Below are 115343 nucleotides of genomic sequence, written 5' to 3'. Positions count from 1 at the left end.
AACTCGACGTCCTCGAAGGCCTGGCGGGCCCGGGCGAGGGACAACTCCTTCTCGGCAGCACCTTCGGTGTAGTCGAAGGCTGCTTTCGGAGTGCGACGCTGGGCGATGGTGCGCAGGTCGTCGATGGTCAGGGCGGCGTCGAGCCGGCGCTTGCGACCATCGAGCTCCGGACGCTTGAACTGCAGCAGGGGCGCGAGATCGCGCACCTTGGGCACTCGACGCTGGACCATGCGTGACTTCTCCTCGTGTTCCGGACCTGGCGACGACGGGGGCGCGGGTCAGGGGCGAAAATGGAACGATTCAGGCGAGTGTTACGACGCCGTCTGGGCGTGTCAAACCAGGGGCGGTCCCCGACGGCGTCCCTCGCTGTGGCATTCCCCCACCCTAGCGCCGGGTGTGAACACGCATGGCCGGTGTTCGCCAGGCGATAATCGCAGGGTGCCAGCCGAGGACTCCGCCCTATTCCCTGTACCCGAGGGCGCTCGACGCTCCCCGCGCAAGGTCGTCCTGCTGACCGGCCCGTCCGGTTCCGGCAAGAGCTCGTTGAGCCGGCGGCTGGGACTGCCGGTGGTGGCGCTGGACGACTTCTACCAGGACATCGACGCGCCCGGACTGCCGCAGCGGTTCGGCAGCGTGGACTGGGACTCCCCCGGCTCGTGGAACGCTGCTGCGGCGGCCGAGGCGCTGGTCACGCTGTGCCGGGACGGTGAGGTCGCAGTGCCGATCTATGACATCCCGACCTCCCGGCGCACCGGGACATCCACGGTGGTGGCCGGCGACTCACCGATCATGCTGGCCGAAGGGATCTTTGCCGGGGAACTGGTGCCTGCCTTGCGAGCAGAGGGAGTACTCGCCGACGCGGTGTGCCTCGTCCGGCCCCGGTTGCAGACCTTCTGGTTCCGGCTGCTGCGGGACCTAGCGGAGTCTCGGAAGCGACCCAGCACCTTGGTCCGGCGAGGCCTGGCGCACTACCGTGCCGAACCAGCGAAGATCCGCGCCTGGGTGGCCCAGGGGTGTCGGGCCGCAACGCCCGCCCAGGCAGAGGCCGAACTGCGCGTTCTGCTCGCCCCCTGAGAATCACGTCAGGCCGGCGAGCCAGTGAAGATCTGCTCCAGGCGCTGGGCTGCTGCGTGGACGCGGGGAGCCGCCGCATGGGCAGCTGACTCGGTGAATCGGCCGGACGGACCTGAGACCGAGACAGCCATGAGGGCGTTCCCGGTGAACGGCACCGCGAGACAGCGCACCCCCACCTCCATCTCCTCGTCGTCGATCGCGTAGCCGCGTTGACGGATCGCAGCGAGCTCACCGCGCATCTGTTCCCGATCCACGATCGTCTTCGATGTCGCCGGGTTCATGTGCTGCTCGTCGAGGAGGGCGAGGGCGTCGCCCTCGTCCAGCGTGGCGAGCATCGCCTTGCCGACACCGGTCGAGTGGAGCGGCACGCGCCGCCCGACCTCGGTGAACATCCGCATCGCATGAGGTCCGGCCACCTGCGCGACGTATTCGGCCCGGTCCCCGCTGAGGGTGGCGAGGTTGGCGGATTCCTCGAGGTCCCGCGCGAGTGAATTGAGCACGGGCCGGGCACGCACACCGAAGAGCTCGTTGGCCGCCCGGCCGAGCGGGACCAGGCGCGCCCCGAGCCCGTAGCGGCGGTCCGCCAACTGCTGGACGAGACCGAGTGAGACCAGCGTCCGGGCCAGGCGGTGCACCGAGCCGACCGGCAGCTCGAGGCTGGTTCCGAGCTCGCTGACACCCAGCGGGCCCTCCGCCCGTAGCAGTTCGAGCATCTCTCCAGCGCGCACGACCGCGCGGATCTCGCCGCTCATCACCCTCCCTCTCGTTGACCCTCGGGTACGAGGGTTGCTACCGTCGACAACAGCGAAAACTGTATTCCGCAGTATGGAAAACTGCAAGGATGAGGCAACGATGTCTGACATGCTCGCTGAGCTGATGAGTGCACTTCCTGGCGCCGTCCTGACGGGCGCGGACGGGACCGAGCCCTATCGGCGTGACCGCGCCCTCGATCCTGATGCCGGGGTGCCGCTCGCCGTCGTCCTGCCACGATCGACCGCCGAGGTTCAGACCGCCGTGCGCTGGGCCGCCCGGCACCACGTCCCGATCGTGCCTCGCGGCGCCGGCACCGGCTTGTCCGGGGGAGCAACCGCTGTGCACGGCGGACTCGTCCTTTCCACCGAACGCATGAGAGACGTCACGATCGACACGGCGACGCGGATGGCGATCGTGCAGCCGGGGTTGCTGAACGCCGAACTGAAGGCAGCCGCTGCCGACGCCGGCCTCTGGTACCCGCCGGACCCTGCGTCGTTCGAGATCTGCTCGATCGGCGGCAATATCGCCACCAACGCGGGCGGGCTGTGCTGTGTGAAGTACGGCGTGACCGCCGACTACGTCCTCAGCCTGGAGGTCGTCCTGGCCGATGGTCGCGCCGTACGCCTGGGCCGCCCGCTCATCAAGGACGTCGCCGGACTCTCGCTCACGAGCTTGTTCGTCGGGAGTGAGGGAACCCTGGGGATCGTCACCGAGATCACGCTCCGGCTGCTCCCGACACCGCCACCGACCCGGTGGGTCGTGGCGTGGTTCGACTCGAGCGACGACGCCGCGCGCGCGATCGCCGAGATCGCCTGCACGGTCCGGCCGAGCGTGCTCGAGTACATGGACCGCATCGCGATCAACGCGGTCGAGGACCGGCTGCACCTCGGCCTGGACCGTGGCGCGGCCGCGCTAGTCCTCGCCGGGTGCGACGACGTGGATCCACAGCGCGACCTGAACGCGATGCAGGCGGTCCTCGAACGTCACGACCCCTCCTCCGTGCATCAGCCTCCCCAGGCCGACGGGGATGCGATCGCCTACGCCAGGCGCTTGGCCATCCCCGCCGTCGAGGACAAGGGCCGGCTGCTGCTCGCCGATGTCGGTGTGTCGATCCCCCGGCTCGCCGAGCTGATCGGCGGCGTCGAGGAGATCGCGGCACGCAACGACGTGACGATCGCCTTCATCGCTCACGCCGGCGACGGCAACACCCACCCACTCGTCGTCTTCGACCCTGCGGACGTGGACGAGGCAGCGCGAGCCGAGCACGCGTACGGCGAGCTGATGACCCTCGCGATCGGGCTCGGCGGCACGATCACCGGCGAGCACGGCGTGGGCAAACTCAAACGGCCCTGGCTCGCCGATCAGGTCGGGCACGACGCGCTCGACCTGGGCCAACGCATCAAGACCGCGCTCGACCCTGACGGCATCCTGAACCCCGGCACCATCTTTGAGGACGATCACTCATGACATCCGCTCCCAGCACCAACTACGTCACCATTGGCGGCCTGTCCGTGGCCAGCGAACTGCGGGACTTCGTCGAGAATGAGGCACTGCCTGCTCACATCACCCCGGCGGACTTCTGGTCCGGAGTGGAACGGATCGTCGCCGACCTGGCGCCGGTGAACCGCGAGCTGCTCGCGGAGCGGGACCGCCTGCAGGGCGAGCTGGACACGTGGTACCACACCCACCGTGACCAGCCGTGGGACGCGGACGCCTATCGAGCCCACCTGGAACGGATCGGCTACCTGCTGTCCGAGCCGGACGACGTCACCGTCACCACCGCCGGCGTCGATGCCGAGATTGCCGAGCTCGCCGGACCGCAGCTGGTGGTGCCGGTCACGAACGCCCGCTACGCCCTCAACGCGACCAACGCACGCTGGGGCTCCCTCTACGACGCCTTCTACGGCACCGATGCCCTGCCTGGGAAGGCTCGCCCCGGCGGCTATGACGCCGAACGTGGGGCGCAGGTGATCGCCGCGGTGCGATCGCTCCTGGACGAGCACTTCCCGCTCGCCCAGGGCAGCCACGCAGAGGCGACGTCGTACGCCGTCGTGGATCATTCGCTCCAGGTGAGCCTGCCCTCCGGGAACACCGGACTGGCCGACCCCACCGCATTCCGTGGCTGGCGCGGCGAGGCCGCGCGCCCGGAGGCGGTGCTGCTGCGCAAGCACGGTCTGCACAGTGAGCTGCAGTTCGACGCGTCCTCACCGATCGCCGCCGGAGACAGCGCCGGGATGAGCGATGTGCTGCAGGAGTCGGCGTTGACGACGATCGTCGACTTCGAGGACTCCGTGGCAGTCGTCGATGCCGCGGACAAGGTCCTCGCCTACCGAAACTGGCTCGGCCTGAATCGCGGCGATCTGGAGGACACCTTCGACAAGGGTGGCCGTGCGATCACCCGTCGCCTCGCCGATGATCGTGAGTACACAGCTCCCGACGGCGCAGTGTTGCGTCTGGCTGGACGTGCACTGCTCTTCGTGCGCAACGTCGGCCACCTGATGACCACCGACGCCATCCTGGACGCCGCCGGGAATGAGATCGGCGAAGGCATCCTCGACGCGGTGCTGACCAGCCTGTGCGCCCTGCCCGGGATCGATCCGGCCAACGCCCGCCGCAACGGCACCACCGGCTCGGTCTACATCGTCAAGCCGAAGATGCACGGGCCGGCCGAGGTGGCGCTGACCGTGCGGCTCTTCGAAGCAGTCGAGCAGCTGCTCGGATTGGCTCCGGAGACACTGAAGCTCGGGCTCATGGACGAGGAACGACGCACCTCCGCCAACCTCAAGGCGTGCATCGCCCAGGCATCCACCCGGCTGGTGTTCATCAACACCGGCTTCCTGGACCGTTCCGGCGACGAGATCCACACCTCGATGGAGGCCGGCCCGATCGTCCGCAAGGCCGATCTGAAGGCCCGCCCGTGGATCGGCGCCTACGAGGACCAGAACGTCGACATCGGCCTCGAGACGGGACTGCCCGGCCATGCCCAGATCGGCAAGGGCATGTGGGCGATGCCCGACCTGATGGCCGACATGCTCGAGCAGAAGATCGGCCATCCGCGCGCGGGAGCCACGACGGCGTGGGTCCCCTCCCCCACCGCGGCCACCCTGCATGCCCTGCACTATCTCCAGGTGGACGTGCATGCCCGGCAGGACGAGCTCGCGGGAACACGACGCGGCAGCCTCGCTGACCTCCTCACCATCCCGCTCGGCAGCCCCGACGAGTGGGACGCCGCGGCCCGGAAGGAGGAGGTCGACAACAACGTCCAGTCCCTGCTGGGCTACGTGGTGCGCTGGGTCGATGCCGGGATCGGGTGCTCCAAGGTGCCCGACATCCACGACGTCGGCCTGATGGAGGATCGCGCCACGCTGCGGATCTCCAGCCAGCTCCTGGCCAACTGGTTGCGCCACGGAGTCATCACCGTCGACCAGCTCGAGGAGTCCATGCTCCGGATGGCTGCGGTCGTGGACCAGCAGAACGCCGACGACCCCGACTACCGGCCGATGGCCACGGATCCGGACGCCAGCATCGCCTTTCAAGCGGCACGCGATCTCGTGCTCGACGGCACCAACCAACCCAGCGGCTACACCGAACCGATCCTGCACCGCCGTCGCCGCGAGGCGAAGGCGGCCCAGTCAGCAACCCAGCCGTCCTGATCGAGGAGCAGCATGAAGCAGCACATCGACACCATCGCGGTGAGCCACGAGTTCGCCCTGCACATCTGCCAGGTCGCCATCGAGGAGGGGGCGAAGGCGGGGATCCCGGTCGCCGTCACGATCGCCGACCCGACTATGGGAGTGGTCGCCTACGTGAGGGCGGACGGGACGACGCCGCACAGTGCGGAGACGAGCAACCGCAAGGCCCGAACGGCCGCATCGACCCGCCGCCCCACCGGATGGATGACCGGTGAGCTCGCGACCGCACTTCCCCTTGGCACCGGTGGCGACCTCACCAACATTGCCGGCGGCGTCCCCCTGCAGTTCGACGGCCGCCACCTGGGCGGCCTCGGCGTCGCCGGTGGTCCACCGGCCAAGGACGCCGAGATCGCCCGCGACGTGTTGGTCAGGATCGGTGCCGATCTGCCGGAGTAGCGGCGATCCGGGCCGCTCATTGACGAACCAGGTTCAGAACCGTGCCCAGCCGGTCAGACCAGGCTCGGTCGGCAGCGGATAGGTACCGTCAGTGAGATGGACCGACCCGTCCTCGGGCAGCAACCCGCTCTCCATGTAGAGAGTGTTGGGCAAGGCGGCCAACACGTGGATGTGCGCGCCACCGCCGTGGGAGGCATACGGAACTCCCATCCCGGCGGCCAGCAGCCCTACCTCGAGACAATCGGTCAGTCCACCGGCGCGACGCAGATCGGGCTGCACCACTCCGACGCCTCCGGCCGTGATGAGATCGGTGAACGCACGCTGCCCGTAGCGGTTCTCACCGGTAGCGATCGGGACGTCGAGCTTGTCTGCGAGCCGAACATGCGCGGCAGTGTCGTGTGCCGGGAGCGGTTCCTCGAACCAGCGGACACCGAGTTCCTCATAGGCTCGGCCACGACTGAGTGCCTCGGCATAGTCGAACGCCTGGTTGGCATCGACCATCAGGTCCGGCTCGTCCCCGATCGCTGACCGGACAGCCCGCATCCGCGAGATGTCCTCGTGGAGCGTCCCGCCACCGACCTTCATCTTCACACCTCGAAAGCCCTGCTCGATCGCGCGGACCGCTACGTCGGCCAGGGCTGTCTCGTCGAGCTCGAGCCAGCCCACCATCGCGTAGGTGGGGATGGCATCACGGCGCGCACCCAACAGCTGCCAGACCGGAACCTCGAGGCTGCGGCCGAGCAGGTCCCACAGCGCGAGGTCGACGGCGGCCATCCCGAATGTGGACAGCCCAGCTGTGCCCTGATAATCAGTGAGTGCCCGCAACTGCTCTCGAATGCCCCGGATCAGGCGCGGATCGGATCCGACGATGGCCGGGGCCAGTTGGTCTTGCACGATTCGCGCCAGGATCGCGGGTGAGGACGGTTCGCGGCCGAAATAGGTGTCGCTGCGTCCCGCGACCCCTTCGTCGGTCTCGATCGTGGTGACCACATGCCCGTCCCGGTCGAGCAGTTGGATCGCGTCCCGGACCGCGTGGTGTTTCGGCTCGGAGACGACCTCGACACGGACCGCGGTGATTTTCACTGTTCACCCGCCAGCACGGCCTCGACCTCTGCCTTGATGGCCCCGAGTGCGTCAGCGGCACTCTGGCGACCGCTCCAGATCTCGTCAAGCACAGGTCGGTAGATCGTGCGGGCCCGTTCGATGTACGGGTTGTAGTTCTCATTGACCGCGTTCTCCACCGCCTCTGGCACCAGGGCCAGATTCTGGGGAGATGAGTCGGCGTCGTCGGACGCGAAGAAGTCTGCCGCTTCGCGACGCACCGGCACGAACCCGCGCGACTCGGCGAACACCTCGATCGCCGGGTCCTCGGTCGCAGACTTGAGAAACTCCCAAGCGAGGTCCGGGTCGGGGCTGTCGGCCGGGATGGCGAGCACCGTCAGCGTGTTCACGGTCTTCTGCTGCACGCGACCGGGAGGCGCCACGATGTCCCAGCGCATATCGGTGACGTTCTGAACCATCCAGTCCATGGCCGAGGTGAGTGAGAGCATCATGGCGATCTTTCCCGTGGCGAATTGCGTGTTCGCCCAGTTCGGCGTCGAGGAGCCAGCGTCGACAGTGGCGAAGTCCGGGTGCACGCCGTGCACAAGCGCCAGATCGGCACCCCACTGCAAAGCCTCCAACGCCTCGTCCTCCGCCAAGGTGAAGCGAGTGCCATCCATCGAGTAGATGCCGTCGGAGCCGTTGTTCACCGGCCACACTGTTTCGAAGTCGGTCCCGTCGGTGATCAGGCACCCCCAGCGTTCACCGTCAGGCAGTGTCAGAGCTTTGGCCGCCTCCAGGAACTCGTCCCAGGTCCAGCCCTCCATCGTCCAATCTGACGGCGGCAGCGGCACACCGGCTTCCTCGAATGCGTCGACATTGATGTAGAGCACGCCAGGGTTGGTCATGATCGGCCAGGCTGCATGCGTTCCGTCTGCCTGCACGGGGAAGTTGAAGGCGACCGGAAAGAAGTCCTCCGCCACGATCCCGTCCCGCTCCAGATATGGCGTCAGATCCAGCAACGCACCATCGGCGTGGTAGCCGCGCACGTAGTCGTCATTGATACGGATCGCGTGGGGTGCGGCACCCGAGGACAGTACGGTCCGCAGCTTCGCGTCGTAGTCGCTGTAAGGAACCGACTGAACATCGAGCTCGGCATCAGCGCTGCCTGCCCACAGTTCGGCCACTCGATAGAGCGCAGTGTCACTCGTGGTGTCCCAAGACATGAAAGCGAATGCACCACCACCGGAACCGTCTGGTTCTGCTCCACCGCTGTTACAGGAGGCCAGTGTTCCACCCAGCGCCGCCGCGCCAGTCGTCATTCCGAGAGCTTGCAGGAGGTGCCGTCGGCTGAGATTTGCGGTCATCATTGATCCCTTTGTGGTGAGCAGGTTGTGCGGATGGAACGGCCGGCTGCCCGAAGGAACCGACCGTGAGTGAGCTCAGGCGGTGCGTAGGCGTGCCACCACCTCGTCGTCGAGCTCGACACCGAGACCGGGCAGGTCGTGCGGAGTCATCACACCGTCGACCGGAACAAGCGGGTTCTGCCAGATCGGGGTGTCATCGAGGATGGGGTTGTGCTCGATGTTGTACTCCTGCGGGTAGACGCAGGAGGGGGTACTCACCCAGAGGTGCGCATGTGCCGAGGTACCCACGGTCTGCTGGGTGTTGTGCACCGTGATGGGCTTGGTGAAGGTGTCAGCAAGGACTGCGATCTTCTTGAACTCCGTGATGCCACCGCACTTGATCACGTCCGGCTGCAAGATGTCGACCTGACCACGCAGGATGAGGTCACGAAACTGCCACGTGGTGTATTCCTGCTCACCCACCGCGATAGGTATGTCCACCGCGGCCGCCAGCCGGGCGTAGGCCTCGTAATCGTGCGCTGCCAAAGGTTCCTCGAAGTGCCAGACACCCAGGAACTGCAGTTCACGCGCCATGGCGATCGCACTGTGCTCGTAGTAGGCGTTGTTGACATCGACCATGATGTCGAATTCCGGTCCGACGAGTTCGCGAACAGCGGTGACAGTGGCGATCGTCTGGTCGAAACCGTCGTCATGCATCCACGGAGTAGCAGAGTGGATCTTGTATCCGTGGAAACCCTGCTCCTTGAATGAGAGCGCCCGCTCAGCCTCTTCCTCCGGAGTCATGCTTCGCGACATCGAGCTCGCGTAGACCTTCATTCCTTGCCGGTACTTGCCGCCTAGGAGTTTGTAGGTAGGAAGGCCCGCAAGCTTGCCGAGCAGATCCCATAGCGCGATGTCGATGCCTGCGATCGCCTCCAGCTGGGCCCCCATCGGGCCAAGCTTGTAGGGCTTGGTGTAGAGGCGGCGCCATAGCCGCTCGATATCGCTCGGGTCCTCGCCGACGAGCAGTGGCGCCAGGGCCTGGGTCACGACCGCATGCGTGACACCGGCGTTCATCGGACTGACCTCACCGACACCTGTGACGCCCTCGTCGGTATGGACCTTGACCAGATGGAACTGATCAAGCAGGACGATCGACTCAACTGCGGTGATTCGCATCAGGTGTACTCCTAGCCTTTCATTCCGGACATCGTGATGCCTTGGACGAAGTAGCGCTGCGCCAGCAGGAAGAGCAGCAATGGGGGCAGGATGGTCAGCGTCGCGGCCGCCATCATCAGGTTGGTCTGGGTGAAGTGCTCGCCGCGGAACAGAGCGAGTGCGATCGGCATCGTCTGCAACCGGGTCGAGTTGAGAAAGATGAGCGGACCGAAGAGGTCATTCCACGACTGCATGAACGTCAGCAACCCGACGGCTGCGAGCGCGGGTTTGACCTGAGGCAGCATGATCCGCGCGAACACCCCGAACGTGCTGGCGCCGTCCAGCTTTCCCGCTTCGGCCAGTTCCTTGGGGAGAGCTTTGAACGACTGCCGCAGCAGGAAGGTGCCGAAGACCGGTGTCAGTACCTGCGGCACCCACAGGGGGAAGTGGGTGTCGATCCATCCGATCTCCCGGAAGAGAATGTACTGAGGAATCAGGTACACCATGCTCGGGATCATCGCGGTGGAGAGCAGGAGCGCGAATGCGACCCCCTTGCCCACGAACTCCAGCCGCGCGAACGCATATCCGGCAAGGCTGGCGAAGCACAGCAAGCCTCCCACGTTGAGCGCGGCGAGCTTGACGCTGTTGAGGAAGAATGGCGCAAGGCTCGCCCCAGCCTCGGAGTAGTTGCCCCAAAGGACCTCTGAGCCCAGCAGCGCTGGTTCCGGACTGAGGACCTCGAGCTCCGGCTTCAGCGAGGCGCTGACCATCCAGATCAGCGGAGTCGCGAAGACCACCACGAGGGCGACCAGCACGAGAAGCAGGATCACACGCTTGCCGCCGTCGGACACTCGCCGAGCACGGCTACGACGACGAACGGACGGCGCAACTGGTTGCGTGCCGCCGCGCACTACCGTCCTGTTCGGCACGAGCATCGTCGACGCATCCGATCTACTCATAGTGCACCCACCGCTTCTCGGTCACCCATTGGATCGCGGTGACCAGTCCGACGATCACGAAGAGCACCCAGCCCATCGCGGCGGCATACCCGAGCCGGCCGTGCGCGAATGCGGTCTCGTAGATCTGATAGATGAAGACCGAAGTGGCGTTGTTCGGACCACCACTGGTCATCACGTAGATGATTCCGAACACCTGGAACGAGCTGATGAACTGCGTGATCGTCAGGAAGAAAATGTTCGGCGTCAGCAACGGCAATGTCACCCGGAAGAACTTGCGGACCGGTCCGCACCCGTCGACCACTGCTGCTTCCAGAAGTGACTTGTCGATCGACTGGAGGCCGGCGAGCAGAATGACCATGGGATAGCCGACGCCCTGCCATACCGCGACCACAATCACGGCGGCCAGCGCCGTCATCGGGTCCGACAACCAGGTCGGCGTCGGCAGACCGACGGACCCGAGCACCACGTTGAACAGGCCATTGTTCGGCTCGTACAACCAGAACCATACGAACCCGATGGCGATCACGTTCGTGACGACTGGAGAGAAGTAGAGCGTTCGGAACACTCCGATCCCACGCATGCTGTTGTTGCACAACAGCGCCAGCATCATGCCGCCGACGATGGATGCCGCCACCGTGACAACGGTGAAGACGACCGTGTTGCGCAACGACTCGTAGAACTTTGGATCACTCGTAAAGAGCTCGACGTAGTTGTCCAATGCCACGAACTGCGGCAAGTTCAGCCCCGACCAGTCCGTCACGGATACATACAGCGAGGCCGCCACAGGTGCGAGCTGGAAGGCCAATGCACCGGCGATCACCGGGCCCACGAACAGCCAGCCCGTCAGGTTCTGCCGGCGGCCACCCGGTCGTTCGGCGTCACGCCGGCGTCGCTCCGCGAGCCGCTCGGCTTCTCGTGCGGCTCTCGTCGATGGTGCCACCGGAGGCGCAGTCATCGGCCTCGCGCCTCCTTGCGTGGGCGGTCCAACGGCAGCGCCTCAACGTTGGGGGGTCGGCGCTCATCCACGAACGCCGCCCGGAGTCGCCCTCGAGACGCCTCCAGGTGCGCGCGCATCGCGGCTGCCGCGCCCTCAGCGTCACGTCGCGCCAGGGCTGTAACGATCAGGTCGTGCTCGTCCAGGGCGTCGCTGGTCACTCGCGAGTCGCGCATCAGGCGGAACAGGTGCAGGTGGCAGTGGAGCTTGCCGAAGAGCTCCTGGTAGTAGCCGTTCCCGGTGGCATGAATGATCGCTTCGTGCAGTTCCGCGTCTCTGCGGGCAAATGCGCCGTAGGACAACTCGTCGGCCGCATAGCCACGATGCATCTCCGCGTTCAGGTGGGCGATCCGGTCCACTTGCTCATGCTGGTGGCGAGCAGCCGCGAGTCCCGCACAGTGCGGTTCGAGCAGGAACCTCACCTCGAAGAGGTCTTCGAATCGGGATGGCGACAGTTTGGGGCCGGCTGAATATCCGATCAGATGTGTCTTCACCACGAGATCTTCCGCCTCGAGTCGAGACAGAGCCGCACGAACGGGGGTCTGGGACACTCCCAGGCGGCGGCTCAGCGCATCGACACTCATCCGTTCCCCGGGCTGAAAACAGCCATCTATCAACAGATTCTGGATCTCGTCATACACACGATCGGCGATGGCCACACGCGCCGCGCCGCCCAGCTCAGATTCGTTATCCATGGCCTCCTCGCACATGTTTGCGAAGCGTTCGACGTCTAGAGATCGTCGATCGATCCGTCCGCTTGCTGGATCGTATCGGATCTGATTTAGTGTGGCAAGTGATCAGCTCAACAGTTCCCCTCGGTCAGGCAGGCGCCTCATGATCGTCACCGTGGAAGCGGCGACCCGCGTCGCCGCGGATCTGTTGGAGAGCGCGGGGGTACCCAAGGACGCCGCCCTCCTGCAGGCAGACCTGCTGGTGGTCGCACAGGCCAAGGGTGTGCCCTCGCACGGACTGCTTCGGCTCCCTCGGTTGCTACGGCGGATCGGCAACGGCGTCGCGAGTGCCACCGCACGCGGTGAGCACCACTGGCTCACACCGGCGCATCTATCCGTCGACGGGTGCCAGGGCCTGGGGCCGGTGGTCGCGATGTCGGCGCTCGACGCCGCCGAGCCCGCGGCTCGTCGCTTCGGCATCGCCCTGGTCTCGATCGCACGCACGAACCACCTCGGGATGTTGTCGTGGTACACCGAGCAGCTCGCGAAGCGCGGTCTCGTGACCATCGCGGCCACCACGAGCGAAGCACTGGTGCACGCTCACCACGGAACCAATGCCGTCATCGGAACCAATCCGATCTCGATCGCCGTACCCGCCGACCAGCCGGTCGTGCTGGACATGGCCACCTCCGAGGTGTCGATGGGCAAGGTGCACGACTACGCCGCCCGGGGCGAACCGCTGGAAGAGGGCTGGGCGCTGGACTCGAGCGGCCGGCCCACCACCGACGCGGTCGCAGCTTCGTCCGGCGCTCTCGCTCCGCTCGGACCGAAGGGATACGCACTGGGTGTCACCCTCGGCGCCCTGGTCGCGCACCTGACGCCCTCTGCCACTGGGACAGCTGTTCGCGGCACTCTCGACGACACCGAGTCTGCCAACAAGGGTGACGTCTTCATCGTCGTCGACGCCGCCCCCGCCACGCCCGTCGACGCCTACCTCGACGAAGTACGCGGCTCCCGCCCAGCCGACCCCGGGGTCCCTATCTCCATCCCGGGCGAACGCTCGAGTGATCGGCGTCGAGCCGCCGAGCGCGACGGGCTAGAAGTCGACGACGCCCTGTGGAACGAACTGAACGACTGGCCGCGCACACCGCAGCCGCACCTCTGACGCGAAAGGCACGACCATGTCGGCTTCGACGACGAACCCGCAGTCCCCCACGGAGGACTCGGCCGCATTCGGTGTGCTCCGAGGACCACGTCGGTTGATCTTCGGCCAGGGGCAACGCCACGCTGTCGCTCACGAGGTGGCCGCGCTCGGCACCCGCGTGCTCGTGTGCACCGACTCACGGGTTGCGGGTTCCACCGCCTTCGCCGAGATGATCAATGGGCTGCGGCAGGCGGGATGCACGGTGACCGTGTACGACCGGGTCGAAGCCGAACTTCCGGTGACCAGCGTCCATGAGTGCGTGACGTCCGCTGGCGACCTGGCTCCGGACGTCGTCCTCGGCGTCGGTGGCGGTACCTGCATCGATCTCGCCAAGGCAGCGGCGCTGCTCCTCACCCATCACGGCCGGCTGCAGGACTACTACGGAGAGAACGCCGTTCCTGGACCGGTGCTGCCAGTCGTGGCTGTCCCCACCACCGGGGGCACCGGCTCAGAGGTGACGCCTGTATGCGTCCTCACCGATCCTGCCGCAGAGTTCAAAGTGGGCATCTCATCACTGCACCTGATCCCGGACGTCGCGATCTGTGATCCTGACCTGACGCTCTCGTGCCCGCCGGCCCTCACCGCAAGCGCCGGAGCAGATGCACTGAGCCACCTCGTCGAGGCCTTCACCGCAGTGCGCCGAGGCCCCGAGGTGACCACCGAGCAACGGGTATTCGTCGGCAAGAACATGCTCTCCGACCACTACGCACGGTGGGGTCTGGGGCTGATCGGACGCAGCCTTGCCCGCGCCGTCGATCATCCGGCAGACCGGCAGGCACGAGCGGACGTCATGCTCGCTGCCAACGCAGGTGGATACGCCCTCGGTGTGGCCGGGACAGCCGCTGCCCATGCTGTCCAGTACCCGGTCGGCGCTCTGACCAAGACCCCGCACGGCGTCGGAGTGGGCACGTTGTTGCCGTACGTGATGCGTCTGAACCAATCAGCGCGGAGCGCCGAGTTCGCCGAGATCGGCGCCCAGCTCGGAGCTGAGACTACGTCCGACGGGGGAATCGATGCGGTGACCGACCTCTTGGCTGCCATCCGAATCCCGGCGACTCTTGCCGAGCTCGGTGTGACCGACGCCGATGCCGGTTACATCGCCGAGCGAACGATGCGCTCACGCCGGCTCGTCGACAACAACCCCGTCCCGCTGGACGAAGTCACAGTACGTCGCCTCGTCGACGCCGCCATCGCCGGTGACCACAGCGCCCTGTCCGACTAGACGACGAGGAACCGTCATGACTCGTATTCGCAACCCCTGGCTGGACCGGATCGACGGCGGCCTCTGGATCGACGGAGAGTCCATCCCGGGCACCGGAACCGCGATCGACGTGATCGATCCATCCACCGGAGAGCTGCTGGGCACTGTTGCCGATGCCGACGTCGATCACGCGACACTGGCGACGAGCGCAGCGGCCGAAGCCATGCCGTCATGGTCGACGACCCCTCCGCGCGAACGTGCGGAGGTATTGCGGCGTTGCTTCGACCTGATGACAGAGTCGATCGACGACCTTGCCGACCTCGTCTCCCTCGAGAACGGCAAGGCGCTGGCGGACGCGCGCGCCGAGATCGCCTACGCGGCCGAGTTCTTCCGGTGGTATGCCGAGGAGGCGGTCCGCATCAGCGGCTCACTCACGACCGCGCCCGCAGGGCAGAACAAGATCATGGTCCTGCAGCAACCGGTCGGCGTGGCCGCGCTCGTGACTCCGTGGAACTTCCCGGCCGCGATGGCCACACGAAAGATCGCGCCAGCCCTGGCAGCCGGATGTGGAGTCGTGCTGAAACCAGCAAGTTCCACGCCACTGACTGCGTTCGCCATCGCCCAACTGATGTCGCAGGCCGGGGTGCCCGACGGGCTCGTCAATGTGGTGACCACCCGCAGCTCGGGTTCTGTGGTGTCACAACTGCTGCACGACCCGCGGGTCCGTGCCCTGTCCTTCACCGGTTCCACGTCCGTGGGACGGTCCTTGCTGATCGAGGCTGCCGACCAGGTCTTGGTGTGCAGCATGGAGCTGGGCGGCAACGCACCGGTTGTCGTCCTGGACGACGCCGACCTGGACACCGCACTCCCCGGCATCCTGCAAGCCAAGATGCGCAACGGCGGGCAGGCATGCACTGCAGCGAACCGGATCCTCGTTCACCACTCGCTGCACGATGAGCTCGCCGACCGGCTCGCCCAGGCCATGGGGTCGCTCCAGGTCGGACCGGGCCGAGAACCCACTACCGAGTGTGGCCCGATGATCGACGATCGCGCTGTTGCCAAGGCGCACGCACTCGTCACACAAGCCGTCGCCGAGGGAGCACGATTGGTGGTGGGCGGCGCACCGCTGGAACGCCCCGGTTCCTACTACCCGCCCACCGTGGTCGCCAACACCGCGGCCATTTCACCTCTCGCAGCCGAGGAGGTCTTTGCCCCAGTCGCCACCCTCATCCCGTTCGATGACGACGACCACGCCGTTGCGTTGGCGAACGCCACCGAGTTTGGTCTCGCGGGCTACGTGTTCTCCAGTGACCTGGCGCGAGCTCTCGCCCTTGCCGAACGACTGGACGTGGGCATGGTCGGCGTCAACCGCGGCGTTGTCTCGGACCCGGCTGCACCGTTCGGCGGAGTCAAGCAGAGCGGTCTCGGCCGGGAGGGAAGCGTCGACGGCATCGAAGAGTTCCTGGAGAAAAAGTACATCGCCGTCTCCTGGTGATCGTTGGTAGCCGTCCCGCGTCGAGCACGATGCGGGACGGCGAAGGGCCGTACGACAGGTGGGCCGGCGGAACGTGTTACGACACGAGTGCAGCCGCGATCTCCTGCGGGACTCCCGCGACCAGCGTGACCGTGACCGGCTCCTGGTCCGGCCAGCCGACCTGGACCGTCGTGTCCGTGCGCGCGGTCAAAGTCGCCGTCGTCGGCCCATCGGCCGACCAGCTCAGATCCACCGACACGCCCCCGCGCGCACGCAACCCGCGGACCGAACCCGATTCCCACCGGGCGGGCAGAGCAGGTAGGAGCCTGATCACCGGTGTGTGCGACTGAAGCAGCATCTCGGTGATACCGGCAGTCACCCCGAAGTTGCCGTCAATCTGGAACCAGGCGGGCGGGTGCAGGCAGAAGAAGTTCTCCGCGATGGAGTCACGGAGCATGATGTCCAGACTCTCCAGTGCCGCGTCACCGTCGCCGAGGCGGGCCCAGAATGCCACCAGCCAGGCCCGGCTCCACCCGGTGTGACCGCCGCCGGACCGAAGACGGGCCTCCAGCGAGGCGCGTGCAGCGGCCGCCAGTTCTGGGGTCTGCCGCGGGTCGATCTCGCTGCCCGGGTGCAGACCGTACAGATGCGACATGTGCCGGTGCCCCGGTTCGGCCTCCTGCCGGGGTCCGGACCACTCCTGCAGCCTGCCGTCCGGGCCGATCGTCGGCTCCGGCAGCTCCGCTGCCGCTGCCCGGACGGCCCGGGCCACGTCGTCATCTTCGCGACCCAGCCGGCTGGCCATCCACTGCACATTCCGGAACAGCTCGCGTACCAGCCACAGGTCCATCGTCACCATGGCATCGACCGCCACGTGTCGTCCGCGCTCGTCGATGAACGAGTTCTCCGGAGAGGTCGAGGGGACGGTCACCAGACGCCCCTGGGTGGGGCCTGGGCGCGGGTCACGTACCAGCAATGCCAGCACGAACTCGGCAGCACCACGGACCGCCGGCCATGCCCGCTCGGCGAGGAATGCTCCTCCGTCAGCGGAGAACGCGACGTGCTCCACCAGGTGGGAACAGAGCCAGACCCCGCCCATCGGCCACATCGCGAACGATGGTGCACCGTCGCCGTCTCCCACCGGCCAGCTGGTCCGCCACAGATCCACGTTGTGGTGCGCCACCCAGCCAGGAGCATCGTAGATCTCCTTCGCGGTGCGCTCCCCCGACTCCACCAGGGAGTCCACCAGGTCGAACAGCGGCTCGGCGCACTCCGCGAGCGCGGTGGGCTCGGCCGGCCAGTAGTTCATCTGGGTGTTGATGTTGATGGTCCAGTCCGAGGCCCATGGTGGGCGCACCAACTCGTTCCAGATGCCCTGCAGGTTGGCGGCCTGGGTACCGGGCCGGGAGGACTCGATCAGGAGGTAGCGGCCCATGTCGAACATGAGCGCCACGAGATCATCGCTCACCCCACCGTCGGTGACAGCCCGGAGCTGGGCATCCGTGGGCACCGTGACAGCAGCAGCGCCGGAGCCGATGGTCAGCGCCACCCGGTCGAACAGGGTGCGATGGTCCGCCACGGCGGTGTCGCGCAGCTCCGACCAGGGCGCCCCGGCGGCTTTCTCGACCCCCTGCCGGGCGCGCTCGACCACCGCTGCAGCGTCCTGGCTCGGCGGGGTGCGCCAGTCCACGAAAGAGTCTTCCGCCGTCAGCACGAGGGTGAGCGCCCGGCTCCCCCGCACGTGCAGGCGCCCGTCCACCACCTCCACCGTGCCGCCGTCGGTGCTGGCCCGCAGGGCCACGGCGAAGAGGATGCCTTCGCCGTCGCGGTAGCGCACAGGATCGCCCTGGTCGCTGAACTCGGGGGCCACTCCCGACGGCGCGCGGCCGGTGAGCAGCACCGTCTCGCCGTGGCCCCCTCTCGCCACTACCTGGTGCACCGTGTCCACTCGAGCCGTCAACGAGAACGGTGCACCTTCCTGTTCCACCCGTACCACGAGGGCGCCCGCAGGTGCCGAGGCCACCACCTGCTCGGTGCGCGTGACGCCCCCGGTGGTGGCACGCGAGGTCGCCGCTCCGGTGCCGAGATCCAACCGTCGCTCGTACTCGCCGCCCGGCAGGAGCGACTCCTCGAACTCCAGACGTAGGTCTCCGAGCGGCTGGTAGGACTCCGGGTCGGGCCCTTGGAGGACAACCGACGCGTCACCGGCTCCGCCGTGGTCGCCCTGCTCCAGCAGCAGGTCCCGGACCCGCCGCAGGGTCTGCGGGCCATCGGCCACGCCCGAGGCTCGCGGCCCACCAGACCAGAGGGTGTCCAGGTTCAGGGCAATACGTTCGGAGTCCGGGTGGCCGAACACCATCGCGCCGAGCCTGCCGTTGCCGACGGGAACGGCCTGCATCCAGTGCTGCGCCGGTGTCCCGTAGCACAGATCTCGTCCTGCGGTCATGAACTCTCCCTCTCCGGTGCCGACCGGGCTACGCCCCGGAGGCCTCGTGTGCCTGTTGGTAGATCTCGAGGTAGCGGGGCAACCCCAGGGCGTCCAGCCCGTCGACGTACTCAGCCCACTCACCATCGTCGGTAATGTCTCGCTGGCCGGTGACGAACTCACCGGTGCTCTGCTCGATGTAGCTCTCGATGTTCGTCTGCAGGGCCGCCAGCTCGCTGGACATCGACCCATCCACCCAGACGTTCCAGAACGGGAAGATCTGATCGGTCGGTTCGTGCCCGGCGTAAAGCTCGGTCGCCTCGAACAGGCGACGTTCGTAGCCGGCTGCGAGGTAGGGGTCCTCCGGCTGCACCTCGGTGTTGCGCCACTCCGCCGGGGAGTACAGCTGCGCGTTGGAGCCCCATGCACCATTCGTACTCGCCGGGTCGTCCGGATCTGCGGGCAGGCGAGCTAGAGTCGGCTCAAGGGTCTCGTCGAGGGCGATGTCACCCTCCTCCGGCAGCCGCCAGGCAACCCCCTCCGGGCCGAACTGTCCCAGAGCATGCCCTTCGAACGAGTAGAGCACGTCGAGCATTTGGATCGCTGCCACCTGCTCCGCCTCGGTGGCGGAGGCAGTGATCGCAAACATCGCCCCCGGTGTGCTCGGGAAGTTGTACGTGGCATGCTGGGCGCCGTCCGGGCCGACCAGCGGCGGCACCGCCTCATATGCCGTGTGCCGCGGTTCTTCGTCGGTGAGCGCCAGGCACACAGCCGGGTGCATCGCGGTGCACGAGCCCAGCAGCGCGTCGTCGGCGTTGTTCCCCTTGGCCTGGAGCGCCTCGACGTTCTGCGTGAACGCGCCCTGGTCGATCACACCGTCTTCGTACAACGCGGCCAGGTACTCGAGGCCCTCGCGCCACTCGGGCTGCACGGCCTGGGAGACCACCTGGTCGCCGTCCAGGGCGAGGGAGAGAGTGCTGGACTCCCCACCGAGCGGGTCGTAGGCGAACGCGTTCATGAAGAACGGAACGACGTCGGCGATCCCGACCGCACCGCTGAGCGGGATCTCGTCAGCCTCACCGTTGCCGTTCGGATCCTCAGTGAGGAAGGCATTCAGGACCTCACGCATCTCCTCGGTGGTGGTCGGCATGTCCATCCCGACGGCGTCCAGCCAGTCCGAGTTCATCCACAGCTTTGCTTGGTAGCTGCAGTGGAAGCAGTCGTTCCACTGCGGCAGGCCGTAGATGTTCCCGTCCGGGGCGGTGGCAAGGGCCTCGTAGTCAGGGTGATCCTCGAACGCCTGCTGCAGGTTCGGCGCGTGCTCGGCAATGAGGTCGTTCAACGGGATCAGCACTCCTTGAGAGCTAAGGTTGAGCAACTCATTCTGGGAGAACTGGTCAACCCAGGAGACCAGCATGTAGACGTCCGGCAGGTCACCGCTTGCCAGGGAGATTTGCCGTGCCTCAGCGGCTGCCGTGCCGTCGTATGTGGTGAGCTGGAAGTCGAACTCGACTCCGAGATCCTCGCGGAGGTGCTCGGTGAACAGGTTCGTCTCAAGATCCTGGTCGGCTCCCTCCATCGTGAACACGCTCAGTGTCACGGGGCCGCCGGGCTCGCTGCCCTCGGTATCGCTGCTGCACGCTGCGGCGGTCATGGCCATCGCCATGGCCAGTCCGCCCGCCGCGGCGCGCCTTCTGTTGATCGACATGTCGAGCCTCTCTACTCGGGTCCTGCGGGTCTCTCGCGTGCCGGTGGCACGCGGTTTGGGGTGAGTGGGTGGGGCGGTCAACCCTTCACCGAGCCGACCATCACGCCCTTGGTGAAGTGCCGTGCCACGAAGGGATAGATGAGGAGCACGGGAACGCTGGAGACGACGATCAGGGAGTACTTCACCAGGTCCGCCATCTGCTGCCGAGCGATGGCGTCACCGACGTCCATGCCGGAGCCCGAACCCACGATGAGAATGTTCCGGAGCACGATCTGCAGCGGCTGCAGATCGGAGTCACGGATGTACAGGAGGGCGTCGAAATACGAGTTCCATTGGAAGATCGCGTACATCAGTGCGATCACGGCGAGCAGCGGCTTGGACAGTGGTAGCACCACCGACCAGAGGAAGCGCAGGTCTCGTGCACCGTCGAGCTGGGCCGCCTCAGCAAGCTCGTCCGGGATGGAGGTGCGGAAGAAGGAGCGGGCGATGATCACCTGCCACACCCCGATGGCCTGCGGCAGCAGCAACGCCCATCGCGTATCCAGCATCCCCAGCGACTGCACCACGAGGTAGGTCGGGATCAGGCCGCCGGAGAACAGCATGGTGAAGACCACGCCCATCGTGATGACGTTCCGTCCAAACAGGTCGCGGCGGGAGAGCGGGTACGCGATCGCGACCGTGAACGTGACGCTGATCAGGGTGCCGACCACCGTGTAGAACAGCGAGTTCGCATATCCGGTGAGGATCTGCGGGTCGCTCAGGACGGCCTCGTAGCCTCGCAGGGTGAAGTCCACCGGCCAGAGGAACACCTCTCCCGAGCTCACCGCCAACGGATCGCTGAACGAGCTGGCCACGATATAGATCAACGGCAGCAGCACCACCAGCAGGAAGGTGGTCAGCAGCAGGTAGACCGCGATCAGGAAGACCAGGTCGGTGGGCGACTCCTTCATCCGGCGGCGGCGACGCGGCGCCGCCGGCCCCGAGCTCCCGCCCATGCTGATGCCGACCGGCGGCACGCGCCGCGCCACGGGCACCGAGTCGTCTCTCACACTGGTCACCACAGTCCGCTCCCCGTGACTCGCTTGGCGATGGCGTTCACGCCGATGAGCAGCGCGAGGTTGACCACCGAGTTGAACAGGCCCACGGCAGTGCCGAGGCTGAAGTTCGAGCTGAGCACCCCGACCTTGTAGACGTAGGTCGCGATGATCTCCGACTGGGCCAGGTTCAGCGGGTTCTGCAGCAGGAACGCCTTCTCGAACCCGATCGCCATCACATTGCCGACCGAGAGGATCAGAATGATGACGGCGGTCGGCAGGATGCCTGGGATATCCACGTGCCTGATTCGTTGTAGCCGCGAGGCGCCGTCCACACGGGCTGCCTCGTACAGACCCGGGTCGATCCCAGCGAGAGCGGCGAGATAGATCACCGCGGAGTAGCCCGCTGTCTGCCAGACGTCGCTCCACACGTAGATGTGCCGGAAGTAGTCCGCCCGGCCGAGCATGTCCGGCGCGGGCACCCCGAACAGGCCGAAGGCGTCGTTCAGCAGTCCGACCTGCGGGGAGAGGATGAGGATAGTCATCGAGACCACCACGACCGTCGAGATGAAGTACGGCGCGTAGGTGATCATCTGCACGCTGCGCTTGAACAAGCCGTTGCGCACCTCGTTCAGCGCGAGCGCCAGAATGATCGGGATCGGGAAGCTCGCCAGTAGCACGTACCCAGAGAGCACGAAGGTGTTCTTCACGAGCGTGAGCGCGACCGGGTTCGAGACGAACGCCTCGAAGTGCTTCAGGCCGACCCAGGGACTGCCCCACACTCCTTCGAGCAGGTGGTAATCCTTGAACGCGAGCACGGCGTTCGTCATCGGAACGTACTTGAAGACCGCGAACCACAGCAGCGGCACGGCCATCAGGAGGTAGAGCTCCCAGTGCCGCTGCCAGCTGCGCTTGGCGGCGCGCCACCCCTTGTCGGTGGTGCGCTCGCGGGTCCGTGCTGCGCCGGTCACGCCGGCGCCGAGGGGAACGGCCATCAGCGGCCCCCGGCCATGTCCAGATGAGGCATCGATCCAGTCCTGTTCTGCGGCCTGCTACCTCGCCGGCCACGCCTTCGCACCCCCGTCGGCGGGATCGTCACCGATCTCCGGTGGGGCTTGCATCCGCAGCGTAGTCATGATTTATTGACGGCGTCAAGTAACGCAATGTGGCACAGCGAAAGGGCTGGAATGCTCAAGTCGGACGACGTCGTCTACACCCTCCGAGCCGCTGGGACGGCTCTCGTGATCGAGGTGACCCAACCGGTCCCTCGGGTGCTGCACTGGGGCAGCGACCTCGGGCTCGACGGCCGTTCCGGTACCGACCTCGTGGCGACGGCGACACCCGCAGTGCTGAACAATTCCCCGGACGAACCGCGGTCGATGACCGTGTGGCCGTCGGAACGGGACGGCTGGGCTGGCACTCCCGCCCAGAGAGGCCATGCCGCCGGGAGCGTCGACATCGCTCGCCCCGAACTTGTGGACTCCTCATGCACTCAGGCCCCCGGCGGCGGGGGCCAGGTGCACCTGTCCTTCACCGACGCCGTCAGCGGCCTGAGCAGCACGCTCACCTACACGATGGACGCCGCAGGTGTGCTCGCCGTGGACGCGACCGTCGTTCGCACGGCACGACCGGCACCAGCCCCCGACGGCGTCCCGTACACCCTGGACGGGCTCCGCACCCTGATGCCCGTACCCGACCGGGCGAGCGAGCGGCTCGACTTCACCGGCAAGTGGTGCCGGGAGCGTTCACCGCAGCGGGCAACCGTCGGATTCGGCAGCCACGTCCGCCACGCCCGCCGCGGGAAGCCGGGGCACGACACCCCTTACCTGATGGCTGTCGGAACCCCGGGGTTCGGGTTCGGTCACGGCGAGGTGTGGGCCACACACCTGGCCTGGAGTGGCGACGCGGAATACCTCCTGGAACGACTCCCCGAGGGCGCAGGGGTGTTCGCCGCCGCGCTCGGCGCCGGAGAGGTGCTTCGCTCCGGCGAGGTCCTGCTCGACGATGGGGATCGCTATCACGCTCCGACAACGGTGTTCGTGTGGTCCGAGACAGGGCTGGATGGGATCGCCGACCGCCTCCACCGACGTCTGCGCGCCCGCGCCTCACACCCCGCACAGCCCCGGCCGCTCGTGCTGAACACATGGGAGGCGGTCTATTTCGACCACGACATGGACCGGCTCACCACTCTGGTCGAGCGCGCCGCGCAGGTGGGTGTGGAGCGTGTGGTCCTCGACGATGGCTGGTTCCACGGCCGCCGTGGCGACGACGCGGGCCTGGGCGACTGGACCGTGGACGCCGGTGTCTGGCCGTCTGGACTGGACCCGTTCGTCGATCTGGTGCGCTCCTACGGGATGCAGTTCGGTCTCTGGTTCGAGCCCGAGATGATCAACCTTGATTCCGATCTTGCCCGTGCTCACCCGGACTGGGTGCTCGGGCCACGTCAGGGGTTGGGTCCCTCCGCACGGAACCAGTACGTGCTCGATATCGGCCGCCCCGATGCCTACGAGCACGTGCTCAAGAGCGTCAGTGCACTCGTGGCGCAGTACCGGATCGACTACCTGAAGTGGGACCACAACCGGGACCTGCTCGAAGCGGTGGGACGCCGGAACGGCCGCGACCGCCCGGCGGTGCACGAGCAGACGCTTGCCCTGTACCGGATGCTCGACGATCTGAGGGAACGACACCCAGGTCTGGAGATCGAGACCTGTTCCGGCGGGGGCGGACGCATCGACCTGGGCATCCTGGACCGGACCGACCGACTCTGGGCCTCGGACTGCAATGACCCGGTCGAGCGCTCCCGGATCGAACAGTGGACCCGGCTCCTGGTGCCCCCGGAGCTGATCGGGTCACATCTGGGAGCGGAGCGCTCCCACACCACCGGCCGCAAGACCGACCTGTCCTACCGGCTGATCAGCTCCCTGACGGCGCACGCCGGTATCGAGTGGGACCTCACCACCGCCTCGGAGGCCGAGCTGGCCGCCATCACGGCGTGGGCCGACCTGTACCGCGAGCTGAGACCGCTGCTGCACACCGGCCGAGTGGTGAACGCCGACCTGGCCGACGAGGCCGTCGCGCTCACTGGGGTGATCGCCCAGGACGGTTCCCGTGCCGTCTTCGTCTGGTCCCGCGCCACAAGCTCCCCCTCCGGTCAGTCCGGGCGCGTACGTCTGCCGGGTTTGGACCCGCGGAGCCGCTACCGGCTTCGGCTGCGCGACGAGCTCGGCGGCACCCGTAGGCACCAGGTGCAGGACCCGGCGTGGCTCACGGAGGCGGCCGCGAACGGTCTCGACCTCGACGGCACAGTCCTGACCGTGGTCGGAATCCCGCTTCCGACCCTCAACCCCCAGCAGGCCCTGCTGCTCGACGTCGAACAGCTGGGCTGACAGACACGGGCCGAAGACAACCCGTGACCCACCAAGAGGAGAGACACCGATGAGAACGGACCGGACTCGATCCAGACGCACAGCGGTACCTGCGCTTGCCGCTGCGGCCCTCGCCGCGATGGTGGCGAGCTCACTCGGCCCGGCGCCGGCCAGCGCCGACGCCGATCTGGAGACCCTGGCCGAACAGCCGTACATGGGCTGGAGCAGCTACAGCATGCAGGTCCACGCCGGGGGCGGCTGGATCACCGCCGACCAGATCATGGCGCAGTCCGACGCCATGCACGAACAGCTCCAGGACTACGGGTACGAGTACATCAACGTCGATGCGGGGTGGAACGGCGGCATCGACGACCACGGACGTCCGGTGCCCAGCGACGAGTTGTACCCGGACGGCCTGCAGGCAGTGATCGATCACGTGCACGAGAACGGCCAGAAGTTCGGCCTGTACTTCATCCCGGGCATCGGTGCGGAAGTCTACGAAGCCGACCTGCCGATCGCAGGCGCGCCCGGGTGCAGCACGGGCGACATCGCAGTGGAACCGTTCGAGCAGGGTGACTACTGGGACTACACGTACCGAATCGACTTTTCGAACCCGTGCGCCCAGGCCTATGTCGACTCCATCGCGGACATGATCGCCTCCTGGGGCGTGGACTTCGTGAAGTTCGACAGCGTGACGCCCGGCTCCGGGATAACTGACGGGTCCATGGACTCCCGAGGCGATGTGGCGGCGTGGTCACAAGCACTGGCTCGGCACGACATCTGGCTGGAGCTCTCCTGGGCGGTCGACGTACGGTACGCCGACTACTGGGCCGAGCATGCGCAGGGCTGGCGCGTGGACTGGGACGTGGAGTGCTACTGCGGTGACGACGCGCTGACGAAGTGGGAGAACATCGCACGGCTGTTCCCGCGAGCCGAGGAATGGTGGCGCCACGCGGGGCCCGGCGGCTGGAACGACTTCGACTCCCTCAGCGTTGGCAACGGGGCGATGGACGGCCTCACCCGGGACGAGCGTCGGACAGCGATGACGTTCTGGGCGGTCTCCGCGGTGCCCATCTATCTCGGCAACGACATGACGAACCTGGATGACTTCGGCCTCGAGCTGCTCACGAACCGGGACGTGATCGCCGTCAACCAGAACGGTGTGCCCGCTCGCCCCGTCTCGATCGAGACCGAGGAGCAGGTCTGGTACGCGCTCAACGAGGATGGTTCCTACACGGTCGCCGTGTTCAACCTCGGGCGGACCGAGGCCGACGTGGAGGTGAACTGGTCAGACATCGGCCTGGATGGAACGGCCCGTGTGCGCGACCTGTGGTCCGGTCGGCAGGTGCGATCCGGCGACGACGGCCTGGTCGCGGAAGGCGTTCCGATCCATGGCTCGCGGTTGTTCCGTGTCACCCCGGACCGGGGGTCCGTGCTGACCGTCAACGACGACGACCTACGGGTGAGCTATGACGGCACCTGGGAGCGTAACGAGGGGGAGCAGGTCGTCGGCACATCGCACCCGCTGGCGATCGCCGTCGGCGATTCCGCCACCGGTGAGGCGCCGACGGCGCCTGAGTCCGGGCCGACGATCATCAACAACGATGACCCCGCGATCGTGTACGAGGGGTCGTGGAGCAACAGCAGCGGACGCGGATACGGAGACCATCAGGACGACGTGCGGTGGACTGAGAACCACGGCGACGCCTTCGAGTTCACCTTCGTAGGCACCGGGATCGACTATCTCACCGAGCTGGACCAGTCGCAGGGAGAGGTAGAGATCTATCTCGACGGTGAGCACGTGGACACCGTGGATACCTCGGCCGGTGAGCGATCCGTGCAGCAGGTGGTCTACAGCGCCCGGGACCTCCCGGCGGGCGAACATACGCTGCGCGCGGTGCACACCTCCGGGCAGTTCATGCTCGTCGATCGCCTGGACGTGTTCCAGGACGCGGCATTCGAACCCACGACCGCCGCGTTCGACAAGTCGGCGCCCGCGGACGTCTCGCTCACGTTGCTGCGGGACGGTGGCGAGCTCGCGGGGATCTCCGCGGCCGGCGACGCCCTCACCGAGGGCACCGACTACACAGTCGACGGCGAGACGGTGACGATCTCCGCCGACTACCTGGCCACGCTCGCCGAGGGCGAGCAGGTGCTCGACCTCCGCCTGCGCGGCGACCACCTGAACGACGTGCACGCCACCAACACCGTCGGGGACGCCGCCGAGATGACCTTCTTCGGAACGGGGGCCACCTGGACCGGGCCGCTCGCCCCCGACCAGGGCGAGGTCGAGGTGTACCTGGACGGTGAACTGGTGGAGACCGTGGACACTGCTGCCACGCAGCGGCTCACCCAGCAGCAACTGTTCAGCGTGGACGGCTTGCGCGACCGGGAGCACACCCTCCGGCTGGTGCTGACCTCCGGCGAGGTGCTGCGGTTCGACACCGTCTCCTACGTGACGGGCCGAACCCGCTGACCGCCTCCTGACGGGCGGGCAGGAGACGAAAGCCCGGTCCGGGACCGACGGGCTCCCGGACCGGGCTTTCCTCACGCCACGAGAGAGCGGATCACCCCGGCAGCAGCACCACGGGCCCAATCCTCGAAGGAGTGCGGACGTACCACGATCCGGCACTCCGCGGCAGCGCCGAACGCATGCGCGGCGAACGCCGCGCGCAGCTGAGCATCGAAAAGGTCGAAGTTGCGCACCGCCTCCCCGCCGATGATCACCAGTTCGGGACCGATCAGGTTCACCAGGCTGGCGATGGCGGTCCCGATCACCGTGGCCGCCTCACCGAAGGCGGCATTCGCGGCCGGATCGCCGTCGTGGGCGAGCGTGACGGCCTCCTCAATCGTGATCGCGCGCCCGTGCGCGGCCGACACCGCCGCCACGATCGCGGCAGTACCGGCGACTGCCTCGACACATCCGCGACGGCCGCAGGAGCATAGCCGCTGCGGGGGCCCGAGCGGCAGGTGGCCGATCTCCCCCGCCACGCCGTAGGCTCCCTCGATCACTTCCGCATTCACGTGCAGCCCGCTGCCGATCCCGCGTCCGATCGTGACGATCGCGAAGGACTGGGTGCCCACTCCCACCCCGAACCAGTGCTCAGCGAAGGTGAGCGCACGAACGTCGTTCTCGATCACCACGGGCAGATCGAGCCGTCGGTGCAGCCGAGCCCCGAGGTCCACCCCGGTCCAGCGCATCAGCGCCGATTCGCGCACCACACCGGTGTCGGTATCGACGTCGCCGGAGACGGCCACGCCGACCCCAGCGAGCACCTCCGTGGCCGATCCGAGAGCACCCTTGAGTGAGTCGCACACAGCGGCGATCGCCTCCACCACGGCCTCCGGGGCGGGCGAGGTCAGTGACAGCCTCGCACGGTGCAGCACCTCCGTACGTAGGTCCGTGGCCACGGCGATCACCTCGTCGGTGTTCACCTTCACACCGATCACCACCAGCGCCTCGGGCACCACCGTCACCGGGCTCGCCGGACGCCCTGCCCTCCCCTGCTGACGGGCCTGCGGGTAGTCGGCGACCAGCCCGGCCACCATCAGCGGGGAGACGGCCTTGGTGACAGCAGCTTGGGACAGTCCGGTGTGCCGGGCCACATCGATACGGCTGATCGGGCTCCGGGTGAGAATGGTCGTGAACACTACGCGCGGCGCGCTCGCTGTGGACCGCAGGAGCGCCGTGCGTTCGCTCGCCACCTCGCGGGTCGGAGATGTCTCCACAGCCCCACCGTATCGGTCAGCGCGCTGGCCGGTGGGTCATCCGATCGAGGCACGGTCGGCCGTGGCGAGCCGCTGGAACGCATCCGCCACGGGGTTCCGACGGCGCAGCAAGCCCTGCTCTGATTCGACCAGGTCCCACAGGCCCATCGTGAGCAGCGACGCCTCCCGTGGGGTGTCGGCGTGCCGGTAGGTCCACTCGTACATGTCGAACAGGGGCCACCATGTGTATCCCACGAGCGGGACGCCGTCGGCGCGGAGGCGGTGCGCCAGCGCCACGGAGTCCTCCAGCCAGGCCACTCGCTCGGCTGCGGACGCCGTCACGCACGTCTCGGTGACCGCCACGGGGGCGCCGTAACGCTCGGTGTGGGCGAGGATGACCTCCTCCAGGCCCGTGACGCCGTCGTTCCTGGTGGGCGCGGGGTCCACGAAACCGCCGCGGGGCCAGGGCCCGTCCTGCACGAGGGTGGTGGAGTGCTGGGGGTAGTAGTTCACGCCCATCACATCCGGCAACACCGGGGTCGCCGCGAGGCGGTCCAGCAGGTCCTCGGACATCCCGTGCCGGAGCAGGTGCTCCAGCAGCGGGTGGTCGCCGTGCACCCGTCCGGTCACGAGATCCTCGACGGCGTAGACCTGTTCCCGAAGCAGGCGCACCTTGTCCGCGTGCTCACCATCGATGTCGCCGACAAAGCGGGTGGTGGCGTCCACGTGCACGAACGTCGCCCGCTCACCCAGCACCTCGGCGATTCCGTGCTGGCTGCGCGCGAATCCGTCCGCGAGCGCGGCGATCATCCGGGTGAGCCCTGCTTCACCAGTGAGGTAGGGCGGCCAGTAGCCGAGCTCACCGCAGAAACGGGCGTGGATCATCGGTTCGTTCACCGGCGTGTAGTCGGTGACGGTGTCGGCGTACCGCTCGGCGACCGCCACGGCGTACTCGGCTGCCCGCTGCGGGTAGTCGGGGTGGGCGAACTCGCCCTCCAGCCACTCCGGGGTGCCGTAGTGCAGCAGGTCCACGATCGGCCGGATGCCCAGCTCGGCGAACCGAGCCATCACACCGTCGAGCCAGGTCCAGTCCCACTGGCCGGGGGCCGGGTTGATGCGGTACCAGGGGATCCCCCAGCGCATGAACTCGGCACCAACCTCGGCGGCCAGACCGAGGTCGTTGTGCCAGTGGGTGTAGTGCTCGGTGAGCTCGTACTCGTCGAGCGCGCGCTCACCCGGGCGGGTCTGTGGCACGAAGGTGTCCTCGACGCCGACGCCGAAGTGCAGTCGGCCGTCCTGGTACCAGGTCATGGGGTCCTCACAAGGTCTCGAAGTTCGGGCTGTGGTCGCCGGCAGAGGGATGTGCGATTTCTGACGGCGGGTCCGGGTGGAGCCGGAGGGGTGGCGTCACCCCTTCATGCCGGTCATGGCGACGCCCTCGATGAAGCGGCGCTGCACGATGAGGTAGAGCACGACCAGCGGCAGGATGGCCACCAGGGAGCCGGCCATCATCACCCCGTACGGGGCGACACCGGTGGCGGACCCGGTCAGCAGCGCGAGCCCCGCCGTCAGCGGACGCACGCTGGAGTCGCTGGTCATGATCAGCGGCCAGAGCAGGTCGTTCCAGTTGTTCACGAAGTGGAACAGCGACATGGTCAGCAGGGCAGGAACGGCGTTCGGCAGAATCACCGACCAGAACACCCGCAGCTCGCTGGCGCCATCGATCCGGGCGGCCGAGTCCAGGTCCCGCGGGAGGGTGATGAAGAACTGCCGCAACAGGAAGATCCCGGCGACGTCGGCGGCCCTGGGGATCACCAGGCCGGCATAGGTGTTCACCCAGCCGATCTCGGAGATGAGCTCGTACAGCGGCACCAGCAGCGCTTGGAAGGGCACCATCATGATCGCGATCAGCACGGTGAAGATGGCGATCCGCCCGCGGAACTGGATCCGGGCCAGCGCGTAGGCGGCCAGAGAGTTGAACACCAGGGACAGCCCGGTCACGGCCGCGGCGAAGACGAACGAGTTCCAGGACTGGCCGAACACCGGAATCCTGCCCATGAGCCCGTCGAAGTTCTCCAAGGTGAACCGGGAGGGAATGAAGTTCGGCGGCCAGGAGAGCACCTCCGCCTCCGGGGAGAATGCCGCGAGCACCACCACGAGCACGGGGAACGAGGTAAGGGCGGCGAACACCAGCAGTCCGGCAACCACCCCGGACTGGGTGAGCAGGCGGGCGGTGCGGGCGCTCCCCGTGCGAGGTGTGCGCGCCGGGGTGAGGGACGTCGTCGTGGTCATGGCACTCACTCCAGGTCCTTCTCACGTTTGGTCCCGATCCGGAGCTGGATCAGGCCGAGCGCGAGGGTGATCGCGAGCAGGACGTACGACAGCGCGGACGCGAAGCCCATCCGGAAGTCGCGAAACCCGTCGGTGTAGATGCGGTAGACGATCGTCTCGGTGGCTCGGTCCGGTCCGCCCTGGGTCATGATGTAGATCTGGTCGAACGCCTGGAAGGCGCCGATGATCGCGAACACGATCACGAACGTCATCGTGGCGCGCAGGCCGGGTACGGTCACCGCGAGGAACTGCCGCCAGGCGCCGGCGCCGTCCAGGATCGCCGCCTCGTAGAGGTAGCGCGGGATCCCTTGCAGCCCGGCGAGGAAGATGACCATGAAGTAGCCGAAGTTCTTCCAGATCGCCACGGCGGTGACGGCGGGCAGGGCCCAGGTGGTGGAGGCGAAGATATCGCCCATGCTGATGCCGAGGCCACCGAGCCAGTACGGGATGAGCCCGAGGTTCGGGTCCAGCAGGAACGCCCACGCGAGCGAGGCGACCGCCATCGAGATGACGAACGGCAGGAAGATCACGGTGCGGAAGAACCCGCGCAGCGGCACGTCCTTGCGGTTCAGCAGCAGGGCCGCCGCCAGTCCCACGGCGATCACCAAGGGCCCGTACATCACGGCGTAGAGCATCGTGTTCCAGATGGCCCGCAGCGTCGCCGGATCGGTGAAGACGGTGACGTAGTTGTCCAGGCCGATCCAGGACTCTTCACCGAACCCGGAGGCGTCGGTGAAGGACAGGCGCAGGGCGGAGAACGCCGGGACGAACACGAACGCGATGATCACGGCAAGTGCGGGGGCGAGGAACGCCGTCGCACTCAGGGTGCGACCACGCTCGCGGGCGGCGATCTGCCGGGAGTTGTCCGGGCGCGACCCGCCGCCGAGGCGTCGCGGAGCCCGGTAGCCCGGGGGTGCTGCAGAGGTAGTCATGGGGTCTCCAAGGTGGGCCCAGGGTGCCGGGCCGGCGTTCTGGGTCGGCCCGGCACCCGCTGGCGCGGTGGTCACTCGAAGCGCGAGAGGATCTCGGCGATCGAGGTGGCGGTCTCGGTGGTGGTGGCGGCGAGGTCCCCACCCTGGGTGACCGTGGTGTTCAACGTCGACAGCTCGGCATTGACGTCGGTGAGCCCACCGGGGATGCCGTACATGCGGATGTAGGAGTTCTCCGTGTGGTCGATCATGGTGCCGACGTACGGGGTGTCGGCGATCTCCTCAGCGGTGATGTCGGTGCGGTTCGGCGGGTAGTAGGACTGCTCGGCCCAGAGCACCTGGGAGTCGCGTGAGTTGTAGTAGCGCAGGAACGCCTCGGCACCAGCGGTGGTCTCCTCGTCCGCCTGGGAGGTGAGCCACCAGTAGTTGGCGGCCGCCTGGGTCACGACCCCTTCGGGCCCGCCAGGCATCTCGAAGACGTCGATGTCGAGCCCCACGCTCTCCGCGCCGGTGATGATCCACGGACCGATTACCGTCATCGCGGCCTTGCCGGCCTTGAACAGGTCCACCGCCTCCGGGAGCGTGACGTTGGTGGGGCCCCAGCCGCCCTCGTAGGCGTCCTGCCACCACTGCAGTGTCTCCACGTTCTGCGGCGTGTCCAGGGTGACCTCACCGTCGGTGTAGACGGAGCCGCCACCGGCCTGGATGAAGCTCGGCAGGAAGATGCCGTCCGCGTCCGGGAGGGAGAGACCGTAGATCTCCGGTTCGCCGTCGCCGTTCTCGTCCACGGTGAGCTCGTCAGCGAGGGCGATCCACTCCTCCCATGTGGTGGGGATGTCCTCCTCGGTGATACCGGCCTCGGCGAACATCTCGGTGTTGTACCAGACCGAGAACGGCCCGTACGCCATCGGGACGGCGTAGTGGGTGCCGTCGAAGGTGCCGTAGTCGACCACGTGCGGGTAGTAGCTGTCCGTCTCGTTCTCGGGATTGTCGTAGAACGAATCCATCGGCACGAAGACGCCCTGGTTCACGTATCCCTCGCCGGCATCGGCCGGCTGAACCACGAGGTCCGGCCCGTTGCCGGCGGAGACGGCGGGCAGCAGCTTGTCCGTGATGACGTTCCAGGGGTTCACCTCCACCTGGACCTCATAGTCGTCCTGGGAGGCGTTGAACTCCTCGGCGAGCTGGTTGACCACGTCACCGTCGGCCTCGGTGAAGCCGTGCCAGACGCTGACGGTGGTGGTACCGCCACCACCGTCAGCGCCGGTGTCGGTGCCACCGGAGCAGGCGGCGAGGGTCAGTGCGGTGGCCGCTCCGGCAGCGACCAGGAGGGTGCGTCGCCGGACGGTCGGGGTGTTGGTGATGGGGGACATCCTTGTTCTCCTTCGGTAGTACATCGGTGTACGACGGGGGCATGAGTGTCGACGGCGGCGCCGTCTCGGTGGGTCAGGGATGGATACAGGGCAGTCCGGAAAAGTCGGTGACTCGTCCGGCGACGATGTTCTCGCGGGGGATGACGCCGACGCGCCTCGCCCACTGCTCATACGCGGCGGTCAGTGCCGCGACGAGCTCGGGGCGGTCGGTAGCGAGGTCATGGATCTCGGTGCGATCGGCGTGCAGGTCATAGAGCTCCCATGCGCCGGGGTATTTGCGGGCGAGTTTCCACCGCCCGGACCGGACGGCGGCGTTGCCCTCGTGCTCCCAGAACAGGGGGCGCTCGGGGCGGTCGTGCCCACGCAACGCGGGCAGCAGAGTGGCCCCTTCGGGACCAGGGACGGTGTGACCGTCGCGCTCGAGCGGGTATTCCGCCGCGGTCGCGTCCAGGATGGTGGGGAGCAGGTCGACGAGCTGGGCTGGCGTACGGCACAGGTCGCCCGGGGTACCGAGCCCGGCAGGCCAGTGGGCGATCAGCGGGGTGGCGATCCCGCCCTCGTGCACCCAGTGCTTGTACTCCCGGAACGGGGTGTTAGAGAGGTTCGCCCACTCGGGCCCGTAGCTGGCGTAGGTGTCCTCCGGACCGGGGAAGATCTGCGGCTTGTTGCCGTAGCGCATCGGATCGCCGGTGCGGGTGGACTGCGGGATCATCGGCAGGTCCCAGAAGCCGTCGTGCCCACCGGGCGGGAGCCCCTCGGCGCAGCCGCCGTTGTCGGAGAGAAACAGGATGAGGGTGTTCTCCAGGCGCCCGGCTGCCTCGAGCGCATCCACGACGGCGCCGATCGCCCGGTCCATGGCACTCACCTGGGCGGCGTAGACCTCCATCCGCCGGGCCTGCCACTCTTTCTCGCCCGCGTCCTCCCAGGCGGGCACCTCCGGGTCGCGCTCGCTGAGCGGCCAGAACTCGTCGAGGATTCCTTCGGCGATCAATCGTTGACGACGCTGTGCTCGCAACTCGTCCCACCCGGTGTCGAAGCGTCCGCAGTAGCGCTCGACATCCTCCTCGCGGGCGTGCAGCGGCCAGTGCGGGGCGGTGAACGGCAGGTAGAGGAACAACGGGTCGTCGGCCCGGTCCCGGGCGTGCTCGGCGACGAACTGCGCCCCTGCCGCTCCGATCGCGTCGGTGTAGTAGAAGTCGTCGTTCTCGCGCGCTTCCGAGACGAGCTCTCCGTCTCGGCGAAGACTGACCGGATCGTAGAAAGAACCGGCGCCCTCGATGGTGCCGAAGGTGCGCTCGAACCCGCGAGCGTTAGGCCAGGACGACGACGGGTTCTTCATGTCGGCAGAGAGGTGCCACTTGCCGGAGAGGTAGGTGCCGTAGCCCGTGTCGCGTAGCAGCTCGGCGACCGTGTGGCACTCCTCGGCGAGATCGCCTCGATAGCCGATCGGCCGCTCGTCACCGGTGAGGATGCCGATCCCCACTTGGTGTGGATGCAGTCCGGTGAGCAGGCTTGCCCGGGTGGGTGAGCAGCGCGGGGAGTTGTAGAACTGGGTGAACCGGGTACCGCGCCGAGCCAGGCCGTCGAGCACGGGGGTCTCGATCTCGCCGCCGTAGCAGCCGATGTCCGAGAAGCCCATGTCGTCGGCGAGGATCACGAGCACGTCTGGCCGGTTCATCGCGGTCGTCACCCTCCATCAGGTCCGTAGTACACCGTTGTACTACGGGAGAATACGCAGATCCTCTGGTGAGGTCAATCCCTATCTCGCACGTGAGACACACCTGTGACCGCGCCAGCCGCTCCCCCGCCGCCGTGCCCCACCGCGAGGTGCCGAAACCCGTCGCTCTCCCAGGCCGGTGGCGACGGGCCGTGGCACCCAGGCGGTCGAGCGTGGTCGGCAGGTGTCACCAACCGTCGGCTCGAGAGCGTGGGAACGACGGCGAGTGGCACCTCGCGCCCGGATGCGACGGCGAGTGGCACCTCGCGCTGTCGCGACCGACACCGACGTCGCCACCTGCACCAGCACCAGCACCAGGCATTAGCCGCCCGACGATCAGCGGGTGGAGTCGCGCAGCACCAGTCGCGGCGGGACCTCGATGGCGTCCCAGGCAACGGCACTGTCCGCACCAGGGCGAGCGACCTCGCCGGGGTGAGCATCGCCGTCAGCGACTGCCTGCAACCGGCGGACCAGGATGCCCACTGCGAGCTCAGCCAGCTGGGACCGGTCCACGGCCACGGTGCTGAGCGCCGGCACGCTGTACTGGGCGTCCTCGATGTCGTCGAAGCCCATCACCTGCACGTCCTGCGGCACCCGGCGGCCCCCGCGGAGCAGTTCCGCGAGTGCCCCCAGAGCCAGGGTGTCGTTGAACCCGAAGACGGCGTCGAACTCCACACCTTCGGCGGTGAGATCCCTGATCGCCGCGGCACCGGCCGCCTTGCTCCATCCCTCGGTGGGCCGGATCAGCGCCTCGTCCACCGCGATCTCGTGCCGGGCCAGCGTGTTCAGATACCCGCGGGTGCGTTCCCCCTCGGTACCGACGGCCACACCACGGTCGGCACCCAGAGCCACGATGCGGCGCGCCCCACGGGAGATGAGGTGCTCCATCACCAGCTCGGCACCACGGGCGTTGGCGAGGAACACCTGGTCCACGTCGTCGCCGATGCGGTGGTCACCGAGCACGACCACGGGGAAGCCGGGCGGCGCAGACTGCGAGGGCACGTCACCGTGGCCCACCGGCGCCACGATCGCCCCGTCCACCAGATGGGTGTGCGAGCCGACCAGGCTTTCCACGGCCACGTGCTCGGCCGCCTCCACCTGCTCGACGATCACCTTCAGGCCCACATCGGCGGCCTTGCGGATCACTTCGTCGGCGAGTTCAGCGAAGTAGGGCAGGCGCAGTTCGGGCAGCGCGAGGCCGATCAGGCCGGTCCGGTTCGTGCGTAGCTTGCGCGCGGTCACGTTGAGCCGGTAGCCGAGCTCGGCCATGGCAGCCTCGACCTGTGCCCGTGTCTCCGGGCGGATATACGGATAGGTGTTGTTGACGACGTTCGAGACCGTCTTCACCGAGACCCCGGCGAGCTTCGCGACGTCGCGCATCGTGGCGGGCATGGTGCTCCCTTCGCGCCTGAGTCGATCGTAGATCCTCTCAGGGCGGCCGCCCGCCACGCCCACCGCACCCACGACCACCGGGGGTGAAGTTGACGTCAGTTATGGCCGGATAATCGACGTCAACTTCACCCCCGGTGGGAAGGGCGGCGCAGGGGGCGGGCGGGTCAGGCCCCGGCGGTCATCCGGTAGTAGACCTGGTTCCAGCGCAGCTGCTTGGTGAAGTCGCGCACCGTCGTCGAGGCGTCGATGATCGCCAGCTCAGTACGGGCGATCTCGGCGAAGTCCTCGAACACCTCGGTCCCGACCTGCGTCGTCAGCACCGTGTGGTGCGCTCCCCCGGCGGTCAGCCAGGCCCGGGCGGAGGTTTTGAAGTCCGGCCGCGGCACCCACACCGCACGCGCCACCGGCAGGTTCGGCAGCTCGGCGTCCGGGCCCACGATGTCCACCTCGTTCGCCACCAGCCGGAACCGCTCGCGCATGTCCGACAGCGCCACCACGAGCCCGTCACCGGTGTCGGTGTCGAACACCAGACGCACCGGGTCCTCCCGGTCACCGATACCCAGCGGGTGAATCTCCAGCCGCGGCTTCGCCGTGGTCAGCGACGGGCAGATCTCCAGCATGTGCGAGCCGAGGATCTTCTCCTTGCCCGGGGTGAGCTCGTAGGTGTAGTCCTCCATCAGGGACGCCCCACCAGGCAGGCCGTACCCCATCACCTTCGCCAGCCGCACCAGGATCGCGGTCTTCCAGTCGCCCTCGGCGCCGAAACCGTACCCGGCGGCCATCAGCCGCTGCACCGCCAGACCCGGCAGCTGCCGCAACTCGCCGAGGTCCTCGAAGTTCGTGGTGAACGCCGAGAACCCGCCGGCCTCGAGGAAGGAGCGCATCCCTGCCTCCTGCCGGGCGCCGTAGCGCAGCGATTCGTGCCGCTCTCCCCCAGGCTGCAGTTCAGGAACGACCTCATAAGCGTCCAGATACTCCTGGACCAGGCCATCGATGGTCGCCTCGTCCACCGCATCCACGGCCGCCACCAGGTCGTTCACGCCCCAGGTGTTCACCGAGACCCCGAACCGCAGCTCCGCCTCGGTCTTGTCACCCTCGGTCACGGCCACGTTGCGCATGTTGTCGCCGAAGCGGGCGAGCTTCATTCCACTCAGGCTGGCCCACCCGACGGCGGCCCTCGCCCAGGTGCCCACCTCACCCTGGACGACCGGATCGCTGGCGTGCCCGACCACAATCTTGCGGGCCACCCCGAGCCTGGAGGCGATGTATCCGAACTCCCGGTCACCGTGGGCGGCCTGGTTCAGGTTCATGAAGTCCATGTCGATGTCGGCCCAGGGCAGCTCCATGCCGGCCTGCGTGTGCAGGTGCAGCATCGGGGTGCGCAGCGCGTCCAGCCCGGTGATCCACATCTTCGCCGGGGAAAAGGTGTGCATCCAGGTGATCACACCCACGCAGGCGTCGTCGGCGTTCGCCTCCAGTGCCGCCCGGCGGATCGACGCCGTGTCCTTGAGCACCGGCTTCCACACGATGCGCACCGGCACCTCGGAGGACTCCTCCAGGTGCCGCGCCACCGCCTGGGACTGCTCGGCGACCTGCTGCAGGGTCTCGTCACCGTAGAGGTCCTGGCTTCCCGTGAGGAACCAGATCTCGCGGCCTTCGAAGGGGTTGTCCATGTCGTCAGTCCTTCCCGTCCTCGGCACGCTGGCCGTAGACGTTCTGGTAGCGGTCGAAGAGGGCGTCGATGTGCTCGGGTGCGATCGGGACGACGTCACCGAGCTGTTTGGCGATGTGCACGGTGCGGGCCACGTCCTCGCACATCACGGCCGCCTTCACCGCGTCCTTGGCGTCGGCGCCGATGGTGAACGGTCCGTGGTTGGCCATCAGCACGGCGCGGGACCGGCTGTTGCGCAGAGTCTCCACGATGCCCTGCCCGATGGAGTCGTCGCCGATCAGCGCGAACGGACCCACCGGGATCTCCCCGCCGAACTCGTCGCCCATCATGGTGATCACGCACGGCACCGGCTCGTTGCGTGCCGCCCAGGCGGTGGCGTAGGTGGAGTGGGTGTGCACCACGCCCCCGACCTCGCTCATGTGCCGGTACACGTAGGCGTGTGCGGCGGTGTCCGAGGAGGGAGTGAGCCGGTCCGGGGTGCCGTCGACGATCTTGGTGCCGTCGAGGGTGCACACCACCATCGACTCCGGCGTCAGCTCGTCGTAGGAGACTCCGGAGGGCTTGATGACGAACAGCTCCACCTCGTCGCTGCGCACCCGTTCGGAGACGTTCCCTGCGGTCCAGATCACCAGCTCGTACCGGACCAGCTCGGCATGCAGCCGGGCCACGCGCTCCCGGGTCGCGGCCACCTCGGCCTGCACGGCCGCGGACATCTCGCTCAGGACGGGGCGGGTCATGACAACTCCTCCGGAACCTCGAGCGTGGGGGCGCTCACGCCGTCGGAGGTACTGGCCTCCCACGCCTCACGGCGGAGCGTCTTCAGCCGCTTCATCACGTCGTTCTCCCCCCGGCCGAAGTAGTCGTGCAGTGCGGTGTACTCGGCAAACAACCGGTCGTACGCCGCCGTGGCCTCCGAGTCCGGCTGGTAGGCGCCGACCGTCCGGTGCCCCATCGAGGCAGCAGCGGTGCGCACATCCGGGTAGGCACCCGCAGCCACGGCCGCGTGGATCGCCGACCCGACGGCGGGGCCCTGCTCGGAGGTGATCGTGCTCAGCGGGAGGCCGGTCACGTCGGCGTACATCTGCATCAGGAACCGGTTCTTCAGCAGCCCGCCGGCCACCACCAGCTCGGTGATCGGCACTCCGGAGGAGGTGAAGGCCTCGATGATGGTGCGCGTGCCGAAGGCGGTGGACTCCAGCAGCGCGCGGTAGATGTCCTCGGGCCGGGTGGCCAGCGTCTGGCCGATGATCAATCCGGAGAGCTCGGTGTCCACGAGCACCGACCGGTTGCCGTTGTGCCAGTCCAGGGCCACCAGGCCGTGCCCGCCGATCGGCTGCTGCTCGGCCAGTTCGGTGAGGTAGGCGTGCACGGAGATCCCCCGCCGCTCGGCCTCCGCCGTGTACGCGGCGGGCACACCGGAGGAGACGAACCAGCCGAAAATATCTCCAACACCGCTCTGACCGGCCTCGTAGCCGTACTTCCCGGCGATCACACCACCGTCCACCACGCCGCACATGCCGGGGACCTCGTGCAGCTCGTCGCTGTTCAGCACGTGGCAGGTGGAGGTGCCCATGATGAGGGTGAGCTGACCGTTCTCCACTGCGTTCGCAGCCGGCAGCGTCACGTGTGCGTCCACGTTGCCCGCGGCCACCGCGATCCCCTCGGGCAGTCCGGTCCAGCCGGCCGCCTCGGCGGTGAGGTGCCCGACGGCGTCCCCCAGCTGGGCGATCGGCTGCTCCAGCTTGTCCTGCACGAAGGTGGCGAAGTCCGGGTTCAGCGCCGCGAGGAAGTCCTCACCCACGTGCTGGCCGTCCTGGTAGATGCCCTTGTAGCCGACGGTGCAGGCGTTGCGCTGGTACTGCCCGCCGAGCTGCCAAACGATCCAGTCCGCGGCCTCGACCCAGCGGTCCATCGCGTCGTAGATCTCGCGGTCCTCCTCGAGAAGCTGCAGCCCCTTGGCGAACTGCCACTCGGAGGAGATCAGTCGGCCGTACCGGGGCAGCCAGGACTCGCCGCGCTCGCGGGCGAGGTCATTGATCCGGTCGGCGTGCGGCTGTGCGGCGTGGTGCTTCCAGAGCTTGACGTAGGCGTGCGGGCGGTCGGCGAACTGCTCGAGCTCGCACAGCGGCGTGCCGTCAGCTGTGGTCGGCACCATGGTGCAGGCGGTGAAGTCGGCAGCGATACCGATCACCTGCGCCGGGTCGATCCCGGCGGCCTCGACAGCAGCCGGAACGGCGGTCTTGAGCACGTCCACGTAGTCGGCGGGCACCTGCAGGGCCCACTCCGGCGGGAGCTCGACATTGGCGGCCGAGGCGGTCAGGGTGCGGTCCATCACGGCGTGGGAGTAAGCGTGCTCGGCGCTCCCGAGCTCGGCTCCGTCGCTGGTCCGGACGACGACCGCCCGGCCGGAGAGCGTGCCGAAGTCCACACCGATGGTGTAGGTGTTCTCGTCAGTCATGGCGATCCTTGGGTCGGCGTCGTTGCTCTGATAGATGTTAGCGCTCACAATGACCGAGCGCCACCCATCATGTCGGTCAGGAATGGGCTGCAGCGGTACTGGCACGCACCAAGAGCTGGGGTGGAACCGGCACCGGCACGAGCGGTTCCCCGGTGACGGCGCCGATGAGCACCTCCATCGCATGCCGGCCCAGCGCGTCGAAGTCCTGGCGCACGGTGGTCAGCGGCGGGATGAAGTGGTCCGAGCCCTGCACGTCGTCGTAGCCGACCACGCTCACGTCGTCGGGCACCCGCACGCCCGCCTCGGCGAACGCGTGCAGCAGCCCAAGAGCGGTCTGGTCGTTCGCGGCGAAGACGGCGTCCGGCAGGTTCCCGAGCAATGCTCGCCCTGCCTGGTACCCGGCCTCGGCCGTCCAGTCCCCCACGATGTCCTCACGTGGGTGCACGCCGGAACTGGCGAGCTCGTCATGCCAGGCGTCCCGCCGCGCGAGCGCGTCGAACCAGTCCAGCGGTCCGCTCACGTGCACCAGGTCCCGGTGGCCAAGATCGAGCAGGTGCCGCACCAACAAGCGGGCACCGCTGCGCTGGTCCACGTGCACCACGGTCGGATCACCGGGCTGGGGATCCATCGCGGCCAGCATCAGCACCGGCACGTGCGCCGAGGCGGCGCGGGCGGCGTTCGCCACCCGCTCCTCGGGCGCGATCACCACGATGCCTTCCACGGACTGGTCCATGAAGGAACCGAAGATCTCCGTCATCGTCTCTGGGGTCGGTTCGGCCGCCGTCGCCACGCTCACGAAGTAGCCCGCTGCCCGGGCGGACTGCTCGAGCACGGCGAGCGTGGTGGCCGGCCCGAACTGCATCGACCCGCTCGTCACGATGCCGACGGTGGCCGACCGGCGGGTCACCAAGGCTCGCGCCGCACTGTTACGGCGGTACCCGAGGGCGTCGATCGCCTCGAGCACCCGCTGCCGGGTTTCCGGTCGCACGTTCGGGTGATCGTTGAGCACCCGGGAGACCGTCTGGTGGGACACCCCGGCCACCTTGGCGACGTCGTTCATCCCCGGCCGCCCAGCACGCACTGCGCCTGCCACACCCACCTCCTGGTCCACGTCGGTGCAGGTGAGCCTAACGGAGGCCGGCGGCGAGACTGTCCCGCACCAGCTCCGGCGGCGGGTTGGTGTGGGCCTCTCCCTCGAGCACCACGGTGGGTACGGTCTCGTTGCCCTGATTCACGCTCCGTACGAAGGCGGCGGCCTCGTCGTCGGCCCAGATGTTCACCCAGGTAGCCGATCGGCGGGCGCTGCCCAGGCGGCGGCGCAGCCGGCTGCAGTACATGCAGCCGGGCCGCCAGTAGATGATGACCCGACGGCGGGGGTCGCCCTCGTCGAGCGCCGTCACCTCCGCGTGGGTGGTGGTGGCACCGCGGTTCGGGTAGGACCACCAGGCGTAGAAGAGGATGAACGCCCCCTGCGGCACCAGCCACCACCAGGTGGTGTCCTCGGCGACGAACCACGCGATCACCGCGAAGACGACGAGCAGTGCGAGCCAGACGAGTCGAGAGCGCATACCCCCAGCATGCCCGGGGCGAGCGCGCGCAACATCCACCGCACGAGGGATCTCTCCCCAACGGAAATCCGTCGTCGATCTGGCTAGGGGTCGCACTAGCCAGATCGACGACGGATTCTGTGATCAGGCGGCGAGCAGATCGTCGATCTGGTTGATCGCCAGGGTGGCCCCTTCTTCGACACCCATCGCGATCACCTGCTGCAACCCTTCGGCAGTCTCGTAGACGCTGGTGAAGGTGGCGCGCGTGCCTGCCTCGGTGGCCTCGAACCGGTAGACGTTCTCCGCGACTGGGGCCGTGTCGACCGGGTTGAGGTCGGCGTCGGCGAAGCCGTCGCGGAAGGTGAACGCGTGCGGTTCGTCGACGCTGATGATCTCCCACCAGCCGCCGTGCTTCTCCCCCTCCGGGCTGGTCATGTAATACGTGACTCGAGCACCCGGGGTGAGCGAGTGGTCCACGAACGTGGCGGGGTAGGTCGGCGGGCCCCAGACCTGCTCGAGCTGCCGGGGGTCGGCGTAGATGCCCCACACCCGGTCCACGGGTGCGGCGAACTCGGCCGTGATGGTCAACGTGCGGTTGTCGATGTCCTTCTGGACTCCGGTGACAGGCATGTCATTTCTCCCTCATGGTGGTGTTCCTGGTGTTCTGCTGGTCGAGTCCGGCGAGCAGGTCGTCGATGCGTCCCACCCGCCCCCGCCAGACGTCTTCGAGCTCGTCGAGCAGAGAGCCGACGGAGCGGACGACGTCGATATCGCCTGCTGCCAACGCCTCCCGCCCGACGCGTCGTTTGGTGATGAGCCCGGCACGTTCCAGGACAGCCACGTGCTTCTGCACAGCAGCAAAGCTCATCTCGTACTTCTGAGCGAGCGCACTGACCGAGTACTCCCCGGCCAGCACCCGGCGCAGGATGTCGCGCCGGGTCCGGTCGGCGAGCGCGTGGAACAGAGCATCGGCCCTGTCCTCGTCGGTGCGCTCGTCCATGAGACGAACATACAACCAATCAGTTGTAGGTTGCAAGGGGTCAGGGCAAAAAAATGAGATCCGTCGTCGATCGGGTCGTTGTCACACGACCGGATCGACGACGGATCTCGGTAAAGGTGCTGGTCAGCCGCCGTCGCGACGACCGATGGCGCGGGTCAGCGAGGGGTGCCGGGGCTGGTGGCGCGTCGCGTTCCGGCCCGACGGCGTCCCGCACCGTTGGCTCCGTCTCGGCCGCCCTGGGCGGGGGCGCCCGAGGGGCGTCCCGCCCCGGAGCGAGGGGTAGAGCTCGACCATGCCGGACCACTCGCGGGAGCAGCGCCGCCACGGCCACGACCGCGGCCACGACGAGGAGCGCCGGACCGGCCACCGGATGAGGATCCGTCCGACCGGGGCCCGTCAGAGCCACCGGAGCGCGCGCCGCCCGATCGCGAGCCACCGGAGCGGGAGCCCGAACCGTGCCGGCCGCCACCGCTCCGGCCCTTGCCGACCGGTGCCGCTGAGGGCTTGCGAGCAGCCGCTTCCGGTGCACGGTCCGGGCTCACCTTGGGTGCCACCTCGCCGACGAGCTCGCTCACGAGTGCCGGCTCGGGCGCCGTCGGGGCTGCCTTGATCTTGGCGGCACGGAGCAGCTGGCGCACATCGCCCCGCTGTTCCGGAAGCATGATCGTCACGACCGTTCCACCCGAGCCGGCGCGTGCGGTCCGACCGGAGCGGTGGAGGTAGGCCTTGTGCTCGGCGGGCGGGTCCACGTGCGCGACCAGGTCCACATCGTCCACGTGAATCCCGCGGGCGGCGATGTCGGTGGCGACCAGCACCCGGACGGCACCGCTGGAGAAGGCCTCCAGGTTGCGCTCCCGCGCCCCCTGGGAGAGGTTGCCGTGCAGGTCGACGGCGGGGATCCCACTCGCGGTGAGCTGGCGGGCCAACTTGCGCGCCTGATGCTTGGTGCGCATGAAGAACAGGCGACGGGAGGCTCCGGAGGCCAATTGCTCCACCAGGTCGCGCTTGGCACCCACGTCGGAGACCTCGAGGATGTGGTGCGTCATGGCGGTCACCGCCGAGGACGCGGGGTCCACGGAGTGGGTGAGCGGGTTGTTCAGGTATCGCTTGACGAGGATGTCCACGCCATTGTCGAGGGTGGCGGAGAACAGCATCCGGTGCCCATTCCGGGGCGTCGCGTCCAAGATGCGCTTGACCGCGGGGAGGAAGCCGAGATCGGCCATGTGGTCAGCCTCGTCCAGCACCGTGATCTCGACAGCGTCCAGGCGTAGGTGCCCCTGGCTCTTGAGGTCCTCGAGGCGGCCGGGGCAGGCGATCAGGATGTCGACGCCGCGGCGCAGCGCCTCCACCTGTTTGCCCTGGCCGACGCCACCGAAGATCACCGTGTGCCGTAGCCCGGCGGCCGCGGCGAGCGGGGCGATGGTCTCGGCGATCTGCGAGGCGAGCTCCCGGGTGGGCGCGAGCACCAGGCCGCGCGGGGATGCGGATCGTGCGGAGCGGCCCTCAGTCAGCCGGGCCACCAGCGGGAGGGTGAAGGCGAGGGTCTTGCCGGAGCCGGTACGGCCACGGCCGAGCACGTCACGTCCGGCAAGGGTGTCCCGCAGGGTGGCGGACTGGATCGGGAAGGGCTCGGTGATGCCGCGGTCGGCGAGCGAACGCACGAGCGGAGCGGGAACGCCCAGGGCGGCGAACGTCGTCGGGGCAGCAGCAGGTGAAAACACGAAAGGGACAACTCTCTGATCGGGAGGTTCACCGCAGAGACCGTCACTGTGTGCTCTCCTGGCGTCCAGCCGGGGCACTCGAAACCGCGATGTCGGGCACGCACACGGGCGCGTCCTGCGCCCAGTCTCCCCCGCCGTCGCTGCTTTCTGCGACTTTGGTGGCGAGTGTCACATCGCCCGGGGATCCGGCCAGGAGCAACGATTCACGACGGCGAAGGCTGGGACCCCGTTCACGTCGCCTTTCGTTCACCTCACCGTTGCCTGGACGGTTCTCACGCTCTCTATGCTCAGATGTATGGCTGCCCCTTCCGTTCGACCCGCCGTCGTGGTCATTGGCGCGTCTGTGCTTGCCGTGGTGATCGCTGTGGCGTTGATCATCGCGCTCGCCCTCCGCCCCCAGAACGATCTCGAGCAGCTCGCGGCCGCTGCCGCCGCCGATGAGCACGCCTACCGGGGCATCATGCTGGTGGATTTCGCCGCCGCTCGGGAAGCCACGGGCCTCGACCAGGACGCGGGGCTCGAAGAGGCGAGGCATCCCGAGGGCGTGGACCCAACCAGCGAGGAAGGCCTCGCGTACGCGCGATTCCGCAGCGCGTGGACCGTCTTCCCGCATCTCAATTTCCCCTCCGAGCAGCCGGCAGCCGACTCCATCGACCTTGGTCAGGTGTCGGCTGTTGCCGCCACGACGAGCAGGACCGTCATCCTCGTCCGCACCTCGCAAGACATTGACGAGATCGTCGCGGGTTTCTCCGAGGCCGGCTACGAGCGCGACGGCGATGCCCTCCTCCGGGTGCCGGAGGGAACCCCGCCTCCGCCAATCGGCGAGGCCTACACCGCCATCGCCTGGAGCGACGATCTCCTCGCCCTCAGCGCGGCGCCCGAGGAGGACGGCCAGGGCCTCCTGGACGGCCTCGAGCAGCACGACAGTTCTGACCTGTCGACCTGGGCCACGGGCCTGATGGACGACCAGGACGCCCCCTTCGTGATCGCGCACCCGATCGACGCCGAGAACGAGTTGGCCGCGTGCGTGTCGCGCGTCGGGGTCGCCGACCAGCTCACGGGCCAGGCTGCGTACGCACTGCAGTCCGACGACCCCGAGGGCGTCGAGGTCACCCTCACGCCGCAGGACGACTCGATCGCCTACGCCGAACCCGACGTCGGCGACGGGCAGGTCGAGGTGGACGTGGACGCCACCGGCAGCCCCACCAGCCCGGTCCTCACGTTCATGGAGACGCCGTATCCGTCGATCTGGAACTGCCGCTGACGGCCTGGACGGCTGAGTCGTCTAGCAATCTCCGCCCTGCGGACGCCCGTCGCTGTCCGATCCCGTGTCGGCAGCGCCAGGCCACGGCGGTGTGTCAGCATGGCGGCGTGTATGAACGTCCACAGTTCCCGGACCCGGACTTCACGCCCGACCCGGCCTCGATCACCCGACACCGGGGTGCGTTCTACAACCCCTGGATCAACATTCCGGTGGCTCTGCTGCTGACTTTCGGTTCCGGAGCGCTCACGCTGTACCTCGCGCACCTCCGTGCAGCGATCATCTCGAGCCCGCCGTACCCGGATCAGAGCCTCGACAGTGCCGGTGCGCTCATCGGGATCATCGCGATGGGACTGGCGACCATCGGGCTCGTCGGCGCCTCGATCTACGCCATCATCTGGTGGAGTCTGAAACGGAAGCGTCATTCCCGACGAGCAACCGATCAGCCACCCCCGCCGCCAGGGAGTCGACCCACTGGCACCCCCTGGAACCGCTGATCACCCCTGCAACAACACGCAACGTGATCGGACAGGGCTCGATCGGTAGGCTCATTGCTCGTGACGATCCTTCTGACCGGTGACTCGATCACCGACTGTGGCCGTGACCGATCCGACCTGAGCAGCCTCGGCGAGGGCTACGCCGCCCTGGTCGCTGCCGACGCCCCGGAGAAGCGGGTGATCAACACTGGCATCGGGGGCAACCGGGTGGTGGACCTGCAGGCACGGTGGGACGAGGACGTGCTCGCCCACTCCCCCGACGTGCTCTCGATCATGATCGGGATCAATGACACCTGGCGCCGGTACGACTCCGACGACCCCACGCCCACCGAGGTGTACGAGGACGGCTACCGCGAGCTGCTCACCCGCACCCGAGCGGCCGGGGTGCGGCGGATCATCCTCATCGAGCCGTTCCTGCTGCCGGTGCGCGAGGACCAGTGGGCGTGGCGGGAGGACCTGGACCCGAAGATCCAGGCGGTGCGTCGCCTCGCCGCCGAGTTCGGGGCCGAGTACCTGGCCACCGACGGCCCGCTCACCCAGACGGCCTCGCGCACCTCGCCGGAGTTCCTCGCCCACGACGGCGTGCACCCGACCCCGGCCGGGCATCGCTTCCTCGCCGACCTCTGGTTGGACAACTACCGCCGCTGACCGGACGCGTCCAGCCCCTGTCGGACACCGCCCCGGGGCGCACCGGGGGTGAGGTTGACGTCGGTTATGGCGCGATAACCGACGTCAACTTCACCCCGGGCGGGTCGGGCGTCGGTGCGGTCGGGCATCAGGCGTCGGCAGCACGAAGGCCGGCCACCCGCTCGGGTGACCGGCCTTCGTCTGGGGAGCTCCGCCGTCGGCGATCAGAGCCCGACGGCGGAACTCGCCGTGCCTACTCGCCGCTGGTTGCCGCCGGGAGCTCGGGCGATCCGCCCGCTCCCACGGCCAGGGGCTCCTTCTCGGGTTCCCGGTCCACTCCGGTGAAGGTGAACTCGCCGAGCAGCCCCTCGCCGGTGGCGTCCACCACCACGGTCTGACCGGCGCGAATCTCGCCGTAGAGGATCCGCTCGGAGAGCTGGTCCTCGATCTCGCGCTGCAGCGCACGGCGCAACGGACGAGCACCGAGCACCGGGTCGTACCCGCGCTCGGCGATGAGTTCCTTCGCCGCCGGGGTGAGCTCGAGATCCATGTCCTTGTCGGCCAGACGCACCGACAGCTTCGCCACCATGAGGTCGACAATCTGGAAGATCTCGTCCTGGGAGAGCTGCGGGAACACGATCACGTCGTCGACACGGTTGAGGAACTCGGGGCGGAAGTGCTGCTTGAGCTCCTCGTTGACCTTGACCTTCATCCGGTCGTAGTTCGTGGACAGGTCGCCACCGGCTTGGAAACCGGTGAGCAGACCCTTGGCGATGTCCCGGGTGCCGAGGTTGGTGGTCATGATGATCACCGTGTTCTTGAAGTCGATCACCCGACCCTGGGAGTCGGTCAGGCGACCGTCCTCGAGGATCTGCAGCAGCGAGTTGAAGATGTCCGCGTGGGCCTTCTCCACCTCGTCGAAGAGCACCACGGAGAACGGACGGCGCCGCACCTTCTCGGTGAGCTGTCCACCCTCTTCGTAGCCGACATATCCGGGGGGAGAACCGAACATCCGGGAGACGGTGTGCTTCTCGGAGAACTCGCTCATGTCCAGCTGGATGAGCGCGTCCTCGTCGCCGAACAGGAACTCCGCGAGCGCCTTGGCGAGCTCGGTCTTCCCGACGCCGGTGGGCCCGGCGAAGATGAACGACCCACCCGGACGCTTCGGGTCCTTCAGACCGGCGCGGGTACGCCGGATCGCCTGGGAGATCGCCTTGACTGCAGCGTTCTGGCCGACGATCCGCTTGTGCAGCTCGTCCTCCATCCGCAGCAGCCGCGAGGACTCCTCCTCGGTGAGCTTGAACACGGGGATACCGGTCGAGGCGGCGAGCACCTCGGCGATCAGCTCCTCGTCCACCTCGGCGACGTTGTCCATGTCGCCGGCCTTCCAGGCCTTCTCCTTCTCCAGGCGCGTGTTCGAGAGGGTCTTCTCCTCGTCGCGCAACCGGGCCGCCTTCTCGAAGTCCTGATCGTCGATCGCGGACTCCTTGGCGCGGCGGGTCTCGGCGATCTGGTCGTCGAGTTCGCGCAGCTCCGGCGGTGCCGTCATTCGGCGGATCCGCAGCCGGGCGCCGGCCTCGTCGATCAGGTCGATCGCCTTATCCGGCAGGAACCGGTCGTTGACGTACCGGTCGGCGAGGTTGGCGGCGGCCACGAGGGCGGCATCGGTGATGGTCACCCGGTGGTGCGCCTCGTAGCGGTCGCGGAGCCCCTTGAGGATCTCGATGGCGTGGGTGAGCGTGGGCTCGGCCACCTGGATCGGCTGGAAGCGACGCTCCAGCGCGGCATCCTTCTCGATGTGCTTGCGGTACTCGTCCAGGGTCGTGGCACCGATGGTCTGCAGCTCACCACGGGCGAGCATCGGCTTGAGGATGCTCGCGGCGTCGATGGCGCCTTCGGCGGCCCCGGCACCGACGAGGGTGTGGATCTCGTCGATGAACAGGATGATGTCACCGCGGGTACGGATCTCCTTGAGCACCTTCTTCAGGCGTTCCTCGAAGTCACCGCGGTAGCGGGAACCGGCCACCAGCGCCCCGAGGTCAAGGGTGTAGAGCTGCTTGTCCTTGAGGGTCTCGGGCACGTCACCGCGCACGATGTCCTGCGCGAGGCCTTCCACCACGGCCGTCTTACCCACGCCGGGCTCACCGATCAGGACCGGGTTGTTCTTGGTACGCCGGGAGAGCACCTGCATCACGCGCTCGACCTCGGGCTTGCGCCCGATCACCGGGTCGAGCTTGGACTCACGCGCAGCCTGGGTGAGGTTGCGGCCGAACTGGTCCAGCACGGCGGAGCCGGAGGGCGTGCCCTCGGCGGGGCCGCCGGCGGAGACGGCCTCCTTGCCCTGGTAACCGTTCAGCAACTGGATCACCTGCTGACGCACCCGGTTCAGGTCCGCACCGAGCTTGGTGAGCACCTGGGCGGCGACGCCCTCGCCCTCGCGGATCAGGCCGAGCAGGATGTGCTCGGTACCGATGTAGTTGTGGCCGAGCTGCAGTGCCTCGCGCAGCGACAGCTCGAGCACCTTCTTGGCGCGCGGGGTGAACGGGATGTGCCCGTTCGGGGCCTGCTGACCCTCACCGATGATCTCCTGCACCTGCTGGCGGACTGCTTCCAGGGAGATGTTCAGCGATTCGAGCGCTTTGGCGGCCACTCCCTCGCCCTCATGGATGAGGCCGAGCAGGATGTGCTCGGTACCGATGTAGTTGTGGTTGAGCATCCGTGCCTCTTCTTGGGCAAGGACGACGACCCGACGGGCTCGGTCGGTAAATCTCTCGAACATCTCGTGCTCCTCACTGGCAACAAGGCCGCGAGTAGGGCGGTCTTGGCGGTGTGTCATCCAGGCTAACGGTGGCGGACCCGCGTTCATGCCCCTGTTCGCCAGCGGCAGAGAGAGCGAGAGGATGGACCGGTGACTGACCTGACTGTGCGCGGTGGCCCCGGCGCTGTGGTGCGCGCCGAGATCGAGGTGAAGCGCTCCCGCTTCCTGTGCCGGCTCGTCAGGGTGACCGACGAGGAGGAGGCGAGGGACGCCGTCGAGCAGGCACGCAAAGAGCACTGGAGCGCCCGGCACCACTGCTCCGCGTTCGTGCTCGGCCCCGCCGGCGAGCCGGACCAGGTGCGGCGCTCCAACGATGACGGCGAACCGTCCGGCACCGCCGGCGCGCCGATGCTCGAGGTACTCACCGGACGCGGCCTGGTCGACTGCGTGGCCGTGGTGAGCCGATACTTCGGCGGGGTGCTGCTCGGCGCGGGTGGGCTGGTGCGCGCCTACTCCGACGCCGTCACCGCCGCCACCGACGCCGCACACCTGGTGGCCCGGCAGCGCCGCGAGCTGTTGACCGTGGACCTCCCGCACGCCGACGCCGGCCGGGTGGAGGCCGAACTGCGGAAGCAGGGGGTCACGGTGCTGGGTACCGACTACCACCGGCAGGCACGGCTGCACCTCGCGTGCACCCCCGACGGCGTAGGTCACTTGCGTGGGAGCGTCGCCGCTGTGACCGGTGGCTCTGCTGAGCTGGTCTCCCGAGGGGTGGAGTGGGTGGACGTCGAACTGTCCTGACGCCCTACGATGGGGCGTCCACGGCTCCCAGCGTCGGTAGCACCCCCGATCCACGGGAAGCACCCCATGCCGGCAACTCCTCCCCCATCTCCCGTTCCGCTCGCCGGCAGAAGCCTGTCGCTGGCGCTGCTGGCGATGGCCATCGGCGGGTTCACCATCGGCACCACCGAGTTCGCCAGCATGGGCCTGCTCCCGCAGATCGCCGTCGGTTTGGCCGTCACCGTGCCGGAGGCGGGCCATCTGATCTCCGCCTACGCGCTCGGGGTGGTAGTGGGCGCCCCGATGATCGTGGTGGCCGCCGCCCGGCTCGAGCGCAAACGGCTGCTGGTGCTGCTGGCATGCGCGATCGCCCTCGGAAATGCACTGTCCGCGGTGGCGCCCGGTTTCGCGTCCATGACCGCGGCCCGGTTTCTCGCCGGGCTCCCGCACGGGGCGTACTTCGGGGTCGCGGCGCTGATCGCCGCCACCCTGGCCGGCCCGGCCCGTCGGGGCCGCGCCGTCTCCCTGGTGATGCTCGGGCTGACCATCGCCACGATGGTTGGCGTGCCGTTGGCCACGATCCTCGGTCAGCTCGTCGGGTGGCGCTCCACCTACGGATTCGTGGTGCTCACCGCGCTGGTCACGGTGGTGGCCGTGTGGCGGTGGGTGCCGGCGCTGCCCCGCCCTGGCGTGGCCGCCTCGGCACGGTCGGAGCTCCGGGCGTTCCGGCACGGGCAGGTCTGGTTCGCCCTCGGCATCGGGGCGGTCGGCTTCGGCGGGATGTTCGCCGTCTACAGCTACATCGGCGAGATCGTGCCCGAGGTGTTCGGGCTCTCGATGGCAGGGGTGCCCGTGGCGCTGGCGGTGTTCGGCATCGGGATGACGGTGGGCAACTTGGTGGCCGGGCGGCTGTCCGACTGGAACGTGATGGGCACGGTAGTGCTCGGACTGATCGGCATGGCGGCGCTGCTGGCAGTGTTCGCACTGACCGCCGAGATGCTCACGGATGAGGTACCGGTGGTGGGGATGGTCGGGCTGTTCCTGATCGCCTCGATCTCACAGTTCCTCGGCCCGTCGTTGCAGACCAGGCTGCTGGACGCCTCCCCGGACGCACCGTCCCTGGCCGCCGCCCTGCACCACTCGGCCCTGAACATCGGCAACGCCACGGGTGCGTGGATCGGCGGTGCGGTGATCGCCGCCGGGTTCGGGTACCTGGCGCCCGCCTGGGCCGGGGCGGTGCTGGCGGTGGCCGGGCTGGTCGTGACCGGGGCTGCGATCCTTGCCGAGCAGCGGGCACGGGAGCGGGCGCTGATCTGAGCGGCGATCCATCCCGACCAGCAGGCGGATGGATCGCCGCGAGAACTCAGTCGGCGTCCAGTCGAGCGACATAGGGGGTGGACCCGGTGGACGTGCCCGCCACGATCCAGAAGCCGCTCCCACGGCCCGGGGCCGGTAGGGCGATCTGCACCGTGGCGTCTCCTGAATCGTCCGCCGTGGCCTCGTTGAGGAAGACGATGTCCTGAGCTGAGGGTCGGCGAGCGTCCGCAGGGCTCGCGACGATGAAGAGGCCGATCTGCTCGCCGGCAGCGTCGGCGCCCGCGTGCAGGGTCACCGTCGTCACTCCGTCCTGCCCACTGACAGCCTCGTGGTCAATCTGCCGTCCGGGTCCGCCCGGGCGATCCCGGTCAGTGGCGACTGGTCCCACGGACCGGGCGCTCATGACCGGCGGTCCAGTGATCGGAGCGGTGTCGACCGGCGCACCGACGACCTGGGCCGTCTCCGGCGCGGCACCGCCGAGCACCGGACGCTGGACGCTTTCGTCCCAGGCCCAGACCGTCTCGAGGTCCCACCCCAGTGCGGTGGACCAGGTGGAGGCGGATTCCACCTCCGCTGCCGTCAGGGTCTGTCCGTTCAGCGTCGTCGGCCCTTGGTCGGTGTTGCTCTGCGTCGCGGCAACCAGGGTCTCCACGGCATGGTTGCCGTCGAGCGTCGCGGTCTGACCGGACGCAGAACGAGCAACGACCCGCTGCGCGTACGCCCCCGCCGTCACCGTGGGGTTGAGCGCAACGCTCGAGCGCACGACGGTCTCGCTGTCCCGTGCATACCCGGTGATGCCACCGGCTGTCGTGCCCGTCGCTTCGACCACCCCTGTCGCAAGCACCCGCTCGGTCAGACTCGGGCTGTCTGCGACGCCGATGATCCCGCCCGCGTAGTTGGTCACCGTCGCGGTCACGTCTGCCGTCGAGTACGAGTCGCGGATCGTCCCGAACGACGTCCCGGCGATCCCGCCCACTCGGGACGGGCCCGCCACGGATCCGTCGGTGTGCACCCGCTCGAGCGTCCCCCGGTGGACGTTCACCAGGATCCCGGCGTCGCTGGACGCGCTCGTCACCGTTCCGGTGATACCGAGGTCGTGGACGACCCCCTCTGCACCGATCGATCGGAACAGGCCGCCGGAGTCCGAGGTGAAGCCCGTCAGCACGTGCCCTGCACCGTCGAGGTCACCGGTGAACGGTGCGATCACGCCCAGCTGCGGGCCGTCGATACCGGTCACGTCGAGGTCCGCGGTCAGCCGGTAGCGCTCCGTCGGCCATTCCGCGACTTCCTCGAGGTCGGCAGCGTTACTGAGCAGGTAGACGCCCTCGGCGTCCTGTTCCAGCGCCGGACCCTCGGGCTCGGTCGGGCCGGAGGTCACGTCCTCGACCGCCGAGCGCAGAATCGGTCGCTGCGCGGCCGAGCTCCACTGCCACACCGCGTCGAAGTCCCAACTCAGGTCGTCCTCCCAGGTCGTCCGGGACTGAGCGTCCTGGACGGATCGTGTCTCGCCGTTCAGCGTCGCCGATCCGGTCGCCGCGTCGCTCTGCACCGCCGGAACAAGGGTCTCCACCGCGTAGTTGTTCGCCAACGTGGGGGTCTCACCCGAGCGGGTGCGCGCAACGACGCGCTGTGCATAGGCGGACGCCGTGACCGACGGATTGAGGGCGAGGTTGTCCCGCACCACCGTGCCTGCGTAGGAGTACCCCGCGATACCGCCCGCGGACTGGTCACCGACCGTATGGACAGCCCCCATCGCATAGGTGCGTTCGATGCTGCTGCCGGCACGTGGGACGGCCGCGATGCCGCCGGAGTAGCGGCCGCCGGATGCCGTGACATCGGCGAGGGAGTAGCTGTCGGCGATCAGCCCACTGTGACTGCCGACCATCCCGGCCACGTAACTCGCCCCCTGCACAGAACCGGAGGTGAAGACGCGTTCGATCCGGCTCTCCGCCGTCGACTCGTTGGCGACGATGCCGACCATCCGCTCCTCGCTCACGATGGCTGCGTCAACGAGCGCGAGGTCGTGCACGGAACCGGCCAGGACACCGAAGAGTCCACCGGTGGAGGAGCTCAGCCCGCTGATCGTGTGCCCGGCGCCATCCAAGGTCCCGGTGAAGGCAGCCGTCCCCGCGCTCGGGGGTGTGGCGCCAGTGAGGTCGAGATCGGCGGCGAGCACGTAGTCGTACTCCGGGAACTGTCCGATCTGCTCCAGGTCCGCCACGTCGTCGACGATGTGCGCGCCGTCGTCGTCCTGCGGCAGGTCCGGGAGCGGAACGGGTGGCACGTCCTCCGGGGCTGCACGCAGGATCGGCCGTCGACCATCGCCGCTCCAGCCCCACACGGTGGCGAAGTCCCAGCCGAGGCCCTCGAAGAACGCCTGGGTGCGAACCTGAGGAACACTCACGACGGCGCCCTTCCAGTTGTCCGCGGCAGGCGGCTCGCTCAGACTCTCCCCACTCACCGGGACGGCTGCGCTCACGTAGTTGTCCGCCAGCAGGGCCACCTGCCCGCTGCCGACCCTGCCGATCACTGCGTGCGCATAGCTCGGCGCGGACACCAGTGAGTTCAGCGAGACGACGTGCTGGACTGCTGTCTCCTCGTAGCCGTAGCTCACCACGCCACCCGCGTTCCGGGTGTCGGCAACGACGGCGCCAGTGGCCAGCACGTTCGCCGTGACCGACCCGCTTCGGGCGATGCCGACGGTGCCGCCCGCATACAGGCCGGTGGCCCGGACGTCTGCCGTGGAGTAGCTGTCCACGACGGTGCCGTGATGGTCGCCGACGATCCCGCCGACACGCGAGGAAGCGGTCAAGGTCCCCGCCGTACGGACCTGTTCGATCGTGCCGTGGTTGACATCGGCGAGGAGACCGGCGTTCGTCACCTCGGCGGTCACCTCACCATGGACGACCAGGCCGCGGATCGTGCCGTGGTTGTCGGCGAACAGGCCCACGCCCTCCCCCGGTGGCGCTGTGTAGCCGCTGATCGTGTGCCCCCCGCCGTCGAACACCCCGGTGAACGTCACCAGGCGACCGAGCTGGGACATGGCCACGTCAGTGAGGTCGATGTCGGTGGTGAGGAGGTACTCACCGGCGGGGTCGTGGGCGATCTTCGGCAGATCGGCGGCGCTCTGGAGGAGGTACGGGTCCTCTGCCGTCCCACCGCCGTCCAGGCCTTCACGCACGGTCACCGCCGGGATCAACGGCGCTGCGGAGGCAAGACTGTCCCAGACGAACAGGCGCACCGTCTCGCTGGGCTCGACCGGTAGCGGGCTGTCGAAGGTGACGAACTGCTCGCGGCCCCGGTGGTCCAGTGCGACGTCGACCGTGCGCAGATCCACCATCTGCTCCTGGTCGCGGTCATAGGTCGCAGCGGCGACGGTGAGACCGTCCGGGCTTCCGGCGTAACTGAGGAGTCCCACCCCCTCCATCTGGCGATCGACGATGTCGGTCGAGGTGACCTGCCAGTGGTCCGTCGGTTTGGTCACGGTGAAGGTGTCCACGGTCCGACCGTCGAGGGTGTACGCGGTCATCTGCAGGCCCGCGTCGGTGACCTCCAGCACACTGCCCATCTGCGTGTCTTCGTCGAAGACCACGTCGTCCCACCACTGCTCCGCGTTGTCGCGGAACTTGGGACCGGCCGATCCCATGGTCACCACCGTGGTGCCGAGGGCCTCCTCCTCAGGCGTCTCGGCGAGCCGGTCGTCGTAGATGGTGGACCGCTTGTACACGTGGTCGTGCGCCCCGATGTAGAGGTCGACCCCCAGTGTCTCGAGCGCAGCGGTGATCTTGGGGCGGTCGGCCGCGAGCGCGGCATCCTCGGCGTGGTAGCCGCCGTAGTAGGAGTAGTGGCCGACCACCACGTTCCAGTCCTGCGTCGATGAACGGATGTCCTCGGTCAGCCACGCGAGCTGGGCATCGATCCCCGCGGTCGAGTTGAGCACGGCGAAGTGGATATCGCCGCGGTCGAACGAGTAGTTGCTCTCCCCGATCGCCCCACCCTCGGGCAGGTCGTACATGTTCGAGAAGATCGCCGTCCGCTCGGCGGTCTGGGAGTTGTAGTCGGGGTCGCCGTAGGTCTCATGGTTCCCGGCGACCGGGGCCACCTGGAGGTCGAGCCCGTCGTAGACGTGCTCGAAGACCTCGTCCCAGTACTGTCCACGACCACCGTTGTCCACCAGGTCGCCGGTCTGCAGCACAGTTCCGCCGCCGGGCACCTCGGTCTGCAGGCGGTCGAGCACATCACGCAGCAGTCCGAGCTCGTCGGTGTCATGGGAGTTGACCTGCAGGTCGCCGACGACGTAGACGGGTTCGTTCTGACCGCCCGCGGCGACGAACTCGCCCTGGACCTCTGTCCAGGCGGACTCGTGGCTCGCCTCGGGAGCGGCGCCGTCCACTGCGACACCGAACCGGTAGACATAACGCTCGCCGTGCTCCAGCCCGGTCACGCCGAACTCGTGGCTGCGCAGCGTCTGCCCGGTGATGGAGTGCTGGTACACCGGCTCCTCGTTGCCGATCGTGTTCACCTCGTACGGGCGGTCGTTCGTCGAGGTCAGCACCTCGGCGCCCGACCAGTCCGCTCCCGCCGGGACGACCTGGGCGTACACCTCCTCGATGCTCCGGTCGGTCGAGACCGCGATCCCGGTGCCTCCTGGCTGATCGGACACGGCCGCGGTACTGCCGAAGTACTGGAACACCCCGTCTGGATCGAGCACCTCGGTGTCGATCGTGATCCGCAGCAGTTCGGCGTTGATGTTCCCGGTCGCGTCTTCCGCCTTCACCACCACGAAGTGGTCGTCGTAGCTGCGCACCTGGAACGAGCCGTCGGTCACCGGGACCTCACCGGCTGCGTCGTACACCTCGAAGCTGACCGTGGGTGTCTCACCCGAGTCGTCGGTCGCGGTAGCTGCAGGCAGCGCGATCTCCTGGCCGTACACGGCATGGTCCGCGACGTCCCCGGCGATGGTGATCACTGGGGCGTAGTTGGCCCCGCGGGTTGTCTCACCCACCCAGATCGGTGCCGAGACCACGAAATCGCCGTCAGCCTGGTCGGCACGGACGTAGTAGAAGTCACCATCGGCGAGCGCGAGGTCGACGGACAGCTCGAGGGTGTTCCCGCTGACGTCGTCGAAACTATGGGCGACCTCGCCCCCGTTGGTGAGCAGCTGGACCGAGGTGAACGCTTCACCGGCGTCCGGTTCCGTGAGACGGACGTCGAAAGTCGTCGAAGTCGTCCCAGCCGGGAGGACGGAGCCCATGATGGCGTCTCCGGCCCCGAAAGCGAGGACGGTGTTGACGTCCTGCGTCGAGTAGACGCTGCGGTCCTGCATGGCGGCGTACAGCCCGTCCAGAGATTGTTCCCTCGCCCAGATGCCGGTGATCGACTCGCTCGAGGTCACCCAGTTGGCGGAGTGCTCGTCTCCGTTCCACACCGGTCCGAGGTGCCAGCCGGTGTCCAGGGCGCTCTGGAACTCGGCGAACTGCGCCTCGTCCCGGACCTCGATGAGCTCGATGCGTTCGTCGACGACCGGGTCCAGGCCGTTGAAGTCGAAGAAGTTCCCCTTGCCCGTGGACCGGGGGTGGTTGAACTGCGCGATCGCGTCCGGGTCCAGCTTGAGGCGGGCGAAGAAGGTGTACATGTCGTACTTCAGGTCACCAGTGCCGAAGCTGTTGCCGAAGCCGTCGTTGCTGCCCTGCTCCGTCGCACGAGCCGTGGCGTGCCAGTCGGTGTTGAACACGTTGATGTGGCCGGTGCCGTCGTACCAGGTGTTCTCGATCGACGGTACGGCCACGAGGTCGTCCTGGCTGGCGTTGTACGCCTCGGCCTGCTCGTGCACCCACCGCCATTCCTCGGAGTCCGCGTCCCGCCAGTCGTCGATGAAGTCGTCACCGTTGCGGATGTCCCACATCACGTCGTGCTCGCTCACGGCAAAGAAGTCCGCCTCGGTCTCCGCGGCGACATGGTCGAATGCATCCGGGGGCAGGTGCACACCGTCACTCACCGACGTGTGGGAGTGGAACTCGCCGGTGAAGAGCTCGCGGTCCAGGTAGGCAGGACGGTCGGGCTCCTCCGCCGCTGCGGGTTGAGCGAGCGGCTGGAGACCAGCCATCCCGATCAGGCACCCGAGTGCAATCGCGGACGTCATTCGTCGACCCATCGGGACCTCCTGGAGGCCCGACCCTGGGCCATGGAATTGATTTACCTTCGCCCGACTCTATTGGGTCTTTCTTTACGCGACAAGGGGTCCGGGCACAGGTGCCCGACCTTTCATCTAGCGTTCAACCGGCAGTACCTCAACCGTTCATGCGATGTCCACACGCCGATCGAAAACCGCCTTCGCGTCGCTGCTGAACAGGACGAACCGCACCAGCTCCACTGAGCGCGCCGGAAAGCCGGACACGGCCTGAACGGCGATCCGGGCGACATCGCTCATCGCCCACCCGTAGACGCCGCCGCTCACCGCCGGGAACGCCACCGATGCCGCGCTGAGTTCCTCAGCCACCCGCAGACTTTCGATGAAGCAGGAGGCAAGCAGGGCCGGATCGGTCTGCCCGGCATTCGCGTTGGGTCCGACCGTGTGGATCACCCACCGGGCCGGCAGCTCGCCGGCGCCGGTCGCCACTGCCTGTCCCACCGGAAGCCCGTCCGGCAGGTCACCCGCGCGCAGCGCCCGGCACTCCTGCAGCAGTTCCGGCCCGGCAGCGCGATGGATCGCCCCGTCCACACCACCACCACCGAGCAGGCTGGAGTTGGCCGCATTCACGACGGCGTCCACCGCCTGGGTGGTGATGTCACCGACGATGGCCTCGAGTCGCATCCTTCTACTCTGCCACCACTGTCCGAAGTGACGGTCATACGTCAGCGTCCGCACCAGGGGCGCCTACCGCGACGTATCCCCGTCGTCCGGGGCGGTGCTACGCCTCCACCAGCACCGTCACCGGCCCGTCACCCGCAAGGTCCACAGCCATGTCCGCGCCGAACACCCCCGTCGCCACCGCGATTCCCCGCTCGCGCAGGTCGGCCACCACCGCCGCCACCAACGGTTCGGCCACGGGGCCGGGAGCAGCCGCGGTCCAGGACGGGCGCCGTCCCTTCTTCGTGGACCCGTACAGCGTGAACTGACTGACCACGAGCACCTCTGCCCCGGCGTCAGTCACCGACCGTTCTTCGCGCAGGATCCGCAACTCGGCGATCTTGCGTGCCACCGTCGCCGCCTGCGCGGGTGTGTCCTCGTGGGTCACGCCCACCAGGGCCACCAGACCAGCACCGATCGACCCGACCACTGCTCCGTCCACGGTCACCGACGCCCGGGTGACCCGCTGCAGCACCGCGCGCATCAGCCGTGCACGCCGGCCCCGGTGACCGCCGGTGCGTCCGGGCCGAACGCGGCCAGCACGGCACCCACCGGCTGCCCGTGACCGAGCACCGGCACCTGCGCCCAGGGCCAGTCCCCGTCGGCCCCCAGCAGACGCAACCCCGCGGCCAGCACGGTCGGGCGAGGGCGAGCGGCACCGTCGGAGACCTTGAAAGCCACCGTTGCGCCGTCGGGCAGGGCGGCCGCGTGCACACCATCGGCACCTCCCTTGATGATCAGGCCGGGCACGCTGCGCATCGCCTCGGTGTCCTCGCGGCCGGTACCGGCCACCAGGAACGGGTCGGCACGCATCGCCTCGGCCACCCGGTGCTCCGGGGTGCCGTCGGCTGCGGTGGCCAGGCGGGCGAACCCGCGCGCCAGCCCACGCACCGTGGATGACGGCTGCGCCGCCCCGCACCCGTCGACCGCCACGTGCCGCACCGGCTCACCGGTGAGCTCGGCGACGGTCTCCACCAGGTGCCGTTGCAGCGGGTGGTCGGCGCCGCGATAGCCGTCGATAGGCCACCCGGCGGCCACGCAGGTGGAGAGCATCGCCGCGTGCTTGCCGGAACAGTTCTGGGTGAGCGGCGCCGCATCGTTCCCCTCGGCGCGCCAGGCCGCGGCCGCGGAGGGCTCCAGCGGCAGGTCGGGCGTGTTGTCCAGGTCCGCCGCGGTCAGCCCCACCGAGTCGAGGATGCTCAGCGCCACCTCCCGGTGCCGCAACTCACCGTTGTGCGAGGCGCAGGCGAGGGCGAGCTGGGCGTCGTCCAGCCGTACCCCAGCACGCAGCATTCCGACGGCCTGCAACGGTTTCAGCGAGGAGCGAGCGTAGATCTCCTGGTCCGGGTCACCACGGCGCAGCACCTCGGCACCGTCAGCAGATCGCACCAGCAGGTGGCCGGCGTGCACCGATTCGACCAGCGTCCCGCGGATCACCCACGCCAGCACCTCACCGGCGGCCGGAGCCCGGAACATGGACGCTGTCACCACCGGCTCCCGCCGGACCCGCCCCCGTAGGACCGCACCGCGGGGCGCACATCCGCCAGGTACACCCCGGCCGGCACCCCACCGAGCAGCATCAGGAACAGCACGCCACCACCCCCACCACTGGGGACGGCGAGGAACGTCAGCAGTGTCGCCAGCCCGGTCACCGCGAGCCAGAATCCCTTGGTGCGCTTGTCCGCACTCAGGTAGGCCTGCGCCGGCCGCACGGCAGCATCGATCAGCGCCCACAGCGCCAACGCGAACGCGGCGAGCGCGAGAATGAGGAAGAGGTACCCCTGGATGAGTCCGATCACCTGCACGGCACGAGCCTACGCGAGCGCGCCCACCGCCGCGGCCAGCTCGTCCACATCAGCCGGCCGGGTGTCCCACGAACACATCCACCGCACCTCCACCCGGTCCGGCCGATCACCGGGGGCCCAGTCGTAGAAGTGCTGGCCGTGCTCATTGCGCAGTCGCTCGGCCAGGCGCCGCGACACCTCGGCGAAGACCACGTTCGCCTCGGTGGGCTGGGTCAGCCGCACCTGCCCGACGGCGACCATCGCCTCCCGCAGGCGTCTCGCCATCGCGTTCGCATGCCGGGCGTTGCGCCACCAGAGCGGCTCCCCTGCTCCCGCCGGGTCCGTCAGGAGTGCCAACAGCTGGGCCGAGATGTAGCGCTGCTTGGATGCCAGCTGCATGGCTGCCTTGCGCACGAACTCCATCCCGTGGACCGCCTCGGGGTTCAGCACGATCACCGACTCCGCGATCGCCGCACCGTTCTTGGTGCCGCCGAAGGAGAGCACGTCTACCCCCACATCCGTGGTGATCGCGCGCAGGGAGCACCCCAATGAGGCGGCCGCGTTCGCCAGCCGTGCCCCGTCCAGGTGCACGGCTATCCCGACGGCGTGGGCCGCCTCGGCCACCGAGCGGACCTGGTCCGGGGTGTAGACGGTGCCGAGCTCGGTGGCCTGGGTGAGGGAGACCGCCAGCGGCTGGGCACGGTGGATGTCGCCGAGGTCGCCGGCACAGGCGCGCACGGCGTCGGCGGTGAGCCGGGCGTCCGGGGCTGCCACAGGTAGCACCTTGATCCCGCCGACCCGCTCCGGCGCCCCGTTCTCATCGGTGTGCAGGTGCGCGTGCTCGGTGGCGATCACCGCACCCCAGCGGGGCAGCATCGCCGAGAGTGCCACCACGTTCGCGCCGGTGCCGGTGAGCACCGGGTACACCTGGGCCTGCTCACCGAAGGTGCCGCGGACCACCTCGGTGAGGGACGCCGTCGTGGGATCGGCGCCGTAGGCGCCGGCCGGTTCGGCCGGCAGGTTCGCGAGGGCGCTGAGCACCTCCGGGTGCATGGCGGCGTAGTTGTCCGAGGCGAACTGGCTCACCCGAGCAGCGTAGGCGAATCGGTGTCCCCCTCATCCCGGGCATCCACCGCGGCCAGCTCCCTGCGTGCCTGCTCACCCGACATCCCGGTGAGCTGGAGCAGGTCCACCACGAGCGAGCGCATCAGCACCACCAGCGTCTGCGCCGGCCAGCCGGTGAACGAGGGCGGGTCGAGCTCGCCCGCCACATCGAGGAGCTGGCGGCGCAGTCCGCTCGGGTCGGAGTCGGAGCCCAGGGCGGCGGCGAGGTCGTCGGCGGACTCGGAGAGGCGCTGCACCAGGCGGCTGACCCGCTCCTGGCTGGTCTTGCCCTGAGTCGCGGACCAGGCGCGGCGGGCGATCACTCGGGTGTTGCGCATCGCCCGGTCGCACAGGGTGGCTGCGCGTTGCAGGCGGAGCAGCTCGCCGTCGTGCTTGAGCCGGGACGGGGTGAACCGGGTGGCCGCGAGCGCGCCCTGAACCAGAGAGCTCCACTCGTCGATCACCCCTTGGGAGCCCCGGGCCCTGGTCAGGGCGTCGTCGACGATCTCTTCGTCGCCCTCGCGCATGCCACGGGCCACGTCGGCGAGGGTGAGCGCGATTTCGGTGAGACCGGACGAGGCCAGCACCCGGACCCGGCGGCGCACGTCCACCGGGAGCAGTGCGGCCACCAGCAGCGCCACCGCCCCACCGATCAAGGCGTCCAGCCATCGGCCCACGCCGTCGCCGCCGAGAGTGGCTGGCAGTGCCACCACGACCACCGCCTGCACCCCAGCCTGCATGGCGAACATCGCGGCACCGTCGATGAGGCGGGCGATTGCCACCGCCATCGCGAGCACCACCGCGATCTGCACTGGTCCGGAGCCGATCAGGGCACCCACGAGCTCCCCGAGAGCCACGCCAACCGTGACGCCGAGGGCCAGTTCGGCGACCTTGCGCGGGTGCCGATCGGCGCTGAAGCCGAGGGAGATCCAGGCTGCGATCGCGGCGAACACCGGGATCTCGTGCCCGACCAACCAGTAGGCGATGCCGTACGCGACGCCCGCGGCAAGCGCACCGGTGAGGATCGGCCAGGCGTCACCGCGCAGCCTGCGCCAGCCACGCCGCACCCGCCCGGAGAGCAGCAACCGCGCCGCACGCACTCCGCGGGGCGGTGGGGCCCCTCCGGCCGGGCGTGTGGTCACCTGGCTGAGCCTAGTGGTCGGCCAGGCGCGTGGCCCCCGACCTGGATCGCTAGAGGGTGCGGCGGCGCAGTGCCGGTCCCTGCGACGGCTCGGGGCGGCCGGTCCCCATGCCGTCGGGGCTGACGACGATCTCCTGGGCGGCGGCGATCCCGGCGACGGTGAGTGGGGCATCTGCCGCCAGGTTCCGCTTCACCATCGCGAGCGCGACCGGGCCGAGCTCGTGGTGGCGCACCACGGAGGTCACCCGGCCGACGACGCGCTCACCGGAGTGCACCTCTTCCCCGGGCTCGGGGGTGACGTGCTCGCTGCCGTCCAGGTGCAGCAGCACCAGGCGCCGTGGCGGGCGTCCCATGTTGAACACCCGAGCGATGGTCTCCTGGCCGCGGTAACAGCCCTTTTCCAGGTGGACGGCGGTGCGCAGCCAGTCGAGCTCGTGCGGGATCGTACGCTCGTCCACTTCGCGTGCCAGCCGGGGCCGCCACGCGGAAACCCGCATCGCTTCCCACGCCCAGGCGCCCGCGAGTCGAGCCCCGGCGGCCTCGGCCGCGGTGACCACCTCGGTCAGGTGGTCCCGCTGCACGAGGGTGAGCCGGGCGCGCCACTGCGTGCCCGGGTGGTCGGCATCGGGGTGGCCGTACCGGGTGGATCCGGGGGCGGTGTCCGGCCACGGGTCGGTCCAGGTCAGTGCCGGGCGGCTGCCCTCGGGGGCGAGGCCGCGCAGGTCCGGGCCGGCGGCGCTGGTGCCGAGCACGGCGGTGTCCGGCTGCTGCGCCACCTCCACGCGGAGCATGAAGCGCATCGAGTCGAGGAAGGCCGCCAGCGGCTCAGCGGCCTGGCGCTCGGTGATCAGCCAGGCGCTCTCACCGTCGTCGAGCACGGCGGCCGCGTGCTCGATGCGCCCGTTCGGGTCGAGCAGCAGCAGTTCGGTGCTGCCGCCGGGCACCAGGTCGGTGATCACTTGGGAGGAGAGGGTGTTCAGCCACGTGAGCCGATCCGGGCCAGTCACCGTCACGGCGACGAGGGGGAGGTCGACCACGCCGATGCCACGCTCCAGGGCACGCTGCTCGGTGACCGGGTGCCCATAGTGAGCGGCCACCCCGTCGTCGGGGCCGGTGGCCGCGACCGCGCCGGGGCGGGTGAGCAAAATAGATGGGCTCATGGACACCTCAACACTCCCTGCATCGTGGTGATTCCAGGATCTCGGAAGAATCGACTGTCCTGAGCACACAAGTGCCCGATACAGCACCTGTGTGCTGAGTACCGTCGATACTCTCGTTCACTCCTGCCGCTGCAGGCGGCCGGAGGAGTAGGACTGCATCTCCTGCCCGAACGCGGCCAGATCGGTGGCCCACATGAGCTCGGAGTTGACCATGCCGTACATCCTCCGAGCGGCGGTGATCTCGGCTGCGGTGGCGGTGCGAGCGAGCAGGTCGGTGGCGAGTGTGATCCGCGGGCCCTGCACCACACCGAGGTAGACGCTGACGTGCCCGGTCGGTTCGCTGAGCAGCACCTCGAGCTCGGTGGCCGGTGGGGTCGTCCCGCTGCCGGCGTCGGATGCGCCCTCCTGGGGCGGAACCCGCCAGTGTCCGGACTCGGTCGACCAGACCTCTCCTGCCTCCAGCGAGGCCACGTCGATCTCACCCTCGAGGGATGCGGGCGGGTTCTCGAGCAGCCAGGTGGTGGAGGTGTAGGCGAGGTAGGGGCCGCCGTCGGAGGTGAACGTGGCCTCCATCAGGATCGGCCGCTCCTCGATACCCGGGTAGCCGAGGAAGCCCGGCCCCCGCCAGGTGCCCAGCAGCCAGGCGAGCGGGTATGTCTCCGGGGCGAGGCCGTCAGGGATCGCGAAACTCATGGGAGCCCAGTCTAGGCGTCAGCCCAGCAGCACCCGGCCGAGCACATAGACCGGCACCCCGGACACGGCCACCGGCAGCATCGCGGCGGCGAGGGCCGCCGTCGGACGTCCGGAGGCGGGGAATTGCCCGAACAGGGCGTGCACCGCGGCGATCAACACCCCGGCGGAGAGGCCGATCAGGCCACCGGCGAGCAGTCCGACCGCCTCGATCAGCGAACCGACCAGCAGACCTGCCGCGGCCGCGATCACGATCGTGGTGGCCGAACCGAGCCACCCCGGGATCGGCAGCGCCGTGCAGGCCGAGCCTGCCGTCAGGGTGACGGCCCCGACCAGGAGCAGGGCGACGGCGACCGGTCCGCTGCCCACGGCGAGCCACCCGGCAGCGGAGGCCACCACGACGGCGCCCGTCACCACCCCGGAGACGGACTCCACCAGACGGGGGCGCCCGTCCCGTCGGAGCATCTCGTGCACGAACGCACCGACCACACCGAGCCCCAACGCCACGGCCACGTACAGCAGATCCTCCCAGACCAGCAGTGCCGTCAGGCCGGCGGCAGCGGTCAGGAGTAGCACGGCTACCGCGCCACGGCGCGCGGGGAGCCCGAGCAGCGTGGGCCACCCGACGGCGAACACCGTCACGATGCCCGCGATCGTGCCCACCAGGAGCGGGCGGTCGCCAAAGGCGGTGATGCCGATACCGGCTGCCGCCACCGCCGTGACGACGGCGCGGAACGCTCCACTGATCATGCGCCGCTCCACCTCACGTGGCTGATCGTGTCACATTGCGCTCGAGGCGTGCGAGGACTTCACCCGTGAGGAGCGTCGCAGTCGGGGTGCTCCATGCGGTGGGAACGAGGTGGTCCCGGACCTGCAATAGAGTTGCACACGATTTCAACCGGAGGAGGACCTGTGGCGGACCTTCTGCTGCTGACGTCCGAGGCCGGCGGCTCAGCCCGCGTGCTTCCCGCATTGACGCTGCTCACCCACCGGGTGCGGGTCGTCCCGACCGAGCCCGCCGCCCTGCTGGACGCACCCGACTCGGACGTCGTGCTGATCGACGCCCGCCAGGATCTCGCTCGTGCCCGTGCCACCTGTCAGCTGCTGCGGTCCACCGGGATCGATGTTCCGGTCATCCTCGTGCTCGGAGAGGGTGGCCTGTCCGTGGTCCGCCCCGACTGGGGCACCGACGACATCGTGCTGGCCGACGCCGGACCCGCCGAGGTGGACGCCCGCCTGCGCCTGGTCGCCGGCCGCTCCCAGCTCGGCGGGGAGAGCGACGACCCGGAGCAGATCGAGGTGGGCGACCTGACGATCGACGCCGGTGGGTACACGGCGCGGTTGCGCGGCCAGGCGCTCGACCTCACGTTCAAGGAGTTCGAGCTGCTCAAGTACCTCAGCCAGCATCCCGGCCGGGTGTTCACCCGGGCTCAGCTGCTGCAGGAGGTGTGGGGCTACGACTACTTCGGCGGCACCCGCACCGTGGACGTGCACATCCGGCGCCTGCGGGCCAAGCTCGGCCCGGAGCACGACCAGATGATCGGCACGGTGCGCAACGTGGGCTACCGGTTCGACCTGCCTCGGCACATCGCGGACAGTGCCGGCGACTCCGACGACTGAGGGCTGGGAAAACTCCGGTGATGGCGTCGGCGGCACCTCGTCACGGCCGAGGTCGGCGGCACTTTCGTGCACCCCCACGGCATATGTCACACTGGGCGGCGACGTCGGGTCGCACTAGCCCCGGGCTCCAACATTTGCCGCTTCGAGCGGCCTTCGCGCCGTCAGGCGCTGGGCGGCCCGACGTCCTCACTCCGGGCAGGCTCCCGCTCCGTCACGTTCATGCTCTAGCCTGTTCGCGTTCACTCTTGCCCTCGCTTGTTCGCGTTGTCCGATCCTCTGGGAGCCGCGGTGCGCTTTCGCCTGACCCCGCGTGACGTCGCGTTCTTCGACCTCTTCGCCGCCTCGGGGAGCCAGCTGGTGGTGGGCGCAGACCTGCTCGCTCAGCTCATCGCCGCTCCCCCGCCGGACCGACTGCGATTCGCCGAACGCCTCCGTGATGCCGAGCACGAGGCGGACCAGTCGGCGCACGAGATCATGCGACGGCTGAACCAGACGTTCGTGACGCCCTTCGACCGAGACGACATCTACCGCCTCGCCTCGGCCCTGGACGACTGCATGGACGCCATGGAAGCGGCCGGAGACCTGATCGTTCTCTACCAGGTGGACGACCTGCCGGAGGAGGTGGGCACCCAGGTGGCGACCCTGCAGCGGGCGGCCGAGCTGACCGCGGACGTGATGCCGAAGCTGCGCACCATGGGCGAGGAGGTCCGGGCCTACTGGATCGAGATCAACCGGCTGGAGAACGAGGCCGACCGGGCCTACCGAGACTTGCTGGCGCTGCTGTTCCAGAGCCCGAAGTACCAGGAGAGCCCCGCCGCGGTGATCGAGATGGTCAAGCTCAAGGATGTGATCGACACCCTGGAGCAAGCCGCTGACTCCTTCGAGACGGTCGCGCACCAGGTCGAGGCCCTCTTCCTCAAGGAATCCTGAACCGGTGGAGCTCGCCCTCGTCCTCCTCGTGGTGGTCATCGCCCTCACGTTCGACTACACGAACGGCTTCCACGACGCCGCGAACGCGATCGCGACCTCAGTCTCCACCCGCGCACTCACGCCCCATGCTGCCCTGGTGCTGGCCGCCGTCATGAACTTCGTCGGTGCCCTGCTGGGCACGGGCGTGGCGGAGACCATCGGCAGCGGGATCATCGACGCCCCCCTCGGCAGCGCCGGGCTCGTGGTGGTCCTCGCCGGGCTGCTCGGTGCGATCGCGTGGAACCTCATCACATGGTGGAAGGGACTGCCATCCTCCTCCTCGCACGCCCTGATCGGTGGCTTGACCGGTGCCGGCGTCGCCTCCGCCGCGACGGTGCACTGGAGCGTGATCCTCGACAAGGTCGCCATCCCGATGATTGCTTCACCGCTGGTCGGCTTCCTGATCGCCTACGTGGTCATGGTGGGGGTGCTCTGGGTGGTCCGGAACGCTGCCCCGGGCCGCACCACGCGCCGGTTCCGGCTCGCGCAGACCGTCTCGGCCGCCGCGATGGCGCTCGGGCACGGCCTGCAGGACGCGCAGAAGACGATGGGGGTGATCGTGCTCGCCCTGGTGGCCGGCGGGCTGCAGAGCGACTACGAGATCCCGCTGTGGGTGAAACTCGCCGCCGCGAGTGCGATCTCCCTGGGCACCTACTCCGGCGGCTGGCGGATCATGCGTACCCTCGGCCGGCGGGTGATCGAGCTGGACCCTGCGCGCGGTTTCGTGGCGGAGTCGGTCGCCGCCGGCGTGCTCTACAGCACCGCCTTCGTGCTGCATGCTCCTATCTCGACGACGCACACGATCACCTCAGCGATCATGGGGGTGGGCGCCACCAAGCGACTCTCCGCCGTGCGCTGGGGGGTGGCCCGCACCATCGGTGCCGCGTGGGTGCTCACCATCCCGGCCGCCGGATGCGTGGCAGCGCTGCTGTACCTGGTGTTCTCGCTGTTCATGTGAGACACCGGATGGGGAGTTCAGCCCACCACGAGCGGCGCAACGGCCACGGAAATTCCCTTAGGCTAAAGCCACGAGTTCCGGGGGTATCCGATCCCGGAGCACCATGACTTGGGGAGAGACCATGAACACCCGTGCCATCACACGCTCTGCACTGGCCGCCGTCGGCGTGGTCGGCGTGGCCGTCTCGATGAGCGCCTGCAGTCTTCTCGGCGGCCAGGTCGCCACCGCTGAGGTGGGCGAGTGCACGCAGATCGCCGACCTGCAGAGCGACGAAATCACCGAGATCCCCACTGTGGACTGCTCCGAGGAGCACGACGCGCAGTTCTTCCACAAGTTCGACCTGCCGGACGGCGACTTCCCCGGCAACGACGGTGTGCAGACTGCTGCCGAAGAAGGATGCATGAGCGAGTTCGAGAACTTCGTCGGCACCCCCTACCAGGAGTCGGCGCTGTTTGGGAACTTCATCGCGCCGACCCAGGAGACCTGGGACCAGGCGAACGACCGCGAGGTGCTGTGCATCGTCTACCTGAACGACGGCACCACGACCACCGAATCCTTCGAGGGCTCCGGCCTCTGATCAGCCCCGCTGAACGTGAACGAAGGGCCGCACGCAGTCTGCGTGCGGCCCTTCGTCGTACCCCTCCGGTACTCCCCGGTCCCCTCGGTCGTGCGGGCGCCTCAGCCGAAGCGGCCCGAGATGTAGTCCTCCGTGGCCTTGACCGACGGTGAGGAGAACATCGTGGTGGTCTCGTCCATCTCGATGAGGCGGCCCGGCTTGCCCGTCCCCTCGATGTTGAAGAAACCGGTGCGGTCCGAGACGCGTGCGGCCTGCTGCATGTTGTGCGTGACGATCACGATCGTGTAGTCGTTCTTCAGCTCGTGGATCAGTTCCTCGATGGCCAGGGTGGAGATCGGGTCCAGCGCGGAGCACGGCTCGTCCATCAGCAGGACGTCCGGCTGCACGGCGATCGCCCGGGCGATGCACAGGCGCTGCTGCTGGCCACCGGAGAGCGAGGAACCGGGGCGTTCCAGCCGGTCCTTCACCTCATTCCAGAGGTTAGCCCCGGTGAGGGAACGCTCCACCAGGTCGGCAGCGCCGGACTTGGAGATCCGGCGGTTGTTCAGCTTCACCCCGGCCAGCACGTTGTCCGCGATGGACATCGTGGGGAACGGGTTCGGGCGCTGGAACACCATGCCGATCTGCCGGCGCACCTCCACCGGGTCCACCCCCGGGCCGTACAGGTCGTACCCGTCCATCACCGCCTTGCCCTTCACGCGGGCGCCGGGGATCACCTCGTGCATCCGGTTCAGGGTGCGCAGGAAGGTGGACTTGCCGCAGCCTGAGGGCCCGATCAGCGCCGTGACCGAGCGTGCCTCGATGGTCATGTTGACGCCCTCGACGGCCATGAAGTCGCCGTAGTAGACGTTCAGGTCGCTGACGTCGATTCGCTTAGACACGGGCAGTCCTTCCGGAAGGGGCCGCGAGGGTCGCGCGGCGGGAGCAGCGGGGCGAGGGGGCAGGGTGGCCAACGCGGCCAGCATGGTCAGTCATCATCGTCCACCCTGGGGGGAGAAGAACTTGCTCACCAGGCGGCCGATGAGGTTGAGCAGCATCACGATCAGGAGCAGGGTGAGCGCGCCGGCCCAGGCCCGGTCGGCGGCCTCACCTCCCTGCGCGTACTGGCGGAACACGAAGACCGGGAGGGTTTCGATTCGCCCGTCCACGGGGTTCCAGTTCATCGCCTGGATGGTCCCGACGGTCACGAGCAGCGGCGCCGTCTCACCGATCACGCGGGCGGTGGCGATCATGATGCCGGAGGTGATGCCGGCGACGGCGGTGCGCAGCACCACCTTGACGATCGTCAGCCACTTCGGCACGCCGAGCGCGTAGGAGGCCTCGCGGAGCTCGTTCGGCACCAGCTTCAGCATCTCCTCGACGCTGCGGATGACGTAGGGCGTCATCAGAACCGCAAGGGCGATACCACCGATGAGGGCCGACTTGTACGCCGATCCGAAGAGCACCAGGAACGCGGTGTAGGCAAACAGACCGGCCACGATGGACGGGATGCCCGTCATCACGTCGACAAGCAGGGTGATCCCTCGCTTGATCGGGCCGCCGCCGTATTCGACCAGATAGATGGCCGTGAAGATCCCCAAGGGGACCGAGATGATGCCGGCGATCCCGGTGACGTAGACGGTGCCGACGATCGCGTGTGCCACACCACCTTCGACCATCGAGCCGAAGATGCCCACCATGTCCGTGGTGAGGAAGGTCGGGCCGAACCGCTTGATGCCGTCACCCACCACGATCCACAGCAGGGAAATCAGCGGGATGACCGCCAGCAGGAAGGCGAAGGTCACCAGTGTCGTCGCGAGGCGATCGTTCGCCCACCGTCGCCCCTCCACCACGGTGGAGGTGACGGTGATGGCGACGGCGTAGACGATCGCTCCCACGAAGAAGAACGAGGCGATGCTCAACGCGTCGAGCGCGAGCAGGATCCCGGCGGTCGCGGCGAGCGAGGCCGCAAGGATGGCGTACGGCGCCCACCCGGGCAGCCGCCGGGTGCGCCGGGTGGGGACGGGAGGTGCTGCGACGGTCATCAGTTGGCTCCGGAGAACTCGGCGCGACGGTTGATGATCCAGCGGGCGAGGAGATTGACCCCGAAGGTCACCGCGAACAGGATGAGCCCGGAGGCGATCAGCGCGTCGACGGCGATCCCGCTGGACTCCGGGAAGTGCAGGGCGATGTTCGCCGCGATGGTGTTGTGCTGACCGGCCTGAAGCAGGTTGAGGTTGATGGAGTATCCCGGTGAGAGGATCAGCAGGATCGCCATCGTCTCGCCGAGCGCACGGCCGAGGCCAAGCATGGCGGCGGAGATGATGCCGGAGCGTCCGAACGGCAGCACCGCCTGGCGGATCATCTCCCAGCGGGTGGAACCGAGCGCCAGCGAGGCCTCTTCGTGCAGGCGCGGGGTCTGCAGGAACACTTCACGAATGGTCGCCGTGATGATCGGCACGATCATGATCGCGAGCACCAGGCCACCGGTGGTGATGTTCCGGGCCGGCGGGGTGTAGTCGGCAAACAGGGGGATGAACCCGAGGTTCGAGCTCAACCAGGTGAAGAGCGGGTCCACCAGCGGCATCAACCAGCTGGCTCCCCACAGCCCGACGATCACCGAGGGGATGGCGGCGAGCAGGTCGATGATGTAGCCGAGCAGCTGCGCGAGCCGCCGTGGGGCGTAGTGCGAGATGAACAGCGCGATCCCGATGCTCAACGGCAGGGCCACGAGCAGGGCGATGATCGAGGCGAGCACGGTACCGAACAGCAGTGGCGCCACCCAGGCCCAGAGATTGCCGTCGATGAAGTTGACGTCGGCGAACTCCTCGGCGTTCGCCACCAACGCCGGCCAGGCGCGATACAGCAGGAAGATCGCCACGGCGGCCAGCGTCACCAGGATCATCACGCCACTGGTGGTGGAGATGCCCTTGAAGATGACATTCCCGAGCCGTCCCGGCGCGTGCTCGGCGCGCGCCGGCCTGGTCCGATCCTGCGGGGGCGTGGTGGTTGCCACAGTTCCTCCGTCGTCTACGAGTGGAAACGTGCCTCAGGCGGGTCGGCGGTGGCGATCGCCACTGCCGACCCGCCTGAGGTGAGAGTAGCGCTGGATCAGCCGGCGGAGATGGTGTCGAGCGCTGCGGTCACCCGCTCGCGCATGCCCTCGGAGATCGGGGCGGAACCCGCGACGTCCGGCTGGGCGGCGCGGTTCTGGCCCTCTTCGCTGGCCACGTAGGTCAGGTAGCCCTGAACCAGCGAGGCGTGCTCCTCGCTGTCGTAGGTACCGCAGGCGAGGGAGTAGGAGACCAGCACGATCGGGTAGGCGCCCGACTCCTGAGTGTCGCGGGCCAGGTCGATCGTCAGGATCGTGTCGGTCGCGTCCTCGGCGGCCGGGGAGACGTCCACGACGTTCGCGGCGGCCTCCGGGGAGAAGGGCACGAACTCGTCGCCCACGCCGACCGCCACGCTGCCCAGCTCACCGACGCGGGAGGCGTCGACGTAGCCGATGGTGCCTTCGGCGCCCTCGACCACACCGAGCACACCGGAGGTCTGCGCACCGGACTGGGTTCCCTCGACCGGCCACAGGCCGGACGGCTCGTGGGTCCAGACCTCGGGTGCGGCCGCGGCGAGGTACTCGGTGAAGTTCTCGGTGGTGCCCGAGTCGTCGGAACGGTTGACCGGGACGATCTCCAGGTCGGGAAGTTCGATGTCGGGGTTGGCCTCGACGATCGCGGGGTCGTTCCAGTTGGTGATATCACCGTTGAAGATGCCGGCGATGGTGTCCGGACCGAGGTTGATGTTGGTGTCGTTCAGGTCAGGGATGTTGTAGACCACGGCGATCGGGCTGATGTAGAGCGGCAGCTCGATGACGTCGCCGCCGCACCGCTCCTGCGCAGCGGTGAGCTCCTCGCCGTCCAGGGCGGCGTCGGATCCGGCGAACTGGACGGTGCCGTTGATGAACTGCTCGCGGCCGGTGCCCGAGCCCGTCGGGTCATAGGTGACGTTCGCGCCCGGGTTGGCCTCCATGAAGCCGGCCAGCCAGCCCTGCACCGCGTTCTCCTGGGAGCTCGCGCCGGAGCCGGCGATGGTGCCGGACAGCTCGCTGCCTTCGCTGCTGTCGGTGCTGTCGGTGGTGCCGTCGCCGTCACCAGAGGCACTGTCGCCACAGGCCGCGAGGGTGAGCGCGAGCGCGCCGATCGCGGAGATACCCGCCATACGGCGGCCAAGTGCAAGCTTCACGGTCGTTCCCATTTCTGTCGAGGTCTGGGGGAATGCGGTACATGACGAATCCGCAACCAGGCTCGACGGTAGGGAAGCCGGGTGACCTCCCGTCCGGGATCAGGTGAACATTCGGTGAACGAGCATCGACACCCGGCGTGATTCCCGCCACATCCTCCGAATCAGGAGGGTCGGTGCCGCTCCACGGCCACCACCCGGGCGCGCCGGTTCTCCCGGCGCGACACGTGCACCACGAGCACCTCACCGGTACGCAGGTACGGGTTCTCCTGGGGCAGTTGTTTGGCCACCCGGTGCGGGCTGCGGGCCTCGACCGCCTCCAGCACGAACGGGAACACCGGACGGTGCGTGCACACCGCCGTCGCCTCGCGTGGCCTCCCGAGCAGGTCTCCGACCAGTGCGCGTACGCCTGCCGGCCGATCCCGGGCAGCCGCCTCGGTGACCTGCGGCGCGGACACGATCACCGTGTCGCACGCATCCGAGTACGGGGTCATCGTGGCGCGACACCGTAACCAGGGCGAGGAGATCACCTCGTGCACCCCGTACGCCGCGAAGATCGGGACGAGCGCCTTCGCCTGGTCCCGGCCCACCGGCGTCAACGGCCGACTGGCCTCGCCACCGGTCCAGGCCGACCGCTTCTTCGCTCGCCCGTGCCGCACCAGGAGCAGAGTCCAGGTGCGCAACAGGCCGTCCTCAAAGTAGTCCATCAGTGCCCCGAGCGGCTCGAGATCATCGGACCGGGTGAGCAGCTTGCGCGCCTTCTTCGCCTCCACCCAGCGGGCCTCGTCCACCTCGTGCTTGGAGGCAGGTTTGATCCGCGGACGTGCGTTCAGGGCGGCCACGTCCACGCCGTCCACGTCGGCAGGGGTGGCGGCCCAGTAGTGGCACACCTTGCGCACGCCACCCGCGAGTTTGTAGCTCACTGTCGGCAGTGGCAGCCCCAGCACCACCGGGATCCCGGTCTCCTCCTGGACCTCCCGCACGGCGCACATCGGCAGGCTCTCGTGCGGAGAATCCAGCTTGCCCTTCGGCCACGACCAGTCGTCGTAGCGGGGGCGGTGAATCAGCAGCACCTCGAGGTGTCGTCCGACGATCCGCCAGACCAACGCCCCGGCCGCACGAACGACGCGACCCGAGGACGCCATGACTCAGCTGTCCGCGCTTCGCCGGCGATGCACCGACATCAGGTGCTCCTGCAGATCGAGGAGTGGTGCGCCCTCCTCATCGCGATGGTGTCGTTCCCATTGCGGATCACCGTCGGGATCGGTACTCAGATGCCACGACGACGTCCCTTCAGCTGTCGATGTGTCGATCAGTCCGACCAGGTCGGCGATCTGGTCGGGGTCGACCACCCGCACCAGCACCTCCACCCGGCGGTCAAGATTGCGGTGCATCAGGTCGGCCGACCCGAAGAACACCTCCGGCTCACCGCCGTTCGCGAAGGCATACACCCGGGAATGCTCGAGGAATCGGCCGAGGACGGAACGCACCCGGATGTTCTCGCTCAAACCCGGCACACCCGCCTTGATCGCGCAGATCCCGCGCACCACCACATCGACCGGCACGCCCGCCTGGGAAGCCCGGTACAGGGCGTCGATCGTCTGCTCGTCCACCACCGAGTTGACCTTGAACTTCACCCAGGCGGGCTTGCCCGACCGCGCGTTCGCGATCTCCTTCTCCACGCGCTCGACCAGTCCGCGCCGGATCCCCCGCGGTGCCACCAGCAACCGATGGAACCGGCTCTTCGGCGCGTAGCCGGAAAGCTGGTTGAACAACCGCGTCAGGTCCTGGCCCACCTCCGGGTTGCAGGTGAGTAGTCCGTGATCCTCGTACAGACGCGCCGTCTTGGGGTGATAGTTCCCGGTACCGACGTGGCAGTAGCGGCGCAGGCCGTCAGCTTCCTGACGCACGACGAGGGAGAGCTTGCAGTGCGTCTTCAGCCCGACGATCCCGTAGACCACGTGCACACCCGCCTGCTCGAGCTTGCGGGCCCAGGAGATGTTCGCCTCCTCGTCGAAGCGAGCCTTGATCTCCACGATCGCGAGCACCTGCTTGCCCGCCTCTGCGGCATCGATGAGGGAGTCCACGATCGGCGAGTCGCCAGAGGTGCGGTAGAGGGTCTGCTTGATCGCCAGCACCTTGGGGTCGGCCGCAGCCTGGGCGACGAACTGCTGCACGCTCGTGGAGAACGAGTCGTAGGGGTGGTGGAGCAAGATGTCCCGGCCACGGATCGCCTGGAAGATGTCGGTGGGTGTGGCACTCTCCACCTCGGCCAGCCCGCGCGGGGTGATGGCCACGTGCTTGGGATAGTGCAGCTCGGGGCGGTCGAGGTCTGCCACCAGGTTGAGCCCGGTCAGATCCAGCGGCATCGGCAGTTCGTACACGTCCGGCTCGGAGATATCGAGCTCGCGGATCAGCATCTCGCGCAGCCGCGGGGTGAACCCGGTGGCCAGCTCGAGCCGCACGGGCGGACCGAACCGGCGGCGCAGCAGCTCCTTCTCCAGCGCCTTGAGCAGGTTCTCCGCGTCGTCCTCCTCCACCTCGAGGTCTTCGTTGCGGGTCACCCGGAACACGTGGTGCTCCACCACGTCCATCCCGGGGAACAGGTAGTAGAGGAAGGACGAGATGACGTCCTCGATCGGCACGAACGAGCGGTACCCGTCGTCGTCGGGGGCGTCCTCTGGGCGGTGCGGTCGTCCGCGGGCGTCCACCGCGATGAACCGGGGCAGCAGGGGTGGCACCTTCACCCGGGCGAAGTGCTCCTTGCCGGTGGTCGGGTTGCGCAGCAGCACGGCCAGGTTCAGCGAGAGCCCGGAGATGTAGGGGAACGGGTGCGCCGGATCGACCGCCAGCGGCGTGAGCACCGGGAAGATCATCTTCCGGAAGTACTTGTGCAGCCGGTCCCGCTCACTGTCGTGCAGCTGATCGAAGTGCACCAGCGTGATGCCCTCCGCCGCGAGCGCCGGCTGCACGTGGTCGGCGAACACCGCCGCGTGCCGATCGGTGAGCTCGTGCGCCTTCGTGGAGATGCTCTCCAGCACCTGCCGCGGCAGCAGGCCCGACGCGGCCTGAACAGCCATTCCGGTTGCGATACGACGCTTCAGCCCGGCCACGCGGACCATGAAGAACTCGTCCAGGTTGGAGGCGAAGATCGCCAGGAACCGCACCCGCTCCAGCAGGGGCAGATCCGGATCCTCGGCAAGCTCGAGCACCCGCTCGTTGAACTGCAGCCAGCTCAGCTCCCGGTCGGCGAACCGGTCAGATGGCAGTTCCCGATCGGACGGTTCAGCCGGCACTGCACCCGTGTCTCGCTCGACCGGGGGAACGCTCGGATGAGGGGTCACCGACCCGTCCAGTGCTGTCACGTTCGCGGAGCCGGACACGGCAGACCGGGCGTGAGCAGTCACCGGGGCCTTGCCCGACCGGAAGAAGGACTGCCCGGACGGCCGGCCGCCATCCGCCCCGTGCATCGATCCGACCTGCTCGCTCATGGCGCCTATCGTGTCACCTCGCTCCCACGGGTGGGAACTGGTTCCAGTGCGTGATCGCCTCAGCGTGCGTACTGCACGTCGGCGCGTTCGCGGGTGAACCCGGCGCGGGTGTAGGTGCGGATCGCCGCGGTGTTCTCCCCCTCCACGTACAGCTCGATCCGCACGAGATTCCGGGCGGCGAAGGCGGCCATCGCATGGGCGGTGAGCACCCCACCCACGCCGCGGCCCTGCGCCTGCGGGTGCACGCCGAGCGCATAGATCTCGCCGACCTGGTGTCCGGGATTTCCCTCGATCTTCACCCACAGGCTGCCGAGCAGTTCCCGGGTGTTCACGTCCTCGGCGAGGAAGAAGACCTCGGGGTCGAACCAGTTCTGCGCCTCTCGTTGCTCCAGGTCGGCGCGGGTGAGCCGCCCCTGCTCGGGATGGTCGGCGAACGCGAGCGCGTTCACCTGTACCCACGCGTCCTCGTCCCGGCCCACCTCGAAGGTCCGCACTCGCAGCCCGTCACGCTGCGGGATCGTCAGGTCCTCGCCCGTCGGCGGCGGCGCCGTCATCACCCACAGATCCCGGACCCGGCGCAGCTGTTCGGCATGGGCGAGCGCTTGCGCCGCCGGCAGGTCGCCGTGCGCCCAGACGGCCACGTCCGGCGCCCGCAGCACCTCCTCCAGCAGCCTCCGGCCGATTCCCTGCCGGCGGTGTTCAGGGTGCACCGCCAGCTCCGCCGAGCCGCCTGCTACGTCGTGCTGGGCGTAGCCCAGCACCTGGCCCGACGGCGACCGCACCAACAGGTGCGTGAGGTCCCGATCTGCTGGGGCCAGGTTGAGCAGGGTCTGCTCGGAGAGCGCCTCGATCCCGTCGGTCTCCTCGGCGGCCTGGGCGAGCGCTCGCACGGCGACGGATTCGGCGGAGGCGAGGGACGCCGTCGTGCTCAGTTCGCCGGGCATCAGTCCAGCTTCCCGGCGCGCCACAGCGCGGCGGCCTGCTCGAGATCCTCCGCGGTCTCCATCAGCGTTCCGGCACGCTGGGTCAGCTCGCTCGCGCGGGCGTCGTCGGAGAGCTCCACCCAGTCCGCGTCCATCGCCGAGCCGGCGGCCAGCACGCGCAGGAACGCCCCGGCCCGGTCGAGCGCCACGTCCAGTTCTCCCCGAAACACCCCGTGCAGCACGGCATCGGCGAGCTCTTGGATCTGGTCCGGTCCGGGTGGGGAGCCGACACCGGCGACCACACCGGCCACTTCCGCCTGGTGCACCCCCAGGTGGTACCGCTCGGCGATGGTGCGCGGATCGCGCCGGGTCCACTCGCGCAGCACGTAGAGCCGCCACAGGGCACCGGGGAGGGTGTCGGCCGGGCTGGACGCCCAGAGCTGGGCCAGCAGATCCAGCCCCTCGGTGTCCACCAGCTCGATCAGGCGGCGCACCATCGCCGCCTCGTCCTCCGGATCGGTCCCGGGCCGGGGCCCGGGCATGCTCGCTCGGCCACCGTGCACGAGCGCCGCCGCCGTGGCGTGCGCGAGCTCGTTGCGCTCGGCCGGATCCGGTTCACCCGGGATGGCCTCGGCCACCTCGGGGCTGAGCATCGCCGGACGGCGGAAGGAACCGCTGGCCACACACCCTCCTCGTCGGTCGTGGCCGCCTCGGGCGCCTGCCCGTAGTCAGCCGAAGTTCTGGCCCTCACCACGATACGTCGGCACCGCGTCGACCACCGCCGCACCGCGCACCAGTCGTACCTGGTCGAAGCGCTCCATCAGCTCGCCGGCCTTGGCATGGCGCAACCACACCCGCGCGCCCACCGCGGGCACCGACCTCCGTGGCCGGTAACGCAACGGTGTCTGCACCTCACCGGCACCCTCGGAACCCAGCAGCCGCGCACCGTCGACCGGTCGGGGCAACCTGCTCGCGTGGGCGGGCCCGGACGCGACGTAGCCACCACCGAAGGCTGTGGCGATGCGGGCGGCGGGGCGGCGCACCACGTCCAGCCCGAAGAACGCGGCCGGGCGGGAGTCGAAGGCATCGTAGGAGTCGAACAACGTCGGGCACAGCAGCCCTGACCCGGCGGTGAGCTCGGTGACCGTGGGGTCGGTCGCCGTCTGCTGCAACGAGCCGGTACCGCCTCCGTTCACGAGCACGTCCCGGCCGAGGTGATCCTCCAGCGCAGCCACCACGGCCGGTCGACGCCGGGCCAGATCGCGCAACGAGAGCCCTTTCATCACCTGCACCCCCGGGTTGCGCCACCCGGAACCGTCCGGCACACCGGCCACCTGCGCCTCGTAGAACATCACGCCACGGACCCGCAACCGTCCGGTGCGTTCAGTGGCCCGCGCCAGTCGCACCACGTCCTCGGGGGTGCGCAAGGGTGAGCGACGCACGCCCAGGTGGGCCGAGAGCGGTCCGAGGCCGAGCCGCAGCGAGGCATCCACATCCAGGCACACGTTGATCGGCGCCCCGCTCACAGCGGCACTCTCACCGCCTTCGGCCCGCATGAATGCACGCTCGAGCAGCGCCACCTGGGAGACGTCGTCGACCATCACGGTGATCGCCTCACGGGCAACCGGGTCCTGGGCGAGCCGGACCAGCGCGGCGGTGTCCACGCTGGGATAGCCGACCAGGATGTCGCGCACGCCGTCCTCGGCGAGCCACAGCGCCTCCGCGAGGGAGTACGCCATCACGGAGGCGAACCCCCGATCGAGCGCGCGGCGGACGAGGTGACGGACCCGCACCGACTTCGATGCGACCCGCAGCGGCACCCCACCGGCCCGCGCGAGCAGATCGGCGGCGTTCGCATCGAAGGCGTCGAGGTCGACCACCGCGATCGGCGCGGACAACGAGCGGGTCGCGTCCCGCCACGGCGCCGGCCGTGGCGCCCTGCCCACACCGGACCGCGGCCGGCCTCCCGCGTCTGTGGCCCCCACCCTGCCGATACGACTCATCTACTCATTCTCACCCAGGTCCGACACCCGTGGGTCCACGATGCGGACTCTGCAGGGGTGTTCCCCATCGGGCTGAGCCGGCGGGCTACCGTCGCCATCATGTTCGCCCGCCTCGTGCACCCGCAGCCCACCGACGTCGGTGGCCCGGGCCGAATGCCCGGCTGTTGCTGTCGCTGCTGCTGAATCACCCCAGCCAGCCCCATCGCCGAGCGAGCACTCATCGCGCGGCAGCACCTGCCCAGCCCGCCATCCAGGCCCCGTCGAGGAGCACCATGACCGGCCAGACCGCCACCACCGAACGGCCCGCCGCTGCACCCCGTCCTGCCCGCCCGAAGCGCCCCAACGGCCAGTGGCTCGTGGACGGCAAGGAGCCGCTGAATCACAACGAGGCCTTCAAGCAGGAGGACAACGGCCTGAACGTGCGCGAGCGCATCGAGCAGGTCTACAGCAAGGAGGGGTTCGACTCGATCCCCGGTGATGACCTGCACGGCCGGTTCCGCTGGTGGGGTCTGTACACCCAGCGCAAGCCCGGTATCGACGGCGGCCGGACCGCCACCCTCGAACCGCACGAGCTCGAGGACAAGTTCTTCATGCTCCGCGTGCGCATCGACGGCGGCGCGCTCACCACCGAACAGTTGCGCGTGATCGCGACGATCTCCACCGAGTTCGCGCGTGACTCCGCCGACATCACCGACCGGCAGAACATCCAGCTGCACTGGGTGCAGGTGGAGGACGTGCCCGAGATCTGGCGCCGCCTCGAGGCCGTCGGCCTGGGCACCACGGAGGCATGTGGTGATGTGCCGCGGGTGGTGCTCGGCAGCCCGGTGGCCGGAATCGCCGCGGACGAGATCCTCGACCCCAGCCCGGTGATCGAGGAGATCAACCGGCGCTACCTCGGCGTGCCCGAGCTGGCGAACCTGCCACGCAAGTTCAAGACGGCCCTGACCGGTCATCCGAGCCAGGACGTGGTGCACGAGATCAACGACGTCGCCTTCGTCGGGCTCGAGCATCCCGAGCTGGGCGCTGGATTCGATGTGTGGGTCGGTGGTGGGTTGTCCGCGAACCCTCGACTGGGTGAGCGGCTCGGAGTGTTCGCCACGGCCGAGCAGGCCCCCGACGTGTGGCACGGCGTGGCGTCGATCTTCCGCGACTACGGCTACCGCCGGCTGCGCAACAAGGCCCGCCTGAAGTTCCTGCTCGCCGACTGGGGGCCGGAGAAGTTCCGCCAGGTACTGCAGGACGAGTACCTCGGGTACGACCTCCCCGACGGGCCACCGGCCCCGCAGCCGCGGATGCCCGGCGACCACGTGGGGGTGCACGCGCAGAAGGACGGCCGCTACTACGTGGGTGCGGCCCCGTACGTGGGCCGGGTCAACGGCGAGACACTCGCGGCAGTTGCGGATCTGGCCGAGTCGGTGGGCTCGCAGCGGGTGCGCCTCACCCCGCACCAGAAGCTGCTTGTGCTGGACATCCCCGAGGAGTCCCTGGAGCCGGTGACGCGGGGGCTGCGGGACCTCGGGCTGGACCCGAAGCCGAGCCCGTTCCGCCGCAGCACCATCGCCTGCACCGGCATCGAGTACTGCAAGCTCGCGATCGTCGAGACCAAGGCCACCGCGGCCCGGGCGATCGACGAGTTGGAGGAGCGCCTCGCCGACGTGCCGGACCTGCGTCCGCTCACCCTGCACCTGAACGGGTGCCCGAACTCCTGCGCCCGGATCCAGACCGCCGATATCGGCCTCAAGGGCCAGCTGGTGATGAACGACGACGGCGAGCAGGTCCCGGGTTTCCAGGTGCACCTGGGCGGGGGGCTGGCGTCCGAGGACCGGGAAGAGGCCGGTCTGGGACGCACCGTGCGAGGTCTGAAGGTCACCAGCGACGATCTGCCAGACTACGTCGAGCGGGTGACCCGGCGATACCTGTCCGAGACCGAGCCAGGTGCCGAGGCCGAACGTGAGTCGTTCGCCTCCTGGGCTCGCCGTGCGGACGAGGAGGTCCTGAAGTGAGTACCAGTGCACACACGGAGGTCGACGCCAGCCCGCTGGCGACGGCCCGGCGCATCGCACAGGAACGTCAGGCAGCCCGGGAGGCTGCCCGTGCTGCGCACGCCGAGCGCCGTGCCGCCGCGCCGCCGAAGCGGTCCGAGGCGGAGCTGAAGGAGATCGTGGCGCGCGGCCAGCAGCTGCTTCATGGTTCCGGGATCGGCGCCGACGACGAGGCGAGCCCCGCCGAGGTGGCCGCGTGGGCCGCGGAGGAGTTCGGCACCTCGCTGGCGGTGGCGTGCTCGATGGCGGATGCGGCGCTGCCGCACCTGGTGTCCCAGGCGGCGCCGTGGGTGGATGTGCTCTTCCTCGAGACCGGATATCACTTCGCCGAGACTGTCGGCACTCGCGAACGAGTCGCGCACGAGATGGACGTGACCGTGGTGGACGTGCTGCCGAAGCTGACCGTGGCGGAGCAGGATGCCGAGTACGGCAAGGACTTGTTCGCCCGGGACCCGGCCGCGTGCTGCGCGATGCGCAAGGTGGAGCCGCTGCAGCGCACGCTCGCCGGGTACGAGGCCTGGGTGACTGGCGTGCGCCGGGAGGAAGCGCCGACCCGCGCGAACACTCCCCTGGTGACCTGGGACGAGAAGAACGGACTGGTGAAGATCAACCCGGTGGCGTCCTGGTCCACCGAGGACCTGCAGAACTACGCCGACGCACACGGGGTCATCCTCAATCCCCTGCTGAACGACGGCTATCCCTCGATCGGGTGCGCACCGTGCACGGCGCGTGTCGCACCCGGCGCCGACCCACGATCCGGCCGGTGGGCCGGCCTGGACAAGACCGAATGCGGGCTGCACACATGAACACTGACCTGACCACACTGGTGGAGCACACGACGGGCCACCGATCGACGACCGGCACCACGGATGGCGTGACCACCGCGAGCGCCTCGGACCGCGGACAATTCCGCCTGCCCCGGGCCGAGGCCCTGGAGACCGAGAGCATCCACCTGATCCGTGAGGTGGTGGCCGAGTTCGAGCGACCGGTGCTGCTGTTCTCCGGCGGCAAGGACTCGGTGGTGATGCTGCACCTGGCGGCGAAGGCGTTCTGGCCCGGCAAGGTGCCTTTCGGTGTGCTGCACGTGGACACCGGGCACAACTTCCCCGAGGTGCTCGAGTACCGCGACTCCACCGCTGCGCGTCTCGACGTCAAGCTGAACGTGGCGAAGGTGCAGGACTACATCGACGACGGCCGGTTGCGGGAGCGCTCCGACGGCACGCGCAACCCGCTGCAGACCCAGCCGCTGCTGGACGCCATCACCGGGAACAAGTTCGACGCCGTGTTCGGCGGTGGCCGGCGGGATGAGGAGAAGGCCCGGGCCAAGGAGCGCGTGATCTCCCTGCGCGACGAGTTCGGCCAGTGGGACCCGCGCAACCAGCGGCCCGAGCTGTGGAACCTCTACAACGGCAAGCACCGGCCCGGTGAGCACGTGCGCGCCTTCCCGCTGTCGAACTGGACCGAGCTGGACGTGTGGGCCTACATCGCGGCAGAGGGCATCGAGCTGCCCGCCCTCTACTACGCCCACGAGCGGGAGGTTTTCGACCGCGACGGGATGCTGCTCGCCGTCGGGGAGCACGCCCAGCCGAAGACCGAGGCCGAGCGTGCCAGCGTGCGCACCGAACGGGTGCGCTACCGCACGGTCGGTGACATGAGCTGCACCGGTGCGGTGCTCTCCGAGGCGGCGACTCCGGAGGACGTGGTGGCCGAGGTGGCTGCGACACGGATCACCGAACGAGGCGCCACCCGCGCCGACGACCGGATGTCCGAAGCAGCCATGGAGGACCGCAAGAAGGAGGGGTACTTCTGATGGGCGCCACCACCGACACCACGACAGGCGACACCTCCTCCCCCGGCACTCTCACCTGGAGCACTGTGACCGAGCAAGCCACGACCAGCGAGCACGACCTGGCCACGGACCCGACCGCCGTCGACCCGGACGCGGTGGACCCCACGGCGGCCGGGACGCTGCTGCGCCTGGCCACCGCCGGTTCGGTGGACGACGGCAAGTCGACCCTGGTGGGCCGGCTGCTGTACGACTCCAAGTCGGTGCTGGCCGACCAGTGGGAGTCGATCGAGCGGGTGTCCACCGACCGTGGTCAGGACACCGCCGACCTGGCCCTGCTGACCGACGGGCTGCGTGCCGAGCGCGAGCAGGGCATCACGATCGACGTGGCCTACCGGTACTTCGCCACTGCCACGCGTTCCTTCATCCTGGCCGATTGCCCCGGGCACGTGCAGTACACCCGGAACACGGTGACCGGTGCCTCCACAGCGGATGCCGTGGTGCTGCTGATCGACGCCCGCAAGGGGGTGCTCGAGCAGACCAGGCGCCACCTCGCCGTCGTGGGCCTGCTCCGGGTGCCGCACGTGGTGGTGGCCGTGAACAAGATCGACCTGGTGGACTACTCACGTGAGCGGTTCACCGAGCTCGCCGAGGAGATTCGCGACGCCGCCACCGCGCTCGGGGTGCCGCACGTGCACCCGATCCCGGTCTCGGCGCTGGTGGGCGACAACGTGGTGACCCCGGCGACCGACTCGATGCCCTGGTACGAGGGCCCGAGCCTCCTGGAGCTGCTGGAGGCGCTCCCGGTGGCCGACAGCCCCGGTGGCGAACCGTTCCGGCTGCCGGTGCAGTCGGTGCTGCGCCCCCAGGCAGCCGCCGTCTCGGAGGAGTACCGGGAGTACCGCGGGTACGCCGGCCAGATTGCCGCTGGTGTGGTGCGGGTGGGCGACACCGTGGTGGTGCTGCCCAGTGGCAAGTACACCCAGGTGGAGGGGATCGACACCCCGGACGGCGAGCTGGCGGAGGCGTTCGCGCCACAGTCGGTGAGTCTGCGGTTGAGCGACGAGATCGACATCGCGCGCGGTGATCTGATCGCGGCCGCTGAGGGGGCGCCGTCGGGCACCAAGGAGATCACCGGCACGGTGAGCTGGCTCAGCGATCAGCCGTTGCGCCCCGGCGCCCGGGTGCTGCTCAAGCAGACCACCCGCACCGTGCGCGCGATCGTCTCCGAGGTGACCGGGCGGCTCGACCTGCTCAGCGCCGCCCCGGAGCCGGCCGAGCAGCTGGAGCTGAACGACATCGGCACGCTGCGGATCAAGCTGGCGGACGCCGTCGTGGCGGAGGACTACAAGCGCTCCCGCCGCACCGGTGCGTTCCTGCTGATCGACGCCCACGACGGGAACACCCTCGCCGCGGGGATGGTCGGCACCCCGTAGAACGTCCACGAGGGGGGCCTGGATGTCGCGATCGGCCGATCCGGCGACATTCAGGCCACCTTCGTCGTCTGGGCCTCTGCCGGGCACAATGGCCCGATGACGGCGCACACCTGGCGGAACTGGTCCGGCACGGTCACCGCGCACCCGGTGCGGGTGCTCGCGCCACGGGACGAGGGCGAAGTCGCCGACGCCGTCCGGCACGCTGCCGAGACCGGATCCCGCATCCGAGTGGTCGGGGCCGGGCACTCCTTCACCCCGGCCGCGGCCACTGACGGCATCTTGCTGCACCTGGACCACCTGGACGCCGTCGAACATACCGGCACCCCGGCACCGGACGGGTCCCGGCTGGTGCAGGTGGGCGCCGGGATCCGGCTGCGCGCCCTGTGCCGCGAGCTCGCCCAGCGCGGGCTGGCGATGGAGAACATGGGTGATATCGACGCCCAGTCCCTGGCGGGCGCGATCTCCACCGGCACCCACGGCACCGGGGCCCGTCTGGGCGGGTTGGCCACGCAGGTGCGTGGGCTGCGGGTGGTCACCGCCGATGGTCAGGTTCGCGAGGTCGGGCCGGAGTCTCCCGACGGCGGAGCCTCCCTCTTCGAGCTGGCTCGCCTCGGGCTGGGTACAGCCGGGGTGCTCACCGCGGTCACGCTGCGTTGCGTGCCTGCCTTCACGCTCACCGCGACCGAGACGCCGAAGCGCCTGGACCACGTGCTGGAGTCGCTGGACGATCTGGTTGCCGCCGACCACTTCGAGTTCTACTGGTTCCCGCACACCGAGCTGGCGCTGACGAAGACGAACACCCGCGGCTCCTCGGCTCCGCCGCTGCCTCCCGCCCGCCGGTTCCTCGAGGACGAGGTGATCAGCAACGGCCTGTTCGAGGTGACGAACCGGATCGCGACCGCGGCGCCGTCCCTGACCCCGCACCTGAACCGGCTCGCCTCCCGTGCGCTCTCGACACGTCGCTACACGGCCACCTCGCACGAGGTCTTCGTCTCCCCGCGCCGGGTGCGGTTCACGGAGATGGAGTATGCGATTCCCGCCGAGGCGGTGGTGCCGGCGCTGCGGGAGATCCAGCAGTGGCTGCACCGTAGCGGGGAGAACGTCCCCTTCCCGATCGAGGTGCGGTTTGCCGCCGCCGACCAGGTGTGGCTCTCGACGGCGTACGGTCGCCCGACCGCCTACGTGGCAGTGCACCAATACCACCGCCTCCCCCACGCCCGGTACTTCCGCGCAGTGGAGGCCATCATGCGCGGCTACGACGGGCGCCCGCACTGGGGGAAGCTGCACCGCCGTCGGGCCTCAGACCTGGCGACCACCTATCCGAGGTGGGCAGACGTGCAAAGGGTGCGGGCCGCCGTCGGGCCGTGGTTGTTCGGCAATGAGTACACCGATCATGTGCTGGGCCGGCTGGACCGGTAACATCGCGTCGTCCGTCGACAAGGAGTTGCGCGTGCGCCGCACCGTCACCACTGAGCTGAACCTCACCGCTGGGGTCGGCTCCACCCAGCTGGCGCTGATGATCGCCGTGGCGCACGTGCCCGGGCTGGCGATCGACGACGAACTCGCCGTGCACATGGACGGTGCGCCCGTGGACGTGGTGGACGTGGGCACCCCGCACTGCGGTGTGCTGCACCTGGTGGACCTGACCCGTGCCGACGGTGCTGCTGGAGCCGTGACCGTGCGGTATCGCGCCCAGGTGGACGGCGATCCCGCCGATGCCGCCGAGCAGTCGCCTGAGCCGGGTGCCACCGACCTGCTGACCTACCTGCGCCCGAGCCGGTACGCCGAGTCCGACCAGCTGTTGCCCACGGCGCGGCGGGAGTTCGCGGGGACGAGCGGCCTGGAGCTGGTGCACGCGGTGGCCGACTGGGTGGGCGAGCGCCTGTTCTACGTGCCCGGGTCCAGCCGGGTGACCGACGGCGCGGTCTCGACGTTCCTGCAGGGGCAGGGAGTGTGCCGGGACTACGCCCACCTGGTGGTTGCAGTGCTGCGGTCGATGGACGTGCCGGCGCGGCTGGCTGCGGTGTATGCGCCGGGGCTGCGCCCGATGGACTTTCACGCTGTGGCCGAGGCGTGGGTGGACGGGCACTGGCACGTGGTGGACGCCACCCGGCTGGCGCCGCGCCGGGCGCTGCTGCGGGTGGCCACCGGGAGGGACGCGGCGGATACCGCGTTCCTGTCCGCCTACGGTGCCGGGATCCGGATGGGGAAGCAGGCCGTGACGGCCACCGTGGACGGGCAGCTTCCGGTCGAGGACCGGGGCGCGGCGGTGCGGATGCCGTGACGGACACGGCACCCGAGGAGACAACGCAGGAGAAGTGGGCCCGCAGGTTCGGGCTGCCGGTGCTGGTGGCTGCGCTGGCGGCGGTACCTGCCCTGTTCCTCACCCTGCTGCCGGAGCCGTGGACGACGGTGGGTCTGGTGGTCAATATCGTCTCCGGTGCGGTGCTCACTGCCGAGACGGTGGTGCTGTTCGTGGTCTCGGCGGACAAGCGGGCCTGGCTGCGACGGCAGTGGTGGCTGGTGCTGCTCACCGTGCTCATCGTCATCGGCGTGGTGCTGGCGCTGGGCCCGGTGCAGATCCTGCGGCTGGTGCGGGTGGTCGCGGCGCTGCGGGTGCTCGGCGTGCGCCGGATCCTGCGCTCCGGCCAGGTGCTGGTGAACCGGGTGGAACGGGTGCGCCCGGTGCTGCCGCGCGGGATCGCCGCCGTGCTGGTGCTGGCCTTCTCCACCGTGGTGCTGGTGAACCCGGACTCCCCCAGCCGTCGATTGCTCGCCGACCTGCTTCCCTCTGGGACCGGTGCCGCGGTGGCGGTGGTCGGCGGGCTCGGGTTGGCGGTGGCGACGTGGCTGGTGCTGCGCGGGCGGCCGGACGAGGAGGAGCCTGGGTTGGACGAGGCGACCGCCCAGCGCGAGGCCGGACAGGAGTAGCCTCCGGTCACAGTGCGGCGCGCTGATAAATTGTCGTATGTGAACCAATTCCGTGCCGGCCGGCCCTCCGGCCCCGACCAGGAGGCGACGAGCGGCTACGCCACGACCGCCGTCCTGCGCCGGGCCAACCTCGCTGCGGTGCTCGCGGAGTTGAGGTACGGCGCCGGGCTGGCGCGGTCCCAGCTCGCCACCCGCACCGGTCTGACGACGGCCACCGTCACCCGTCTCACCGGCACGCTGCTGCAGAAGGGCGTGCTGGTCGAGGATGCGGCCGTCCCCAGCGGTTCGCCCGGGCGCCCGCTCGTGCCGGTCCGGATCAGTGGGGACTATGTGGTGATCGCGGTGCATATCGGCGCGCTCTCGACGCGGCTGGGCGTCGTGGACCTGCTCGGGCGGGTCAGCCATACCGAGCACTCCCCGCACCGGGACAGCAGCGCCGAACGCGAGCTGCCACAGATCATCGCCGCCGTGCGGGCCCTCATCGCGCGGATCCCCCAGACGGTGATTGGGATCGGCGTCTCCACCGGCGGTTGGGTGAACCATCAGAGCGGACGGATCATCGAGCACCCGACCATGGACTGGCGCGACGTGCCCGTCACCGGCGAGCTCGAGCATGCGACCGGGCTGCCGACCCGGGTGGCCGCCAACGAGTTCGCCGGCGTGCTGGCAGAGCGGCTGTTCGGCAACAGCCCGCACGTGGAGAACCTCGTCTACCTGTTCGTCGGCAACGTCGTCGCGATGGCGGCGCTCTCCCACGGTCGGATTGTGCAAGGGGCCCACCATGCTGCCGGGGTGGTGGACCACCTCAGTGTCGGTGAGGAGACAGCACACCGGTGCCGGTGTGGACGGATGGACTGCCTGAACGCTGCCACGAGCCAGATGGCGGTGGTGGCCGACGCCACCGAGGCGGGCCTCCTGGCACCCCATGACACCGATCCGATGGACCACCTGCTCGAGGCGGCCGACGACGGCAACGCGGCCGCCGCTGCCCTGCTGCACCAGCGGGCCCATCGCGTCGGCCGCGCCGCCGCTCGCCTGATCGAGCTCTTCGACCCCGAGATCCTGGTCGTCGGCGGCACCCTGGACACACCGACGTACCTGACCGACATCTGGGCCGGGGTGGAGGAAGCGCTCGACTCCCGGGTGACGCGTGACGTCCAGACGCTGGTGCGTGCGCCCTCGTTCGGGAACCAAGAGTTCACCGTGTCCCCGGCCGCCGTGCTCCTGGACGACTTCTACCGCGACCCGGTCGATTACATCGATCTGTGATCCAGGGCGTCACTCACCTCTCGGCGAGTGCAAGGATCCGGTCTCGAGGGATCACCCCGCACCGGTCGGCCCATTCCTGGTAGGCATCGGCCAGACGATCGACCATGTCCGGCCGCACCGACGCCAGGTCGTGCCGCTCGGTGCGATCAGTCTCTATGTCGTACAGCTCCCAGAGCCCGGGATACTTGCGTACAAGCTTCCACCGGCCATGGCGCAGGGCCGCATTCCCCTCGTGCTCCCAGAACAACGGGCGTTCTGGACCATCTGCCTCTCCCCGCCAGGTCGCGAGCATGCTGATCCCCTCGAGCGCATGCACCGGATGGCCGCCACGCTCCCGCGGATAGGTGGCACCGGTGACCTCCAGGATCGTGGCCATGATGTCGGGCAGCTGGTGCGGACGTTCGCGGACCACACCCGGAGCGGTGAGGCCCGCCGGCCAGCTGGCGATGAGTGGGGTGGCGATCCCGCCTTCGTGCACCCAGTGCTTGTACTCCCGGAACGGCGTGTTGGACAGATTCGCCCAGCCGCGCCCGTAGCTTGCATAGGTCGACTCCGGCCCGGGCATCACCTCGGGAACGTTGCCGCGGAAGACGCGCTCGCCGTCGCGGGTGTACGGCAGCATGCTCGCCAGCCGGCTGGGCGCTTCGTCGAGGTAACCCGGCCGCATGCCCTCGGCACAGCCGCCGTTGTCGGAGAGGAACAACACGATCGTGTCCTCGCCCACCTCCTGGTCCTCGAGAGTCGCGATGATGCGGCCGATGCCGGCGTCCATCACCTCCACCTGCGCCGCGTACACCTCCATCCGACGGGCCTGCCACTCCTTCTGGTCGACCTCGTCCCACGCCGGCACGTCAGGATCCCGTTCCGAGAGCGGCCAGTGCTCCTTCACGATGCCTTCTGACTTCAGCCGATCGTGCCGCTGCCGACGTAGTTCGTCCCACCCGCCGTCGTAGCGTCCCCGGTAGGCCTCGATGTCCTCCTCCCGGGCATGCAGGGGCCAGTGCGGGGCGGTGTAGGCGACGTACATGAAGAACGGATCCTCGCCGTCGTGCGCTGTGATGAACTCAGCGGCGGCATCACTGATGGCGTCGGTGTAGAAGAAGTCCTCCGGGAGCTCACGCTCCGCGACGGGTGTCTCATCACGTGTCAGTGTGACCGGGTTCCAGTAGTTCGCCGCACCGTCGATCGTGCCGAAGAAGTGATCGAAACCGCGACGGGTCGGCCAGGAGTCGTCGGGCCGGTCTCGTTCGCCGGTGACGTGCCACTTCCCGCACATGTAGGTCGAGTAGCCGGCACCGCCGAGCACCTCCGCGATCGTCACGCACCGGTCATTCAATCTGCCCGGATAGCCGCCTGGGCCGTCGTCGTTGACCAGTACGCCGATCCCGGTCTGGTGCGGATGCAGCCCAGTCAGCAGCGAGGCTCGCGATGGTGCGCACCGGGCAGTGTTGTAGAACTGCGACATCCGCACGCCACGGGCGGCAAGAGCGTCCAGGTTCGGGGTGTTGATCTCACCGCCGTAGCTGCCGATGTCGGAGTACCCGAGATCGTCGGCGAGAATGATGACGACGTTGGGTCGCCGTGGCCGGTCCGGTGCTGGCCTCATGTGTGTCCCTCTCCCTCGGTGCGCCTGTCGGCAATTGACTGGACGCGCACGGAATCGACGGCGCGGGAATGGATCCGGCCCACGAGCCACGCGAGGGCGACGGCCACCGCGGGGGCCGAGAGCGGAACACTGACAACAATCAGGGCCGCCACCCCGGTCGCGGCCACGACCGCCGCCGCGAGGGGTGCGCGTGCGATCGCGAGCAACGCGGAACGCTTCAATGCCGCCAGGCCCACCACGCTGTTGGCGAGCGTGGGCAGCACGAACGCGGTGAGCAAAGCGGCGGTGATGGAGACGGCGAACCAGATCAGCACGGCCGCGCGGCGGCCCTGCTCCATCAGCCCGAGGGCATGAAGGTCGGCCGCCAGGACGGCGTAGACCACGAGAACCCCCACCACTGTGGCGCTGCGCGCTACCCCGTGGCGCCCCATCGAGGCGAGGAATCGTCGACAACTCGGCACATCGCCGTCGGTGTCCCACGCCCGGACCCGTTCCACGAGCGCCACTGTGGCGGCGGGCGCCGTCACCACCGGAATGCACGCCAGTACCCACAGCAGCGCGAGGTAGACCAGCCAGGTGGCTCCGAGGGCGAGCACCGAGAGACGGCGGATGCTCCCGTGCGGCACCCACCCGTGAGGCGCGTGCGTCGTGGTCATTTCAGCCCCGTGGTGGCGATGCCTTCGACGATCAACCGCTGGAAGGCGAGGAACAGCACGAACACGGGCACCAGGGCGAGCACGCCCATCGCAAGCATTGGCCCCCAGGAGGATTCACCTGCTGCATCGAGGAAGAGGCGTAGACCCAGAGGCACGGTGAACAGGCTCGTGTCGCTGATGTAGATCAACTGGCTGAAGAAGTCGTTGTAGGACCAGATGAAGGTGAAGATCGTCGTGGTCACCAGGGCCGGAGTCAGCAGCGGCATGATGATGTACAGGTACGTCTTGAACGGGCCGCAGCCGTCCACCCGGGCAGCGTCGTCCAGGTCACCGGGCAGGCCGCGGATGAATTGCACCATGAGGAAGATGAAGAACGCCGCGGTGCCGAGGAAGTTCGGAACGATCAGCGGCAGGTAGGAGTTGATCCAGCCCAGCGAATTGAAGATCGTGTACTGCGGAACCAACGTGACGTGATTCGGCAGCATCACTGTGGCCAGCATCGCAGCGAACCAGATCTTCTTGAACCGGAAGTCCAGCCGAGCAAAGGCGTATGCCGCCATCGAGCAGGACAGTACGTTGCCGATGATCGAGAACGCCGAGATGTAGGTGGAGTTGATCAGGAACAGCCCGAATGTCTCCCCGATCCCCCGCCAGCCCTCGGCATAGTTGCCGAAGTCCCAGTCGTTCGGCCACAGGTCCGGCTGGGTGAAGATCTCAGTCTCCGGCTTCAGGGAGCTGGCCAGCATCCACAGCAGCGGGTAGGTCATCACGACCGCACCGAGGATCAGCAGCACGTGTGCCAGCCGCCGCCGGCGGCGCCCGATCGTCTGCGCCCGGGACGGCGCACGCACCTCAGCGCTCATAGTGCACCCAGTACTTCGAAGCCAGGAAGTTGATCGCGGTGAGGATGGCGATCACTGCGAGGAGGAACCATGCCAATGCCGAGGCATATCCCATCCGGAAGTTCACGAACCCCTCCTTATACAGGTAAAGCGTGTAGAAGAGCGTGGAGTCGACCGGTCCGCCGGATCCGCCGCTGATGATGTAGGCAGGTGTGAACGCCTGGAACGAGTTGATCAGGCGCAGCACCAGGTTGAAGAAGATCACCGGACTGAGCATCGGAATGGTGACCTTGATAAACTTCGCGAGGCGGCCCGCACCGTCCACCGAAGCTGCGTCGTAGAGTTCCTGCGGGATCTGCCGAAGACCTGCCAGAAAGATCACCATCGGCGCGCCGAACTGCCAGACGTGCAGCACGATCAGGGTGTGCAGCGCGTAATCGGGGTCCGAGATCCAGCTCGGTCCGTGGATACCGAACATCGCGAGGAACTGGTTCACGAGCCCGTCCCCGCCGAACACCTGCCGCCACAGCACGGCGATCGCCACACTGCCGCCGAGGAGCGACGGGAGGTAGTACACCGAGCGGTACAGACTCAGGCCACGCAACCCCCGGTTGAGCGCGAGCGCGACGCCGAGCGCCATCAGGAGTTCCAGCGGAACGCCGATCGCCACGTAGGTGGCCGTGACCCGCAGCGACGCGAGGAAGCTCTCGTCGTCTGTGAACATCGTGATGAAGTTGCTCGCCCCGACCCACTCCGGGGTGGTGAACAGGTCGAAGTCAGTGAAGGCCAGGTACAGCGACGCCAGCATCGGGCCGAGCGTGAGCAGGAACAGTCCTGCCAACCACGGTGCGAGGAAAAGGTATCCCCAGCCGTTGTCGCGATGACGACGACGGCGTCTCCTGGAGGGTCGAGCGGGTGGGCGGTGTAGTGCTGCGGAACTCGTCATCGGCCGGTTATGCCTCAGCAGCCAGTTGTTCGGCATCTTCGACGAACTGCGCCGACCCGTCCTCCACGCTGACCTCACCGAATCCGATCTGTTCGCCGGTCCGCCGCATCAGGTCGGCGATCTGGCTCCCCATCCCTGCCGGGTAAGACACTCGGGCCCAAGGGTCAGTGGCTGCCACCTCATCGACGTTGTCGAAGATCTGCTGGACCACGGGTGTGTCGATCTCCGCGCGGAGGAACTCACGCCCCTCCTCGAAGAGAGGGACGCCGTGGTGCAGTTCGACGGTCGACATGGCTTCGGTGTCGGTGAGGATGAAGTGACACATCTCTGCCGCCACCCGTGCCTCCTCGTCGGAGAGGTCGGCAGACAGCGCGAACCATTCCACCGGTGCCAGAAGCGAGGCCTCCACGTTCCGGGTGGGGAACTGGAACAGGGCCAGCTGGTCCTCGACCAGCCGCTGATGCCCCTCGATGCCCTTGCTGGAGGCCGCCATCGTCATGGCCGCGAGACCAGTGACCATCGGATCCGCCTCGAAGCCCTGTGCGGCCGAGGTGGTCTCCATCGGTGGCACGGCACCGTCAGCACGGAGTTCTTCCCACGTCGCAAACCACTCCGTGGCGTCGTCGACCGTGAAGGCGATCTCCCCGTCCGGCGTGAACAGGTTCGCCCCTTGCTCACGGCTGCGTACGAAGTGTTCGAAGGCGACGAACTTCGCACTGGCATCCACGCTACCGAACATCTCCGAATCAGCGGCGTTGACAGCGCGCACCAGTGCACCGAAGTCCTCGAAGGTCCAGTCCGCCGGTGGCAGATCCACACCGAGACGCTCCAGGACTGCGGTGTTCACCACCATGGCCGGAGCCGTGGCGAGCCCGAGGGGAACGAGCATGAACGACCCGTCGAAGGTGCAGCTGTCCTTGACGTAGTCAGGCAACGTGTCCAGGCCGAGCGGGTCAGCAAGGAGGTCATCGAGCTCTCGCACCACACCACGGCTCACGTAGTCCCCCATCGAGACCGCGTGCAGCTGGAAGATGCTCGGCTGGTTCCCGCCCGCCACACGGGTGGCGAGCTTGTCGAAGTAGCCACCGAACCCGGAGTACTCCGAGTTGATCGTCACATCCTCGTGCTGGCCGGCGAACAACTCCACCGCTTCGGCGAACATCTCGCTGCGGGAGGCCTCGCCCCACCACATGGCGGAGAGAGAGACCTCGCCACCGCCGTCTCCACCGCCGCCGTTGCCACCACCGCCGTTGCCGCTCGGGGCTCCGCGGCACGCAGCCGCGCCAAGCAGGGCAGCGCCTGCCAGACCGCCGCCGAGGAAGTGACGGCGATCGAGGCTCCTACCTCCAACGTTTCCGGACATCTCTGGACTCCTTGTGACGACAGCTCTGGCGTGGTTCCCGCTGGCCAACGAGCGGCGGCGAGTAGGACCGTTCTATTACTTTTAGACCTTTATGTAAACCCCTGGCGACAGACAGAGACCAATTAGTTACAGACCATTGCGCAACCTGCTGGGCTGTGCTTCACTGGCGCCGACCGCAGGGTTCCGTCAGAGCAAGGAGGCTCACGAGATGACCGATGGCGTCCACACAGACCTGAACAGACGACAGTTCCTCGCAGCCGGTGCTGCTGCCGGCACCCTCGCCGGACTCGCCACCGGCACTCCGGCCGCATCGGCAGCGCCCACGCGGAACGGCGTTACCCTTCCCGCCATCTTCACTGCGGGCTTTCCACGCTCGTTCCACTACCGGCAGAGCGAGTTCACAGTCGCGACCACCCCGTACGAGCAGTGGGCCGAGGAGTTCTCCTCCCTCAACGGCATCATCGGCAAGATCGTGCCGGAGGAGAAGATCTCGACCACCGGGCAGCAGAACGTGGAGTACTTCACCCGGTTCAAACGGGACCACCCCGACCAGCTGGTGCTCATGCACTACAACGGGCGCCTCCGCCGTCCCGACTACGACCCGTACGGCCTGTTCACATTCGGCGGGCACTGGACCTACCGCGCAGGCACACAGCTGACCCGGGCCGTCATCGCTGACGCTGATGAGGTCGTCCTGCACGTCGCCGACACCTCGGTCTTCCAGATGGACGTAGGCCGGATCGGCACTGTGCACGACGACATCGGTATCGCATTGATGGGCAACGACGGCCTCCCGGACTGGCACCACAGCGAGCAGGTCAGTCTCGTCGACATCGACGCCGCGGCAGGCACGATCACCGTCCGGCGGGGCAGGTACGGCACCGAGCCGCTCGCGTTCCCGGCCGGGTCGTACCTCGCCGCACACATCGTCACGGGCCCCTGGGGGAGCGAGGATGCCGGTCTGATCTGGTGGATCAACTTCCACCTCGATGCACCGCGCGACTCCCACGGGCGCAACGGCATCGATTGCTTCGTCGAGGACATGACACGCCGCCTAGGCCCAGGTGGCGAGCTCGAGATCATCGACGGCGTCCAGTTCGACATCTTCACCTTCACCATCGAGAAGTTCCGGCTCTTCGCCGACCTCGACGGCGACGGCGAGATCGACCAGGGCGTCATCGACGGCGTGAACGCCTACGGTCTCGGCCAGATCGAGGCGATCCGTCGCCTGCGCGAACAACTCCCGGACAAGCTCATCCTCACTGACGGCGCACGCATCGCCCCACGCCGTCACGATCTGGGCCAGCGCCCGGAACTGTCGATGATCAACGGGATCGAGAAGGAGGGCTTCCCCGGGTTCCGTCGCTGGCAGTACCGCTGGTGGTCGACCGTCCTGGGCAGCCTGGAGTTCGCGCAGCAGCGCTCCCGGGAGCCATCACTGAGCTTCATCAACCACGTCCGCAACGACGAGCGGGACTACGCCGACCTCCGGCTCGAGTTCGCCGCGGCCCAGATGGTCGGTATCGCCATCAACTACGCACCGAAGTCCGAGCCGGACAAGCCTGCCGACGCCCTGGCCGGTGTGCTCGACGAGGTCTGGGCTGGAACGGACAAGCAGCCGAACTGGCTCGGCCACCCGTTGCGCCCGGCGCAGCACCTCGCCGAACGCTCCCCCGATCTACTCCAGGGCGGCGGGGTCGGGTGGCCCGGCCGGTTCACCAGCCGCATTGACGGCCCAGGGGCGAGTGCGCACCGGCGAACCGGCGCCGGTGGCGCCTCGATGCGCGTCGCGTTCGGGCCGGATGCCGGCGACTCCGAGTTTCCGGCGCAGTACGCGCAGTTCTTCACCTACCTGCCCGGATCGTCCTTCGTGATCCCGGAGGTCGAGGTCCCTGGCGGTGACCTCGTACTCGCGATGACGGTCTCGGGCGAGAACCTCGACTCTTACTCCCCTGACATCGGGCGGCTGCTGAAAGTCGCCGTGACCCCGGCCGGCAGCCTGGACACCGACGACGTACTCCTCACCTACATCGACAGCACCCCGCGCCAGGCGACCCTCTACTTCCAGAACATCGCGGCTGGCTCGATCGACCTCCGATTCCTCGCTGAGGGTCCCGGATCGGTCACCCTGCACAACCTCAGGCTGCATGCCGGACCCGATGTGATGATTCGCGAATTCGAGCACGGCCTCGTCCTGGCCAATCCCTCCGGAGCACCGCACACCTTCGACCTCTCCGCGCTCTTTCCGGACCACGCGTTCCGGCGGCTGCAAGGAACCCCCGAGCAGGATCCGAACACCAATGACGGCTCCCCTGTCGGCGCGAACGTCACGCTGGCGGCGCTCGACGGGCTGGCCCTGCGGCGCTCGTGATGACCACGAAAGGAAACTCCATGACCCCCTCGAGCCACATCGATCTGAGCAGGCGAGCGTTCCTGGCGGCCAGTGCCACCGGAGTGGGTGCCGGAATCGCCCTGGGCGCCGGCCCTGCTCCGGCGGCGGCCGTACCGAGTGGCAGTGCCCCAACGATCCTGACCGCCGGCTTCCCCCGGTCCTTCCACTTCCGGCAGTCCGAACTGCTGGTGCACTCCATGGCATACGAGGAATGGGCACAGCAGTTCTCCACGCTGAACGGAATCGTCGGCAAGGTCGTTCAGGAGGAGAAGCCCACCACCACCGGCGAGGCGAACGTCGAGTACGTCACCCGGTTCAAGCGCGAGCACCCCGACCAGCTGGTGCTCCTCCACTTCAACGGCAGGCTGCGCCGTCCGGACTTCGATCCGTACGGCGTGTTCACCTTCGGTGGGCACTGGACCTACCGTGCCGGCACCACGCTCACTGCGGCGACACAGCCGGACGCCACCCGTACCGTGCTGCACGTGGCCGACACCTCGATCTTCCGCCTCGACGTCGGGCGAGAGGGCACCGTGCACGACGACATCGGCATCGCCGCGACGGGCGCAGACGGTCTCCCCGACTGGCACGTGAGCGAACAGGTGACCCTCGTCGATATCGATGACGAGGCGGGGACCATCACTGTCGACCGCGGACGCTATGGCACGGAGCCGCTCGCCTTCCCGGCAGGTGCGTACGTCGCCCCGCACATCGTGACCGGACCGTGGGGATCGGAGGACGCGGGCCTGGTCTGGTGGATCAACTTCGACCCGGACGGTCCACGCGATGCCCGCGGCCGCAACGGTATCGACGCCTTCGTCGAGGACATGGCCCTCCGCCTCGGACCGGGCGGCGAGCTCGAGATCATCGACGGTGTCCAGTTCGACATCTTCACCTTCACGATCGGCACGTTCCGGCGGTTCGCCGACCTGGACGGTGACGGCATCGCCGATGAAGGAGTGATCGACGGCATCAACCGCTACGGCGTCGGGCAGATCGAAGCGATCCGCCGCCTGCGGGAACGGCTCCCGGACAAGCTCATCCTCACTGACGGAGCACGCCTGACCGGACGGCGGGACGACGTCGGTCAGCGCCCCGACCTGACGATGATCAACGGGATCGAGAAGGAAGCTTTTCCCGGTGTGGAGGTCAGTGACTACCGCTGGTGGTCATCGGTCCTGGGCAGTCTGGACTACGTTCAGACGCACTCCCGGGAGCCGGCGTTCAGCTATATCAACCACCGCCGTCCCCGGCATGACGGCCCGGTCGACTACTCGGACATGCGGCTGGTGTTCGCCGCGGCGCAGCTGGCCGGGATCGCCGTCACCTTCTTCGACGAGCCGGACAAACCCGACGACGCAGCCGTGGGCGTCCTGGACGAGGTGTGGGCAGGTGCAGAGCACCAGTTGAACTGGCTCGGGCGGCCGTTGCGACCGGCCCAGCATCTCGCCGAGCGGTCACCGGACCTGCTGCGTGGCGCCGGCGTGGGCTGGCCGAAGCACTTCGTGGACCGGTTCGCCGGCCCCGGTGTGTCCTTCGAGCGAGTCACCGACGGCGGCTCGGCCCTCCGGATCTCATTCGACTCGAACTCGGACGACAGTGAGTTTCCCGCCCGCCTCACGCGGTTCTTCACGTTCCTACCGGGAGCTTCGTTCACGCTGGCGAACGTGGATGTTCCCGACGGCGATCTGGTGGTGGCGCTGACCGTCTCGGGTGAGGAGCTGGATGAGTACTCGTCCGGTATCGGCCGGTTGCTGAAGGTGGCCGTGACACCGGCCGGGAGTACCGATTCCGACGACGTCATGCTGACCTATATCGACACCGAACCGCAGCACGTGGTGCTGTACTTCCCGGACGTCGCCCATGGCCCGATCGACCTGAGGTTCCTCGCCGAGGGAACCGGGTCGCTGACTCTACGGGACCTGCGGCTGCACGCCGGGGCCGATGCGATGGTGCGCGAGTTCGAGCACGGGCTAGTGCTGGCGAACCCCTCCGAGTCGCCATACCAGGTGGACTTGGCGAGCCTGTTTCCGGAGGACCGCGTCCGGCGGTTGCAGGGCACACCTGAGCAGGACCCCGCCACGAACGACGGGTCCCTGGTGGGCACCTCGGTCACCCTGGGCGGCACGGACGGCCTGGCGCTGCTGCGCGACGCATGAGGCCCGCGGCGGCGTCGGACTCAGGCGAGCTCGGCGCCGTCGTCGATCACTGCGGCGCGTGCACTGACCCGTGCTTCGGCATCGACGCCGCGGACGGCGGCGCTCATCGCCATGGCCCGCTTGGCCACTGGCCCGCCGCGCCCGGCTGATACCTGCAAGGCTTCGACGTCGCAGAGATCGGCCCGCCAGATCAGTAACGCGGTGAGCAGCTCGTCCCGCACCCCCTGACATGTTGGATCGCGGTAGAGGTCGGTGAGTTCGTCGGGGTCGGCGATCCGGTCGAAGAGCCGCCCCGTATCCTCGTCGGGGTAATACTCCAGCTTCCACCGCCGGTTGCACAGGGCGAGCGATCGGTACAGCACGGCGGTGGCACACCGGCGTGGTGACGCGCGGCCGTCCCGCACTGCCGGGAGCAGGTCGAAGCCTTGCACCGGTGGGAAGTCGACTCCTGCTGCGGCCAGGATCGTGGCGGTCACATCCGTGAGCATGGCGAAGCCCTGTCGCGCCCCGCCGGGGATGGTTCCGGGTTGCCGCAGGATGAGCGGGATCCGCCAGGACGCGTCGTAGAAGGTGTGCTTGTCGTTGAACCCGTGGTCGTAGTACTGCTGCCCGTGGTCACTGGTGACAATGACGAGGGTGTTCTCGGCCAGGCCCGCGTGGTCCAGGTGGTCGACGAGCCGCCCGATCTGAGCGTCAGTAGCGGCTGCGGAGGCGTAGTAAAGGCGGCGCAGCCGGTCGATCTCGTCGGGGTCGGGTGTGTCGGCATCGTCGAGACCCAGCAGGTCGCGCAGTTGTCGGGGCAGCTCATCCGGTTCGTCGGGCCCGGGGATCACCGGAGGAAGCTCCCGGTCGGCGAAGGCGTCGATCCATCGCTGCGGCGGGTCCAGAGGCGAGTGAGGGCTGAGCAAGGAGCAGTGCAGGAAGAACGGCGTTGCACCGACCTTATCGATCTCCGCGATCGCGGTGTCCACGGCCCACGCGTCACTGGTGAGCTCCTCGGGCAGCAACCCCGGCTCTGCGACGGACCGCTGGTACCCGTGGTCGGCGAGGAAATCGGCGTACTCGTCCTGGACAGGGCCACCCTTCTCCCCGGCAAACGGGTGCTGGATCGCGAACGAATCCGGCATCGGCCCGAAGTGTGTCTTGCCGACCATGATCGTCCGGTAGCCGACGTCGGCGAGGAGATCGGTGCACGGGGTGAGATGGCGCCGCCGGTGCAGGGCGTTCTCCACCGTGCCGTGGATGGGCGTGTGCGTCCCGGTGAGCAGGCTGGTGCGGGCGGGCATGCACACGGGAGCGTTGGTGTGCGCCTGCTCGAACACCACACCCTGCGCGGCGAGGGCATCCAGGTGCGGGGATATGGCATGCGTCGAGCCGTAGCAGCCCAGGGTGTCGGTGCGGGAAGTGTCGGTGGTGACGAGCAGGATGTTCGGTCGGCCCGTTCTCATGCGTTCCTCCTACCGGCGTCATCGACGATGCGGATCATCTGCCAGGAGCGTGGCGGAAGCATGACCTGGAGACGCCCGCCGTCGAGACCTGGCGGGTCCAGGTGACGGGGACGCACCCGGTCCGGATGGTCATGGGTATTGGTCGCGTCCGGGTCATCGTCATGAAGCAAGACGTGCTCAGTCACGTGCGGCTGGCCCATGGCGCGGACGACGACGTCACTGAGCACGGCGTCGTCGAGGGAGCGGTTCACGACGAACACGGTGAGCGATCCGTCCTCATCACGGGTGGCGGCGGCGTCGACCTGGTCCACGTCTCCGTACGACTGGGTGGTCATCGGTGGCGACTCGACGGCTAGCCGGATGGACTGACCCTGGCTGTGGGCGAAGACGGCCTGCATCGGGTAGTAGGAGGCCTGCCGCCAAGCCGGTCCTCCGGCTGCCGTCCGGATCGGGGCGTGGATGTTCACCAGCTGTGCGAAGCAGCTCATGGTGACGCGGTCCGCATGCCGGAGCAGGCTGTTCAGCATCGATCCCACGACCACCGCGTCAGTCACCGAGTGCGTGTCCTCGATGAGCGGCGGTGCCACAGTCCACGGCTCGTGACCCTGACGCCACGTCCCATGGGTGTGTCGCACGTTCCACTCGTCGAAAGAGAGGTTGAGGCGTTTGCGGGACTTCAGCTTCGCGCCCACGTAGTCGCTGGTTCCGATGACTTGGGTGATCATGGCGTCCATGTCGGCGCCGGCAGCCATGAAGTCCACGTAGTCGGCGCGGGTGTCACCGCGTGGTCCGTGATAGGCGTGCACGGAGATGTAGTCCACGACCTCGTAGGTGTGCTCGAGCACTTCCGCCTCCCAGGCGGCGTAGGTCGCCATCCGCCGCCCCGACGAGCCACAGGCGACCAGCTGGATACTGGGGTCGACGCGCCGCATCGCTGCACCTGCTGCCGCGGCCAGGATCCCGTACTCCCGCGCGGGTTTGCGCCCGATCTGCCACGGTCCGTCCAACTCGTTGCCGAGGCACCACACGCCGATGCCGTAGGGATCTGCGCGGCCATGCCGGTGGCGCAGATCGGACCAGTACCCACCGCCGGGGTGATTGCAGTACTCGACAAGAGCCGCCGCCTCCTCCACGCCGCGAGTGCCGAGATTGACGGCCATCATTGCCTCAGCACCCACGGTTCGGGTCCATGCCATGAATTCACCGATACCGACGGCGTTCGTCTCGATCGACTGGAACGCGAGGTCAAGTTTTGTGGGCCGCTCCTCCCGCGGACCTACCCCGTCCTCCCACCGATAGCCAGAGACGAAGTTCCCGCCTGGGTAGCGCACGATGCTCACCCCCAGATCACGGGTGAGGTCACGAACGTCGAACCGGAACCCATCGCCGTCGGCGGTGGTGTGGCCGGGCTCGTAGATCCCGGTGTAGACACATCTGCCGAGGTGCTCCACGAACGACCCGCGCATCCGCGGGTCGATCTCACCGATCACGTAGGCCGGATCGACAGTAATGGTCGAGGTCAGCACAGCCACGTTCCCCTTCGATGGATTATTTACAGACCTAACGGTAAAGTAGCACAGCAGGGGCCACTCTCCTGAGCGCGCCGCGGAACCGAGCCGTCCAGCGCAGCACGTGCAACGAAAGGAATCACTAGATGAGTCATGAACTCTCCGCGACCGCTGGAGATCATGCAGGTGACGCCCGCCCGAACATCCTGCTGATCACCACGGACCAGCAGCACCACAGCGCGTTGGGGTCAGTGACGCCGATGCTGGACACCCCGAACATCGACAGCATCGGTACCGACGGCGTCACAGTGGACCGGGCGTATTGCAACAACCCGCTGTGCTCACCCTCCCGGTCCTCGATCATCACCGGTGAATACCCGTCCTGGCACGGGTGCTGGACGATCGGGACGAAGCTGGAGGAGGAACGCACCTTCCTTGGTGACCTGCTCGGCCAGGCGGGCTACCAGACCTCTCTGATCGGCAAAGCACACTTCCAGCCGCTGGCATCCACTCCGGAGCAGACCTCCCTCGAGGCACAGCCGACGTTGCGCGACCTGGACTTCTGGCGCGAGTTCCACGGCCCCTACTACGGCTTCGACCACATCGAGCTCGCCCGCAACCATGCCGACGAGTCCCACGTGGGCCAGCATTACGCAATCTGGATGGAAGAGCAGGGCCTGACCGACTGGGCCGACTACTTCCAGTCCTGGCCCGAGGTTCGTGGCGACGAACGGCAGCACTCCTGGGACCTTCCTGCCGAATACCACTACTCCACCTGGACCGCCGAGCGCACCATCGCCGCGATCGACCGCGCCGCCGACACCGACGACCCGTTCTTCACCTGGGCCAGCTTCCACGACCCGCACCCGCCCTACCTGGTGCCCGAACCGTACGCCTCGATGTATGACCCTGCCGAGGTAGAACCCGGCCGGCTCGAGCCCGGGGAGCTGGAGAAGATGGCCCCCTGGTTCGCCCTCACCCAACAGCACGACCCGAACTTCTCCCCCTGGCAGGAGACACCACACCAGAACCACGGGTTCCACAGCCACCTCACCGACGAGGACAAGCTCCGCAAGGACATCGCCGTCTACTACGGGATGATGACCCTGATCGACGACCAGGTCGGACGCATCCTGGATCACCTGGCCTCCCGTGGATTGGCGGAGAACACCCTGGTGATCTTCACCTCCGACCACGGGCACTTCCTCGGCCAGCACGGCCTGGTCGCCAAGGGCGCCTTCCACTACGAAGACCTCCTTCGAGTCCCCTTCCTGGCCCGCTGGCCTCAGCGCATCCCGGCAGGATCACGCACCTCCTCCCTGCTCGGCCTCATCGACCTCGCCCCCACCATGCTCACCGCCGCCGGTCTGGACGTCCCCGGCTCCACGCAAGGGGTGAACCAGCTCGACGTCTGGACCGGTGAGCACGACACAGCCCGAGACCACGTGATCGTCGAGAACAGACACCAGCCCACCGCCGTCGACCTGCGCACCTACATCGACGGCCGGTACAAGCTCACCGTCTACCGCGGGCACCCCTGGGGCGACCTGTTCGACCTGCACACCGACCCCGGCGAGGTGAACAACCTCTTCGACCACCCCGATCACCAAGACCTACGCCACCAGCTCGCTCTGCGCGCCATCGACACTGAGCTGGCCCGCCAACCCACCACCTATCAGCGCATTGCCCGGGCATGAACAGACCGAACATCTTGCTCGCGATAGCCGACGACGCCTCGCACGTGAGCGCGCAAGGTCACCCGTTCGTGCACACACCTGCCTTCGACTGGGTGGCCGAACATGGGGTGCTGTGCCACAACGCCTACACCACGAATCCCAAGTGCGCACCGTCGCGGGCGAGCATCCTCACCGGCATGCACACCTGGCAGCTCAAGGAAGCCGGCAATCACAACGGCATCTTCCCCGCCGAGTTTGCCCGCTACCCCGACCTGCTCGAAGGCACCGGGTATCACGTGGGATACACCGGCAAAGGATGGGCGCCAGGGAACTGGGCGCGCCAAGGACTGACCCGCAACCCCGCCGGCACCCCGTACAACAACCACCGGCTCACCCCACCGGAACGCACCGGTATCAGCGAGATCGACTACGCCGCCAACTTCGCCGTATTCCTGAACGACCGCAATGAGCGCCAGCCGTTCTGCTTCTGGTACGGCGGGTTCGAGCCACACCGGCGCTACGAGCCCGGCGAAGGGGCACGCGCAGGCCTCGACCCGGCCGCGGTGCAGGTTCCCCCGTACCTGCCGGACGTGCCACAGGTGCGCGAGGACCTGCTGGACTACGCCTACGAGATCGAGTGGTTCGATCGTCATCTGGGCTTGATGATCGACCAGCTCGCCCAGGCCGGTGAGCTGGAGAACACCCTCATCGTCGTCACCTCCGACAACGGCATGCCCTTCCCACGGGTGAAGGGGCAGATGCTCGACCCCGACGCCCGCCTTCCCTTCGCCGTGTGCTGGCCAGGGACCGTACCCAGTGGACGAGTGATCGAGGACCTGATCAGCTTCGTCGACCTCGCACCCACATTCCTGGATGCAGCAGGGATCACCGAGCACCCGCCACAGATGGTGGGTCGCACCCTGATGGACGTGCTGCGATCGGAGGAATCCGGGCAGGTCGACCCGGACCGGGACCGGGTGTTCTTCGGCCGTGAGCGCCACGATCTCGGGTATGAAGGCGACCGCTCCTACCCCGTGCGATGCATCCGCCGTGGTGACTACCTCTACGTCTGGAACCTGCGGCCGAGCATGTGGCCGGCCGGGAATCCGGAGACAGGATTCACCAACGTCGACTCCTCCCCCACCAAAGAGACGATCCTCGCCCAGCACGAGGCGGGCGAGGACACCTACTACGACCTGGCATTCGGCAAGCGCCCGGAGCATGAGCTGTACCACCTGCCGAGCGACCCGCACTGCATCGATAACCTGGCCGACCACCCCGAGCACAAGTCCTTGGTGAGCGAGCTCGAGGACGTGCTGCGGGCCGAGCTCGTCGCCACCGGCGACCCGCGGATGACCGGCGGTGGCGCCGAGTTCGACACCTACGAATACGCAGGTGCCCTGCACCATTCGTGGGCCGCGTGGGAGGCGGGCACCTGGCGGCCGCAGAGTTACTGACCTCGACCGCATGCCATGGCGTCACGCCGACGAGTCCTGACGGCGCACCCTCCTGGCGTAGGCTTGTCGCCGCCGCACCATGCGGCGTGCGGGCCTCTAGCTCAACTGGCAGAGCAACGGACTTTTAATCCGTGGGTTCCGGGTTCGAGCCCCGGGGGGCCTACTCCTCAGAACGATCGACCCCGGCTCCGATGGAATTGCTGGATGGGGTCATCGGGCTGCCGAGATCCCGGGGCCCGGGTGGGGCCACTGCGACTCCCGCCTGGCTCACGGGTGCGAGCCGGGCGGGAGCCCCTCGATGGTGGTTGCGCAACCGTCAGGCCCAGTCGATCACGACGACTTCATGTGCCTTGACCACATCGACAGTGACCACGATGGCGTCACCATCTTCCTTGGCTGTGGCTGCGGCCTCCGCTACCCGCAGCGCAGCACTCTTCACCGCGCTGGCCGGTTCTGGTCTGGTGATGCGTACCTCGATCGGACCAACTGGGTAGAGGTGGTCCTGGCGGGCTGCCAAGTTCGTTGTCGCGAGTGAGTTGGTCAGATGCACGATCGTCCGTCCGGGTTGGGCGTAGGCGTTCACTGCCACTCCCCCAGGGGTCTTCGCCGAGACCTTGGACTCCTCGCCTATGGCCCACCGCACCACCCGTGCGAGCAGCGCTCGGGCGTCGGGTTGTTGGTCCCGGTCACCGCACCGATCCAGGTCTGCGAGCACCATGACTGTTCGGGACTCCCCTCGTTCGCTGACCACGAGGGCGGGAATGCTAGTTTCCGGGGTGCTCATCCATGAGGTCTCGGGCGGATAGATGGGGAACCTCGGGATGAACGTCGCCAACGTCTCAAAGCCGTCGAGCACACGGGATTCCCGCAGGTAACCGCCGAACGGCACGATATCGGTGTCATCGAAGCCGTCGAGCGCACTGTGCCGAGCGGGACGTCGCACCTTGACGTCCGTGCCGCCGCCATCGGAGTTTCGAGCGGGCAGGAGGCGCAGGTAGGTGTGGTTGCCCGCTGTCTCCATGTTGACGTCTGTGCCTCGCCAGTCGCCGTGGGTGGACTCGCCCGCGGTGACACCAAGGACGTCAGCAAGGCCGTAGTCGTCGCGCCGCTCCCCATCCTCGGTGAACAGCGATGTCTCTCCCGTCGCAACGACCGAGCCACCAGCTGCGTGGAACTCGCGGACAGCCTCAAGTTGAGCGTCACCCATCGCGCCGACGTTCGGCAGCAGGAGAACACTGAACCGGCTGGCGGTCGTGTGTATGTCGTCTGCGTGCACCGGTACATAGGTCAACCCAGCCTGCACGAGCGCGGTGATCGCACCGCGGTACGGGCTCGCAGTCCGCTCTTCGATCTGATCACGGCCAAAGAAGTCGGTGTTGTCTGTGGACCACACCACGCCGACATCGGCCACTGGCGTCCGGTCGAACAGGACGTCCTCGTTCTTCTCGTGCCACTGGAAGATCTCCGGAGCGGTCGAGTATTGCCGGCGGTCCTCGTGGTGGGAACCGATGTGGTGCCACCACGGCTGGATGCCGCCGGCGAAGCCGTTGGCCGACCACAGCTGAGCTTCAGCCTTCGGCATCGCGGCGACGCGAAAGGCAGGGCGGCCCAGGCTGTACATGGGCATGCTCTCCGGCATCACAGCGTCCCAGCCAACGAGTTCATGGATGCGCTTGCCCGCCTCGGCGTTCTGGTGGAAGCTCTCCCCGAACCAGCGGAACTGATGATCGAGCATCGCGAACGGGGAGCCACGCAGGATCCGCCGTTGGTCGTTGAACCTGTTCGCAGCATGCTTCTGATCGCCGCTGAGCATCCCCATCCAGATGCAGTGCTCGCCGCCGGCTGCCTGGGTGGCCTTGTTGTTCAACTCCCAGATCTCTACTCGCCGGTCGTAGTTCCAGCGCACCCAGTCGCGGTAGGTAGGGTCGCTCCAGTCGATCTGGGCGGGCAGCGGGCTACCCTTGGCTTCACGGAAGATCCGGGCGCAGTTCTCGCAGTAGCAGATCCGGTCCCGTGGCAGACCGGCCCAGCTGTTGTCGGCGAAGCCGTCTGGTGCAGACCGTCGGGTGATCTCGGCGAGCACTTGGAGCAGGTAGTCGTTGTAGTAGCCGCTGTTGACGCAGGTGATCCACTTGTCGGCAGCCCGATAGGGCTCGCCATCAGCATCTCGGGCCATCCACTCCGGGTGCGCGATGAAGAAGTCCTCGGCCACGCGGTTGGAGTCCATCCGGGCGACCACCGCCAGTCCCTCGTCACGCGCGGAGGCGACGATGCGGCCATACAGATCGTTCTGTTCGGAGATCCCGACAGCACGGTGATGGAGTTCGAACTCGGATGGGTAGTAGGCGACGATGCCACCTGCATTGACGATCACACCGTCGATACGAGTATCTCGCCAGTACCTGCGCCACCACGCGTCGTCGTATCGCTCGGGGTCGATCTCGACGAGGTTGGTCTGACCCCATCGTCGGCTCGTTCGGTACCACGGCTCGTTCGCGGGCATGGAAATCCTTCCTAGTTGGGCACGGGTGGTGTTCGACCACGCCGTGGAGATGAGTGGATCTACTTCAAGCCGGAGCTGGCGATTCCCTGCACGAAATACTTCTGCGCGATCAGGTAGATCACGATCACGGGCACCACCGTGATCGTCGATGCAGCCATCAGCAGGTTCGTGGTGGAGAAGAACTCACCCTGGAACTGTGCCAGTGCGATCGGGAGAGTCTGTAGGTGCGTGGAATTGATGAAAATCAATGGGCCGAAGAGGTCGTTCCACGACTCCACGAAGGTGAACACACCCACTGCGGCAAGCGCTGGCTTGACCTGTGGCAGCATGATTCGTGCATAGATCATGAAGGTGTTCAGGCCGTCCAACTTCGCGGCCTCCTCCAGTTCCTTCGGCAGCGTCATGAATGCTTGCCGGAGGAGGAAGGTGCCGAACACCGGCGTCAGTACGCGCGGCACCCACAGCGGGAAGAAGGTGTCCACCCAGCCGATCTGCTGGAAGATGATGTACTGCGGGATGATCAGGACGATCCCGGGGATGATCGCTGTCGCTAGGACGAGCGAGAAGGCAAGGTCACGGCCACGGAAGGAGAGCCGGCCGAAGGCGTATCCGGCGATTGACGAGACCGCGAGCACTCCGACGACGTTGATGACGGCCAGCATCGCGCTGTTGATGAAGAACGGCCGGATCGATTCGAACGCTGCAGCGTAGTTGTGCCACTCCCAGGTCTGCGGGATGAACCCCATCGGGTTCTGGGCGATGTCCTGCTCGGTCTTCAAGGACGCAGAGAGCATCCAGCTCAGTGGTGTGAGAAAACTGATGGCGAGCATCGTCATCAGGATCAGCTTGCCACCGCGCCCTGCCAGCGCCAGACGGGCGCCTCGCTCGGGAACGGTTCCAGTTCGTCGAGACGCCTCAACCCGGGTTTCCCGTGCACGTGCCGCAGGCGCGTGTCGAATCTGCAGGTGTGTCATGTCTCCCCGATCAGTTGTAGAAGACCCAGCGCTTCTGCAGCCTGAGCTGAAGGAACGTGACGGCACCGATGATGATGAACAGGATCCAGGCCATGGCCGAGGCGTAGCCCAACTGTCCGAACGTGAAAGCGTTCTGATAGAGGTAGTAGATGTAGACATTTGTCGCGTTCCCGGGGCCTCCGCTGGTCAGCACAAAGATCAACGCGAAGACCTGGAACGAGGTGATGAACTGCGTCACGAGAACAAAGAAGATCTGAGGCGTCAACAACGGCAGGGTGATACTGAAGAAGCGTCGTCTCGATCCTGCGCCATCGATCTTGGCGGCTTCATTGAGTGAGTCATCGATGCTCTGGAGGCCGCCGAGCAGGATGATCATCGGATACCCGATTCCCTGCCATGCCGAGATGAGGATCACTGCAGGAAGTGCCCAGGTCGAGTTGGTGAGCCACGCTGGCCCCTCGACGCCCACCATGGCGAAGACGCTGTTGATGAACCCGCTCGGTGCGAGAAGCTTGCTCCAGACCAACCCGATCGCCACGATGCTGGTCACATAGGGCGTGAAGTACGCCGTCCGGAAGACCACATTGGACACACGCGACTTTCCCTGGCACAGCACCGCCAGGAGCAAGGCTCCCACGGTCGTCAGCGGTATCACCCCGAGGGTGAACAGCACGGTGTTCCTCAGGGTGGTCCAGAACAGGTCGTCCTGTGCCAGTCCTGCGTAGTTGTCAGCGCCGATGAACTGCGGCGTGGTGATGCCGTCCCAGTTGGTGAACGACGCGACGATCGAGACCACGATCGGCACAAGCTGGAAAGCGAGGATGCCGAATATCAGCGGGGCGATGAACAACCAACCGGCGAGTTCGCCCCTGCCGAGCCGGCGCCGTCGGCCGGAGCTGTCTGTCGACGACCCTGCGCGCGCGATAGGGACGTTGGTCGACGTCACGCCAGAGCCGCTTCCACCTGCTCGCGAGCGCCGGTCAGTGCCTCCTCCACCGTGATCTCACCGATCAGGGCACGTTCCAGCGCCGGCCGGTAGATCGCCACTGCCGCTGCGGTGGCGGTCGTGGAATGCACACTTCGGTTGTTCTTGGCCGCTTCGGTGAACAGATGAATGTTCGCAGGGCCGGCTCCACCGGGTTCAAGAGCCTCGGCGGCGGTCCTGCTCAGCGGCACACCCACGCGGTTCTGCGCGATCGCCTGACCACCTTCGGGCCCGGTGACGTACTTCAGGAACTCCCAGGCTCCGTCGGGGTTGGCTGCCGCCGTCGGGATCACCATCAAGGCCATCGAGGACTCGCTGAACTGGTTCACGTTGCCCGGGACGGGGGCGATGTCCCACTCGAACTCCGTGACATTCTCGTTGAAGTAACTGGAGACTGACATCGAGGAGAAGAGCATCGCGCACCGGCCACCGACGAATAGCTGCTGCTCGGAGTCGTCCCCAGACACCTCGGCCCATGGAGGCGCCACCTCGTGCACGAGCGCGAGGTCGGCCGCCCATTGCAGCGCTTCAACGCCCTCCGGCTCGGCAAGGGCGAAGGAGCGCCCGTCGGCCGAGAAGATGCCCTCCCCACCATTGTTGACTGCCCAGGTGTTCTCGTACGCAGTATCGGTGACGACGCATGCGCCCCACGTGTCACCTTCGGTGAGCGCGCGGGCAGTCTCCAGGAAGTCCTCCCAGGTCCAGCCGTCAGATGTCCAGGACGTAGGCGGGAGCGGTACGCCCTTCTCCTCGAACAGCGTCTTGTTGTAATAGATGACTCGGGGCAGCGCTCCGATGGCCAAGCCCGCCCGGCCGTTCGGCAGTGCCGTGAAGTCGAGCACGCCTTCGAAGTAGTCCGAGGTGTCCACGCCTGACTCAGACAGGTAGGGCTCGATGTCGAGGATCGACTCCTTGTCCGACATCTCCCGGAGGAAGTCGTCATTGAGGCGCATCAGGTCCGGTGGCGAACCACCTGCGATCAGGGTGCGGAACCGGGTCTGGTAGTCGTCGAAGGGCACCGAGGCCTGCGGAGTTACAGTCAGCCCGCTGGCTGCCTCGAAGTCGGTCTTGATCTGCCCGAAGACGAGATCGTTGAGGCCGTCCGACCAGCCGGCACCGGTGATCTCGTCAGGACCACTCTCGGCACTGCCGCCGGCGCAGCTCGCTAGGAGGAAGCCTCCCGCCGCACCTGCGCCAGCCACGAGGAAGTTACGTCGATTCAGGATGGGGTTTGTGTTCATCGTGCGTCCTTACTGCCGTAGTAGGAGACAGCGCCGCGATGCGCGTCTGCTCGAGTGAAGTCCACATTCCGTTGGGGCAAATCGAATGGGACTCTACCCGCGTAGACACACGTGGTCAACCCGCGTAGACTGACGCAATTCATTCCTCCGCTACTCAGCGATCCTCTCGCCGTAAAGGAGCCCGATGCCCGACCGCGATCAGCCGCCAACCCCAAACCGGTCGGTGACGCGCTCGTGCGCGGTTCTTGACGGGCAGGCCGCCCCGGACGGTGAGGCCACCGCCGTCGCACACCGTGCTCCAGCTAACCGGGTGGCACCTGCAGCCACGGCAGTGCAATCCGGAGCGGACCCGCTACAGTCCCCCGACTTCCGCTCGATCGCCCACAGTTACCATCAATTGTGGCAGTAACCAGGAAGGATGTGGCACTGCGGGCCGGGGTGTCGACCGCCGTGGTGTCCTACGTGCTCAACAATGGGCCCCGGCCGGTCTCATCGGCCGCACGGGCCAAGGTTCTGGCTGCGATCGACGACCTGGGCTATCAACGCGACGGCGTCGCCCGGATGCTCGCTCTCGGGCGCTCATCGACCCTCGGGCTCGTGGTTCCGGACATCGTGATGCCCTACTTCGGACGCCTCGCTCAGGCGATTTCTTCGCTGGCATTCACGCAGGGACTGGAGCTCTTGGTCGCGACGACCGATTGGGACCTGGCGAAGGAGCAGGCCAATCTTCGCGCTCTCGTGGAACGCCGTGTTGAAGGCATCATCGTGGTCAGCGTGGACCGGCATCAGGATTTCGGCCCCTATACAGCGATGGGCACACCGATCGTGGTGGTAGATCGACCCGAGTTCGCGGTCCGTGGATCAGCACTGGTGACACAGCACCTGATCAGCCATGGCCACAAGAAGATTGCCTTGCTCGGCGGCCCTGAGGGCATCGTTTCCACTCAACGACGCTATGAGGGCTGGCGCGATGTGATGGCCGAGAACCACCTACATTCCGGCGACGACTATGTCGTCGCAGCGCCCCTGACCGAACCCGGCGGCTACGACGCCGTCGAGCAGTTGCTCGCGATGGACCCGGCTCCCACCGCAGCACTGGTGGCAACCGACGTTCAGGCGTTCGGCGTCCTGCGTCGACTGTATGAGCGTGGCGTCGCGGTGCCCGGCGATCTGGCACTCGCCGTCGCCAACGCGACAGAACTTGCCCAGTTCACAGTGCCCTCGCTGACGTCGCTGGTCGCGCCGACCATTGACATAGCCGGAGCGGCCATCGAGGCACTGGACCAGCGAAAGGACGAGCTCGTCCAGACCATCAACGTTGCCAACTATGCGCTGGCTGAGCGTGAGTCGTGCGGCTGCCTTCCCCGTAGGAGCGGCGGGCTGCGGTAAGGCCGAGATTCAACCGGACTGCTTCGATCCTTGAGGATGCCTCACAGTTCGGCGCTGGACCACACCTGCCCACTCTCGGCCACCAGATCCACCGACGTGACGCCGTCATCGGCCACGATCCACCGGTTCGGCGAGTCCGCGCTCAGCGCCCACGCTCCCAGGTCCGCCTTCGTACCGTCGGCGTACTCCACGAGGCAGGTGTATTCCACCCCCACGGGTCCCTCGGCCACGTCCACCACGAGCATCGGCCCGTCCGGGCCCCAGCCGCGGGACACCTGCCCGATCCGGGTGCCGTCCGCGGTCAGCAAGGGGGCCGACCACTCGGCGGCGGCTGATGGCGGGGCTTCCGTTCCGCCGTCCAGCAGCGCCACCGCCCCCGCTCCCAGGGCGAGGCCCAACAGCCATGCCGCTGCCACGGCGAAGATGGCCCGACGGCGGCCGCTCGCCCTGGTGCGAGGCGCGCCTCTCCCGGGCTCCCCTGTTCGCTCAGCCCGCAACCGCGCCAGCACGTCGGACTCGAAGTCGGGTCCCGGTGCGTGCCGGGGTACGGCGGGGAGCACCTGCTCGATCGCACCGGCGCGCTCGTCGTAGTCGTGGCGGCAGGCGCTGCACGCGGCCAGGTGGTCACTCACCCGGATACGGGTGTCGGCATCGGCGTGATCGAGCGCCACCTCGATGAGGGCGTCCTCGTCGGGGTGCCACTCGGCGTTCCGGCTGGACGTCATGATCCGCCTCCTTGTTCGGTCTCGACACCTCGTCGTAGTTTCCTGAGCCCGTCACGGATCCGGGTCTTGGCGGTGCCCAGGGGGATCTTCTCCCGCACACTCACCTCCGCGGCCGTACACCCGCCGAGCACGGCCAGCACCACGGCGCGCGCCTGCTCGGGTGAGAGGCGGTGCAGCCGGCGCACCGCACGCTCAGCCTCGACGCGGTGCACGGCCGTCTCCTCCAGGTCCGGCGAGGTGGTCAGTGTGTCCTGCACGAGCCGATCGAGGACGTCGTCCTCGGTGGGAGTGCTGCGCCGGGCCCGTACGGCGTCGATGGCGGCGTTGCGGGCGATGGTGAGGATCCAGGTGAGCACCGAAGCACGCCGTGCGTCGTAACCGCCGGCCGCTCCCCAGGCACGCAAGAACACCTCCTGGCTCACGTCCTCGGCGAGCGCCGCGTCGCGGGTGATGCTCACTGCCATCCCGAACACCGCGCTCTGGAACCGCCGAACGAACGCCGCCGACGCACCGGGATCGTCCACCGCCAGCCCGGCCAGCAGGGCGGCGTCGGCGGCCCGGTCGGCGCGTGACATGGCTCCCATACTTCACGATACGGCTCAGCCCGGGTGGAGGGATTGCCGGTACGCGGATCCCGCTGTTCCTCAGCTCGAGCAATCCCTTCGTCCCCGTCTCGACGCCGGCCGTTCGGCCGGTGCTGACGCACGACGAGTGGAGAAGACCATGCGACGGACCCGGACCATACTGACGGCGACCCTCATGGGCGCGGGCCTCCTGCTGGCAGGATGCGGCTCCGCCGACGAGGGCGACACGGACGAGGGCGCGGGCGGAGGCTACGGAGGCGGCGCCCCTGCCGAGGAGGAGACAACCGAGGAGGGCGAGGCCACCGAGGAGAGCGGCGAGGAAGGCGACAACGGCGAGATGGCCGCCGCCCCGACTGTCACCACCGCCGAGACCGACCTCGGCACGATCCTGGTCGATGGTGAGGGCATGACCTTGTACATGTTCACCAACGACGAAGAAGGCGTGAGCAACTGCGAGGGCGACTGCCTCGAAGCATGGCCGGCCCTGGAGGGTGAACCGGAGGCGGGCGAAGGTATCGACACGTCGCTGCTCGGCAGCCTCGAACGCTCCGACGGCACGGTCCAGGCCTCGTACAACGGCTGGCCGCTGTACTACTGGGTGCAGGACTCCGCCCCCGGCGACACCACCGGCCAGGGCGTGAACGACGTCTGGTACGTCCTCTCCCGAGGGCGAGATCATCGAGTAGCCGGCCGCGGAAGTATCGACGCCTCTCAGGCCACTGGTGCCAGATCTGGCAGCAACTCACTCAGCGCCGTCGATACGTCCACGCGCTGCCGGCAGGAGCGGGGTTGGTGGTGCCGTGCGACCATGATGAGTGACCATCACCGAGTTCATCCATGCCCGGATCGACGACGACGAGGCCGCGGCGTTGCGAATCCCGGCCGGAGTGGGCGCTGGCCTGCATCCCTTCGGACGCGAGCGGATTCTCGCCGAGTGCGCAGTCAAACGGGCACTCGTCCAGGAACTGTGGGAGACCGCAGGCCTCTCCGGGAACGAGTTCGGCGCGTTTCGTGACTGGCACGAGCTCGAACGCGTCGGTGAGTACCCCTCAGGGCTACGCCACCTCGCGACTCTCTACTCCGACCACCCCGATTTCCAGGAGACGTGGACACCCTGAGTGCGGCGGGCCAGGGCACCGACGAGGTTGGTTCCACCGTATCCAGATCGGGCCCATGCGGCCTCGCTCATGCCCTAGCCCAAGCCCCGCCGGCCGCCGCCTCGGCCGCGAACTCTTCCAGCGAGCGAGCCGGCCTGCCGAGCACGTCCGCCACGGTGGTGGTCGTGGCGCTGTTGTGCCCGTCGAGCAGGTCCACGAACAGCTCGGCAAGTCCGCGGGCCTCGTCGGTCGGCAGACCTGCCGCTTCGGCCACGGCAGCGAAATCCGCCGCACTCACCTGCTGGTACTGCACGCGATGCCCGGCCGCATCTCCCAGGATCCGGGCGGTCTCCACGAGAGGCACCGCGCGAGGTCCGGTCAGCTCGAGCACCCGCCCCTCGTGCTCGGTGCCCTCCGCCAGCAGGGCTGTCACCACGACGTCGGCGATGTCCTCGGCGTCCAGGAACGGTTCGGCAACGTCGGGCGCGCCCGGCAGCGCCAGCACGCCGTCGATGACTGCTGGGGCGAACGGACCCTCGGTGAAGTTCTGGTCGAAGAACGCGCAGCGCACCACTGTGCCAGTGGGCACCAGGTCCAGGAACGCGCGTTCACACTCCTGCGCCAGCGGCTCACCACGGCCGGGAGAGCAGCACCACCCGCTGCACGCCCCGCTCGGCGAGCGCCGTCGCCACACCCGTGACGGCGTCCCGTGCGCCGGGCAGCGCCAGGTCGGGTTGTAGGTCAGGTAGGCGGCTGCCACACCGTCGACGGCGGCCGGCCAGGTGTGTGGGTTGGTCCAGTCGAAGGGATGGTCACCGGAGCGGGAGGCGCTCCGGACAAGGTGCCCGGCCGAAGTGAGCCTGGCCGCGACCCGGCGGCCGGTCTTGCCGTGCGCGCCGGTGATGAGGATCGTTCCTGCGAGGGTCTGCACTGTGGTGTCCATGTCTTCATCTCAGCGGCTCCAATCAAGACGATCCATGGGCAGAACGGTCAATGGCATACGTGATCGTCTAACATCAGGGAATGGACGCCCTCTCCGCACTGCTGGACGGCCCCCGCGCTCGGGGCGCCTTCGTGCTCCGATGCCTGCTCGACGCACCGTGGTCGATCCGCGTCGGTGACGAGGCACCGTTGGCGCTGGTGGCGATGGCACGTGGTCGCGCGTGGGTGACCTTCGACGGAGAGGATCCGCTCGAGCTGGTACCGGGTGACGTGTTGCTGGTCAAGGGTCCGGATCACTACACGGTCTCCGACTCCCCC

At 68.1% G+C, this 115343-nt stretch carries 94 protein-coding genes, 1 tRNA gene and 1 pseudogene (1 of these 96 running past the window's edge); 35 read left to right on the top strand and 61 right to left on the bottom strand.

Annotated elements, in window-relative coordinates:
* Positions 1 to 230, bottom strand: partial view of an alpha-hydroxy acid oxidase gene (locus BLU77_RS00480; protein WP_089771203.1) — the beginning only. The gene continues 1027 nt to the left of window position 1, outside the view; 230 of the gene's 1257 nt are visible here — the first part of the coding sequence; its start codon is at positions 228 to 230; its stop codon lies off the left edge, out of view.
* 208 nt (positions 231 to 438) lie between these two features.
* On the opposite strand from BLU77_RS00480, the gene BLU77_RS00475 reads away from it, so the two are divergent.
* Entirely contained in the window at positions 439 to 1074 is a 636-nt protein-coding gene (locus tag BLU77_RS00475; protein WP_089771202.1) for a uridine kinase family protein, read from the top strand.
* A gap of 8 nt (positions 1075 to 1082) precedes the next feature.
* On the opposite strand, the gene BLU77_RS00470 is transcribed toward BLU77_RS00475, so the two are convergent.
* Positions 1083 to 1826: an IclR family transcriptional regulator gene (locus BLU77_RS00470; protein ID WP_089771201.1), complete on the bottom strand. Its 744-nt coding sequence runs from the start codon at positions 1824 to 1826 to the stop codon at positions 1083 to 1085.
* A 100-nt stretch (positions 1827 to 1926) separates the two neighbouring features.
* Between BLU77_RS00470 and BLU77_RS00465 the strand changes: the two genes are divergently transcribed.
* Genes BLU77_RS00465 through BLU77_RS00455 form a run of 3 tightly spaced genes read left to right on the top strand, consistent with a single transcriptional unit; the run spans position 1927 to position 5915 of the window.
* Positions 1927 to 3294, top strand: a complete 1368-nt coding sequence (locus tag BLU77_RS00465; protein WP_089771200.1) for an FAD-binding oxidoreductase — start codon at positions 1927 to 1929, stop codon at positions 3292 to 3294.
* Positions 3291 to 5480: a malate synthase G gene (locus BLU77_RS00460; protein ID WP_089771199.1), complete on the top strand. Its 2190-nt coding sequence runs from the start codon at positions 3291 to 3293 to the stop codon at positions 5478 to 5480. Before BLU77_RS00465 ends, BLU77_RS00460 begins: the two co-directional genes overlap by 4 nt.
* 12 nt (positions 5481 to 5492) lie before the next feature.
* Positions 5493 to 5915 (top strand): GlcG/HbpS family heme-binding protein, encoded by a 423-nt coding sequence (locus BLU77_RS00455; RefSeq protein ID WP_089771198.1) that lies wholly within the window; start codon positions 5493 to 5495, stop codon positions 5913 to 5915.
* Positions 5916 to 5948: 33 nt separating this feature from the next.
* Here BLU77_RS00455 and BLU77_RS00450 read toward each other — a convergent pair whose 3' ends face one another.
* The 6 genes from BLU77_RS00450 to BLU77_RS00425 all read right to left on the bottom strand — a co-directional run bounded on the left by BLU77_RS00450 (position 5949) and on the right by BLU77_RS00425 (position 12123).
* Positions 5949 to 6998, bottom strand: a complete 1050-nt coding sequence (locus BLU77_RS00450; protein WP_089771197.1) for a mandelate racemase/muconate lactonizing enzyme family protein — start codon at positions 6996 to 6998, stop codon at positions 5949 to 5951.
* Positions 6995 to 8182 carry an ABC transporter substrate-binding protein gene (locus BLU77_RS00445; RefSeq protein WP_175476881.1) on the bottom strand — a complete coding sequence of 396 codons (1188 nt, stop codon included), beginning with the start codon at positions 8180 to 8182 and terminating at the stop codon, positions 6995 to 6997. Before BLU77_RS00445 ends, BLU77_RS00450 begins: the two co-directional genes overlap by 4 nt.
* A gap of 216 nt (positions 8183 to 8398) precedes the next feature.
* On the bottom strand, positions 8399 to 9481 hold the full coding sequence (locus tag BLU77_RS00440) for a mandelate racemase/muconate lactonizing enzyme family protein (RefSeq protein WP_089771195.1): 1083 nt from the start codon (positions 9479 to 9481) through the stop codon (positions 8399 to 8401).
* An 11-nt stretch (positions 9482 to 9492) separates the two neighbouring features.
* Complete coding sequence (locus tag BLU77_RS00435) at positions 9493 to 10311, bottom strand: carbohydrate ABC transporter permease (protein ID WP_217632334.1); 819 nt, start codon at positions 10309 to 10311, stop codon at positions 9493 to 9495.
* A 100-nt stretch (positions 10312 to 10411) separates the two neighbouring features.
* The gene (locus BLU77_RS00430; protein ID WP_089771193.1) at positions 10412 to 11374 is read right to left on the bottom strand and encodes a carbohydrate ABC transporter permease; all 963 of its coding nucleotides are present in this window, start codon (positions 11372 to 11374) and stop codon (positions 10412 to 10414) included.
* Entirely contained in the window at positions 11371 to 12123 is a 753-nt protein-coding gene (locus tag BLU77_RS00425; RefSeq protein ID WP_089771192.1) for a GntR family transcriptional regulator, read from the bottom strand. The genes BLU77_RS00430 and BLU77_RS00425 overlap by 4 nt, the downstream gene beginning before the upstream one ends.
* A gap of 124 nt (positions 12124 to 12247) precedes the next feature.
* On the opposite strand from BLU77_RS00425, the gene BLU77_RS00420 reads away from it, so the two are divergent.
* The 3 genes from BLU77_RS00420 to BLU77_RS00410 are packed head-to-tail and all read left to right on the top strand — an operon-like array spanning position 12248 to position 15984.
* Positions 12248 to 13249 (top strand): Ldh family oxidoreductase, encoded by a 1002-nt coding sequence (locus BLU77_RS00420; RefSeq protein ID WP_089771191.1) that lies wholly within the window; start codon positions 12248 to 12250, stop codon positions 13247 to 13249.
* Positions 13250 to 13265: 16 nt separating this feature from the next.
* Positions 13266 to 14510, top strand: coding sequence for an iron-containing alcohol dehydrogenase (locus tag BLU77_RS00415; protein WP_089771190.1), 1245 nt, complete (start codon positions 13266 to 13268; stop codon positions 14508 to 14510).
* A 16-nt stretch (positions 14511 to 14526) separates the two neighbouring features.
* Positions 14527 to 15984 carry an NAD-dependent succinate-semialdehyde dehydrogenase gene (locus BLU77_RS00410; protein WP_089771189.1) on the top strand — a complete coding sequence of 486 codons (1458 nt, stop codon included), beginning with the start codon at positions 14527 to 14529 and terminating at the stop codon, positions 15982 to 15984.
* A gap of 76 nt (positions 15985 to 16060) precedes the next feature.
* Here the strand turns inward: BLU77_RS00410 and BLU77_RS00405 are convergent, their stop codons facing one another.
* The 4 genes from BLU77_RS00405 to BLU77_RS00390 all read right to left on the bottom strand — a co-directional run bounded on the left by BLU77_RS00405 (position 16061) and on the right by BLU77_RS00390 (position 22125).
* Positions 16061 to 18409 carry a glycoside hydrolase family 95 protein gene (locus BLU77_RS00405; RefSeq protein ID WP_175476880.1) on the bottom strand — a complete coding sequence of 783 codons (2349 nt, stop codon included), beginning with the start codon at positions 18407 to 18409 and terminating at the stop codon, positions 16061 to 16063.
* Positions 18410 to 18437: 28 nt separating this feature from the next.
* Entirely contained in the window at positions 18438 to 20096 is a 1659-nt protein-coding gene (locus BLU77_RS00400) for a type 2 periplasmic-binding domain-containing protein (protein ID WP_089771187.1), read from the bottom strand.
* Between the two features lie 77 nt (positions 20097 to 20173).
* A complete protein-coding gene (locus BLU77_RS00395) occupies positions 20174 to 21154 on the bottom strand; it encodes a carbohydrate ABC transporter permease (RefSeq protein WP_245708601.1) in 981 nt (326 codons plus the stop codon).
* The gene (locus tag BLU77_RS00390) at positions 21151 to 22125 is read right to left on the bottom strand and encodes an ABC transporter permease (RefSeq protein WP_089771186.1); all 975 of its coding nucleotides are present in this window, start codon (positions 22123 to 22125) and stop codon (positions 21151 to 21153) included. The genes BLU77_RS00395 and BLU77_RS00390 overlap by 4 nt, the downstream gene beginning before the upstream one ends.
* Positions 22126 to 22317: 192 nt before the next feature.
* Here BLU77_RS00390 and BLU77_RS00385 point away from each other — a divergent pair, with 192 nt between their 5' ends.
* Together BLU77_RS00385 and BLU77_RS00380 are read left to right on the top strand one after the other, a co-directional pair.
* Positions 22318 to 24516 carry an alpha-galactosidase gene (locus tag BLU77_RS00385; RefSeq protein ID WP_089771185.1) on the top strand — a complete coding sequence of 733 codons (2199 nt, stop codon included), beginning with the start codon at positions 22318 to 22320 and terminating at the stop codon, positions 24514 to 24516.
* Between the two features lie 49 nt (positions 24517 to 24565).
* Entirely contained in the window at positions 24566 to 26971 is a 2406-nt protein-coding gene (locus BLU77_RS00380) for a X2-like carbohydrate binding domain-containing protein (RefSeq protein WP_217632333.1), read from the top strand.
* 71 nt (positions 26972 to 27042) lie between these two features.
* Here BLU77_RS00380 and BLU77_RS00375 read toward each other — a convergent pair whose 3' ends face one another.
* The 15 genes from BLU77_RS00375 to BLU77_RS00305 form a co-directional block, all read right to left on the bottom strand.
* Entirely contained in the window at positions 27043 to 28224 is a 1182-nt protein-coding gene (locus BLU77_RS00375) for an ROK family protein (protein ID WP_245708600.1), read from the bottom strand.
* Between the two features lie 36 nt (positions 28225 to 28260).
* Positions 28261 to 29514 (bottom strand): family 1 glycosylhydrolase, encoded by a 1254-nt coding sequence (locus BLU77_RS00370; RefSeq protein WP_089771184.1) that lies wholly within the window; start codon positions 29512 to 29514, stop codon positions 28261 to 28263.
* Between the two features lie 96 nt (positions 29515 to 29610).
* Positions 29611 to 30495, bottom strand: a complete 885-nt coding sequence (locus BLU77_RS00365; RefSeq protein ID WP_089772875.1) for a carbohydrate ABC transporter permease — start codon at positions 30493 to 30495, stop codon at positions 29611 to 29613.
* Between the two features lie 5 nt (positions 30496 to 30500).
* Positions 30501 to 31466: a carbohydrate ABC transporter permease gene (locus BLU77_RS00360; RefSeq protein ID WP_089771183.1), complete on the bottom strand. Its 966-nt coding sequence runs from the start codon at positions 31464 to 31466 to the stop codon at positions 30501 to 30503.
* Between the two features lie 71 nt (positions 31467 to 31537).
* A complete protein-coding gene (locus BLU77_RS00355; RefSeq protein WP_175476879.1) occupies positions 31538 to 32836 on the bottom strand; it encodes an ABC transporter substrate-binding protein in 1299 nt (432 codons plus the stop codon).
* A 73-nt stretch (positions 32837 to 32909) separates the two neighbouring features.
* Positions 32910 to 34514 carry an arylsulfatase gene (locus tag BLU77_RS00350; RefSeq protein WP_089771181.1) on the bottom strand — a complete coding sequence of 535 codons (1605 nt, stop codon included), beginning with the start codon at positions 34512 to 34514 and terminating at the stop codon, positions 32910 to 32912.
* Positions 34515 to 34889: 375 nt separating this feature from the next.
* Positions 34890 to 35945 (bottom strand): LacI family DNA-binding transcriptional regulator, encoded by a 1056-nt coding sequence (locus tag BLU77_RS00345; RefSeq protein WP_089771180.1) that lies wholly within the window; start codon positions 35943 to 35945, stop codon positions 34890 to 34892.
* Positions 35946 to 36109: 164 nt separating this feature from the next.
* On the bottom strand, positions 36110 to 37618 hold the full coding sequence (araA, locus tag BLU77_RS00340; protein ID WP_089771179.1) for an L-arabinose isomerase: 1509 nt from the start codon (positions 37616 to 37618) through the stop codon (positions 36110 to 36112).
* Between the two features lie 4 nt (positions 37619 to 37622).
* Positions 37623 to 38354 (bottom strand): L-ribulose-5-phosphate 4-epimerase, encoded by a 732-nt coding sequence (locus tag BLU77_RS00335; protein ID WP_089771178.1) that lies wholly within the window; start codon positions 38352 to 38354, stop codon positions 37623 to 37625.
* A complete protein-coding gene (gene araB, locus BLU77_RS00330; RefSeq protein WP_089771177.1) occupies positions 38351 to 40075 on the bottom strand; it encodes a ribulokinase in 1725 nt (574 codons plus the stop codon). Before araB ends, BLU77_RS00335 begins: the two co-directional genes overlap by 4 nt.
* A gap of 76 nt (positions 40076 to 40151) precedes the next feature.
* On the bottom strand, positions 40152 to 41186 hold the full coding sequence (locus tag BLU77_RS00325; RefSeq protein ID WP_342741429.1) for a LacI family DNA-binding transcriptional regulator: 1035 nt from the start codon (positions 41184 to 41186) through the stop codon (positions 40152 to 40154).
* 16 nt (positions 41187 to 41202) lie between these two features.
* Entirely contained in the window at positions 41203 to 41643 is a 441-nt protein-coding gene (locus BLU77_RS00320; RefSeq protein WP_089771176.1) for a glutaredoxin domain-containing protein, read from the bottom strand.
* A gap of 123 nt (positions 41644 to 41766) precedes the next feature.
* Positions 41767 to 42252 carry an SRPBCC family protein gene (locus tag BLU77_RS00315; RefSeq protein ID WP_089771175.1) on the bottom strand — a complete coding sequence of 162 codons (486 nt, stop codon included), beginning with the start codon at positions 42250 to 42252 and terminating at the stop codon, positions 41767 to 41769.
* Between the two features lies 1 nt (position 42253).
* A complete protein-coding gene (locus BLU77_RS00310; protein ID WP_089771174.1) occupies positions 42254 to 42622 on the bottom strand; it encodes an ArsR/SmtB family transcription factor in 369 nt (122 codons plus the stop codon).
* 155 nt (positions 42623 to 42777) lie between these two features.
* Positions 42778 to 44343, bottom strand: a complete 1566-nt coding sequence (locus BLU77_RS00305) for a DEAD/DEAH box helicase (protein WP_245708599.1) — start codon at positions 44341 to 44343, stop codon at positions 42778 to 42780.
* 295 nt (positions 44344 to 44638) lie between these two features.
* Between BLU77_RS00305 and BLU77_RS00300 the strand changes: the two genes are divergently transcribed.
* The 3 genes from BLU77_RS00300 (at position 44639) to BLU77_RS00290 (ending at position 46749) form a co-directional block, all read left to right on the top strand.
* Positions 44639 to 45607, top strand: a complete 969-nt coding sequence (locus BLU77_RS00300) for a hypothetical protein (protein ID WP_139177485.1) — start codon at positions 44639 to 44641, stop codon at positions 45605 to 45607.
* A gap of 107 nt (positions 45608 to 45714) precedes the next feature.
* Positions 45715 to 46101, top strand: a complete 387-nt coding sequence (locus BLU77_RS00295) for a hypothetical protein (protein ID WP_089771171.1) — start codon at positions 45715 to 45717, stop codon at positions 46099 to 46101.
* Between the two features lie 60 nt (positions 46102 to 46161).
* The gene (locus BLU77_RS00290) at positions 46162 to 46749 is read left to right on the top strand and encodes an SGNH/GDSL hydrolase family protein (protein ID WP_245708598.1); all 588 of its coding nucleotides are present in this window, start codon (positions 46162 to 46164) and stop codon (positions 46747 to 46749) included.
* A 232-nt stretch (positions 46750 to 46981) separates the two neighbouring features.
* Here the strand turns inward: BLU77_RS00290 and BLU77_RS00285 are convergent, their stop codons facing one another.
* Positions 46982 to 49507 (bottom strand): ATP-dependent Clp protease ATP-binding subunit, encoded by a 2526-nt coding sequence (locus BLU77_RS00285; RefSeq protein ID WP_089771170.1) that lies wholly within the window; start codon positions 49505 to 49507, stop codon positions 46982 to 46984.
* Between the two features lie 129 nt (positions 49508 to 49636).
* Between BLU77_RS00285 and BLU77_RS00280 the strand changes: the two genes are divergently transcribed.
* Both BLU77_RS00280 and BLU77_RS00275 read left to right on the top strand, forming a co-directional pair.
* On the top strand, positions 49637 to 50287 hold the full coding sequence (locus tag BLU77_RS00280) for an IMPACT family protein (RefSeq protein ID WP_089771169.1): 651 nt from the start codon (positions 49637 to 49639) through the stop codon (positions 50285 to 50287).
* A gap of 66 nt (positions 50288 to 50353) precedes the next feature.
* The gene (locus BLU77_RS00275) at positions 50354 to 51583 is read left to right on the top strand and encodes an MFS transporter (RefSeq protein WP_175476878.1); all 1230 of its coding nucleotides are present in this window, start codon (positions 50354 to 50356) and stop codon (positions 51581 to 51583) included.
* 46 nt (positions 51584 to 51629) lie between these two features.
* Here BLU77_RS00275 and BLU77_RS00270 read toward each other — a convergent pair whose 3' ends face one another.
* From BLU77_RS00270 to BLU77_RS00225, 10 genes are all read right to left on the bottom strand, one after another.
* On the bottom strand, positions 51630 to 57737 hold the full coding sequence (locus tag BLU77_RS00270; protein WP_089771167.1) for a metallophosphoesterase: 6108 nt from the start codon (positions 57735 to 57737) through the stop codon (positions 51630 to 51632).
* A gap of 144 nt (positions 57738 to 57881) precedes the next feature.
* The gene (locus tag BLU77_RS00265; protein WP_089771166.1) at positions 57882 to 58397 is read right to left on the bottom strand and encodes an O-acetyl-ADP-ribose deacetylase; all 516 of its coding nucleotides are present in this window, start codon (positions 58395 to 58397) and stop codon (positions 57882 to 57884) included.
* A 97-nt stretch (positions 58398 to 58494) separates the two neighbouring features.
* The gene (dtd, locus tag BLU77_RS00260) at positions 58495 to 58917 is read right to left on the bottom strand and encodes a D-aminoacyl-tRNA deacylase (RefSeq protein WP_089771165.1); all 423 of its coding nucleotides are present in this window, start codon (positions 58915 to 58917) and stop codon (positions 58495 to 58497) included.
* Positions 58917 to 59921, bottom strand: a complete 1005-nt coding sequence (locus BLU77_RS00255; RefSeq protein WP_342741428.1) for an asparaginase — start codon at positions 59919 to 59921, stop codon at positions 58917 to 58919. Before BLU77_RS00255 ends, dtd begins: the two co-directional genes overlap by 1 nt.
* On the bottom strand, positions 59918 to 60238 hold the full coding sequence (locus BLU77_RS00250) for a DUF2516 family protein (protein WP_245708597.1): 321 nt from the start codon (positions 60236 to 60238) through the stop codon (positions 59918 to 59920). Before BLU77_RS00250 ends, BLU77_RS00255 begins: the two co-directional genes overlap by 4 nt.
* A gap of 9 nt (positions 60239 to 60247) precedes the next feature.
* Complete coding sequence (locus BLU77_RS00245) at positions 60248 to 61303, bottom strand: threonine aldolase family protein (RefSeq protein ID WP_089771163.1); 1056 nt, start codon at positions 61301 to 61303, stop codon at positions 60248 to 60250.
* Positions 61300 to 62463 (bottom strand): FUSC family protein, encoded by a 1164-nt coding sequence (locus tag BLU77_RS00240; protein WP_089771162.1) that lies wholly within the window; start codon positions 62461 to 62463, stop codon positions 61300 to 61302. The genes BLU77_RS00245 and BLU77_RS00240 overlap by 4 nt, the downstream gene beginning before the upstream one ends.
* 49 nt (positions 62464 to 62512) lie before the next feature.
* Positions 62513 to 63622 carry a CAF17-like 4Fe-4S cluster assembly/insertion protein YgfZ gene (ygfZ, locus tag BLU77_RS00235; RefSeq protein WP_089771161.1) on the bottom strand — a complete coding sequence of 370 codons (1110 nt, stop codon included), beginning with the start codon at positions 63620 to 63622 and terminating at the stop codon, positions 62513 to 62515.
* Between the two features lie 117 nt (positions 63623 to 63739).
* On the bottom strand, positions 63740 to 64315 hold the full coding sequence (locus BLU77_RS00230; RefSeq protein WP_089771160.1) for a heme-binding beta-barrel domain-containing protein: 576 nt from the start codon (positions 64313 to 64315) through the stop codon (positions 63740 to 63742).
* An 18-nt stretch (positions 64316 to 64333) separates the two neighbouring features.
* Positions 64334 to 65062 carry a hypothetical protein gene (locus BLU77_RS00225; protein WP_089771159.1) on the bottom strand — a complete coding sequence of 243 codons (729 nt, stop codon included), beginning with the start codon at positions 65060 to 65062 and terminating at the stop codon, positions 64334 to 64336.
* A 162-nt stretch (positions 65063 to 65224) separates the two neighbouring features.
* Between BLU77_RS00225 and BLU77_RS00220 the strand changes: the two genes are divergently transcribed.
* The 4 genes from BLU77_RS00220 to BLU77_RS00205 all read left to right on the top strand — a co-directional run bounded on the left by BLU77_RS00220 (position 65225) and on the right by BLU77_RS00205 (position 68436).
* Positions 65225 to 65932 carry a response regulator transcription factor gene (locus BLU77_RS00220; RefSeq protein ID WP_089771158.1) on the top strand — a complete coding sequence of 236 codons (708 nt, stop codon included), beginning with the start codon at positions 65225 to 65227 and terminating at the stop codon, positions 65930 to 65932.
* A 288-nt stretch (positions 65933 to 66220) separates the two neighbouring features.
* Positions 66221 to 66862 carry a DUF47 domain-containing protein gene (locus BLU77_RS00215; RefSeq protein ID WP_089771157.1) on the top strand — a complete coding sequence of 214 codons (642 nt, stop codon included), beginning with the start codon at positions 66221 to 66223 and terminating at the stop codon, positions 66860 to 66862.
* A gap of 4 nt (positions 66863 to 66866) precedes the next feature.
* The gene (locus tag BLU77_RS00210; RefSeq protein WP_089771156.1) at positions 66867 to 67859 is read left to right on the top strand and encodes an inorganic phosphate transporter; all 993 of its coding nucleotides are present in this window, start codon (positions 66867 to 66869) and stop codon (positions 67857 to 67859) included.
* A gap of 121 nt (positions 67860 to 67980) precedes the next feature.
* A complete protein-coding gene (locus tag BLU77_RS00205; protein WP_175476877.1) occupies positions 67981 to 68436 on the top strand; it encodes a septum formation family protein in 456 nt (151 codons plus the stop codon).
* Between the two features lie 101 nt (positions 68437 to 68537).
* On the opposite strand, the gene pstB is transcribed toward BLU77_RS00205, so the two are convergent.
* From pstB to BLU77_RS00160, 9 genes are all read right to left on the bottom strand, one after another.
* The gene (gene pstB / locus BLU77_RS00200) at positions 68538 to 69317 is read right to left on the bottom strand and encodes a phosphate ABC transporter ATP-binding protein PstB (protein ID WP_089771154.1); all 780 of its coding nucleotides are present in this window, start codon (positions 69315 to 69317) and stop codon (positions 68538 to 68540) included.
* 93 nt (positions 69318 to 69410) lie between these two features.
* Complete coding sequence (pstA, locus tag BLU77_RS00195; protein WP_089771153.1) at positions 69411 to 70460, bottom strand: phosphate ABC transporter permease PstA; 1050 nt, start codon at positions 70458 to 70460, stop codon at positions 69411 to 69413.
* Complete coding sequence (gene pstC / locus BLU77_RS00190) at positions 70460 to 71431, bottom strand: phosphate ABC transporter permease subunit PstC (protein WP_089771152.1); 972 nt, start codon at positions 71429 to 71431, stop codon at positions 70460 to 70462. The genes pstA and pstC overlap by 1 nt, the downstream gene beginning before the upstream one ends.
* 95 nt (positions 71432 to 71526) lie before the next feature.
* Positions 71527 to 72654 (bottom strand): phosphate ABC transporter substrate-binding protein PstS, encoded by a 1128-nt coding sequence (locus tag BLU77_RS00185; RefSeq protein ID WP_245708596.1) that lies wholly within the window; start codon positions 72652 to 72654, stop codon positions 71527 to 71529.
* Between the two features lie 161 nt (positions 72655 to 72815).
* Positions 72816 to 73796: an NUDIX hydrolase gene (locus tag BLU77_RS00180; protein ID WP_089771150.1), complete on the bottom strand. Its 981-nt coding sequence runs from the start codon at positions 73794 to 73796 to the stop codon at positions 72816 to 72818.
* 3 nt (positions 73797 to 73799) lie between these two features.
* The gene (locus BLU77_RS00175) at positions 73800 to 76142 is read right to left on the bottom strand and encodes an RNA degradosome polyphosphate kinase (protein WP_245708595.1); all 2343 of its coding nucleotides are present in this window, start codon (positions 76140 to 76142) and stop codon (positions 73800 to 73802) included.
* 59 nt (positions 76143 to 76201) lie between these two features.
* Positions 76202 to 77086, bottom strand: a complete 885-nt coding sequence (gene mshD, locus BLU77_RS00170) for a mycothiol synthase (RefSeq protein WP_089772870.1) — start codon at positions 77084 to 77086, stop codon at positions 76202 to 76204.
* On the bottom strand, positions 77086 to 77748 hold the full coding sequence (locus BLU77_RS00165) for a hypothetical protein (protein ID WP_342741427.1): 663 nt from the start codon (positions 77746 to 77748) through the stop codon (positions 77086 to 77088). Before BLU77_RS00165 ends, mshD begins: the two co-directional genes overlap by 1 nt.
* Before the next feature lie 45 nt (positions 77749 to 77793).
* Positions 77794 to 79068 carry an alanine racemase gene (locus BLU77_RS00160; protein WP_089771149.1) on the bottom strand — a complete coding sequence of 425 codons (1275 nt, stop codon included), beginning with the start codon at positions 79066 to 79068 and terminating at the stop codon, positions 77794 to 77796.
* A 272-nt stretch (positions 79069 to 79340) separates the two neighbouring features.
* On the opposite strand from BLU77_RS00160, the gene BLU77_RS00155 reads away from it, so the two are divergent.
* The 8 genes from BLU77_RS00155 to BLU77_RS00120 all read left to right on the top strand — a co-directional run bounded on the left by BLU77_RS00155 (position 79341) and on the right by BLU77_RS00120 (position 88532).
* On the top strand, positions 79341 to 81071 hold the full coding sequence (locus BLU77_RS00155) for a nitrite/sulfite reductase (protein ID WP_089771148.1): 1731 nt from the start codon (positions 79341 to 79343) through the stop codon (positions 81069 to 81071).
* Positions 81068 to 81916 carry a phosphoadenylyl-sulfate reductase gene (locus tag BLU77_RS00150; protein WP_425441201.1) on the top strand — a complete coding sequence of 283 codons (849 nt, stop codon included), beginning with the start codon at positions 81068 to 81070 and terminating at the stop codon, positions 81914 to 81916. The genes BLU77_RS00155 and BLU77_RS00150 overlap by 4 nt, the downstream gene beginning before the upstream one ends.
* Positions 81913 to 82920 carry a sulfate adenylyltransferase subunit CysD gene (gene cysD, locus BLU77_RS00145; protein ID WP_089772867.1) on the top strand — a complete coding sequence of 336 codons (1008 nt, stop codon included), beginning with the start codon at positions 81913 to 81915 and terminating at the stop codon, positions 82918 to 82920. The genes BLU77_RS00150 and cysD overlap by 4 nt, the downstream gene beginning before the upstream one ends.
* Positions 82920 to 84332, top strand: a complete 1413-nt coding sequence (locus BLU77_RS00140) for a sulfate adenylyltransferase subunit 1 (RefSeq protein WP_089771147.1) — start codon at positions 82920 to 82922, stop codon at positions 84330 to 84332. Before cysD ends, BLU77_RS00140 begins: the two co-directional genes overlap by 1 nt.
* Positions 84333 to 84428: 96 nt before the next feature.
* On the top strand, positions 84429 to 85751 hold the full coding sequence (locus BLU77_RS00135; RefSeq protein ID WP_089771146.1) for a D-arabinono-1,4-lactone oxidase: 1323 nt from the start codon (positions 84429 to 84431) through the stop codon (positions 85749 to 85751).
* 31 nt (positions 85752 to 85782) lie between these two features.
* Complete coding sequence (locus BLU77_RS00130) at positions 85783 to 86616, top strand: transglutaminase-like domain-containing protein (protein WP_089772866.1); 834 nt, start codon at positions 85783 to 85785, stop codon at positions 86614 to 86616.
* A complete protein-coding gene (locus BLU77_RS00125; protein WP_089771145.1) occupies positions 86613 to 87263 on the top strand; it encodes an ion transporter in 651 nt (216 codons plus the stop codon). The genes BLU77_RS00130 and BLU77_RS00125 overlap by 4 nt, the downstream gene beginning before the upstream one ends.
* Positions 87264 to 87302: 39 nt before the next feature.
* A complete protein-coding gene (locus BLU77_RS00120; protein ID WP_175476875.1) occupies positions 87303 to 88532 on the top strand; it encodes an ROK family protein in 1230 nt (409 codons plus the stop codon).
* A gap of 13 nt (positions 88533 to 88545) precedes the next feature.
* Here BLU77_RS00120 and BLU77_RS00115 read toward each other — a convergent pair whose 3' ends face one another.
* From BLU77_RS00115 to BLU77_RS00095, 5 genes are read right to left on the bottom strand one after another with little or no spacing between them, the layout of a single operon-like run.
* A complete protein-coding gene (locus BLU77_RS00115) occupies positions 88546 to 90138 on the bottom strand; it encodes an arylsulfatase (RefSeq protein WP_089771143.1) in 1593 nt (530 codons plus the stop codon).
* The gene (locus tag BLU77_RS00110) at positions 90135 to 90794 is read right to left on the bottom strand and encodes a DUF624 domain-containing protein (protein WP_089771142.1); all 660 of its coding nucleotides are present in this window, start codon (positions 90792 to 90794) and stop codon (positions 90135 to 90137) included. Before BLU77_RS00110 ends, BLU77_RS00115 begins: the two co-directional genes overlap by 4 nt.
* Positions 90791 to 91657 (bottom strand): carbohydrate ABC transporter permease, encoded by an 867-nt coding sequence (locus tag BLU77_RS00105; protein ID WP_089771141.1) that lies wholly within the window; start codon positions 91655 to 91657, stop codon positions 90791 to 90793. The genes BLU77_RS00110 and BLU77_RS00105 overlap by 4 nt, the downstream gene beginning before the upstream one ends.
* Positions 91647 to 92582, bottom strand: a complete 936-nt coding sequence (locus tag BLU77_RS00100; protein WP_089771140.1) for a carbohydrate ABC transporter permease — start codon at positions 92580 to 92582, stop codon at positions 91647 to 91649. The genes BLU77_RS00105 and BLU77_RS00100 overlap by 11 nt, the downstream gene beginning before the upstream one ends.
* 7 nt (positions 92583 to 92589) lie before the next feature.
* Entirely contained in the window at positions 92590 to 93945 is a 1356-nt protein-coding gene (locus BLU77_RS00095; RefSeq protein WP_089771139.1) for an ABC transporter substrate-binding protein, read from the bottom strand.
* 208 nt (positions 93946 to 94153) lie between these two features.
* On the opposite strand from BLU77_RS00095, the gene BLU77_RS00090 reads away from it, so the two are divergent.
* Together BLU77_RS00090 and BLU77_RS00085 are read left to right on the top strand one after the other, a co-directional pair.
* Positions 94154 to 96316: a hypothetical protein gene (locus tag BLU77_RS00090; protein ID WP_089771138.1), complete on the top strand. Its 2163-nt coding sequence runs from the start codon at positions 94154 to 94156 to the stop codon at positions 96314 to 96316.
* Between the two features lie 20 nt (positions 96317 to 96336).
* A complete protein-coding gene (locus BLU77_RS00085; protein WP_089771137.1) occupies positions 96337 to 98496 on the top strand; it encodes a hypothetical protein in 2160 nt (719 codons plus the stop codon).
* Positions 98497 to 98516: 20 nt separating this feature from the next.
* Here BLU77_RS00085 and BLU77_RS00080 read toward each other — a convergent pair whose 3' ends face one another.
* Positions 98517 to 99944 (bottom strand): sulfatase family protein, encoded by a 1428-nt coding sequence (locus BLU77_RS00080; protein WP_089771136.1) that lies wholly within the window; start codon positions 99942 to 99944, stop codon positions 98517 to 98519.
* Positions 99941 to 101476 (bottom strand): arabinosylfuranosidase ArfA, encoded by a 1536-nt coding sequence (gene arfA / locus BLU77_RS00075; RefSeq protein ID WP_342741426.1) that lies wholly within the window; start codon positions 101474 to 101476, stop codon positions 99941 to 99943. Before arfA ends, BLU77_RS00080 begins: the two co-directional genes overlap by 4 nt.
* Positions 101477 to 101598: 122 nt before the next feature.
* Between arfA and BLU77_RS00070 the strand changes: the two genes are divergently transcribed.
* The 3 genes from BLU77_RS00070 (at position 101599) to BLU77_RS00060 (ending at position 104748) form a co-directional block, all read left to right on the top strand.
* Positions 101599 to 103149: a sulfatase family protein gene (locus BLU77_RS00070; protein WP_089771134.1), complete on the top strand. Its 1551-nt coding sequence runs from the start codon at positions 101599 to 101601 to the stop codon at positions 103147 to 103149.
* A complete protein-coding gene (locus BLU77_RS00065) occupies positions 103146 to 104585 on the top strand; it encodes a sulfatase family protein (protein WP_089771133.1) in 1440 nt (479 codons plus the stop codon). Before BLU77_RS00070 ends, BLU77_RS00065 begins: the two co-directional genes overlap by 4 nt.
* Before the next feature lie 90 nt (positions 104586 to 104675).
* Positions 104676 to 104748 (top strand) — tRNA-Lys (locus tag BLU77_RS00060).
* A 153-nt stretch (positions 104749 to 104901) separates the two neighbouring features.
* Here BLU77_RS00060 and BLU77_RS00055 read toward each other — a convergent pair.
* From BLU77_RS00055 to BLU77_RS00040, 4 genes are all read right to left on the bottom strand, one after another.
* Entirely contained in the window at positions 104902 to 107088 is a 2187-nt protein-coding gene (locus tag BLU77_RS00055; RefSeq protein ID WP_089771132.1) for an alpha-amylase family protein, read from the bottom strand.
* Positions 107089 to 107147: 59 nt separating this feature from the next.
* Complete coding sequence (locus BLU77_RS00050; protein ID WP_089771131.1) at positions 107148 to 107924, bottom strand: carbohydrate ABC transporter permease; 777 nt, start codon at positions 107922 to 107924, stop codon at positions 107148 to 107150.
* Between the two features lie 148 nt (positions 107925 to 108072).
* Positions 108073 to 109008 (bottom strand): carbohydrate ABC transporter permease, encoded by a 936-nt coding sequence (locus BLU77_RS00045; protein ID WP_089771130.1) that lies wholly within the window; start codon positions 109006 to 109008, stop codon positions 108073 to 108075.
* Positions 109005 to 110288 (bottom strand): ABC transporter substrate-binding protein, encoded by a 1284-nt coding sequence (locus BLU77_RS00040; protein WP_089771129.1) that lies wholly within the window; start codon positions 110286 to 110288, stop codon positions 109005 to 109007. The genes BLU77_RS00045 and BLU77_RS00040 overlap by 4 nt, the downstream gene beginning before the upstream one ends.
* Positions 110289 to 110687: 399 nt before the next feature.
* Here BLU77_RS00040 and BLU77_RS00035 point away from each other — a divergent pair, with 399 nt between their 5' ends.
* The gene (locus BLU77_RS00035) at positions 110688 to 111677 is read left to right on the top strand and encodes a LacI family DNA-binding transcriptional regulator (protein ID WP_089771128.1); all 990 of its coding nucleotides are present in this window, start codon (positions 110688 to 110690) and stop codon (positions 111675 to 111677) included.
* A gap of 41 nt (positions 111678 to 111718) precedes the next feature.
* Here BLU77_RS00035 and BLU77_RS00030 read toward each other — a convergent pair whose 3' ends face one another.
* Together BLU77_RS00030 and BLU77_RS00025 are read right to left on the bottom strand one after the other, a co-directional pair.
* Positions 111719 to 112402 (bottom strand): hypothetical protein, encoded by a 684-nt coding sequence (locus BLU77_RS00030; protein WP_089771127.1) that lies wholly within the window; start codon positions 112400 to 112402, stop codon positions 111719 to 111721.
* Positions 112399 to 112977: an RNA polymerase sigma factor gene (locus tag BLU77_RS00025; RefSeq protein WP_217632331.1), complete on the bottom strand. Its 579-nt coding sequence runs from the start codon at positions 112975 to 112977 to the stop codon at positions 112399 to 112401. Before BLU77_RS00025 ends, BLU77_RS00030 begins: the two co-directional genes overlap by 4 nt.
* Here BLU77_RS00025 and BLU77_RS23130 point away from each other — a divergent pair.
* Both BLU77_RS23130 and BLU77_RS22460 read left to right on the top strand, forming a co-directional pair.
* Positions 112976 to 113635, top strand: a pseudogene (locus BLU77_RS23130) (COG4315 family predicted lipoprotein); the annotation flags it as partial. The gene BLU77_RS00025 and the pseudogene BLU77_RS23130 sit on opposite strands and share 2 nt — an antisense overlap.
* 166 nt (positions 113636 to 113801) lie before the next feature.
* Positions 113802 to 114104, top strand: a complete 303-nt coding sequence (locus tag BLU77_RS22460) for a DUF6221 family protein (RefSeq protein WP_089771125.1) — start codon at positions 113802 to 113804, stop codon at positions 114102 to 114104.
* Positions 114105 to 114171: 67 nt separating this feature from the next.
* On the opposite strand, the gene BLU77_RS00010 is transcribed toward BLU77_RS22460, so the two are convergent.
* Positions 114172 to 115026, bottom strand: coding sequence for a Rossmann-fold NAD(P)-binding domain-containing protein (locus tag BLU77_RS00010; protein WP_217632330.1), 855 nt, complete (start codon positions 115024 to 115026; stop codon positions 114172 to 114174).
* An 80-nt stretch (positions 115027 to 115106) separates the two neighbouring features.
* On the opposite strand from BLU77_RS00010, the gene BLU77_RS00005 reads away from it, so the two are divergent.
* Positions 115107 to 115343 (top strand): cupin domain-containing protein (locus tag BLU77_RS00005; protein WP_139177473.1); only part of this gene is annotated, 237 nt, incomplete at its 3' end.

It is taken from the genome of Ruania alba, from assembly GCF_900105765.1.
GTDB lineage: Bacteria > Actinomycetota > Actinomycetes > Actinomycetales > Beutenbergiaceae > Ruania > Ruania alba.
This window is presented reverse-complemented; position numbering and strand designations above follow the sequence as displayed.

Excerpts from the sequence above, each read along its gene's own strand:
- BLU77_RS00470 (WP_089771201.1), bottom strand. The coding sequence starts at position 1,826 with ATGAGCGGCGAGATCCGCGCGGTCGTGCGCGCTGGAGAGATGCTCGAA.
- BLU77_RS00465 (WP_089771200.1), top strand. The coding sequence starts at position 1,927 with ATGTCTGACATGCTCGCTGAGCTGATGAGTGCACTTCCTGGCGCCGTC.
- BLU77_RS00460 (WP_089771199.1), top strand. The coding sequence starts at position 3,291 with ATGACATCCGCTCCCAGCACCAACTACGTCACCATTGGCGGCCTGTCC.
- BLU77_RS00455 (WP_089771198.1), top strand. The coding sequence starts at position 5,493 with ATGAAGCAGCACATCGACACCATCGCGGTGAGCCACGAGTTCGCCCTG.
- BLU77_RS00445 (WP_175476881.1), bottom strand. The coding sequence starts at position 8,182 with ATGTCTTGGGACACCACGAGTGACACTGCGCTCTATCGAGTGGCCGAA.
- BLU77_RS00440 (WP_089771195.1), bottom strand. The coding sequence starts at position 9,481 with ATGCGAATCACCGCAGTTGAGTCGATCGTCCTGCTTGATCAGTTCCAT.
- BLU77_RS00430 (WP_089771193.1), bottom strand. The coding sequence starts at position 11,374 with ATGACTGCGCCTCCGGTGGCACCATCGACGAGAGCCGCACGAGAAGCC.
- BLU77_RS00425 (WP_089771192.1), bottom strand. The coding sequence starts at position 12,123 with ATGTGCGAGGAGGCCATGGATAACGAATCTGAGCTGGGCGGCGCGGCG.
- BLU77_RS00420 (WP_089771191.1), top strand. The coding sequence starts at position 12,248 with ATGATCGTCACCGTGGAAGCGGCGACCCGCGTCGCCGCGGATCTGTTG.
- BLU77_RS00415 (WP_089771190.1), top strand. The coding sequence starts at position 13,266 with ATGTCGGCTTCGACGACGAACCCGCAGTCCCCCACGGAGGACTCGGCC.
- BLU77_RS00410 (WP_089771189.1), top strand. The coding sequence starts at position 14,527 with ATGACTCGTATTCGCAACCCCTGGCTGGACCGGATCGACGGCGGCCTC.
- BLU77_RS00405 (WP_175476880.1), bottom strand. The coding sequence starts at position 18,409 with ATGACCGCAGGACGAGATCTGTGCTACGGGACACCGGCGCAGCACTGG.
- BLU77_RS00400 (WP_089771187.1), bottom strand. The coding sequence starts at position 20,096 with ATGTCGATCAACAGAAGGCGCGCCGCGGCGGGCGGACTGGCCATGGCG.
- BLU77_RS00390 (WP_089771186.1), bottom strand. The coding sequence starts at position 22,125 with ATGGCCGTTCCCCTCGGCGCCGGCGTGACCGGCGCAGCACGGACCCGC.
- BLU77_RS00385 (WP_089771185.1), top strand. The coding sequence starts at position 22,318 with ATGCTCAAGTCGGACGACGTCGTCTACACCCTCCGAGCCGCTGGGACG.
- BLU77_RS00380 (WP_217632333.1), top strand. The coding sequence starts at position 24,566 with ATGAGAACGGACCGGACTCGATCCAGACGCACAGCGGTACCTGCGCTT.
- BLU77_RS00370 (WP_089771184.1), bottom strand. The coding sequence starts at position 29,514 with ATGACCTGGTACCAGGACGGCCGACTGCACTTCGGCGTCGGCGTCGAG.
- BLU77_RS00365 (WP_089772875.1), bottom strand. The coding sequence starts at position 30,495 with ATGACCACGACGACGTCCCTCACCCCGGCGCGCACACCTCGCACGGGG.
- BLU77_RS00360 (WP_089771183.1), bottom strand. The coding sequence starts at position 31,466 with ATGACTACCTCTGCAGCACCCCCGGGCTACCGGGCTCCGCGACGCCTC.
- BLU77_RS00355 (WP_175476879.1), bottom strand. The coding sequence starts at position 32,836 with ATGTCCCCCATCACCAACACCCCGACCGTCCGGCGACGCACCCTCCTG.
- BLU77_RS00350 (WP_089771181.1), bottom strand. The coding sequence starts at position 34,514 with ATGAACCGGCCAGACGTGCTCGTGATCCTCGCCGACGACATGGGCTTC.
- BLU77_RS00345 (WP_089771180.1), bottom strand. The coding sequence starts at position 35,945 with ATGCCCGCCACGATGCGCGACGTCGCGAAGCTCGCCGGGGTCTCGGTG.
- araA (WP_089771179.1), bottom strand. The coding sequence starts at position 37,618 with ATGGACAACCCCTTCGAAGGCCGCGAGATCTGGTTCCTCACGGGAAGC.
- BLU77_RS00335 (WP_089771178.1), bottom strand. The coding sequence starts at position 38,354 with ATGACCCGCCCCGTCCTGAGCGAGATGTCCGCGGCCGTGCAGGCCGAG.
- araB (WP_089771177.1), bottom strand. The coding sequence starts at position 40,075 with ATGACTGACGAGAACACCTACACCATCGGTGTGGACTTCGGCACGCTC.
- BLU77_RS00320 (WP_089771176.1), bottom strand. The coding sequence starts at position 41,643 with ATGCGCTCTCGACTCGTCTGGCTCGCACTGCTCGTCGTCTTCGCGGTG.
- BLU77_RS00315 (WP_089771175.1), bottom strand. The coding sequence starts at position 42,252 with ATGCCTGTCACCGGAGTCCAGAAGGACATCGACAACCGCACGTTGACC.
- BLU77_RS00310 (WP_089771174.1), bottom strand. The coding sequence starts at position 42,622 with ATGGACGAGCGCACCGACGAGGACAGGGCCGATGCTCTGTTCCACGCG.
- BLU77_RS00300 (WP_139177485.1), top strand. The coding sequence starts at position 44,639 with ATGGCTGCCCCTTCCGTTCGACCCGCCGTCGTGGTCATTGGCGCGTCT.
- BLU77_RS00285 (WP_089771170.1), bottom strand. The coding sequence starts at position 49,507 with ATGTTCGAGAGATTTACCGACCGAGCCCGTCGGGTCGTCGTCCTTGCC.
- BLU77_RS00275 (WP_175476878.1), top strand. The coding sequence starts at position 50,354 with ATGCCGGCAACTCCTCCCCCATCTCCCGTTCCGCTCGCCGGCAGAAGC.
- BLU77_RS00270 (WP_089771167.1), bottom strand. The coding sequence starts at position 57,737 with ATGGGTCGACGAATGACGTCCGCGATTGCACTCGGGTGCCTGATCGGG.
- BLU77_RS00265 (WP_089771166.1), bottom strand. The coding sequence starts at position 58,397 with ATGCGACTCGAGGCCATCGTCGGTGACATCACCACCCAGGCGGTGGAC.
- dtd (WP_089771165.1), bottom strand. The coding sequence starts at position 58,917 with ATGCGCGCGGTGCTGCAGCGGGTCACCCGGGCGTCGGTGACCGTGGAC.
- ygfZ (WP_089771161.1), bottom strand. The coding sequence starts at position 63,622 with ATGAGCCCATCTATTTTGCTCACCCGCCCCGGCGCGGTCGCGGCCACC.
- BLU77_RS00230 (WP_089771160.1), bottom strand. The coding sequence starts at position 64,315 with ATGAGTTTCGCGATCCCTGACGGCCTCGCCCCGGAGACATACCCGCTC.
- BLU77_RS00225 (WP_089771159.1), bottom strand. The coding sequence starts at position 65,062 with ATGATCAGTGGAGCGTTCCGCGCCGTCGTCACGGCGGTGGCGGCAGCC.
- BLU77_RS00205 (WP_175476877.1), top strand. The coding sequence starts at position 67,981 with ATGAACACCCGTGCCATCACACGCTCTGCACTGGCCGCCGTCGGCGTG.
- pstA (WP_089771153.1), bottom strand. The coding sequence starts at position 70,460 with ATGACCGTCGCAGCACCTCCCGTCCCCACCCGGCGCACCCGGCGGCTG.
- BLU77_RS00180 (WP_089771150.1), bottom strand. The coding sequence starts at position 73,796 with ATGGCGTCCTCGGGTCGCGTCGTTCGTGCGGCCGGGGCGTTGGTCTGG.
- BLU77_RS00175 (WP_245708595.1), bottom strand. The coding sequence starts at position 76,142 with ATGAGCGAGCAGGTCGGATCGATGCACGGGGCGGATGGCGGCCGGCCG.
- mshD (WP_089772870.1), bottom strand. The coding sequence starts at position 77,086 with ATGCCCGGCGAACTGAGCACGACGGCGTCCCTCGCCTCCGCCGAATCC.
- BLU77_RS00160 (WP_089771149.1), bottom strand. The coding sequence starts at position 79,068 with ATGAGTCGTATCGGCAGGGTGGGGGCCACAGACGCGGGAGGCCGGCCG.
- BLU77_RS00155 (WP_089771148.1), top strand. The coding sequence starts at position 79,341 with ATGACCGGCCAGACCGCCACCACCGAACGGCCCGCCGCTGCACCCCGT.
- cysD (WP_089772867.1), top strand. The coding sequence starts at position 81,913 with ATGAACACTGACCTGACCACACTGGTGGAGCACACGACGGGCCACCGA.
- BLU77_RS00140 (WP_089771147.1), top strand. The coding sequence starts at position 82,920 with ATGGGCGCCACCACCGACACCACGACAGGCGACACCTCCTCCCCCGGC.
- BLU77_RS00135 (WP_089771146.1), top strand. The coding sequence starts at position 84,429 with ATGACGGCGCACACCTGGCGGAACTGGTCCGGCACGGTCACCGCGCAC.
- BLU77_RS00115 (WP_089771143.1), bottom strand. The coding sequence starts at position 90,138 with ATGAGGCCAGCACCGGACCGGCCACGGCGACCCAACGTCGTCATCATT.
- BLU77_RS00110 (WP_089771142.1), bottom strand. The coding sequence starts at position 90,794 with ATGACCACGACGCACGCGCCTCACGGGTGGGTGCCGCACGGGAGCATC.
- BLU77_RS00105 (WP_089771141.1), bottom strand. The coding sequence starts at position 91,657 with ATGAGCGCTGAGGTGCGTGCGCCGTCCCGGGCGCAGACGATCGGGCGC.
- BLU77_RS00100 (WP_089771140.1), bottom strand. The coding sequence starts at position 92,582 with ATGACGAGTTCCGCAGCACTACACCGCCCACCCGCTCGACCCTCCAGG.
- BLU77_RS00095 (WP_089771139.1), bottom strand. The coding sequence starts at position 93,945 with ATGTCCGGAAACGTTGGAGGTAGGAGCCTCGATCGCCGTCACTTCCTC.
- BLU77_RS00090 (WP_089771138.1), top strand. The coding sequence starts at position 94,154 with ATGACCGATGGCGTCCACACAGACCTGAACAGACGACAGTTCCTCGCA.
- BLU77_RS00085 (WP_089771137.1), top strand. The coding sequence starts at position 96,337 with ATGACCCCCTCGAGCCACATCGATCTGAGCAGGCGAGCGTTCCTGGCG.
- BLU77_RS00080 (WP_089771136.1), bottom strand. The coding sequence starts at position 99,944 with ATGAGAACGGGCCGACCGAACATCCTGCTCGTCACCACCGACACTTCC.
- BLU77_RS00070 (WP_089771134.1), top strand. The coding sequence starts at position 101,599 with ATGAGTCATGAACTCTCCGCGACCGCTGGAGATCATGCAGGTGACGCC.
- BLU77_RS00065 (WP_089771133.1), top strand. The coding sequence starts at position 103,146 with ATGAACAGACCGAACATCTTGCTCGCGATAGCCGACGACGCCTCGCAC.
- BLU77_RS00055 (WP_089771132.1), bottom strand. The coding sequence starts at position 107,088 with ATGCCCGCGAACGAGCCGTGGTACCGAACGAGCCGACGATGGGGTCAG.
- BLU77_RS00050 (WP_089771131.1), bottom strand. The coding sequence starts at position 107,924 with ATGACGATGCTCGCCATCAGTTTTCTCACACCACTGAGCTGGATGCTC.
- BLU77_RS00040 (WP_089771129.1), bottom strand. The coding sequence starts at position 110,288 with ATGAACACAAACCCCATCCTGAATCGACGTAACTTCCTCGTGGCTGGC.
- BLU77_RS00030 (WP_089771127.1), bottom strand. The coding sequence starts at position 112,402 with ATGACGTCCAGCCGGAACGCCGAGTGGCACCCCGACGAGGACGCCCTC.
- BLU77_RS00025 (WP_217632331.1), bottom strand. The coding sequence starts at position 112,977 with ATGTCACGCGCCGACCGGGCCGCCGACGCCGCCCTGCTGGCCGGGCTG.
- BLU77_RS00010 (WP_217632330.1), bottom strand. The coding sequence starts at position 115,026 with ATGGACACCACAGTGCAGACCCTCGCAGGAACGATCCTCATCACCGGC.